The organism is Enterococcus sp. AMC1623, assembly GCF_058216495.1.
In genome coordinates this window covers 3,318,700-3,434,042 of record NZ_CM177096.1, presented here as the reverse complement: position 1 = coordinate 3,434,042, position 115,343 = coordinate 3,318,700, and the positions used below count along the sequence as shown (strand labels likewise).

The 115,343-nt window shown below is 35.2% G+C and carries 123 protein-coding genes, 1 other RNA gene, 1 pseudogene and 1 other annotated feature (2 of these 126 only partly in view); of the genes and pseudogenes, 34 read left to right on the top strand and 91 right to left on the bottom strand.

The window, feature by feature from the left end:
• On the bottom strand, positions 1-623 hold the 5' portion of the coding sequence (locus AC4BC7_RS16945) for a class I SAM-dependent rRNA methyltransferase (protein WP_207941818.1). 544 nt of this gene lie to the left of the window's left edge; 623 of the gene's 1,167 nt are visible here — the first part of the coding sequence; it begins with the start codon at positions 621-623; its stop codon lies off the left edge, out of view.
• Between the two features lie 213 nt (positions 624-836).
• On the opposite strand from AC4BC7_RS16945, the gene AC4BC7_RS16940 reads away from it, so the two are divergent.
• From AC4BC7_RS16940 to AC4BC7_RS16930, 3 genes are all read left to right on the top strand, one after another.
• Positions 837-2,987, top strand: coding sequence for an LTA synthase family protein (locus tag AC4BC7_RS16940; protein WP_490503449.1), 2,151 nt, complete (start codon positions 837-839; stop codon positions 2,985-2,987).
• A 115-nt stretch (positions 2,988-3,102) separates the two neighbouring features.
• Positions 3,103-3,852, top strand: a complete 750-nt coding sequence (locus tag AC4BC7_RS16935; RefSeq protein WP_207941816.1) for a hypothetical protein — start codon at positions 3,103-3,105, stop codon at positions 3,850-3,852.
• Entirely contained in the window at positions 3,831-4,316 is a 486-nt protein-coding gene (locus AC4BC7_RS16930; protein WP_490503448.1) for a hypothetical protein, read from the top strand. The genes AC4BC7_RS16935 and AC4BC7_RS16930 overlap by 22 nt, the downstream gene beginning before the upstream one ends.
• Positions 4,317-4,376: 60 nt before the next feature.
• Here the strand turns inward: AC4BC7_RS16930 and AC4BC7_RS16925 are convergent, their stop codons facing one another.
• Genes AC4BC7_RS16925 through AC4BC7_RS16915 form a run of 3 tightly spaced genes read right to left on the bottom strand, consistent with a single transcriptional unit; the run spans position 4,377 to position 6,870 of the window.
• Positions 4,377-5,822 (bottom strand): sensor histidine kinase, encoded by a 1,446-nt coding sequence (locus tag AC4BC7_RS16925; RefSeq protein WP_207941814.1) that lies wholly within the window; start codon positions 5,820-5,822, stop codon positions 4,377-4,379.
• On the bottom strand, positions 5,822-6,538 hold the full coding sequence (locus AC4BC7_RS16920) for a response regulator transcription factor (RefSeq protein ID WP_207941813.1): 717 nt from the start codon (positions 6,536-6,538) through the stop codon (positions 5,822-5,824). Before AC4BC7_RS16920 ends, AC4BC7_RS16925 begins: the two co-directional genes overlap by 1 nt.
• Positions 6,535-6,870 carry an SdpI family protein gene (locus AC4BC7_RS16915; protein WP_207941812.1) on the bottom strand — a complete coding sequence of 112 codons (336 nt, stop codon included), beginning with the start codon at positions 6,868-6,870 and terminating at the stop codon, positions 6,535-6,537. Before AC4BC7_RS16915 ends, AC4BC7_RS16920 begins: the two co-directional genes overlap by 4 nt.
• A gap of 145 nt (positions 6,871-7,015) precedes the next feature.
• Between AC4BC7_RS16915 and AC4BC7_RS16910 the strand changes: the two genes are divergently transcribed.
• A complete protein-coding gene (locus AC4BC7_RS16910; protein ID WP_490503447.1) occupies positions 7,016-7,786 on the top strand; it encodes a Cof-type HAD-IIB family hydrolase in 771 nt (256 codons plus the stop codon).
• A 50-nt stretch (positions 7,787-7,836) separates the two neighbouring features.
• Here the strand turns inward: AC4BC7_RS16910 and AC4BC7_RS16905 are convergent, their stop codons facing one another.
• From AC4BC7_RS16905 to AC4BC7_RS16875, 7 genes are all read right to left on the bottom strand, one after another.
• The gene (locus AC4BC7_RS16905; protein WP_207941810.1) at positions 7,837-8,610 is read right to left on the bottom strand and encodes a ChbG/HpnK family deacetylase; all 774 of its coding nucleotides are present in this window, start codon (positions 8,608-8,610) and stop codon (positions 7,837-7,839) included.
• On the bottom strand, positions 8,607-10,007 hold the full coding sequence (locus AC4BC7_RS16900; RefSeq protein ID WP_207941809.1) for a PTS transporter subunit EIIC: 1,401 nt from the start codon (positions 10,005-10,007) through the stop codon (positions 8,607-8,609). Before AC4BC7_RS16900 ends, AC4BC7_RS16905 begins: the two co-directional genes overlap by 4 nt.
• A 2-nt stretch (positions 10,008-10,009) precedes the next feature.
• Positions 10,010-10,843, bottom strand: a complete 834-nt coding sequence (locus AC4BC7_RS16895; protein WP_490503446.1) for a PRD domain-containing protein — start codon at positions 10,841-10,843, stop codon at positions 10,010-10,012.
• A 217-nt stretch (positions 10,844-11,060) separates the two neighbouring features.
• Positions 11,061-11,427: a transfer-messenger RNA gene (ssrA, locus tag AC4BC7_RS16890) on the bottom strand.
• 305 nt (positions 11,428-11,732) lie between these two features.
• Positions 11,733-12,200, bottom strand: a complete 468-nt coding sequence (locus tag AC4BC7_RS16885; protein ID WP_207941807.1) for a PTS sugar transporter subunit IIA — start codon at positions 12,198-12,200, stop codon at positions 11,733-11,735.
• Positions 12,201-12,213: 13 nt separating this feature from the next.
• Positions 12,214-13,569 carry a class-II fumarase/aspartase family protein gene (locus tag AC4BC7_RS16880; protein WP_490503445.1) on the bottom strand — a complete coding sequence of 452 codons (1,356 nt, stop codon included), beginning with the start codon at positions 13,567-13,569 and terminating at the stop codon, positions 12,214-12,216.
• A 4-nt stretch (positions 13,570-13,573) separates the two neighbouring features.
• Positions 13,574-15,133 carry a PTS transporter subunit EIIC gene (locus tag AC4BC7_RS16875; protein WP_207941805.1) on the bottom strand — a complete coding sequence of 520 codons (1,560 nt, stop codon included), beginning with the start codon at positions 15,131-15,133 and terminating at the stop codon, positions 13,574-13,576.
• 144 nt (positions 15,134-15,277) lie between these two features.
• On the opposite strand from AC4BC7_RS16875, the gene AC4BC7_RS16870 reads away from it, so the two are divergent.
• Complete coding sequence (locus AC4BC7_RS16870; RefSeq protein WP_490503444.1) at positions 15,278-16,825, top strand: helix-turn-helix domain-containing protein; 1,548 nt, start codon at positions 15,278-15,280, stop codon at positions 16,823-16,825.
• An 82-nt stretch (positions 16,826-16,907) separates the two neighbouring features.
• Here AC4BC7_RS16870 and AC4BC7_RS16865 read toward each other — a convergent pair whose 3' ends face one another.
• Together AC4BC7_RS16865 and AC4BC7_RS16860 are read right to left on the bottom strand one after the other, a co-directional pair.
• Positions 16,908-17,372: a GAF domain-containing protein gene (locus tag AC4BC7_RS16865; RefSeq protein ID WP_207941804.1), complete on the bottom strand. Its 465-nt coding sequence runs from the start codon at positions 17,370-17,372 to the stop codon at positions 16,908-16,910.
• Between the two features lie 12 nt (positions 17,373-17,384).
• Positions 17,385-18,047, bottom strand: coding sequence for a winged helix-turn-helix domain-containing protein (locus AC4BC7_RS16860; protein WP_207941803.1), 663 nt, complete (start codon positions 18,045-18,047; stop codon positions 17,385-17,387).
• A 194-nt stretch (positions 18,048-18,241) separates the two neighbouring features.
• On the opposite strand from AC4BC7_RS16860, the gene AC4BC7_RS16855 reads away from it, so the two are divergent.
• Entirely contained in the window at positions 18,242-19,669 is a 1,428-nt protein-coding gene (locus tag AC4BC7_RS16855; RefSeq protein ID WP_207941802.1) for a peptidoglycan DD-metalloendopeptidase family protein, read from the top strand.
• Between the two features lie 54 nt (positions 19,670-19,723).
• On the opposite strand, the gene AC4BC7_RS16850 is transcribed toward AC4BC7_RS16855, so the two are convergent.
• The 5 genes from AC4BC7_RS16850 to AC4BC7_RS16830 form a co-directional block, all read right to left on the bottom strand.
• The gene (locus AC4BC7_RS16850) at positions 19,724-20,158 is read right to left on the bottom strand and encodes a universal stress protein (RefSeq protein ID WP_207941801.1); all 435 of its coding nucleotides are present in this window, start codon (positions 20,156-20,158) and stop codon (positions 19,724-19,726) included.
• A gap of 63 nt (positions 20,159-20,221) precedes the next feature.
• Positions 20,222-22,234: an FtsX-like permease family protein gene (locus AC4BC7_RS16845; RefSeq protein ID WP_490503443.1), complete on the bottom strand. Its 2,013-nt coding sequence runs from the start codon at positions 22,232-22,234 to the stop codon at positions 20,222-20,224.
• A gap of 1 nt (position 22,235) precedes the next feature.
• The gene (locus tag AC4BC7_RS16840) at positions 22,236-22,997 is read right to left on the bottom strand and encodes an ABC transporter ATP-binding protein (RefSeq protein WP_490503442.1); all 762 of its coding nucleotides are present in this window, start codon (positions 22,995-22,997) and stop codon (positions 22,236-22,238) included.
• 92 nt (positions 22,998-23,089) lie between these two features.
• Positions 23,090-24,076 carry a sensor histidine kinase gene (locus AC4BC7_RS16835; RefSeq protein WP_207941798.1) on the bottom strand — a complete coding sequence of 329 codons (987 nt, stop codon included), beginning with the start codon at positions 24,074-24,076 and terminating at the stop codon, positions 23,090-23,092.
• Positions 24,073-24,759 carry a response regulator transcription factor gene (locus AC4BC7_RS16830; RefSeq protein WP_207941797.1) on the bottom strand — a complete coding sequence of 229 codons (687 nt, stop codon included), beginning with the start codon at positions 24,757-24,759 and terminating at the stop codon, positions 24,073-24,075. The genes AC4BC7_RS16835 and AC4BC7_RS16830 overlap by 4 nt, the downstream gene beginning before the upstream one ends.
• A 114-nt stretch (positions 24,760-24,873) precedes the next feature.
• On the opposite strand from AC4BC7_RS16830, the gene rimM reads away from it, so the two are divergent.
• A complete protein-coding gene (gene rimM, locus AC4BC7_RS16825; RefSeq protein WP_207941796.1) occupies positions 24,874-25,398 on the top strand; it encodes a ribosome maturation factor RimM in 525 nt (174 codons plus the stop codon).
• Positions 25,388-26,125, top strand: coding sequence for a tRNA (guanosine(37)-N1)-methyltransferase TrmD (gene trmD / locus AC4BC7_RS16820; RefSeq protein ID WP_490504450.1), 738 nt, complete (start codon positions 25,388-25,390; stop codon positions 26,123-26,125). The genes rimM and trmD overlap by 11 nt, the downstream gene beginning before the upstream one ends.
• A gap of 75 nt (positions 26,126-26,200) precedes the next feature.
• Here the strand turns inward: trmD and AC4BC7_RS16815 are convergent, their stop codons facing one another.
• From AC4BC7_RS16815 to AC4BC7_RS16805, 3 genes are all read right to left on the bottom strand, one after another.
• Positions 26,201-27,139: a hypothetical protein gene (locus AC4BC7_RS16815; protein ID WP_207941795.1), complete on the bottom strand. Its 939-nt coding sequence runs from the start codon at positions 27,137-27,139 to the stop codon at positions 26,201-26,203.
• 164 nt (positions 27,140-27,303) lie between these two features.
• Positions 27,304-28,491, bottom strand: coding sequence for an elongation factor Tu (gene tuf, locus AC4BC7_RS16810; RefSeq protein WP_490503441.1), 1,188 nt, complete (start codon positions 28,489-28,491; stop codon positions 27,304-27,306).
• Between the two features lie 277 nt (positions 28,492-28,768).
• A complete protein-coding gene (locus AC4BC7_RS16805; protein ID WP_490504449.1) occupies positions 28,769-29,596 on the bottom strand; it encodes a DMT family transporter in 828 nt (275 codons plus the stop codon).
• A 167-nt stretch (positions 29,597-29,763) separates the two neighbouring features.
• Between AC4BC7_RS16805 and AC4BC7_RS16800 the strand changes: the two genes are divergently transcribed.
• Both AC4BC7_RS16800 and AC4BC7_RS16795 read left to right on the top strand, forming a co-directional pair.
• On the top strand, positions 29,764-30,591 hold the full coding sequence (locus AC4BC7_RS16800; RefSeq protein ID WP_490503440.1) for an AraC family transcriptional regulator: 828 nt from the start codon (positions 29,764-29,766) through the stop codon (positions 30,589-30,591).
• Between the two features lie 110 nt (positions 30,592-30,701).
• Entirely contained in the window at positions 30,702-31,010 is a 309-nt protein-coding gene (locus AC4BC7_RS16795; protein ID WP_207941792.1) for a hypothetical protein, read from the top strand.
• Between the two features lie 53 nt (positions 31,011-31,063).
• On the opposite strand, the gene AC4BC7_RS16790 is transcribed toward AC4BC7_RS16795, so the two are convergent.
• Together AC4BC7_RS16790 and AC4BC7_RS16785 are read right to left on the bottom strand one after the other, a co-directional pair.
• Complete coding sequence (locus AC4BC7_RS16790; protein ID WP_207941791.1) at positions 31,064-33,037, bottom strand: alpha-amylase family glycosyl hydrolase; 1,974 nt, start codon at positions 33,035-33,037, stop codon at positions 31,064-31,066.
• An 87-nt stretch (positions 33,038-33,124) separates the two neighbouring features.
• Positions 33,125-33,574, bottom strand: coding sequence for a GNAT family N-acetyltransferase (locus AC4BC7_RS16785; protein WP_490503439.1), 450 nt, complete (start codon positions 33,572-33,574; stop codon positions 33,125-33,127).
• Positions 33,575-33,869: 295 nt separating this feature from the next.
• Here AC4BC7_RS16785 and AC4BC7_RS16780 point away from each other — a divergent pair, with 295 nt between their 5' ends.
• Entirely contained in the window at positions 33,870-35,690 is a 1,821-nt protein-coding gene (locus AC4BC7_RS16780; protein WP_490503438.1) for a heavy metal translocating P-type ATPase, read from the top strand.
• Positions 35,691-35,743: 53 nt separating this feature from the next.
• Here the strand turns inward: AC4BC7_RS16780 and AC4BC7_RS16775 are convergent, their stop codons facing one another.
• The 9 genes from AC4BC7_RS16775 to AC4BC7_RS16735 form a co-directional block, all read right to left on the bottom strand.
• A complete protein-coding gene (locus AC4BC7_RS16775; protein ID WP_207941789.1) occupies positions 35,744-36,082 on the bottom strand; it encodes a biotin/lipoyl attachment domain-containing protein in 339 nt (112 codons plus the stop codon).
• A 157-nt stretch (positions 36,083-36,239) separates the two neighbouring features.
• A complete protein-coding gene (locus AC4BC7_RS16770) occupies positions 36,240-36,971 on the bottom strand; it encodes a class I SAM-dependent methyltransferase (protein ID WP_490503437.1) in 732 nt (243 codons plus the stop codon).
• A 109-nt stretch (positions 36,972-37,080) separates the two neighbouring features.
• A complete protein-coding gene (locus AC4BC7_RS16765) occupies positions 37,081-37,698 on the bottom strand; it encodes an FMN-dependent NADH-azoreductase (RefSeq protein ID WP_207941788.1) in 618 nt (205 codons plus the stop codon).
• Between the two features lie 160 nt (positions 37,699-37,858).
• On the bottom strand, positions 37,859-39,745 hold the full coding sequence (locus tag AC4BC7_RS16760; RefSeq protein ID WP_490503436.1) for a BglG family transcription antiterminator: 1,887 nt from the start codon (positions 39,743-39,745) through the stop codon (positions 37,859-37,861).
• 19 nt (positions 39,746-39,764) lie between these two features.
• On the bottom strand, positions 39,765-40,811 hold the full coding sequence (locus AC4BC7_RS16755; protein WP_490503435.1) for a tyrosine-protein phosphatase: 1,047 nt from the start codon (positions 40,809-40,811) through the stop codon (positions 39,765-39,767).
• A 3-nt stretch (positions 40,812-40,814) separates the two neighbouring features.
• The gene (locus tag AC4BC7_RS16750; protein ID WP_490503434.1) at positions 40,815-41,630 is read right to left on the bottom strand and encodes a PTS system mannose/fructose/sorbose family transporter subunit IID; all 816 of its coding nucleotides are present in this window, start codon (positions 41,628-41,630) and stop codon (positions 40,815-40,817) included.
• Positions 41,627-42,406, bottom strand: coding sequence for a PTS mannose/fructose/sorbose/N-acetylgalactosamine transporter subunit IIC (locus tag AC4BC7_RS16745; RefSeq protein WP_207941784.1), 780 nt, complete (start codon positions 42,404-42,406; stop codon positions 41,627-41,629). The genes AC4BC7_RS16750 and AC4BC7_RS16745 overlap by 4 nt, the downstream gene beginning before the upstream one ends.
• Positions 42,403-42,876, bottom strand: a complete 474-nt coding sequence (locus AC4BC7_RS16740) for a PTS sugar transporter subunit IIB (protein WP_490503433.1) — start codon at positions 42,874-42,876, stop codon at positions 42,403-42,405. The genes AC4BC7_RS16745 and AC4BC7_RS16740 overlap by 4 nt, the downstream gene beginning before the upstream one ends.
• The gene (locus AC4BC7_RS16735) at positions 42,860-43,291 is read right to left on the bottom strand and encodes a PTS sugar transporter subunit IIA (RefSeq protein WP_490503432.1); all 432 of its coding nucleotides are present in this window, start codon (positions 43,289-43,291) and stop codon (positions 42,860-42,862) included. The genes AC4BC7_RS16740 and AC4BC7_RS16735 overlap by 17 nt, the downstream gene beginning before the upstream one ends.
• 662 nt (positions 43,292-43,953) lie before the next feature.
• Between AC4BC7_RS16735 and AC4BC7_RS16730 the strand changes: the two genes are divergently transcribed.
• Complete coding sequence (locus AC4BC7_RS16730; RefSeq protein WP_207941781.1) at positions 43,954-44,325, top strand: DUF3021 family protein; 372 nt, start codon at positions 43,954-43,956, stop codon at positions 44,323-44,325.
• A gap of 325 nt (positions 44,326-44,650) precedes the next feature.
• On the opposite strand, the gene AC4BC7_RS16725 is transcribed toward AC4BC7_RS16730, so the two are convergent.
• Positions 44,651-44,884, bottom strand: coding sequence for a hypothetical protein (locus AC4BC7_RS16725; RefSeq protein ID WP_490503431.1), 234 nt, complete (start codon positions 44,882-44,884; stop codon positions 44,651-44,653).
• 12 nt (positions 44,885-44,896) lie between these two features.
• A pseudogene (locus tag AC4BC7_RS16720) lies at positions 44,897-45,599 on the bottom strand (ABC transporter ATP-binding protein).
• Between the two features lie 185 nt (positions 45,600-45,784).
• Between AC4BC7_RS16720 and AC4BC7_RS16715 the strand changes: the two are divergent.
• The 4 genes from AC4BC7_RS16715 (at position 45,785) to AC4BC7_RS16700 (ending at position 48,247) form a co-directional block, all read left to right on the top strand.
• Positions 45,785-46,375 carry a TetR/AcrR family transcriptional regulator gene (locus AC4BC7_RS16715; RefSeq protein WP_490503430.1) on the top strand — a complete coding sequence of 197 codons (591 nt, stop codon included), beginning with the start codon at positions 45,785-45,787 and terminating at the stop codon, positions 46,373-46,375.
• Between the two features lie 265 nt (positions 46,376-46,640).
• Positions 46,641-47,621, top strand: a complete 981-nt coding sequence (locus AC4BC7_RS16710) for an alpha/beta hydrolase fold domain-containing protein (protein ID WP_490503429.1) — start codon at positions 46,641-46,643, stop codon at positions 47,619-47,621.
• A gap of 19 nt (positions 47,622-47,640) precedes the next feature.
• Positions 47,641-47,739, top strand: coding sequence for a DegV family protein (locus AC4BC7_RS16705; RefSeq protein ID WP_490503428.1), 99 nt, complete (start codon positions 47,641-47,643; stop codon positions 47,737-47,739).
• Positions 47,711-48,247 (top strand): DegV family protein, encoded by a 537-nt coding sequence (locus tag AC4BC7_RS16700; RefSeq protein ID WP_490503427.1) that lies wholly within the window; start codon positions 47,711-47,713, stop codon positions 48,245-48,247. The genes AC4BC7_RS16705 and AC4BC7_RS16700 overlap by 29 nt, the downstream gene beginning before the upstream one ends.
• 664 nt (positions 48,248-48,911) lie before the next feature.
• Here the strand turns inward: AC4BC7_RS16700 and AC4BC7_RS16695 are convergent.
• The 4 genes from AC4BC7_RS16695 to rplS form a co-directional block, all read right to left on the bottom strand.
• The gene (locus AC4BC7_RS16695; protein WP_490504448.1) at positions 48,912-49,751 is read right to left on the bottom strand and encodes a conjugal transfer protein; all 840 of its coding nucleotides are present in this window, start codon (positions 49,749-49,751) and stop codon (positions 48,912-48,914) included.
• A 448-nt stretch (positions 49,752-50,199) separates the two neighbouring features.
• Complete coding sequence (locus tag AC4BC7_RS16690) at positions 50,200-50,379, bottom strand: hypothetical protein (RefSeq protein WP_490503426.1); 180 nt, start codon at positions 50,377-50,379, stop codon at positions 50,200-50,202.
• A gap of 156 nt (positions 50,380-50,535) precedes the next feature.
• On the bottom strand, positions 50,536-50,985 hold the full coding sequence (locus AC4BC7_RS16685) for a hypothetical protein (RefSeq protein WP_490503425.1): 450 nt from the start codon (positions 50,983-50,985) through the stop codon (positions 50,536-50,538).
• 381 nt (positions 50,986-51,366) lie between these two features.
• Positions 51,367-51,714, bottom strand: a complete 348-nt coding sequence (gene rplS, locus AC4BC7_RS16680; protein WP_207941780.1) for a 50S ribosomal protein L19 — start codon at positions 51,712-51,714, stop codon at positions 51,367-51,369.
• Between the two features lie 256 nt (positions 51,715-51,970).
• Between rplS and AC4BC7_RS16675 the strand changes: the two genes are divergently transcribed.
• Positions 51,971-53,038 carry an IS30 family transposase gene (locus AC4BC7_RS16675; RefSeq protein WP_490502703.1) on the top strand — a complete coding sequence of 356 codons (1,068 nt, stop codon included), beginning with the start codon at positions 51,971-51,973 and terminating at the stop codon, positions 53,036-53,038.
• A 279-nt stretch (positions 53,039-53,317) separates the two neighbouring features.
• Here AC4BC7_RS16675 and AC4BC7_RS16670 read toward each other — a convergent pair whose 3' ends face one another.
• The 5 genes from AC4BC7_RS16670 to amaP form a co-directional block, all read right to left on the bottom strand.
• On the bottom strand, positions 53,318-55,006 hold the full coding sequence (locus AC4BC7_RS16670) for a methyl-accepting chemotaxis protein (protein ID WP_490503424.1): 1,689 nt from the start codon (positions 55,004-55,006) through the stop codon (positions 53,318-53,320).
• Between the two features lie 288 nt (positions 55,007-55,294).
• Positions 55,295-55,540 (bottom strand): GlsB/YeaQ/YmgE family stress response membrane protein, encoded by a 246-nt coding sequence (locus AC4BC7_RS16665; RefSeq protein ID WP_490503423.1) that lies wholly within the window; start codon positions 55,538-55,540, stop codon positions 55,295-55,297.
• Between the two features lie 43 nt (positions 55,541-55,583).
• A complete protein-coding gene (locus AC4BC7_RS16660; RefSeq protein ID WP_207941777.1) occupies positions 55,584-56,129 on the bottom strand; it encodes an Asp23/Gls24 family envelope stress response protein in 546 nt (181 codons plus the stop codon).
• A 23-nt stretch (positions 56,130-56,152) separates the two neighbouring features.
• Entirely contained in the window at positions 56,153-56,347 is a 195-nt protein-coding gene (locus tag AC4BC7_RS16655; protein ID WP_207941776.1) for a DUF2273 domain-containing protein, read from the bottom strand.
• A gap of 13 nt (positions 56,348-56,360) precedes the next feature.
• Positions 56,361-56,924 (bottom strand): alkaline shock response membrane anchor protein AmaP, encoded by a 564-nt coding sequence (amaP, locus tag AC4BC7_RS16650; protein WP_207941775.1) that lies wholly within the window; start codon positions 56,922-56,924, stop codon positions 56,361-56,363.
• Between the two features lie 750 nt (positions 56,925-57,674).
• Here amaP and AC4BC7_RS16645 point away from each other — a divergent pair.
• Positions 57,675-59,153: a helix-turn-helix domain-containing protein gene (locus tag AC4BC7_RS16645; protein ID WP_207941774.1), complete on the top strand. Its 1,479-nt coding sequence runs from the start codon at positions 57,675-57,677 to the stop codon at positions 59,151-59,153.
• A 19-nt stretch (positions 59,154-59,172) separates the two neighbouring features.
• On the opposite strand, the gene AC4BC7_RS16640 is transcribed toward AC4BC7_RS16645, so the two are convergent.
• From AC4BC7_RS16640 to AC4BC7_RS16630, 3 genes are read right to left on the bottom strand one after another with little or no spacing between them, the layout of a single operon-like run.
• Entirely contained in the window at positions 59,173-59,601 is a 429-nt protein-coding gene (locus tag AC4BC7_RS16640) for a universal stress protein (RefSeq protein WP_243430624.1), read from the bottom strand.
• Positions 59,602-59,648: 47 nt separating this feature from the next.
• Positions 59,649-61,262: an ABC transporter permease gene (locus tag AC4BC7_RS16635; protein WP_490503422.1), complete on the bottom strand. Its 1,614-nt coding sequence runs from the start codon at positions 61,260-61,262 to the stop codon at positions 59,649-59,651.
• A 16-nt stretch (positions 61,263-61,278) separates the two neighbouring features.
• Positions 61,279-62,163 carry an ABC transporter ATP-binding protein gene (locus AC4BC7_RS16630; protein WP_490503421.1) on the bottom strand — a complete coding sequence of 295 codons (885 nt, stop codon included), beginning with the start codon at positions 62,161-62,163 and terminating at the stop codon, positions 61,279-61,281.
• Between the two features lie 183 nt (positions 62,164-62,346).
• On the opposite strand from AC4BC7_RS16630, the gene AC4BC7_RS16625 reads away from it, so the two are divergent.
• Positions 62,347-62,940: a TetR/AcrR family transcriptional regulator gene (locus AC4BC7_RS16625; RefSeq protein ID WP_207941770.1), complete on the top strand. Its 594-nt coding sequence runs from the start codon at positions 62,347-62,349 to the stop codon at positions 62,938-62,940.
• Between the two features lie 126 nt (positions 62,941-63,066).
• Here AC4BC7_RS16625 and AC4BC7_RS16620 read toward each other — a convergent pair whose 3' ends face one another.
• The 7 genes from AC4BC7_RS16620 to rpsP form a co-directional block, all read right to left on the bottom strand.
• The gene (locus AC4BC7_RS16620; RefSeq protein ID WP_207941769.1) at positions 63,067-64,218 is read right to left on the bottom strand and encodes an ABC transporter permease subunit; all 1,152 of its coding nucleotides are present in this window, start codon (positions 64,216-64,218) and stop codon (positions 63,067-63,069) included.
• A 12-nt stretch (positions 64,219-64,230) separates the two neighbouring features.
• On the bottom strand, positions 64,231-64,908 hold the full coding sequence (locus AC4BC7_RS16615) for an ATP-binding cassette domain-containing protein (RefSeq protein WP_207941768.1): 678 nt from the start codon (positions 64,906-64,908) through the stop codon (positions 64,231-64,233).
• Positions 64,909-65,055: 147 nt separating this feature from the next.
• A complete protein-coding gene (locus tag AC4BC7_RS16610) occupies positions 65,056-65,916 on the bottom strand; it encodes a VOC family protein (protein ID WP_207941767.1) in 861 nt (286 codons plus the stop codon).
• A 131-nt stretch (positions 65,917-66,047) separates the two neighbouring features.
• The gene (locus tag AC4BC7_RS16605; protein WP_207941766.1) at positions 66,048-66,956 is read right to left on the bottom strand and encodes a hypothetical protein; all 909 of its coding nucleotides are present in this window, start codon (positions 66,954-66,956) and stop codon (positions 66,048-66,050) included.
• A gap of 37 nt (positions 66,957-66,993) precedes the next feature.
• Complete coding sequence (locus AC4BC7_RS16600) at positions 66,994-67,254, bottom strand: hypothetical protein (protein ID WP_207941765.1); 261 nt, start codon at positions 67,252-67,254, stop codon at positions 66,994-66,996.
• A 155-nt stretch (positions 67,255-67,409) separates the two neighbouring features.
• Entirely contained in the window at positions 67,410-67,655 is a 246-nt protein-coding gene (locus AC4BC7_RS16595; protein ID WP_207941764.1) for a KH domain-containing protein, read from the bottom strand.
• Positions 67,656-67,666: 11 nt separating this feature from the next.
• Positions 67,667-67,942, bottom strand: a complete 276-nt coding sequence (gene rpsP / locus AC4BC7_RS16590; RefSeq protein ID WP_207941763.1) for a 30S ribosomal protein S16 — start codon at positions 67,940-67,942, stop codon at positions 67,667-67,669.
• A 202-nt stretch (positions 67,943-68,144) separates the two neighbouring features.
• Here rpsP and AC4BC7_RS16585 point away from each other — a divergent pair, with 202 nt between their 5' ends.
• The 4 genes from AC4BC7_RS16585 (at position 68,145) to AC4BC7_RS16570 (ending at position 70,101) form a co-directional block, all read left to right on the top strand.
• Positions 68,145-68,690, top strand: a complete 546-nt coding sequence (locus AC4BC7_RS16585) for a hypothetical protein (protein ID WP_243430623.1) — start codon at positions 68,145-68,147, stop codon at positions 68,688-68,690.
• Positions 68,691-68,703: 13 nt separating this feature from the next.
• On the top strand, positions 68,704-68,913 hold the full coding sequence (locus tag AC4BC7_RS16580; protein WP_207941762.1) for a helix-turn-helix domain-containing protein: 210 nt from the start codon (positions 68,704-68,706) through the stop codon (positions 68,911-68,913).
• Between the two features lie 67 nt (positions 68,914-68,980).
• The gene (locus AC4BC7_RS16575) at positions 68,981-69,532 is read left to right on the top strand and encodes an NADPH-dependent FMN reductase (protein ID WP_207941761.1); all 552 of its coding nucleotides are present in this window, start codon (positions 68,981-68,983) and stop codon (positions 69,530-69,532) included.
• Between the two features lie 140 nt (positions 69,533-69,672).
• Positions 69,673-70,101 (top strand): GNAT family N-acetyltransferase, encoded by a 429-nt coding sequence (locus tag AC4BC7_RS16570; RefSeq protein WP_207941760.1) that lies wholly within the window; start codon positions 69,673-69,675, stop codon positions 70,099-70,101.
• A gap of 67 nt (positions 70,102-70,168) precedes the next feature.
• Here AC4BC7_RS16570 and AC4BC7_RS16565 read toward each other — a convergent pair whose 3' ends face one another.
• Together AC4BC7_RS16565 and AC4BC7_RS16560 are read right to left on the bottom strand one after the other, a co-directional pair.
• Positions 70,169-71,197: a glycoside hydrolase family 18 protein gene (locus tag AC4BC7_RS16565; RefSeq protein WP_490503420.1), complete on the bottom strand. Its 1,029-nt coding sequence runs from the start codon at positions 71,195-71,197 to the stop codon at positions 70,169-70,171.
• A 179-nt stretch (positions 71,198-71,376) separates the two neighbouring features.
• A complete protein-coding gene (locus AC4BC7_RS16560; RefSeq protein ID WP_207941758.1) occupies positions 71,377-71,922 on the bottom strand; it encodes a dihydrofolate reductase family protein in 546 nt (181 codons plus the stop codon).
• A gap of 141 nt (positions 71,923-72,063) precedes the next feature.
• Between AC4BC7_RS16560 and AC4BC7_RS16555 the strand changes: the two genes are divergently transcribed.
• Genes AC4BC7_RS16555 through AC4BC7_RS16545 form a run of 3 tightly spaced genes read left to right on the top strand, consistent with a single transcriptional unit; the run spans position 72,064 to position 74,569 of the window.
• Positions 72,064-72,450, top strand: a complete 387-nt coding sequence (locus AC4BC7_RS16555; RefSeq protein WP_207941757.1) for a GntR family transcriptional regulator — start codon at positions 72,064-72,066, stop codon at positions 72,448-72,450.
• Positions 72,447-73,340 carry an ATP-binding cassette domain-containing protein gene (locus AC4BC7_RS16550; protein WP_207941756.1) on the top strand — a complete coding sequence of 298 codons (894 nt, stop codon included), beginning with the start codon at positions 72,447-72,449 and terminating at the stop codon, positions 73,338-73,340. Before AC4BC7_RS16555 ends, AC4BC7_RS16550 begins: the two co-directional genes overlap by 4 nt.
• A complete protein-coding gene (locus AC4BC7_RS16545) occupies positions 73,337-74,569 on the top strand; it encodes a hypothetical protein (RefSeq protein ID WP_490503419.1) in 1,233 nt (410 codons plus the stop codon). The genes AC4BC7_RS16550 and AC4BC7_RS16545 overlap by 4 nt, the downstream gene beginning before the upstream one ends.
• 43 nt (positions 74,570-74,612) lie before the next feature.
• Here the strand turns inward: AC4BC7_RS16545 and AC4BC7_RS16540 are convergent, their stop codons facing one another.
• From AC4BC7_RS16540 to AC4BC7_RS16515, 6 genes are all read right to left on the bottom strand, one after another.
• A complete protein-coding gene (locus AC4BC7_RS16540; RefSeq protein WP_490503418.1) occupies positions 74,613-75,326 on the bottom strand; it encodes a hypothetical protein in 714 nt (237 codons plus the stop codon).
• A 172-nt stretch (positions 75,327-75,498) separates the two neighbouring features.
• Complete coding sequence (locus AC4BC7_RS16535; RefSeq protein WP_207941754.1) at positions 75,499-75,687, bottom strand: CsbD family protein; 189 nt, start codon at positions 75,685-75,687, stop codon at positions 75,499-75,501.
• A 73-nt stretch (positions 75,688-75,760) separates the two neighbouring features.
• Complete coding sequence (locus AC4BC7_RS16530; protein WP_490503417.1) at positions 75,761-76,594, bottom strand: S66 peptidase family protein; 834 nt, start codon at positions 76,592-76,594, stop codon at positions 75,761-75,763.
• 54 nt (positions 76,595-76,648) lie between these two features.
• Positions 76,649-78,070 carry a signal recognition particle protein gene (gene ffh / locus AC4BC7_RS16525; protein ID WP_490503416.1) on the bottom strand — a complete coding sequence of 474 codons (1,422 nt, stop codon included), beginning with the start codon at positions 78,068-78,070 and terminating at the stop codon, positions 76,649-76,651.
• A 15-nt stretch (positions 78,071-78,085) separates the two neighbouring features.
• Positions 78,086-78,424 (bottom strand): putative DNA-binding protein, encoded by a 339-nt coding sequence (locus AC4BC7_RS16520; RefSeq protein WP_207941751.1) that lies wholly within the window; start codon positions 78,422-78,424, stop codon positions 78,086-78,088.
• On the bottom strand, positions 78,425-78,889 hold the full coding sequence (locus AC4BC7_RS16515) for a 2-thiouracil desulfurase family protein (RefSeq protein WP_207941750.1): 465 nt from the start codon (positions 78,887-78,889) through the stop codon (positions 78,425-78,427).
• A gap of 131 nt (positions 78,890-79,020) precedes the next feature.
• On the opposite strand from AC4BC7_RS16515, the gene AC4BC7_RS16510 reads away from it, so the two are divergent.
• From AC4BC7_RS16510 to AC4BC7_RS16500, 3 genes are read left to right on the top strand one after another with little or no spacing between them, the layout of a single operon-like run.
• A complete protein-coding gene (locus tag AC4BC7_RS16510) occupies positions 79,021-79,728 on the top strand; it encodes a response regulator transcription factor (protein WP_207941749.1) in 708 nt (235 codons plus the stop codon).
• Entirely contained in the window at positions 79,725-81,428 is a 1,704-nt protein-coding gene (locus AC4BC7_RS16505) for a sensor histidine kinase (protein WP_490503415.1), read from the top strand. The genes AC4BC7_RS16510 and AC4BC7_RS16505 overlap by 4 nt, the downstream gene beginning before the upstream one ends.
• An 8-nt stretch (positions 81,429-81,436) precedes the next feature.
• Complete coding sequence (locus AC4BC7_RS16500; RefSeq protein WP_207941747.1) at positions 81,437-81,802, top strand: YbaN family protein; 366 nt, start codon at positions 81,437-81,439, stop codon at positions 81,800-81,802.
• 56 nt (positions 81,803-81,858) lie between these two features.
• Here AC4BC7_RS16500 and AC4BC7_RS16495 read toward each other — a convergent pair whose 3' ends face one another.
• Positions 81,859-82,749, bottom strand: coding sequence for a phosphate ABC transporter substrate-binding protein PstS family protein (locus AC4BC7_RS16495; RefSeq protein WP_490503414.1), 891 nt, complete (start codon positions 82,747-82,749; stop codon positions 81,859-81,861).
• 150 nt (positions 82,750-82,899) lie between these two features.
• Between AC4BC7_RS16495 and AC4BC7_RS16490 the strand changes: the two genes are divergently transcribed.
• Entirely contained in the window at positions 82,900-83,304 is a 405-nt protein-coding gene (locus AC4BC7_RS16490; protein ID WP_490503413.1) for a GNAT family N-acetyltransferase, read from the top strand.
• A 244-nt stretch (positions 83,305-83,548) separates the two neighbouring features.
• On the opposite strand, the gene AC4BC7_RS16485 is transcribed toward AC4BC7_RS16490, so the two are convergent.
• The 12 genes from AC4BC7_RS16485 to map form a co-directional block, all read right to left on the bottom strand.
• Positions 83,549-84,718 carry a pyridoxal phosphate-dependent aminotransferase gene (locus AC4BC7_RS16485; protein ID WP_490503412.1) on the bottom strand — a complete coding sequence of 390 codons (1,170 nt, stop codon included), beginning with the start codon at positions 84,716-84,718 and terminating at the stop codon, positions 83,549-83,551.
• Positions 84,719-84,857: 139 nt separating this feature from the next.
• Positions 84,858-85,169 carry a DMT family transporter gene (locus AC4BC7_RS16480; protein ID WP_207941743.1) on the bottom strand — a complete coding sequence of 104 codons (312 nt, stop codon included), beginning with the start codon at positions 85,167-85,169 and terminating at the stop codon, positions 84,858-84,860.
• Positions 85,166-85,495: a DMT family transporter gene (locus AC4BC7_RS16475; RefSeq protein WP_207941742.1), complete on the bottom strand. Its 330-nt coding sequence runs from the start codon at positions 85,493-85,495 to the stop codon at positions 85,166-85,168. Before AC4BC7_RS16475 ends, AC4BC7_RS16480 begins: the two co-directional genes overlap by 4 nt.
• Positions 85,496-85,666: 171 nt before the next feature.
• A complete protein-coding gene (locus AC4BC7_RS16470) occupies positions 85,667-86,206 on the bottom strand; it encodes a type II toxin-antitoxin system Phd/YefM family antitoxin (RefSeq protein WP_207941741.1) in 540 nt (179 codons plus the stop codon).
• 174 nt (positions 86,207-86,380) lie between these two features.
• Positions 86,381-86,590 carry a copper chaperone CopZ gene (gene copZ, locus AC4BC7_RS16465; RefSeq protein ID WP_207941740.1) on the bottom strand — a complete coding sequence of 70 codons (210 nt, stop codon included), beginning with the start codon at positions 86,588-86,590 and terminating at the stop codon, positions 86,381-86,383.
• Positions 86,590-87,033, bottom strand: a complete 444-nt coding sequence (locus tag AC4BC7_RS16460) for a CopY/TcrY family copper transport repressor (protein ID WP_490503411.1) — start codon at positions 87,031-87,033, stop codon at positions 86,590-86,592. The genes copZ and AC4BC7_RS16460 overlap by 1 nt, the downstream gene beginning before the upstream one ends.
• Before the next feature lie 107 nt (positions 87,034-87,140).
• On the bottom strand, positions 87,141-87,890 hold the full coding sequence (locus tag AC4BC7_RS16455) for an ABC transporter permease (RefSeq protein WP_490503410.1): 750 nt from the start codon (positions 87,888-87,890) through the stop codon (positions 87,141-87,143).
• The gene (locus tag AC4BC7_RS16450; protein ID WP_490503409.1) at positions 87,887-88,642 is read right to left on the bottom strand and encodes an ABC transporter ATP-binding protein; all 756 of its coding nucleotides are present in this window, start codon (positions 88,640-88,642) and stop codon (positions 87,887-87,889) included. The genes AC4BC7_RS16455 and AC4BC7_RS16450 overlap by 4 nt, the downstream gene beginning before the upstream one ends.
• Entirely contained in the window at positions 88,626-89,573 is a 948-nt protein-coding gene (locus AC4BC7_RS16445; protein WP_490503408.1) for an ABC transporter substrate-binding protein, read from the bottom strand. The genes AC4BC7_RS16450 and AC4BC7_RS16445 overlap by 17 nt, the downstream gene beginning before the upstream one ends.
• A gap of 93 nt (positions 89,574-89,666) precedes the next feature.
• Positions 89,667-90,785, bottom strand: coding sequence for a glycosyltransferase family 4 protein (locus tag AC4BC7_RS16440; protein WP_490503407.1), 1,119 nt, complete (start codon positions 90,783-90,785; stop codon positions 89,667-89,669).
• Positions 90,785-91,720, bottom strand: a complete 936-nt coding sequence (locus tag AC4BC7_RS16435) for a YihY/virulence factor BrkB family protein (protein ID WP_207941734.1) — start codon at positions 91,718-91,720, stop codon at positions 90,785-90,787. Before AC4BC7_RS16435 ends, AC4BC7_RS16440 begins: the two co-directional genes overlap by 1 nt.
• Positions 91,721-91,733: 13 nt before the next feature.
• Positions 91,734-92,498 (bottom strand): type I methionyl aminopeptidase, encoded by a 765-nt coding sequence (map, locus tag AC4BC7_RS16430; RefSeq protein WP_207941733.1) that lies wholly within the window; start codon positions 92,496-92,498, stop codon positions 91,734-91,736.
• Positions 92,499-92,656: 158 nt separating this feature from the next.
• Between map and AC4BC7_RS16425 the strand changes: the two genes are divergently transcribed.
• The gene (locus tag AC4BC7_RS16425; protein WP_490503406.1) at positions 92,657-93,097 is read left to right on the top strand and encodes a flavodoxin; all 441 of its coding nucleotides are present in this window, start codon (positions 92,657-92,659) and stop codon (positions 93,095-93,097) included.
• An 88-nt stretch (positions 93,098-93,185) separates the two neighbouring features.
• Here the strand turns inward: AC4BC7_RS16425 and AC4BC7_RS16420 are convergent, their stop codons facing one another.
• On the bottom strand, positions 93,186-93,773 hold the full coding sequence (locus AC4BC7_RS16420; RefSeq protein ID WP_207941731.1) for a TetR/AcrR family transcriptional regulator: 588 nt from the start codon (positions 93,771-93,773) through the stop codon (positions 93,186-93,188).
• A gap of 230 nt (positions 93,774-94,003) precedes the next feature.
• Between AC4BC7_RS16420 and AC4BC7_RS16415 the strand changes: the two genes are divergently transcribed.
• The 3 genes from AC4BC7_RS16415 to zwf all read left to right on the top strand — a co-directional run bounded on the left by AC4BC7_RS16415 (position 94,004) and on the right by zwf (position 97,561).
• A complete protein-coding gene (locus AC4BC7_RS16415; RefSeq protein WP_207941730.1) occupies positions 94,004-95,239 on the top strand; it encodes an aminopeptidase in 1,236 nt (411 codons plus the stop codon).
• A 144-nt stretch (positions 95,240-95,383) separates the two neighbouring features.
• Positions 95,384-96,031 carry a transcriptional regulator EfaR gene (gene efaR / locus AC4BC7_RS16410; RefSeq protein ID WP_207941729.1) on the top strand — a complete coding sequence of 216 codons (648 nt, stop codon included), beginning with the start codon at positions 95,384-95,386 and terminating at the stop codon, positions 96,029-96,031.
• Positions 96,032-96,043: 12 nt separating this feature from the next.
• On the top strand, positions 96,044-97,561 hold the full coding sequence (zwf, locus tag AC4BC7_RS16405) for a glucose-6-phosphate dehydrogenase (RefSeq protein ID WP_207941728.1): 1,518 nt from the start codon (positions 96,044-96,046) through the stop codon (positions 97,559-97,561).
• A gap of 269 nt (positions 97,562-97,830) precedes the next feature.
• On the opposite strand, the gene ileS is transcribed toward zwf, so the two are convergent.
• The 16 genes from ileS to mraZ form a co-directional block, all read right to left on the bottom strand.
• The gene (gene ileS, locus AC4BC7_RS16400; protein ID WP_490503405.1) at positions 97,831-100,626 is read right to left on the bottom strand and encodes an isoleucine--tRNA ligase; all 2,796 of its coding nucleotides are present in this window, start codon (positions 100,624-100,626) and stop codon (positions 97,831-97,833) included.
• Between the two features lie 68 nt (positions 100,627-100,694).
• Positions 100,695-100,911 (bottom strand) — a binding site (T-box leader).
• Entirely contained in the window at positions 100,909-101,613 is a 705-nt protein-coding gene (locus tag AC4BC7_RS16395; RefSeq protein ID WP_207941726.1) for a DivIVA domain-containing protein, read from the bottom strand. Its footprint overlaps the feature before it by 3 nt.
• Before the next feature lie 20 nt (positions 101,614-101,633).
• Positions 101,634-102,416, bottom strand: a complete 783-nt coding sequence (locus AC4BC7_RS16390; protein ID WP_207941725.1) for a YlmH family RNA-binding protein — start codon at positions 102,414-102,416, stop codon at positions 101,634-101,636.
• An 18-nt stretch (positions 102,417-102,434) separates the two neighbouring features.
• The gene (locus AC4BC7_RS16385) at positions 102,435-102,698 is read right to left on the bottom strand and encodes a YggT family protein (protein WP_490504447.1); all 264 of its coding nucleotides are present in this window, start codon (positions 102,696-102,698) and stop codon (positions 102,435-102,437) included.
• A gap of 24 nt (positions 102,699-102,722) precedes the next feature.
• A complete protein-coding gene (locus AC4BC7_RS16380; protein ID WP_490503404.1) occupies positions 102,723-103,388 on the bottom strand; it encodes a cell division protein SepF in 666 nt (221 codons plus the stop codon).
• Between the two features lie 15 nt (positions 103,389-103,403).
• Complete coding sequence (locus AC4BC7_RS16375) at positions 103,404-104,078, bottom strand: YggS family pyridoxal phosphate-dependent enzyme (RefSeq protein ID WP_207941723.1); 675 nt, start codon at positions 104,076-104,078, stop codon at positions 103,404-103,406.
• Positions 104,079-104,093: 15 nt separating this feature from the next.
• A complete protein-coding gene (gene ftsZ / locus AC4BC7_RS16370; RefSeq protein ID WP_207941722.1) occupies positions 104,094-105,332 on the bottom strand; it encodes a cell division protein FtsZ in 1,239 nt (412 codons plus the stop codon).
• Positions 105,333-105,354: 22 nt separating this feature from the next.
• Positions 105,355-106,683: a cell division protein FtsA gene (ftsA, locus tag AC4BC7_RS16365; RefSeq protein WP_207941721.1), complete on the bottom strand. Its 1,329-nt coding sequence runs from the start codon at positions 106,681-106,683 to the stop codon at positions 105,355-105,357.
• 177 nt (positions 106,684-106,860) lie between these two features.
• A complete protein-coding gene (locus AC4BC7_RS16360) occupies positions 106,861-107,781 on the bottom strand; it encodes a cell division protein FtsQ/DivIB (RefSeq protein ID WP_490503403.1) in 921 nt (306 codons plus the stop codon).
• Positions 107,782-107,859: 78 nt separating this feature from the next.
• The gene (gene murG, locus AC4BC7_RS16355; protein WP_207941719.1) at positions 107,860-108,951 is read right to left on the bottom strand and encodes an undecaprenyldiphospho-muramoylpentapeptide beta-N-acetylglucosaminyltransferase; all 1,092 of its coding nucleotides are present in this window, start codon (positions 108,949-108,951) and stop codon (positions 107,860-107,862) included.
• Positions 108,952-108,971: 20 nt separating this feature from the next.
• Entirely contained in the window at positions 108,972-110,333 is a 1,362-nt protein-coding gene (gene murD / locus AC4BC7_RS16350; protein ID WP_490503402.1) for a UDP-N-acetylmuramoyl-L-alanine--D-glutamate ligase, read from the bottom strand.
• Positions 110,334-110,380: 47 nt separating this feature from the next.
• The gene (gene mraY, locus AC4BC7_RS16345; protein WP_207941717.1) at positions 110,381-111,346 is read right to left on the bottom strand and encodes a phospho-N-acetylmuramoyl-pentapeptide-transferase; all 966 of its coding nucleotides are present in this window, start codon (positions 111,344-111,346) and stop codon (positions 110,381-110,383) included.
• A 17-nt stretch (positions 111,347-111,363) separates the two neighbouring features.
• The gene (locus AC4BC7_RS16340; protein WP_490503401.1) at positions 111,364-113,577 is read right to left on the bottom strand and encodes a penicillin-binding transpeptidase domain-containing protein; all 2,214 of its coding nucleotides are present in this window, start codon (positions 113,575-113,577) and stop codon (positions 111,364-111,366) included.
• On the bottom strand, positions 113,578-113,970 hold the full coding sequence (gene ftsL / locus AC4BC7_RS16335; RefSeq protein ID WP_207941715.1) for a cell division protein FtsL: 393 nt from the start codon (positions 113,968-113,970) through the stop codon (positions 113,578-113,580).
• 5 nt (positions 113,971-113,975) lie between these two features.
• Entirely contained in the window at positions 113,976-114,932 is a 957-nt protein-coding gene (gene rsmH / locus AC4BC7_RS16330) for a 16S rRNA (cytosine(1402)-N(4))-methyltransferase RsmH (protein ID WP_207941714.1), read from the bottom strand.
• A gap of 14 nt (positions 114,933-114,946) precedes the next feature.
• Positions 114,947-115,343 carry the 3' portion of a division/cell wall cluster transcriptional repressor MraZ gene (mraZ, locus tag AC4BC7_RS16325; protein WP_207941713.1) on the bottom strand. It continues 35 nt past the right edge of the window, so 397 of the gene's 432 nt are visible here — the last part of the coding sequence; its start codon lies off the right edge, out of view; the stop codon is at positions 114,947-114,949.

Genomic DNA, 115,343 nt, shown 5'->3' with positions numbered 1-115,343 from the left:
CCCTCTGCTAACAATCCTCTTACCTCACGTTGATCGAGAAAAATCCCAGTCATTAAACCTTCATTTAGATACGTAGCATATTGAATGCCATTTTCTTTTATCACTAACGGTTCTGGTGCCTGTTCGCCGTACACAAATTGACTTTCTGGCAAGGTGGATTCAAAACGAATTTTCTCATACGCACCTTTAATTTCTGGAAACACTTCTTGGAAAGCTTCTACTATAGTTGCCTTTTGATGATAAAACGTTTCATTGTACCAAGAAAAAACGGCATATTCATTATATAGATCAATAATTAGACCGCCCAATTCATCGCCTTCACCATTAATTACACGAAAAGCAGTTGTTTGCGCATCTGCATAATAAGCTTGGCGCTTTGCTTTAGCAGTTGCAAATCGTTGTACAAAAAAATCATGATTAATAGGACAATTCTCTCTTGTTAAGAGCCAACCAATCCCTTTATTTTGTCTTCCTAAATAGCCTTGTGCTAGATATGTTCCTTTCGAATCAGTAAAAGTTACCCATTCGTTTGTCTCAATTTTTTGTACTAAATCTTCTTCTTGAATTAAAGGATAGCCTTTTTTGATTTTTTTGGCTGCTTGTTGCGTCACTTTAATGTTCATATTTCCTCCACCTGCTTTGTACTCATTGTATGTAGTATAACAAAAACATTTTTCTTTGTCTGCCACCTCTGATTTTAAAGAAAAATTTAATTTCACAAAGGTTCTTCTTATTTCATTGACACACTTTCTACTCCTTAGTAGAATAATAGAGATGATTGAAAATAAGTGAACCTGTTTTTCACGAAAGATTTCAAGAAAGTGGGGAGTACTCCTTTGAAAAATTTAAAAATACCAAATTTCTTAAACACTCGTATGGGCTTCTTCAGCTTACTAGCTGTTTTGTTTTGGATTAAAAATATCGCTGCATACATGACTGAATTCAATTTAGGAATCGAAAGTCCAATGCAGTATTTTATTTTGTTTATTAATCCAATCGCAACGACCTTGTTACTATTGTCGATTGCCCTATATGTGAGACGAACGAAACTATCTTATATTACTATGATGCTTATTTATTTTGTTATGACCGTCTTGCTTTTCTCAAATGTCACTTACTATCGCGAATTTACTGACTTTATTACTATTAATACGATATTAGGTGCCGGAAAAGTTGCAGAAGGTTTAGGACAAAGTGCATTGAAATTGTTCCATCCAACCGATATTTTTTATTTCATTGACTTCATCTTATTAGGTGGCGCTTTGATGACGAAAAAAATTAAAATGGATAAACGTCCAATTCGTGCTCGAGTTGCTTTAGCTGTCTCAACACTAGCAGTCATGATTTTTTCAGGTAACCTTTTCTTAGCAGAAACCGATCGCTCTGGCTTATTAACTAGAACATTTTCTCGTGATTACCTTGTTAAGTACTTGGGCATCAACGCTTTTACTGCTTATGATGCGGTTCAAACTTACAAAACCACTCAAGTTCGTGCCGAAGCTAGTCCAAATGACATGAAAGAAGTTGAAGATTATGTTAAAGGACATTACGCTCAACCAAATGATGATATGTTTGGAATTGCTAAAGGCAAAAACGTCATTTATATTCACTTAGAAAGTACACAACAATTTTTAATTGATTATAAATTAAAAGACGAAAATGGTGTGGAACATGAAGTAATGCCATTTGTTAATAGCATTTACCATGACAAGAGTACCTATAGCTTTGATAATTTCTTCCATCAAGTAAAAGCGGGTAAAACCAGTGATGCTGAAACTTTATTAGAAACATCTTTATTCGGACTAAACCAAGGTGCCTTCTTCACGCAATTTGGTGGTAAAAATACCTTTGAAGCGGCTCCAGATATTTTAAAACAAACGCAAGGTTATACAACCGCCGTCTTCCACGGAAATTCAGGAAACTTCTGGAACCGTAATGAAATTTACAAACGTTTTGGTTATGATTATTTCTTTGATGCTTCTTATTATGATGTCAATGAAGAGAATTCATTCCAATATGGCTTGCATGATAAGCCATTCTTTGAACAATCTGCGCAATATCTAGAACATTTACAACAACCGTTTTATTCAAAATTTATTGCTGTATCTAATCACTATCCATATGCTGAGTTTACCAATGATGATGCTGGTTTCCCAATGGCAGATACGCCAGATGAAACAGTCAATGGCTACTTTGCTACAGCGAACTACTTAGATAAAGCTGTTGAAGAATTCTTCAATTACCTAAAAGCAAGTGGTTTATATGATAATTCAGTGATTGTTTTATATGGTGACCATTATGGCGTATCAAATGGTCGTAACCGTAGTCTTGCAGAATTAGTTGGCAAAACAAGTAGCTCTTGGAATGATTTTGACAATGCACAAATGCAACGTGTGCCATTTATGATTCATATTCCTGGTCAAGAAAATGGTGGCATCAATCATACGTATGGTGCGCAAATTGATTCTCTGCCAACGTTATTACACTTATTAGGGATTGATACTCAAAATTACATTCAATTAGGACAAGATTTGTTCTCTAACGATCATAAAGACTTAGCTGTGTTCCGTGATGGTTCATTTATGACTTCAAAATACACGTTCTATAATGGTACGTTGTATGACAATGAAACCCAATTACCAATCACTGAACCATCTGAAGAGCTCCAAGCCCAAATTGATGAATTACAAAAAGAAGCGAATCGTCAATTAGAAATCTCAGATAAAATTAACAATGGTGATCTGCTTCGTTTCCATACAGGTAGCGGCTTAGAACCAATTGATCCATCTGAGTATAGCTACAAAAACATTATGGAACGCTTATTAGAACAAGAAACAACACTGGGAGAGCAATCGACAAGTGTCTTCTCACAAAACAATAATCAATCAACCGTTGATTTATACGATACAAAATCTTACAAAGACTATCACCCATCAGAAACAAGTGAAGAAACAATGACTTCGACTTCTGAAAGTGAAGCAAAATAAAAAAAGGATCCGTTACTATATATAAGGTAACGGATTCTTTTTTTTAATATAAGATATTCATATTTTTTTCAAATTCCTCTTATATACTTAAAGATAAGAAAGGAGGAAGCAAATCGTGTTTAAGTTCGCACTAGCCAGCATGAAGTATCATAAACATGCCACCTTCATTTACATAGTCTTCTTGACCATGAGTAGCTGTTTGTTTTTATTAATAGATAGTCTCCGCGAATCTGTACCTGTTTTAATCAAGCAGACACAGGATTTAATTGATGCATCCGGTTATCAAGAAGAAAAACAAGCTGTTTTTCAGCAGTTGCACACAAATAGTCAACGGTTATTACTTTATTATGACCAACTACGTTCATGGTTGCTAGTGGCATTTAGTATTATTTTCTTCTTTCTACTGTTATTCTATCAACGAAAAAAAGTGCAAGAATTTACTGTATGGTACCAATCTGGAAGTTCATTTTGGAATTGGGTGAGCTTGAATTTAAGTGAATGTCTCATTCCACTACTTATAGTAACAATTGTTTTCTCGTTTCTCTTTCTATTTTATCAACATGCTATTGGAAAATTTATTTTAATGATTCATTTAGAATTTATCAATCATGTGAACGGCACATCACCTAATGTTCATTTAAGTGAAACCCATACTGTGAATCAGTTATTTATTCGTTTTCCAACAACCAATGATGCATTAATTGCGTCTATACAACTAACAAGCAAAGAATGGTTAAGTATTTTCTTTACGACTCTTTGGAAAACAATCCGTACCTTGTTTCTAACAATTTCACTAATTGGTCTTACAACACTCACAAGTTATAGTTATTGGAGGTATCGACATTGGAACAACTCATCCCATTAAATCAACTAAAGGCAGGATTCTATTTAATTACACGTGATGACTGTAAACAAGATATGTTCCAAACTACGGCTGTTCAACCCCAAGAGGTTGGAAATATCACCAATGATTTACAGGTTTTGCCATTCCTATCTTTAAAAGATAATTTGTTACTCGGTGTGAAACGTCGGATGAAACTTAAATTGCGTTTTTATTTATTGTATATGGAACTATCACCTGATGTCTTTACACAATCAATCGATGAGCTTTCTTCATTAGATAAACTCAAATTACAGCTGATACGTCAACTATTGCAACAGAAAAAAGTCCTCTTTTTAACGCATTGTTGCGAATCGCTATCGATTCAAGAAATTCAATGGTTCTTACCATTTTGCCAAGAACTCGCTCACTCACAACAATTAAAAATTCTTTTATTTAGTTCAGATAAACAATTAACCACTACACCCTATATTGATAAAATTCTCTAAAAAAATCCCGAACAAGGCGCCATAAACGCGCAAGTGTTCGGGATTTTTATTGTTGCTATATTAATCTTTAATCTCTGTATCAGGGAAACTAATTCTAAAAGTTGTCCCTTGATTTAATTCACTTTTCACATCAATTTTTCCTTTATGCAAACGGACTAACTGTTGTACAATCGGCAGGCCTAAACCAGACTCACCAAATTTACGATTCTTACGTGAGGGATCTACTTTATAATATCTATCCCAAATATTTTTCAACTGTTCTTCTGTCATACCGATACCTGTATCTGAAATCTCAATAATGGTTTCTAAGTAACCTTTTTCGATTTTTACACGAATTTCGCCATCTTTTGTAAATTGAATAGCATTTTGAATAATATTTACCATGATTTGCACAAAACGATCATAATCAGCAAAGATGTCGATTTCTTGTGTAGTTTCCAAAATAAGTTGGTCATTAGCGGGCTCGGCCTTACTTTCTAATTGAGATAAAATGGTTTTCAAGGCATCGGTAGCATTGAATTTTTTTACAACAATCGAAATTTGATTGGTTCGAATTTTTTCATAATCTAGATTTTCATTTACTAAACGAATCAAGCGCTCTGTTTCATTTTTCATTAAGCGAATTGCATTTTCTTTTTGATTTTCTGGAATGGCATTGTACTCCAAACCTTCTAATAGACCATTAATAGTTGTCAAAGGTGTACGCATTTCATGAGAAGCATCTGCCATAAATTGTCGACGGCGCTCTTCTTGGCGCTTAATCTCTTCTTGTGATTCTTTCAAGGAGAAGGTCATTTGATTAAAGTCTTCTGCTAGTTCATCAAACTCATCGCGATTATGGACTGGTAAAATGATATCAAAATTCCCATTAGCGACTTCTTTGGTGGCACCTTTCATTCGATTAATTCGCCGTACTTGGAACATCGCATAAAAGTAACTAATGATTAAAGCTACAATTCCCGACAACGCAAATCCTTTAATTAAATTCAACGTAAATTCATTGGCGGTATCTTGGATATTTCGAGCCGGTTGTGTCACAATCAACGCTCCATAAAATTCATCGTTTAAATTTACAGGAATCATTGTATAAGACGTAGTTCCTTTTTTCCCAAAAATATCTTGTTGCAAGGTTACTTGTGGTGTCTGACCTTCTTGTAATTTATCCCAATACTCTTGACCAGGAAATACTATTTGTCGATCGTTGGTTACTGGATACAAAACATCGCCATCGTATTTTAAAAACACAAACGTTACATCTTGTTGGTTTAACGTCATTTCTGAAATAGTCAACGCCCGAATTAAGTCCAATTCCAAATCATAAGATGGAATTGTGTCGCTGGTTGCATGCATTACTTTGACAACTGCGTTTGCATACCCCAATAGTTGATTGTAATTATTGGTTTCTATGGTTTGTCTTGTCATTTGAATAAAGGCAATCCCCAATGTCATCAACGTAATGCCAATAACAAACCAAAAAGCTAGTAATTGTTGATAAAGATATCGCATTAGGCAACACCTGAATCATCAAATTTATACCCAACGCCCCATACAGTTTGAATCACTTGTGGACCCACTTTTTCAATTTTTTGTCGCAATTTTTTAATGTGCGCATCTACTGTACGCTCATCACCAAAATATTGGTAGTCCCAAACAAGTTCTAACAATTGTTCACGCGAGAACACTTGGCGTGGTTTTTTCGCTAAGGTGTACAATAAATCAAATTCTTTAGGCGTTAAACCATCAATCGGTTGGTTATCTAAATAGGCTTCACGTGTTTTGGTATTCATTTTAAAATGGTCTGTTTCTACATCAAATGTTTGGTCGTCATCCGCAGAAGCGATGACTTTTTCAGCTAGTTCACTACGGCGATGCAAAGCTTTCATCCGAGCAATCAGTGTTAGCGGGCTAAATGGTTTTGTTACATAATCATCGGCTCCCATCTCCAAACCAATTACTTGATCGCTTTCAGAATCACGTGCAGTCAACATGATAATCGGTACTGTACTTGATATTTTACGGATTTCACGCGCAACTGTCATCCCGTCCATACTTGGTAAGTTCAAATCAAGGGTAATCATATCCCAGTGTTCTGGTTCTGCCAAAAACGTGTCTAGCCCTTCCTTTCCGTCATATTTAAAGGTTGCTTCCCAGCCTTCATTTAGAAAAAACATTTGCATCATTTCTGATACGGATTCATTGTCTTCAATCATTAATATATTCATTCTTCTTCACCTCTATGTTGTAAATCAAACTTTTTTAATTTTGTTTCAATACAGCCAAACATCGGCGCAATAAACCAAGGAATTGCTAACATTTCGACAATAAAAAAATTTGTTCGATGTGTATAATTCAAAAAAAAGCCGATAGCTGCCATGATAAAACCAACGAATAAAAAGAAGCGGGCGCTTACCATTTGTGCATATGCCCAATGCGCTTGGCTCTGCTTTGATAAATAAGAACGATACCCATAAACCAAATTCTCCATCTTAGCTGGCAATAATAAAAAGGCTAACCCAATGACTAGAAAAATACCACCACAATACAAAAAAATCATTTTGACACTCCTAGTTTACATTCTTGTTCTAGTATACTCGAAATTTCGTTTCACACCAACAACTTCATATTTTCTACTATAAATATTTGTCTTTTTTTCATTCTTTGTTAAGATAAAGAAGATACAATTTAAAGGAGAGTAATTTATGACCTATCAAGCACTAGCTTTTTTTGATTTAGATGGTACTTTATTGGACCAGCATTCCAAAATCACCCCTGAAATTACTGAAGCAATGACACAATTAAAAAACAACCATGTCTTACCCATCATCGCAACTGGACGGACAGAAACTGAAACACATCATATTCGTGAAGCAGCCGGTATTACATCAAATATCGTGATGAATGGTGCTTTTATCCGAATTGATGGAGAAGAAGTTTATAATGAAACAATTGATCCGACTATTTCTGAACGAATGCTTCATGCTGTTGAACAAAAACAACATGCTTTGTCGTTTTATAATCCGACTGGTTATTGGTCAACTGGTTACAACGATAACATGCACAAAGCGTATAACTTTATTCACAGTAAAATGCCTACAATCGATCCATTAGGCTATAAAGAAAAAGACGTGAACATGTTATTGATCCTTTCACAAGATGGCGATGAATATTATCATGAATTATTTCCAGAATTGACTTTCTATCGAAATGGTCCTTATTCAATTGATACGGTCAATAAAGGAACGTCAAAAGGAAAAGCTGTGAACAGATTGCAACAGTTAATGAACTTAGAACATGTACCAACATTTGGTTTTGGTGATGGCAACAATGATTTTGCCCTTTTAGAAGCTTGCGACCATAAAATTGCCATGGGAAATGCTGTCGATGGCTTGAAAGAAATCGCCAGCTTTGTCACGAAAAAAAATACAGAGGGTGGCATCATTCACGCCTTGAAGCATTTTGATTTAATTTAACAGAATAGAAAAAACTGTCACCTTAATTATCCTTAAGGTGGCAGTTTTTCTTATAACTTTCTGTAATCAATACATTCAATGTCTCTTTCAATAATTTGTTGTTTTACTCTAGGATCAATCAACATTTCCACTTCTTGTGTACGTGGAATCAATAGAGAAGAATTAGCTAAAATAAACGCATCTAAGTATCCTGGATGAAAAATCATCATACTCACACCATCTTCATGCAAATGATCAAGCATGTTCTCAAATGTTTGATATGGATTATAGTTTTTACTCATACTCTCCATTATCAAATAAACTTTTGTCTGATTAATTTGAACAGAAGCATCTTTTTCTAAGGAATTAGGCTCCGCTTCCTCAGGTAATCCTGAATAGACTAAGTCATGCTCTTTTGCAAAAAACTCTAATGCTTTAAAAAAGTTCGCACTAGCAATCGCATGACCTTCAAAATAATCGGGCTTCTTACCAAATAATGCTAAAAAACGATGATATTGTGCTTCAATTTCAATCAAAGCTTCCTCAAAAACGACAAAATCTGATGTGGCTTCACGATATTCTTTTGAAGATTTAAAATTCCCCTTTTCATCTACCATTGATGGAATCTGTGTAGCATCAGAAATTGGTTTTCCCACACAAATATTCGTATGTTGCCCAAATGCAATATCCTCGTTTATTAGTAATGAAACACCATGTTGTGTTGCTGGCATATTGACCATTACGCCCACACTTTGAATCAATCCTTCTTTCACCGATTTTTCAATACCGTAGTTTACAGCTTCTGAATAACCTAAATCATCCGCTCTCAATAAAATTTTATTCATATTTTCACCTTCTCTTTACTTGTTACACCTAATCCATAAGTCACAATTGCTGTTACAACAAAACCAAGACCACACGCAATCAAGCCATTAATCGTATTCGCATTTGTCCCTCCAAAAAATCCGGTCATTGAAATAAAACTAGCAACTGGGATTAAAGAGTACATTGTTACACCTGTAATTCCTGCATACAAACCGCCAACAAAACCGCCGACAATCAATCCAATAAATGGTTTTTTATAGCGTACTCCTAAGCCATACAACGCTGGTTCGGTCACACCTCCAATAAATGAAGCGATTAAAAAGGAAAATGCTAAGGCCTTCTCTTCTTTATTTCTAATTCTTAAAAATGCTCCTAAACTCATTCCAGCTACACACATACTTGCTACGACAGCAGCTGGTGATACCACAGATTCTTGACCACTCTGAGCAAATACTGTAATCATCGTAGTAATCATTAATAGGTGCATACCTGTCATAACCAAAAATTGCCACAATGCTGCAATTACTGCGACAGCTAAGAAACCACCTAAAGAATCCAAGGATAATAAGAAACGACTGATGTATTCCCCTACGATAAATCCGATTGGACCTAAGACAATTAATGAAATTGGCAACATAATTACTATTGTTAATGTCGGAACAAAAATAGTAGCTAAAGTAGCAGGGATCATTTTTTTTAAAAAGCCTTCAATATATGACATAATCCAAACAGATAAAATAATTGGAATAACTGTACTCGTATAATTTTGAGTGTTGGCAGGAATACCAAAAACGGTAAAGTTGACTCCTTCTGTTGCCAATTGAATTAAAACGGGATGAATCAAAATTCCACCCAAAAACATGCCCAAAACAGGTGTTACGCCAAATTTACGACTGGCTGTATACCCAATCATGATTGGGAAAAAATAAAATCCTGCATCCCCTACAAAAGTTAATAACGTAAATAGGTCGCTTCCTTCTGCCAAAATCCCTAACATAGAGGGACCTAGCAAAGCAACTGCCATTTTAAACATAGATGCAGCAACTAAAACTGGAATCAGTGGGGTTAAACTGCCTGCTAATCCATCTAAAATTTTATTGCCTGCAGATTTAAACGTTAATTTTTCCTTTTTATCAGATGAAATACTGCCCAAAGTTTCTTCTTGTAATCCTGCTTGTTGCATGAAAGCTTCATATACCCGTGGCACCGTTTGACCAATAATAATTTGAAATTGACCACCGGATTGTGCTACCCCTAATATACCATTGATTTGTTTTATTTCTGCTTCATTTACAATACTAGCATCTTTCAAATTTAAACGAAGTCTCGTCATACAATGAGTCGCATTAGCAACGTTATCCTTTCCTCCAATACTTATTAAAATATTCTCTGCCATTTGTTGATACTTCTCACTCATACTTATCCCTCCATATTTTTTTCATATAATCGGTTGATATGGATCATCAAATACAATAACTCATCATTCGACGTTTCAATCCGTAAACGTTCTTTAATCAAGACTGCTACTTTCACAGCAATTTCAAAAATTTGTTGATGCTCTTTTTTTATACTGTCTAATAAATGATTACTTTTGGTGATAAACTGCCCATCATTTCTCACTCGCTTGAAATAATACAACATATGCATTTGAAATCGATTATAATTAAATTCTTGACGATCGATTGCTATATCTAGCTCGTCTTCTACTAAACTTGTAATTTGTTCAATCGTTTCATCAATTGCCAATTCTTCTTGTGTCATTTTATATTCTTCTTGACTGTTCAAAAAATGAATCGTTATACTCGTGATTTCACTTTTCGGTAAAGAAACTAAGAGTTTTCTTTGAATAATTTTTACTGCTTCCGTCGCTAAATGAGTTTCTTTAGGATACAATTGCTCCATCTCGTGTGAATAATTTAATTTAGCGTCTTTATAAGTTGATAAACGTTGGATGGCAAATTGAATATGATCGGCTAAACTAAAAACCAACGTAGGATTTAATTGTTCGTTTAATTCTTTTTGTGCCATAACCACTATTTCTGTACTAACATCCATAATTTCTTCAGATATTTCATTTAGCAATAACTCAAAATGTTTATTCAACTTATAAAATGTCATTGTAATTTGACTAAGGTCTGCTAATTCATATGGCGTTTTAGGAAACCCAATGCCTTTTCCAAACGCAATTAAATGGTTGCCTTTACTATCCACACACTCAGCAACATTGTTGTTGATTTTTTTTATCACTTTCATTACTTTCACCCCACAAAAAAACTCCCTGAATGCATACTCCACCCCTTTCAGGTATGGTAATGCCTCCAGAGAGTAACAATCCATTTATTTTTCATAATTTACCACATTTAGAAAACGCTGTCAATATTTTTTCTAGCAATAAAGAGACTACCTTGCCAACAATCGACATAAAAAAGCTTCAAATCATTGTTTAACAATGATTTGAAGCTTTTTAGCCATATGGAGGCGGCGGGAGTCGAACCCGCGTCCAAACATATCGCCACTCAAAAATCTACGCTCATAGTCAGTTCTATTTAAGAGATTCGCTTAATAAATCGCCGAGTGACAGGCTACTTATATCGCTAGTCTGATGATCTCTTCTAAATTTTACAGACGGAAAAATTTAGCGTATCCCACTTAGAATAGGACCCTGACCCGAGCACATGGGCGATGCCGGGAGGATCTACGTTAACTGTTTTTAGGCAGCTAAAGCGTAAGAGTTATTGTTTTTAGCAGTTATATTTAACTGTAACGTTTTTACGTAGACGTAACCTACGAAGCGCAATTCAAGTTCGAACTATGCCTGTCGAATCCGTAACGCCCCCCTTATAAAGGGGGTATTGCTACCGAATATTAGTATAACACAACTCCGCTTGATTTCAACTAAAAAGTTTTGACCAGTCTTGACTAATCAACATTTGTCATAATTGACGTAAAATTTTACAAAATGTAACAAAACTCATCTAATTGTAATCGTTTTTCATGCTACTATTTTTTATATAAAAAGGAGGACGAGATTATGGAAGAATTATTCTTTGCACCTTTTGATTGGTTATACGGGATTCTCTCGGGTAATGGTAAATAATAAAACGAGACAGAAGGTATTTCAGAACTTCCTGTCTCGTCTTTTTTATTTCACTTCACCAATTACTGTTTTAGCTGTATATTGGCCTGTTTTAATATCCAGTGTCGCACTTTCACCATTCGTCCAAATGACCATCGTAGTTGTCGGTTTGTTTTTGGATTTTAGATAGTCTAAATCGACAGTTGCCAATTGTGTATCAAAATCGACTTCTGCACCTTCTTGAACTAAAATGTCAAAACCATTTCCTGCCAATTCGACTGTATCAATACCAATGTGGAGTAATACCTCCAACCCTTTTTCATCGACTAGTCCTAAAGCATGTTTAGTTGGAAAAATACTAGTGATTTTTCCTTTAATCGGTGCATATACCTTTCCTTCAGATGGTTGAACGGCAAAACCATCACCCATTGCTTTTGAAGAAAATACCGCATCTTCTACTTCAGTAATAGGGATCACTTGACCTGTCATCGGACTAGCAATTTCATTTCTTTTCTTTTTAAATAAATTAAACATAACCTATCCTTTCTTATAACTGTGCCACAACCTCACGACATTTTTGAGCAACTTCTTTTGCTAATTGACTAGCAAGACCTGTATAATTTTCTGGTTTTAACATTTCTAATAATTCATCTTTAGTAAAGGCTGTTCGCACATCCTCATTAGCCAACAATACATCACGATAATTTTGCTTTGTCAGTTCTGATTCAATTGCTAACTCATAAACCAATTCATGTGCTTTATCTTTACCAATCCGTTGTGCAAAGAACATCATGATATATTCACTATTATCCAACCCTTTATTCATATCCGCATTTTGAGCTAACCGTTCTCTATGAATAGTTAATGTACGAGTTAATTCTTCCGCACGAATCAAAATTTCTGTCATTAATTCCATTGCTTCTGTGACAATGCCATCAAACAACATATTTGATGTACTATCTGCTTCAAAGGGACGTGCTGCTGAATAGTAACCTACAGAAGTTAAACTATATAGTTTTTGTGCGTTAGCAATCATACCTTTTGATAATTTAGGATTGATTTTATGTGGCATTGTACTACTACCAACTGTCCCTTTACTAAAGCCTTCTGACACTTCACCGAATTCTTCAATTGATGTTTGAAAAATTTCCTCTGCAATTTTGTGTAAATTATTAGCTAATAAAGCGATACAGTTAATGTATTCAATTTTAGGTGAGCTAATATTTCGTGAAGGAATCATCATCGCAGGCATTTCTAAAATTTCTGCCACTCTCTCTTGAACAGCTATTCCGATTTCTCCCGTTGAATTGAAAGCCCCCACTGCTCCACCCATCATGGTTGTAAACACTCTTTTTTCTACTTCCTGCATACGTTCTACTGAAAGTAAAATTTCTGAAATCCAAACCGCTACTTTATACCCATACGTGATTGGAATGGCATGTTTTCCATGCGTTCTCCCTGCCATGACTGAATCCGCTTCTTGCTCTGCTAAAGTTGCTAAATTATTTAAAATATCTTTTGTAAAAGCTAAGAATTGCGCATGAATTTGTTTGGCTACTAAATTTTGTGATGTCTGTTGAATGTTTTGTGTTGTTGCACCATAGTGAATATATTTACCACTCTCTTCTCCACAAGCTAAAACAAAAACTTTTAGGAAAGGGACAAATCCATGTCCCACTTTCCGATAAATTTCGTCCATTTTAACAAAGTCTAGATTTTCAACTTTCGCCTTTTGAACAATCGTTTCTGCTGCTTCTTTAGGAATCACGCCTAATTCACCTTGTGCTTGAGCTAAAGCTGCTTCTACATCCAACCATGTTTGGTATTTTGCCTTGCTACTCAACAGTTTTTTGATACCACGATCATCCAATGATTTACTCATCGAATCATATAATGCGCCCATGGAATCACCCCTTCTTCATTTCATCGTCCACAGCATTGCGGACAAATTCTACATAAGGACCAAATACAACGTGTATATGATTCTCTTGTGGGAAAAATACACCGGATGTTCCTGAATCCTTAACCACTTCTACATCCACTTTTGTTTGATCTTTCAAGTCAATACGTAAACGAGAAACACAGTTATCAACATTTTTGATATTCTCTTTCCCACCTAAACCTTGAATAACAATCGCCGCAATTTTATCAAATTGTTTTTCAGCTAATAACGTATTGTTTTTCAAGCCTTTTTCACGCCCAAGTGTTTCTAAGTTGAAGCGAACAATCGCAAATTTGAAAACAAAATAGAATACAACAAAGTTAATTGCTCCTAAAATTAATAGATTCCACCAGTTTGTATTTTCATACATTAGTCCAAAGATTCCAAAGTCAAAAATAGTTCCCCGAATATAACCGATACCGATATTTAAGAAGTTCAATGGAATAGCCATAATTCCACATAATACCGCATAAACAACAAACAATTGTGGAGCGATAAATAGAAATGAAAACTCTAATGGTTCTGTGATATTGCCTAAGAAAGCTGTTAATACAACGGTTAAAATAGCACCTTTAGCAATTTTTTTATTATCTAAAAAGGCTGTGTGATACATCGCCAAACCAATTGCTGGAACACGGAATAATGTAGTCAACATTTGTCCAGTTGCTAGATATTTGAATAAATCTGGTGCTAATTTCCAAGCCGCATTATCTGGGCCTAAATCAAACAATACTTTGTTTGCTGCATTTAAAATCCCAATATATTGTTGGCCATCAATCATGTAGACTCCACCCGCTTCAGTAAAACGGACAATCGATGCTAAAACATGATGCAAACCAAATGGAATCAATGCTCGATGTGCAAACCAATAAACACCAACACCAAAAACATCATTCATAAAGATTGGTGAGATAAAGATTAAGAATTTAGTAAAAAGTCCCCAGACAATCGGAATGATAAACCCAACGACAATCATATAGAAGAAAGTCGCAATCGGAACAAATTTCTTTCCACCAAAAAATGCAAAGGCTAGTGGTAATTGTGTCTTGTAGTATTTATCTGTACAATATGCAGCAACTAAACCAGCAATAATCCCACCTGCTGCATCCAATTTCAAGGTTTGAATCCCCAAAACAATTCCTTGTCCTACTTCAGACATTACCTCAACATCAGCTATAGCTCCAGTGAGCGTTAAATAAACATTTACAACAATTAATAAGGTCACATATCCCAAAACTGAAGAGAACACTGCAATTCCTTTATCAATTTTTGCCATTCCATACGCAACCCCCATGGCAAATAATAACGGAATATTTTCAAATACGACGCTAGTGATTGTTTTTAAACTATTTAAAATTGCTTGAACAGCTGGCGTGCCTAACCATGCCAATTGTTCAACCATATAGCTTTGTGTTAATGCATTCGTTAATCCCATCACCATACCGATTGGAGCCATTACCCCAATTGGTAGTAATAGCGAGCGACCAAATTTTTGTATTCCTTTCTTTATATTATCTTTTTTCATTTTTATTTCCTCCTTTAATTTTATGACCTTAGCATAAATTGAAATCGGTTACGCAACAAGGTTCATTGTTGTTCATTTTTCTTTTCAATAAATAACCATGAAGGACTAAATGAACATGATATACTTTCATTAGGAGATGATTTTATGACTATCAACACATTTTCATTATATGTTGCCAATCGTGTACAAGAAGCACACCAAATCAAAATTGACTTATTAGCAAATAAAACCAACCGTTCCTCGGCAACAATTCGTCGAGCAATTCACACATTAAATGATTATTTACCTTTGAATAAACAATTTATTGTTACCGAATCAACGATTATTAACCAACTGAGTTATACTGAATTTGTTCATTTTATTCAAGAATTGACTATTTCAGATTTTTCAACTACAGGAGAAGAACGTCTCCAATTCTTACTTTGTTTATCAATGACCAATGACTTTACTAATTTTTCGAAGCTTTATGAGCTGTTAGAAATCAGTCAATCCACGAAAAAAAAAGATCGCCCTATCTTCTCACAGCTTCTGCAACAAGCTGGTCTGACTTTACACTCATTTAGAGGAAAAGGTGTCTCAATTATTGGCGATGAATTAACCTTACGAATCAAAGCTGCGTTAATTTTGAGTAAAATTATTGAAATTGATGAAGAAAATAAAATCGTTCCTCGACAAGCAAATAATCCTTGTGAGCAATTATTGTATTCTTTAATCAATAATCTGTTTGAACCGATAGCTAAAGAAAGCTCATTGCATCAGTTTATCAACAAACACGCCTTAACTTTAAACTATACTTCCATGAAATTTCTGTATGTATATTATTCACTTAGTTTGCGTAGACAGCAGCTAACCCATTTCATTAACCATCGAAACAATGTACCTGTCAAAATTCATAAGTACAGACTATTTCATCACGAGCAGGAAGACTTTGCTTTGAGTATGATATTGGCTAGTTTAGATAATCATGGAAAAATTATGTACCCGAATGATTCGTTAGTCATAACTTGTCGCACACAGTTATTTTCTTATGTAGAGGATCGGATATATACTACATTTTACTCAAAAGAACAACTGACACGCAATCTCGATCAGTATCTTTATAAATGTATTATGCGCCATTTCTTAAACTATGATTTTTACGACAATAAATTAGATGACGTCAAAAAAGAATTTTCTTTTTTATATCAATTGGTCGAATATTGCTACCAGCGTTATTTATCAAAAAAAATCACCCTTGATGAACATCAACTTAGTACGTTAACCTTAATTTTTCGTGAACATGTCTTGAAAAATAAAATTGCTGGTAGAAATTTGAAAAAAATTGTCATTATCACCAATTCAGCAAAAGAAAAAAGCAATTTTTTCTCACAACAGTTACTCTATTACTTTGATACACAAGTGATTGCTATTTTAAATATTAACGAATTGTATCAATTAAAATATTTAAAATTTGATAATCTGATGACTTTCTCGAATCGTATTTCTACGATTTTAAACGAAAATGGTTTTCCAAATATTAAAGTTAATTATTATTTCCACCCGACCGACATCGACTATTTAACCAAATTAAATTTTTCAAATAATTCGCACCGTAAACTAATCGCTGCTGATTTTGTTTCTGAAATTCAACAATGCCCGTCGGAATCACTCAGTCACTATTTAAAAGACACCTATCCCAATTTTTTTGTCTAAATAAAAAAACACCTGAACGTTAGAGACAAATACATTCCTCTCTAACATTCAGGTGTTTTTAGCACTCTTTGATAGCAAAATTTTATTTAATGCTTAACATTAATTCAACATATTTTTCTAGAAATTCTCGGTCAATGGTATCGTAACTATGAGTTTGGCTGCTATCAATATCTAATACGCCAATCAACTTACCATCTTTAATCATTGGCACAACAATTTCAGACATCGCTGCAGAGTCACAAGAAATATAATTTTCATGTTCTTTAACGTTATCAACAATCAAAGTTACTTGTTTTTCGGCAGATTCGCCACAGACCCCTTTACCTAATTTAATCCGTGTGCACGATACTCTGCCTTGAAAAGGACCTAAAATTAATTCGCCTTCTTCAAATAAATAATACCCGGCAAACACTGTATTTTCTAATGTTTCATTTAAGATGGCAGAAGAATTCGATAGACTGGCAATCCAGTTTGTTTCTGCTTCTAATAAGCCTTTTTGTTGGGCTAGCAATAATTCATACGCTTGGCGTTTTTTCTCTTTGTCCAAATGGTTCACTCCTTAGTCATCTAATTGATATTGAAAACGATAGCCGCGTCCATGAACAGTTCGTATATACTCAAAATTTCTGCTCTTTAAGGCAATTTTCCGACGTAAATTTTTTATGTGAGTATCGATTGCTCGATGGGTTCCTCGCTGATTGTTCAATAACACTAACAATTCATCGCGGGAATAAATACGATTAGGATGTTGCATAAATTGCAATAATAATTGATATTCAGAAGCTGTCAATAACACTTCTTGTCGTTCAACATATACTTGTTGTGTCTCTGTTTGTAAAATTAATTCGTCTTCATTATAACTTAAAGCTTCTGGTAAACGATAGCGTTCAATGATACGAAAAATGGCTTTAATCCGAGCAATCCATTCATTTTTTTCCATTGAAAAATCCCAAATAAGATCCATGCCTTCGTTTAGCAATTGACATCGTTCTTCAGCAGTTAAGGCATCATCAAAACAGATATACCATGTCTTTTCCTTAGACTCTTCTGCAAGTGGTCGCCATTCAAAGCGTTTGAACTGGTCTGGAAACACAAAAATTAAGTCTTGATTCTTTTCAATTTTATTAGAAAGCGTACAAGCGGCAAATGGTAATTCGGTTTTTAACCACTGGATATATGGTTGATAGCTTTCTGGTTGATGCGATAGTAATTGGATATTCATTATATCTCACCTCTCCCACATTATACAATGAAGAATATTTTTTCCAAATAACAGATTGTGTCAAATCGTTTAGGATTATTTCAATTAGGTTAAAATTAAAGATTTTTTTAACAAATTTTCATTCCCTCACACAAAACTCACATTGTTTCATTATATTGGATGAAGTGAACATTAAAAAAAGTGCGAGGTTATTTATGATTAAGTTAAAAAAAGTCGCATCAATGACTTTGTTAGCTGTTTTATTAGCTAGTCCTGCTCTTGCTGTAGCAGACGAATTTGATGCAAAAATTCAAGAACAAGACCAAAAAATTGAAGCTCTAGAAAAAGATCAAAAAAATGCGGAGAAAAAATTACAAGAACTTCAAACACACATTGGTCAAATTGAGCAAGAAATAGAAGACGTATTAGCTTCAAAATTGAAAGAAGAACAGCGTCTAAATGAAATAAATACAGAAATTGCAGATTTGAAAGAAGTGATTGCTCAACGAGATGAAAAATTGAAAGAGCAAGCGCGTGATGTGCAAGTCAATCATAATACTGATGATTTTCTAGCAGCAATTATCAATTCTGAATCAATTAATGAAGCATTCGGTCGTGCTTTAGCATTAAATACAATTGTTGATGCTAATAATGAAATTCTTCAAGAACAACAAAAAGATAAAGAACGCTTAGAAGAATTATCCATTGAATCAGAAGAACGTATACGCGTAATTGAGGAAAAAAGCGCAGAATTACATGAAAAGCAACAAGAGTTAGTTGAAGCTCAACTGGACCAGGAAGTGGCGATTCAAGAAATTCAAGTATCCGTAGCTACTGAGAAAAAACAAAAACAAAAATTCATCAAACAAAAAGAAGAAGCGGAACGTAAGCGTCAAGAACAATTAAAAGCTTTAGCTGAACAACGTGCTCGTGAAGAAGCAGCACGTAAGAAAATTGCTGAAGAAGAAGCTCGTGCAGCAGCTGAAGCAGAACGTCAAGCACAAGAACAAGCAGCCCAACAACAAGCTCAAACAAATGCTGAACAAGCAGCGATTCAAGAAGAGACGCAATCAGTTGCTGTCCCTGAACCAGCCACAACTAAAGTTGAGCGTGAAAATCTAGAAGTTGCGGCTCCAGCTGTTGAAACAAAAGTTGAGCGTCAAGAAGCTCCAGCTGTTGAAGAACCAGTTGTGGAACAACCTGTCGAAGAAAAAGATGAAACACCTGCTGCTTCATCTTCAAATTCATCTGGTTGGGCATCTCCTGTAAGTAGTATTTCTGTTTCAAGTCCATTTGGTATGCGTGCTAACCCAACAGGTGCCGGCACAGAATTTCACAATGGTATTGATTTAGTTGGTTCATCAGGTACTCCAATTTTTGCAGCGAAATCTGGAACAGTTGTCCAAACTGGGTTTGATCCTAGTGGTGGTAATTATGTCATTATCGATCATGGTGATGGTTATTTCTCTCACTATTTACACTTAAGCAGCATTGGCGTTGCTAACGGACAAACTGTGAGCCAAGGTGCCACTGTCGGAGGTATGGGGACAACAGGTAATTCAACCGGTGTTCATTTACACTTTGGTATTGGAACTGGCGTTTGGTCCGGTTTTGTAAATCCAGCACCCTTTATTGGCGCTTAATTTCATTATGTAGAAAAAAAGAACGAGCAAAAACAATGCTCGTTCTTTTTTTACTTATTTGACAACCATCACATTACAAACTGCATGGTTGACTACAAATGCCGTTGTGGAACCAATTAAAGCTTGCGAAATTGCGCCTTTTCCTGTCGAGCCCATGATAATTAAATCGATATCGTATTCTTCAGGAATATCGACAGCAATTTTACGTTTTGGCGACCCAACTTCGATGACTACATGTACATCATCAATTCCCGCAGCTTTTACTTCTTCAACTTTCTTCTCCATGAAATCTTCAACAAAAGTTTTTTCATCTTGTAACAATTTGGAAAACGCATAAGCACTTGTTGTCAACTCAACATCATTAATAATCCATGCTAAGTAGACTGTTGACTGATTACGTTTAGCAATTGCAACGGCTTCATCAAATGCCTTTTCTGACTTGGCGGAACCATCTACGGCAACTAATAAATTTTTATAAGTTTCTAACATTGTAAGCGCCTCCTTTTTCTTTATTATAACACTGTCGTTTCCAACAAGCAAAACTCACGATAATTAAATTTCTCGTTCGACTAGGTGATAATAAATTTTGGCTGTCAAAGAATAGACGACTAAATAAAGCAAAATAAAGCAGAGAACAACACTGATAGTTGCTTTAACAAATATAGCACTTTGGGTAATTTCAAATAATAATAGTAATTGTTTCATCATTGGAAAAGCAAATACTACATGACTTAACGCCACAATTAAAGGTAAGCTAAACACCATAATAACCTGCTGATGAATGGTTTTTTTCACCTCTTGTTGACTCATTCCAACTTTTTGCATAATGATAAAACGACGTCGATCTTCCAATCCTTCTGAAATTTGTTTGAAATAAATAATTAATGTCGTTGCTAACATAAAAACAATACTTAATAGCAAGCCAATAAAAAAGAAACTGCCATCAAAAACATGCGCACTTTCAATCGCCACATCTTTAGTTTTCAAGCTATACGAATACGAACGTTGACTATTCAAACTACTTTCATTAACTATCTTAGTAAAGCCTTCAACAAAGTTTAGTCGCTGCTTACGGTCATCTTCGACAAAATTAAAGGACCAACGATATTCTTTTTCAATAATCCGACTACCTTCTATTATTTCGGGTATCGTTTCTTCTAACACTTGCTTGATTTGCTCTTCATTGCTAAAAACAAGCAATACAGTTGGCAATGGAATTTCTTGAAAAATCGGTGCTAATCGATTCGTATTTTTTACTACTTTAAATGTTTGACTATCTTTAAAATGAATTTCTTTTTCATTGGTTTTGCTTCCTAACTGATCAACCATCACCTCATCTTTTTTCAATGAATACGTCGAATTGGTTGCATGATTGTATTCATCTACGGAAATAAAGCGGTAATAAGTCGCTGAAATAAATTCAGCCGCACTACTAAAACTTGCATCTGAATCGCTCACCCATGTTAGCTGACCGTTTTTCTGCCCATAAGGTACTGCCTGAAATGTTTTTATATTCAACGAATCTGTAATCTGGATATTCATTTTTTCCGCTAACTCATAGGTATGATCTTGCACGGTAGTCATTTTTATTGAAGGCGTGAACGTAATGTCATACGCATATTCAGCATCTAATTCTGCTTGTCGGCCAAAATACAAACTAGCAGTCATCGCAATCGTAATTAGCGCCATCGTTGACAAAATACAAATACTCGCTAACCCCGCCGCATGTTGCTTCATACGGTACATCATTCCCGAAATAGCCACAAACGAACGCGGTCGATAATAAATTTCAGGTCGTTTTTTTAGAAATTTCAGTAACGTAATACTTCCTCCAATAAAGAGCAAATACGTTCCTAAAACAACAAATAATACCGCAATTAAAAATAAAAACATTGCTTGCATTGGCGAATGAATACTTAAGGCAATTCCATAACCAACAACTAAAGAAATACCGCCAATAACGGTCATAATAATTCGTGCTTTCGGTTCTTTTTCGCCTTTCTTATCACTAGTCAATAATTCAATGGGATTCGTTCGATAAATTTGACGACAATTCAACGCAAATAAAACACCGAATATCAACAAAAATTCCAAGGTTATCATTAAGATGCTAGCCATTGTCATTTGGGTAGTAAACACTTTTCCAATGTCTAACATTTTTACTAAAACAAGCGCCGTAAACTTAAATAATACAAACCCTGCCAGTAACCCACCCATCAGCGAACACAGCAAGCCATAGATAATTTCCCAAAAAACGACTTGATACAACTCTTGTTTGCCTAATCCTAACACATGAAAAAGACCTAATTCACGTGTCCGTTGTTTCATTAAGAACTGATTTGCATAAATCGAAAAAATCCATGTGAACACGACAATAACAATTTGTCCTAGATAAAAAGCGTGACGTACGCCCCCTCTTTCAGTGAGCGTATCCATCCCAGCATTGTGTACCAATAAATAAATCGTCGTATTAATCGCTACCATTAACGTCATTGCTATCAAAAAAGGTAAATAGATGGGAAGATTTTTCCGAATGTTTTGCCAACTTAATTTTGCAAAAAACATTTTATCCCCCCTTTGCCACTAAAGCAGTCATTGTTTCTGTAATCGTCTCAAAAAATTGTTGATTATCTTTTTCGCCACGATAGATCTGATGAAAAACTTGACCATCTTTAATAAAAAGCACCCGATTCGCATGACTAGCCGCTAAAGAGCTATGCGTAACCATTAAAATAGTTTGCCCGTTATCATTTAACCGTTCAAACACTTGTAATAATTGACTAGAAGTTTTTGAATCTAATGCTCCTGTGGGTTCATCTGCTAAAAGTAATTCGGGTTGTGTGACGATGGCACGAGCAATCGCCACTCGTTGCTGTTGTCCTCCTGATAGCTCATACGGATATTTTTCTATTAGAGAATCAATTCCTAAAGCCGTGGTGACAGATATTAAACGCGTTTGCATTTTAGAATGCGGCATCCGCGATAAGACTAGCGGCAATAAAATATTATCTTTGACAGAAAAATTTTCTAATAAGTTAAAATCTTGAAAAACAAAACCTAGATGCTCTCTTCGAAAATTTGCGGCTTCTTTTTCTGGAATTTCACTTAGATTCATTTGTTCAAGCTGAATTAAACCAGCTGTTGGTTTATCTAAAGTCGCAATTAAATTAAGTAACGTGCTTTTCCCTGAGCCTGATTCTCCCATAATCGCTACGTATTCTCCTTGTTCTACTGTAAAATTCATATGTCGTAGCGCTTCAACTGGTTGACCATTCAAACGACTTTGATAGGTTTTTTTCACATTTTTTACGGTTAATAAGCGTGTCATTGTGCTCCTCCTTTTTTATTTATCATACCGTTAGTTGTTTCCTTTCACCACTTACAAAAAGAAATCCAAACTTACAGAACTGTAAGTTTGGATTATTCGTTAAAATTTTGTTCAGTTGGAAAATCAAGCATGACTTTTGTGCCTTTTCCCAATTCAGAAGTAAGTGACAAACTGATGCCAATTTTTTCAGCTACAATGGTACATAAATAGAGACCTAACCCACTTGCACGTTGTTGTTCACGACCGTTATAACCTGTATACCCTTTTTCAAATACCCTTGGCACGTCTTCTGGTCGAATACCCATTCCTGTATCCGCAATAACAAGTTGATTTTCCCAGCAAAGGGCAATTTCTCCGTTTTCTGTATATTTAATCGCATTAAACACCACTTGTTCCAAAATGAAAATCAGCCATTTCCGATCCGTATAAACTGTTATATTCAATCCTTTTAATACTAAGCGTAAATTTTTTTGCGAAAAGAAAATCGCATATTTTTTTAAAACCTTTTTGACGACGGGCTCTAATTGAATTTTTTCAATGACTAAATCTTCCTGACTTAAATTTTGACGTAAATAATTTAGCATCAATTGTAGACATTCATTGATTTTAAACAGTTCATTTTTCATCAATTTTCGATCTATTTCAGATGATTGTACTAGTAAGTCTAACGCCGCAATGGGGGTTTTAATTTGGTGCATCCATAAGCCAAAATCTTCTAAAAAGATTTCTTGCTGTTCGATAGTCTGCTGTTGTTGTATTTCTTTTTCTTGCAGTAATTTTTGCAATAATTCTTGGTAGATTTGTTCATTCTTTTGCGTTGCTTTTGGAAAAAACGCCATACTGTGTAAGGTTAAAGATCGTTCTTGAAGATGTTGCAATTGTTTAATTTTTTGACGATAACGATACCCTTCAATCAACGAATACACGACCAAAACGAATGTTAAAAACAAAGCGATATCCAAAAACAAGTCTAACGGTAATTCGTATAAATAAATCGTCGCAAGAGTTAGCCCCGTAAATAGCACATACATTACGTAAACTTTGATATTTTCTTTCAAATAATTCCCTATCAGTTTCATTTGAACTCCTTTTCAATCACATATCCACGATTCTTAACAGTTTGAATCACATCAACAATCCCTATGCTCTGTAATTTTTTTCGTAAACGTGTCATATTAACAGCTAGCGTATTGTTATCAATAAATTCATCGCTATTCCATAATGCCTGAATAATTTCTTCACGGGAAACAATCTCACCTTGCTTTTGCATTAATGCTGCCAAAATTCGCGTTTCAGTCGGTGACAAAGTGACTAAGTCAACAGCTGATTTCAATTGATTTTCTAAAGGATTAAACGTAACCACTCCCAATTGATAGGTCAAGACAGGTTGTCCATACTGATAACTTCGGCGCAAAAGAGCTTGAATTTTTGCTACTAAAACACCTAAATCAAATGGTTTTGCAACAAAATCATCTGCCCCCATATTCATCGCCATAATCTGATTCATCTTCTCTTCTGCAGATGATAGAAAAATAATCGGTACTTCTGAAAATTTGCGAATTTCTTGGCACCAATAAAAACCATTAAAATACGGCAACGAAATATCTAACAAAATTAAGTCGGGGGTGAGAATTTGAAATTCTGCCAGTATCGCTTGAAAATTTTGTGGAGAAACGACATGATAATCCCAATTTTCCAAATGTTTTTTCACAACCGTCACAATCGTTTCATCGTCTTCAATTAAATAAATTGTTTTTTTCATACAGTCAATCTCCTTCAATTTAGTTATAACATAAAAGTTCAAAGTAAGAAATCTAGAATTCAATTGCTAACCATGCTAAAATAAGTAGGACTTTAAAAGAAATGAGGAAGAAAAGTGACTGAATATTTAAATGTCGGTAAAATTGTTAATACCCATGGAATTCGTGGTGAAGTCCGTGTGATTTCTCAAACAGATTTCCCTGAACAACGTTATCAAAAAGGTGCAAAATTAACATTGTTCCGTAAAGGCAACGCTCCGTTAGATGTAACTGTGTCTGGCCATCGTAAACATAAGAATTTTGATTTATTAACCTTTGAAGGCTATCCAACTATCAATGATGTAGAACCCTTTCGTGATGGAATTTTAAAAGTAGCAGAAGAATTTCTAACAGACTTGGAAGAAAACGAATATTATTACTATGAAATTATTGGGTTAAATGTCATTGATGAACAAGGTAACTTACTTGGAAAAATCAAAGAAATTTTATCTCCAGGTGCGAACGATGTTTGGGTTGTTCAACGCAAAGGAGAAAAAGACGCTTTAATCCCCTATATCGAATCAGTAGTTAAAGAAATTGATTTAGATGCTAATGAAGTGCATGTAGAAATTCCAGAAGGGTTGTTAGATGATGCGGATTGATGTCTTAACTCTTTTCCCACGAATGTTTGAAGGTCCAATGGGCGAATCAATTATCGGTAAAGCCCGCGAAAAAGGCTTACTCGAAATGAATGTTTCCAATTTCCGTGACTATTCGGATAACAAACATCAAACAGTGGATGATTATCCTTACGGCGGTGGCGCAGGTATGTTGTTAAAAGTTCAACCCATCTACGACAATATCAAAGCCATTGAAAAAGAGACACCTACCACTAAAAAACGAGTCATCTTACTTGATCCAGCGGGTAAGCCATTTAATCAAGCAATGGCTGAAGAATTTTCAGAAGAAGAACATCTTGTGTTTATTTGCGGACATTATGAAGGATATGATGAACGTATCCGCTCTTTAGTGACGGATGAAGTTTCTTTAGGGGATTACGTCTTGACTGGCGGAGAATTAGGTGCCATGGTAATGATTGATGCAACGGTTCGTTTACTACCCGACGTCTTAGGCAATAATATTTCTGCTCAAACAGACTCTCATTCTACAGGGTTGTTAGAACATCCTCAATACACACGTCCTGCTTCGTTTAATGACATGGATGTACCTGCTGTTTTAATGAACGGTAATCATAAATTGATCGAAGAATGGCAGTTAAAAGAATCGTTACGTCGGACCTATTTACGTCGTCCAGATATGTTAGAAAAATTAGAACTAACCCAGCAAATGAAGAAATTACTGACAGAAATTCAAAAAGAAGAGCAGTAAAAAACGCTCTTTCGCGATAAATACTCGCGAAAGAGTGTTTTCATATCGTTTAAAGCAGGTTGTATTTTTTATTTCTTAACTTAATTTATAACTCTCACTGCCTAATTTACGATTACGTAAGACATTTAAAATTGTCGGAATCGCTCCTAATGCTGTAAATAGATACAACATAGCAAGGTTACCATAGTAAGCACTTGATTCAACATAACCTTCACTTAATAGCTGTGGCATTAGACGGAAAGCACTGAAAACATCTGCTTCTTGATAATAGCTAGCAACGCTAATGGACCAATCTAAGCGCATCCCAACATACACCATGATAATCATAATGATACTACTGCCAATAATCCCTTGCTTGCTTAGCTTACCTCCAAGTAACTCGTACCCTTTTAATGAGCAAATAGCTAAAACAATCCCTGATAGTGCCGCTACATAGCCTAATTGTCCTAAAACAATAATGGCAATTACACCAAGTACACTCCCTAAAAAAGCACCCACTAATCCAGCAACAATATTTTCTTTCTTTTGATTTTTTGCCTGTTCATTCGCATTTACCGCTTCGGAATATTCTTTAAAACAGGTTTCACAACAAATAACTGGTGTCCCAGCTACATTATAAACATCTTCACCTTCTGCACCACAATTTTGACAACAATTTTGAAAATAATTGCTAGCTAAAAATTGTGTAATTAATGGTAACACTTCTTGTAGTTTCTCTGCGCTTTTATTCGCAGTCATTCCAGTTTTTAATACATAAAAAACTTGATGTCCTTGCACTTGGCATTCGACAATACTTTTTGATTCTGCAACAATTTCTTTTAACAAATTAGCATCTGGTAATTCATTTTCTTGCTTTAATGAGAATTTCAATGTAAAACGGTATGTTTCGTTGAATGGAATTAGACAAAATTTATACCCATTCATTACACCATAGATTGTTGACGTTGGCTTGTCTAAAGATAGTTCTAACTGTGTCGCAATTTTCTCTAATGATTTTACATACGGTCGTTCCATTTTTTCTCCTCCTTTTGTCACACTTTTTTAATAAAAATGTTACTTAAAAGTCTAGCGGAGTATCAAATACGTGTCAAATAATGCGTTTTCATTAACCATAAAACGAACACTACTGACTGGTTTATAAAAAAACTCCCTAGAAAAATTTCCTAGAGAGTTCGTTGCTATTTTTTAATTTCTGTAACCATTCCTGAACCAACAGTTCGTCCACCTTCACGAATAGAGAACGTTGTACCTTGTTCAACAGCAATTGGATGAATTAAATCAACATCAATGGTCACGTTATCGCCAGGCATCACCATTTCCACTTCTTCTGGTAATTGAATCGTTCCTGTAACGTCAGTTGTACGGAAATAAAATTGTGGACGATAGTTATTAAAGAATGGCGTATGACGGCCACCTTCTTCTTTCGTCAACACATAAATTTCTGCTTTAAATTGCGTATGTGGTGTGATAGAACCAGGTTTTGCTAATACTTGCCCTCTTTCAATTTCATCGCGGGTCACTCCACGTAATAAAATCCCTACATTATCGCCTGCTTCACCATAATCTAATGTTTTACGGAACATTTCAATTCCTGTTACCACGGCTTTTTTTGTTTCATTTTTGATACCAATGATTTCTACTTCATCACCAACGGAAACTGTTCCACGTTCAATTCTACCTGATGCAACAGTTCCTCGACCAGTAATTGAAAATACATCTTCAACTGGCAATAAGAATGGTTTGTCATTTTCACGATCTGGTGTTGGAATAAATTGATCCACAGCGTCCATCAATTCCATAATTGCTGCCTCGGCTTGTGCATCACCTTCTAAAGCTCGTAATGCAGAGCCTTTGATAACTGGAATATCATCGCCTGGAAAATTGTATTCTGTAAGTAATTCTCGGACTTCCATTTCTACCAAATCAATTAATTCGTCGTCATCGACTAAATCAATTTTATTCAAAAAGACAATCAAATATTTTACGCCAACTTGACGTGAAAGTAAAATATGTTCACGTGTTTGAGGCATTGGACCATCTGTTGCGGAAACAACTAAAATTGCGCCATCCATTTGTGCAGCACCAGTAATCATATTTTTTACATAATCCGCATGACCTGGTGCATCAATATGTGCATAGTGTCTTGCATGTGTTTCATATTCAACATGTGCTGTATTAATCGTAATCCCACGTTCACGTTCTTCAGGCGCTGCATCAATACTACCGTAATCTTGCGGGTTTGCTAGGCCTTGTTTTCCTAATACTGTAGTGATTGCAGCCGTCAAAGTAGTTTTCCCATGATCGACATGCCCGATTGTTCCGATATTAACGTGTGGTTTACTTCTGTCATAATGTTGTTTTGCCATTTTACAAACCTCCTATATAAGTTGATCGAAAAGCTATTTTAGTTTTCGATTTTATAGATTAAACACTTACTTTATATAAGTATTGAATCTAAACTTATTATACGTCAAAATTGGTCAAAGTCAATTAACATGCTTCAAAGAACACCTATCTTCATTTCTTTGACTACTCTCTTGCTATATTTAACGAATAAGCTGATGATTTATGTATAGGAAATCAGTGAGTAGTCTTTAATAACATACGTAAAAAAAGAAACTAGAAAGCCTGATCTCGTTTCTTTTAAACTCTCTTTTGTAAAACTAAAATGGAACCTAAGACACAAATAAATCCAATAATTTCTAACCATGAAAACGTCAAATGAAAAAATAAAACAGATAGAACTGTAGCTAAAATTGGCTCAAATGCAGTTAAGATACTCGCCAATGAAGCAGAGATAAATTTTAAACTGGATAAGTAAATTAAATACGCAATAGCTGTACCAAAAAGAACAACAATTAACAGCTGCACGAATGATTCCCTAGTTATCATTCCATCTACTTGCCAGATTGGGTGAAAACAATTCGCTATTACACTTCCGAAAACCATTCCCCAGCCTACAATCGTAAAGCTACCATATTTTCGCAATAAATTTCTTGGTTGGATAGAATAAAACGCTAAAGCAATTGCTGAACCAATTCCCCAAACTAAAGAATCCCTCGAAGTAAACACCGTCAATATTTCACCTTTCGAAGCAATTAAAATGACCCCAAATAACGTGATTCCCATCAAAAATAGAGTTACAAATGATGGCATTTTTTTTGCTTTCAAGGACTCATATAAAACAACGAAAAAAGGACCCGTATATTGAACAATTGTCGCAAATGAAGCATTACTTAATTCAATGGTTTTAAAATAAGTAAATTGAACTAAAAACATGCCTAAAATAGAAAACGCAAGTAAGTCAAAAAAATCTTTTTTGTCTTTAAAAGGTTGAAAGACTTGATATTTATTTCGAACAAAAGCTATCACTAATAAAATAATCCCCGCCAGTAATAATCGGGTAGCTACTAACCAACTCGCTGAAAAATGAAATTGTTCGAATAACAACTGCCCGGAAACACCAGAAATTGCCCATAAACTTGCTGCTGTACAAGCAGATAAAATTCCTCTCGTTTTAATAAGCCTTCTCCTCTTTCTTTCTTTTTTGTATTATATTATTATAGTTTTCATATCCATATAAATCTTTCAATATTCTGGCTATTTTTATCATTATTCTGTAAAGGGAGGAACAATTAATGTATTTTGAAGTTAACGCATCGCAAAATGAAATAACTCAGCATATTACTGACGATTTCCCTTTGGCTATTTACCAACGAACACTGAACCAACAGCAACAAGATACAATCATGCCCCATTGGCACAAAGAATTTCAATTTATTTGGGTGATTGAGGGTACACTAAATTATTCTATTGAAGCACATACAGTCCCCATATCTTCATCATCAGGTATTTTAATTAATAGTTCAAAATTACATAGTGCAAAACCACTTAGTAAAAAAGTAGACTATCTTTGTATCGATTTTTCACCATTATTCATCAATGAATTATTTTATCAAAAAATTGTGACTCCCATTCAACAGCAGACAAATTTTATCTTCACGTCTGTTCAATTAAATACTCGACAAGAGGCTATCTTAAAAGAAATCATTTCATCCCCAAACAATCTTAATTACTTTAGTCTCTACGAATTATTATTAGGAATCTTATCGCAAGTAAAAACAGATAAAAGATTCTTTGAAAAAAGACCTCTGCCTATCTATGAATTATTAGATTTTGTCCATGCGAATTATCAAAAGCAGCTTTCTGTAGATGACATTGCGCAATCAATTCCGATTAACAAAAATAAGTGCACAGCATTATTTAACCAATATACACAGCTTTCACCTATTAATTACGTCATTGATTTTCGGTTAAATAAAGCGAAAGAATTATTACAAGCAACAGATTATTCCATTTCAGAAATTTGTTACTTTGTAGGCTTTAACAATATTAGTTATTTCATTACAAAGTTCAAGCAAAAATATCATTGCACACCACTCAAATTTCGTAAACAATTTAATTAAACTGCTCCTTCAAAAATGTAGGAGTATTTTTTTTAGTTTAACTATTTACAAATCTTCATTTAATTAATATACTTAATTAAATGACAAAAATATATTGGAGAGAAATAAAAATGACTGAAAAAGTACTATTTGTGGATCGCTCTAGCCTTGCAGGAAGTGTCATTAAAATTCTAGCACGTAATATTCGCTTAATGTCTCACGATACCATCGAAGTGACTGTTCTAACATTAGGGCAACTAGAAACACATCGCTTCACTGATGAAAAAATGATATTTGTCGATCCAATGATTTCTCTAAATCATCGCGTGATAAGACGGATTCCTAAAAAAATAAAAACACTGAATTTTACAATTAGTTCCTATATCAGTTTGAATGCCGAAATCATATTGGAACAAATCAAAACAAAAAAGTGCATATAAACAAACCGAACAATTCTAAAGCACCCTTGCTCTAAAATTGTTCGGTTTTCTAATTAGATTTTATACACAGCTACTGAACGTCGATTAATCGGTATACTAAATTGAGTGCTTGAAGCTACTAAAGGTTTCTGTTCATTTGTCGAATCTAAGTAACCGCCAAACTCTTGCCAATCAGAATGTAAAATTAACTTCGCCTTCGTGGCATCAATCTGCAAGTTTACTGTATGCTGTTCTACCGGATGAAAATTATAAATGAAAACAAATTCTCCCTTTTGATAAGCTAATAATTTATGATCTTCATGATGCAATAATAATTCGGAAGAGGTTGCTAACAAATTATTTTCTTTCACTAACTCAATCATCGCATGATCAAAGCTTTGCAAGAAACGATATCTTAAATTAGTATCTTCCGCTAAATCCCACCGTCTTCTAGCTTTCGAATAACTCCAATTATTATCCGGACTTGGAAAATCAATCCATTCAGGATGACCGAATTCATTACCCATAAAATTTAAATACCCTTCACCAGCGCAAGTACAAGTAATTAAACGAATCATTTTATGCAAAGCAATTGCGCGATCAATAATATCGCTTTGTGAAAAGACATCCATCTTCCAATACATTTCCTGATCGGCTAAACGGAACATAATAGTTTTATCTCCGACTAAAGCTTGGTCATGTGATTCACAGTAGCCCACTACTTTTTCTTGAGGGCGTCTTTGGTTCAATTCATACCAAATCGAGCCTAAATTCCAATCGTAATCAGATGTATTTTTCAATGTTTTAATCCAAAAATCAGGGACTCCCATTCCCAAACGATAATCAAAACCAATGCCTCCGATGTCAATTGGCAAACACATTCCTGGCATGCCACTCATATCTTCAGCAATTAAAATACAATCTGGAGCAACTTCTTTAGCGACTTCTGCTGCTAATTGTAGATAGGTTAACGCTTCTGTATCTGTATTGATAGAAAAATATTTATCGTAGTGATCAAAAGAAACCCCTAAACCATGATGATGGTAAAGCATGGATGTTACGGCATCAAAACGGAACCCATCAAAATGATATTCTTCCAACCAATATTTAACGTTGGACAATAAGAAATGAATGACCTCTGTTTTACCATAATTAAATAATTTTGAGCCCCATTCAGGGTGTGTTCCTCTATCACCTGCATGGAAATACTGAGTTTCGGTTCCATCAAATTGTGCTAACCCTTCGACAACATTTGTTGCAGAATGTGAATGAACAATATCTAACAATACACTAATACCCAAACTATGCGCTGTATCAATCAATAATTTTAAATCCTCTGGCGTACCAAATTTAGAAGAAACAGCAAAGAAATTCGACACTTGGTAACCGAATGAACCATAATATGGATGCTCTGCAATTGCCATCAATTGAATCGTATTGTAGCCTAATTCCTTCACTCTAGGTAAAACGGTTTCAATATATTCTTGGAATGATGAAATTCCTTCTTTGATTCCCGCCATGCCAACATGACTTTCATAAATTAATACCGGTTCATCTTGTGGTCGTTTGAACTCTTGGTCCGTCCACTCAAAAGGCTGCGGTGGATCCCAAACTTGACCATCGAAATCAACCGTCTCTTTTTTTTGTACCACACGCTTACAATAAGTTGGGATGCGTTCAAATTTATCGTTCTCTGTCGTAATTTCAATGCGCACTTTAGAACCATGAACAAGCTGATCTTCATCTGTAAGTTGAATCTCCCAAACACCATCACCAATATTTTTCAATAAATGGCTTGTACGATTCCACTGATTAAACTCTCCAATCAAAGCAATTTTTTTCGCATTTGGCGCCCATTCGCGATAGATCCAGCCATTTTTTTGTTTATGAAATCCAAAATAATGATGACCATTCGCAAAGCTAGAAATTTTTTGCCCTTTTTCTAGTAATCGTTTTTTAGTTGTTAAATAATTTTGATTTCTTAAACGAATATCTGAAATATATGGTTTTAAAAATGGATCAATTTCTAAAATTTTTTCACTAAGCATATTGGTACCTCCTATTAATTCAATATTTGAAAAGAAGAGACTGCCTATTATATATATGATTTATTAGAAAATAACTACTACCTCCAATCATCGCGTCTTTAACAATACAATTTCTCCTTCTAATTCCTCCCCAGTACGAATAAAAGATAATTTTTCATATAACTTCAATGCCACGTCGTTTGTTTTTACTGCGCTTATCCGTAAGACATTTTCGGAAATATTTTGATCAAACCAATGAATTCCTTGAATCAATGCTTCTTTGCCATACCCCATATTTTGAAATTTTGTATCAATCATCAAGCGTTCAATCCACCATGAATCATAGGCATAACTAGCATCAGCAGGATAATGACTAAACATCATAAAACCAATCATTGCGTCATCTAAATAGATACCTAATGCATGACGATTCTTTTCATACAAACTTTCTAATAACGAGTACCAATTCACACAAACAAATTGTTTCTGTTCATCTGTCGTCCTTAAGGAAATACATTCTTTATAATTTGTCTGATTAATTTTTTTTAAAACAATCATAAAACAGGCTCCTCATTTTTGAGACTATCTATCCGGACTATCTCCTTTTCCGTATTTTGAACCATGCCCAATTATTCTATAACTAAATAAAGAATGGCTATTCTCTTTCCATGATATTCTTCAAACAGCCAACTTTTCTTTGTACATTTAATGCTACGTTTATAATACCATATTTCAGAAGGGTACTCCAAAACCTCAACATCATTTCTGAAACGATTCTCTTTATCAACTAAGGGATTCCAATGTCTAAATAATTAGCCTAGTGCTATGTTGTTTATGAAGGAGGGCATTAATTATGTGGACATTATTTGGAACTATCGCTTGCACGCTTAGTTTATTAGCTGGTTTAATATCAGATATTATGCATTTTGAAGGTAGTTGGCTAATTTATCTTATAGGTATTCTTTTTGGAGGATTGGAAATAACCATTGCAGGTTTACGAGAATTAGTGACAGAAAAGCATTTTAATGTTGATTTATTAATGATGATTGCTGCCATTAGTGCAGGAATCATTGGTGATTGGCGCGAAGGTGCGCTCCTCATTTTTATCTTTAGTTTAAGTCATTTACTTGAAGAATATGCAACGGATAAAAGTACCCGCGCAATCAATCATCTCATTAATCGACAACCGAAAATTGCACGAAAAATTTTGGATGATGGTACATATCAAATGATCGATGCCAATCAATTAACGATAGGCGATCACTTGGCTATCTTCAAAGGGGAAAGCGTCCCAACTGATGGCATCATTTTACAAGGTACTTCCGAATTGGATGAAGCCGTCGTCAATGGTGAAAGTATGCCTCGCTTAAAGAAAATAAATGAAGAAGTTTTTGGCGGTACAATTAACTTAGGAAATGAATTAATTATTGAAGTGAACAAAAACAAATCCGAAACAGTCTTCGCAAAAATCATTCAACTAGTCGAGGATGCACAAAACAGTCAAACAAAAACCGAAACATTTATTCAAAAAATCGAAAATCGTTATGTCCTAAGTATTCTTTTGGGCGTTCCCTTAGCCATTTTACTGTTTCATTTCAGTTTAAATTGGTCGTGGAATGAAAGTTTTTATCGTGGCGTAAATTTATTAGTAGTTGCTAGTCCATGTGCGCTAGTCGCTAGTAGTACGCCTGCATTATTGAGTGCGGTCAGTAACGGAGCTCGTCATGGTGTCTTGTTTAAAGGAGGCACTTACTTAGAAGAACTAGCAGAAATCAGAAGTATTGCCTTTGATAAGACGGGCACTTTAACAAATGGGCAACCAACTGTTACCAATGTTTTTTGGACTGTTCCCGAACAAGAAATCATTCCGATTGTCATTGGTTTAGAAGAAAAAAGTACCCACCCTTTGGCAAAAGCAATCGTTAGAAATTGGCAAACACATCAAAAAAAACAATTAGTGGTTGAAGAACTAACAGCAAAGGGTATTCAAGGGATGGTTGATGGAAACATTTATTATATTGGGAAAAAAATGGGCTGCTATGAAGATAATCCTCAGATTAAAAAGTGGAAATTGCAAGGAAAAACTGTGGTTTATATGGAATGTAATCAACAATTTATTGGCGCAATCGCATTATTAGATACGTTAAATAAACATGCCAAAGAAGTCATTCACTATTTTAATGAGGCCAATGTTCATACACTGATGCTCACAGGCGATAACCGACATACAGCAACAACTATTGCGCATGAACTTGGTATCACTGAATACCAATCAGAGTTATTACCAGAAGATAAGGTTGCTTTTTTAAACGAGCAAAAACAAAAGTTCGGGAAAAATGCGATGCTGGGTGATGGTGTGAACGATGCACCCGCTCTTGCTACTGCAACTATCGGGATTGCCATGGGCGAAGGAACCGATGTAGCGATGGATATTGCTGACGTAGTTATTTTAGAAAATAATTTAGCGAAATTGGTGTATACTCATAAATTATCAAAAAAAATGAAACAAATCATTAAACAAAATATTATTTTTAGTATTGCTATTATTCTGTTATTGGTTCTCATTAATATCTTACAAATTTTAACAATCCCACTAGCTGTCATTGGACATGAAGGCAGCACTATTTTAGTAATTCTGAATGGACTCCGTTTACTAAAAACTATCCATGATTAAAAAGGTACCCTCTCTGAACGCTAATGATGTAGTGCTCAGAGAGGGTATCTTATTTATAAGGCAATAAATTCATCTTGTTCAACATCTTTAAAAGCTAATACCCAAGCATCCAATTCATCTTCAGTGTGTAATACCTGCATGTCTTGATTTATTTTTTCATTAATTGAAGAAATTACACCTGTTAAAGGACTCACAAACTTACTGACAGTTTGATTGAAGTTACATTCAATTAATGGTTCTCCTTGTTGAAAAGCTTGAAGCTCTTTTGGAAGTTCCAGGTGTGTTGCTGTCTTTAACGCCTGTTGTGACAGTTTGGTTAAACCAACAACGTATTCTTTTCCATTAAATAAAATCCAAAAATGTTCTGTTTCTTTAAAAACTATTTTCTTCATCTCAGACAATCCTTCCCTTTGTTTTTTAAGCTCTTATATTAAACAATCGGCTGCTTTTATCTGATATTCTAGTTTATAAACAGATTTTTATACTAAAAAAGAAACAGCTACGCTTTTTTCTGAATGTAAGCAAGTATAGCTGTTCCTTTTTGTGTAATTATTTCTTTTTAACGGATATCAATAACATCATTGGACGTCGCATCTCATCTTTCATTCCCACTAAGTCCATCATTTCTTCTGGTGGTTGAGGTTCAATAATGTGCTGGAATTCAAAACCATTTTGTAACAAGGTATTCAAATAAGTGGTTAGTGTACGATGATATTTCGTTACCTTTTCGCCTAAAAAAGTCGCTTCACGTTTTCCTTCATAATAATAATTATCTACAGGAAAATGTAAAATTTCACCCTTCTCATCGTAATACCAATCTTGTGTGCCTTGTGAGGTAAATATAGGGTGTTCAACTGAAAAAACAAATTCACCCTTGGGTTTCAACCACTTGGCAATATTAGTCACTAAAGATTCAAAATTTTTTACATAATGAACAGCCAACGAGCTAATCACTACATCAAACGTTGCTGCTGGAAAAGTCACATCTTCCATCGCTATACATTGATAATTGATTTTTCCATCGCTATTTTTTTCTTGAGCGATTTGTAACATTTTATCTGAAAGATCGATACCAACTACTTCACTTGCACCATTTTCAACCGCATATTTACAATGCCAGCCATAACCACACCCTAAATCTAATACGTACTTATTTTGAAAATCAGGTAGAATTTTTTCTAATTCTGACCACTCGCCAGCTCCTTCTAATCCTTGCTTGGAACGTGACATTTCACTGTATTTTAGAAAAAATTTCTCGTCGTTATATTTATTTTCTTTCACTTTCGCCCCTCCTTTGTTACTGCATAGGTTTATCATATATAATTTTGCTGTTTTTTTGAAATAAAAAAACGTCTAATGCTTGAAAAGCACTAGACGCTCATTTGTTAGCTTAAAACTTTTTCGCTACTGCGGCAACGCGTTCCATTCCCTCAGCGATAATTTCAGCAGTTTTTGAAGGATCTGCATTGTGTCCTTCAATAATTACTTCATCCGTAATTGTCATACCAAACATACCACCAAAAACTTTTTCCATAAACGTCACTGCATTTTCCATTACGCTCATGTCACCTGAATAAATGCCACCACGAGCATTCAATAAAACAATCTCTTTGTCTGCTAATAATTGATTCATTGAACCATCTGCATTGTAAGAGAATGTAAAACCTGCTTGGAAAATATAATCGATAAATGTATGCAATGCTGCTGGAATAGTTAAGTTCCACATTGGGAAAGCAAATACAATCGTATCAGCTGCAGCGAATTTATCCATCACTTCTTGACGAACAGACATTAATGCTTGTTCTTCTTCATTTAATTCTTGATTTTGTGCTTGTTTGCCAAATGAATCAAATAATGTTTGACCAATATAAGGCATTGCTTGTGCATAAACATCAAATGTTGTTACTTCCACTTTATTTTTATCTAAATTTTCTACAAAAACATCAAACATTTTTGCAGAGACGCCATCCGGACGGTTATTTGCTTTAACAACTAAAATCTTTTTCAAATCAATTTCCACCTTTTCAATAAGTTATAACAGAGGTTAGTATACTATAGATTTATTTCACTTACAATAAATAAGCACTTACTATATATAAGTAAATAATTCTATTGATTAACCCTCAGTCTATTCAATAAAAAAAAGAGGAGTATAATTGTAAAACTTTTTACATCAAAAAATAGCTATAACGCGTTTCCGTACGAGAAAGTTCTTCTAGTTTCGTTGAATCATCCACAATTCGTTGAATGATATTAAACAGCATCTTTAACTTTTGCTTATCTTCTTTAATTGCCAAATCGACGTATAAACAATATTCGATTTGATTGGATTTTTCTAATCGTAAAATTTTAAAGTTCTCTTTTTCAGAATCAAGATTTAGATAAAGATGAATATTGCCATTTAAAGGAAGATAGTCATAAGAAGCTACTTGCTTAATCGGTTCTTCTAATGCTTGAATCTCAAAACTAAACGGTGGTAATTTTTTTTCATACTCAAACGCTTGGAAAAATAAATATTTCAATGAATCTATATATTGTAATTCATCCATTTCTTCTTCAACAAAATAAATTGGATTATGTTGAATATTTAATTTTTTGCCATAATTTGAGCATAAATAAAGATCATATGCATGATTACTTTGCAAATCTAGTTCATAAAGCACTTTTGTTTCAATTCGATCAATAAATTCAGAAAAATGATGTTGAAGATTAAATTTTAATTGCTGCGTTGATAAACGTCCATCAATAGCAATAATAGCTACATTTAATTTTCTGTGTTCTAACACAATTCGATTTAACATTCCATAAAAAGTCAAAAAGATTAAGTGCTGTTCACGTTTTGAAAAATGATAATGATATGTCTTAAAAAATTTTTTATAGATTTTTTTCATATAATAGCGAAGAATAGGTTGATGACCATCATTTTTGAAATCATTGTATCTTAAATCGATGCTATCAGAAACATTCAACATAATTTTTAGACTGATAGGAATCATAATTTTTAATAAATCTTTTAAGCATGTATAATCATCAAATGCATCAATTTGTAAATATTCAGAGACTTCTCTTAATAAAAAATTTCTAGTTTCTTCTGCTAAATTAATTAAATAATTATAATTTTCTTTACTACAATCAACAAAACGATATAAATCGGTACTAAAAATCGCAATATAGGTCAAAAACTGGATAATTTCTTCAGTAAATTCAAAGCCCTCAAATTTATTTCGTAATTTTTGAAGAATTTCTATCACTAAATAATACTCATCTGTCTCCTTATACTCAAATAAAATTTCTGGTAAATCTAACGTGATAGTATTTTTATACAAAGTTTGATTACGAAAATAGAGCAAATATACAATAAAACGTTCAGCATTAATATCGGAAAATACAATACGAGATTTAGTAATTGATTTAAAAAAAGTTTGTCGAATTTTTTCTTTTTCACAATTGTCACAATAGAAAAACGCACTATATTCTGGAATACCAAAATCATTACTGGCATTCTTGTCAAAATAGCGATACATTCGAATAGTTAATAAAACTTTTTTGAAGGTTGCTCCTTTAATCATCATGCCATAATGTGGACGACTAACTAAAGATAAATCATATTGTGAAAGCATTTGTTTTACTTCTTGCAGTTCACGATTAATTGAATAATTGATAACTAATTTTCTTTGAATTTCTTCTACTTTAATTGGTTTTTTTGATGATAAAAAGCAACGGACAATATAATTTACGCGATGATCAAACTCACTTTCAATTGTTGTTGATGGAAAAATTTGATAAAATTCTTTAATTTTATTCTCGTATTCCTTTTCAAGGATTTCCATCTTATACCCAAGTGAGCGTTTGGAAACAATCGCCATTTCTGGACTGTCAATTTCTTCTTTCAACTGTTTGATATCGGTTTTAATGGTTCGGGAAGTCACCTTAAGTTGGTCAGCTAGCTCTTCACTCGTCAAATAATCATCTGCACGAAAAAGAAGGAGAAACAATGCTTTGTGCCTAGGTTTTTCATCTAAAAATTTTAATTTCTCAGATATTCCTAAGTGCATAGTCTCACCTCCTTTACCACTATTCTAAATAAAGCTCTTTCATAGTGTCAATCATTTCTTGCGTTATTTTAAGTTCGGAAGTCACATAATTTTCAATTGAACCATATGTTTCAATAATTGTATCTATAGATGCTTCTAAAAATTCGGATTTTGTATCAATAAATGAATATAAATGATCCAATACACTTTGATCCGTCGTTAATTTTTTATAGCCTTCCATTTTAACTCGGTTACGCTCTTCTCGATTTTTAGCAGTTAGTAAATAATCTGCGATAAGATCTTCTTTACGTACTCCTAATACGCCTAACACAAGCATCGCACCAAAGCCTGTACGATCTTTTCCACCTCGGCAATGTTGAACAACTGCTGGTGCATCAGGTTGAGCTACCACTCTGAGCATTTCCGCAAACGCTCTTTTTGATTCGTCTTTATTAGCAAATACTCGATATTGCTTCAATACAACATCTGCTTGATTTACTAATGTACCCGCTTTTTGTTGTTCAATAATTTTGGTAATTAAATTAATGTCTTCATTTTCCTTTGATGATTGGAATTGTGCGGCTAATTCTGCGGCATGGGCTGCAGGATCTAAATGAACCGTTTTTGGTTCAGGAGTTAATCTTTTATTCGGATATTTAGATATTTCATCATCACTTCGATAATCGATAATTGTATGAATTCCTAATTTATTCAAATAGGAAACGCCATTTTCTGTCGCATTATGAATATGATCCGAACGATATAATTTTCCCCATTTCACGGTATGTCCATCAGCGGTTTCGTACCCACCCATATCACGGAAATTATTCATTCCTTCAACCGGTAATGTACGTTCGGCAACTGTATAACCTTCCTTTTCAGTTTGAATATAGAAATAAGGTCGATTGTTTGCTGCATCCACTTCTACCGTAATTTCATCTTCATTTGTTTTAACGATTAATTCACCAGGACGTTCATCTGGTGATGTCATCACATAGATGGCTACTTCTTGCGCCTGTTCAGAAGTAGGCCTTTGAAAATGAAACTGGTTTGTTGCTACTTGGGTTACTTCATATTTATTTACCATAGGCTACCCTAAGATTCCTAACATAGTTAAGATAATTGAAATAATCATGATTCCCACAATTAATAAAGGCGCATGTTTCCCATTGGTTTTTTTCAAAATTTTATAAACAATAAAAGTAATTAATAGACTAAATAGTCCTGGCATTACTTTATCAAACATTTCTTGAAAGGCAATAACATTTTCCCCAGCTGCAATTTCAGACACAATATTCACTTTAACAACTGAAGCGATTAAAGCACCAATAACCATTAGACCCACAACATTCGCCATGTTCGCAAGACGTTGTAGGATGTTGCCACCTGTTCCCTCAATTAAGTCCATTCCTTTTTTGTAACCTAAATGAATTCCATAATATTTACTTGCTACATTCAATGAATTGTATAGTAAAAACATCAAAATTGGACCTAATATACTGCCATTTAAAGCTAAGGCTGCTCCGATACTTCCACAAATTGGTAACCAAGTAAATTTTAAAATACTATCGCCAAGTCCAGCTAAAGGACCCATCAAGCCTGTTTTAATCCCTGTAACTGTTTCTTTTTGATCTTCATCCGTTGTTTCTTCAATTGCTGCTGTAATTCCTAAAATCAAAGCATCGGCATTGACATGACTATTGAAAAATTCCAGATGGCGCTTCATCGCTTTTACACGTAATTCTTTTGGTTTGTCTGCATATAAACGATTTAAGACAGGGGCAAAACTAGATAAGAAACCAATCGCTTGCATCGATTGAAAATTATTCGTTACATTTAATAACTGCATTCGCCAAAAGACTTTCGTCAAGTCTTTTTCAGTTACTTTATTTGTATGTTCGCTCATAGATCATAATCCTCCTCATCTTCATCATCTACTGTACCAGCAGAACTTTGAACGACTACTTTTTGTTGTGTTGCTAAATCGTAAATTAATGCGATTGGCAAAGCAATTAAAGTAATTGGCAATACGGATAATCCTAAATAAACCGCTAAAGTAAAACCAGCTACTAAAAATGTCCATAGTTCCCCTTTTTTAATCATCATTAACATTAATAAGCCAATACCGACAGAAGGAATAATTGAACCAGCAACTGTTAACCCTTTCATAATATCTTCAGGTAAAGCTGCAACAACAGTATCGATAGCACCTGAACCAAAATAAATTGCTAAGAAAGTAGGTACGGCGCGAATTAAGAAGGCAATACACATTGGAATGTAGTTAATACGAAAAATCTTTGAAAAGTCCCCAGTTTCGGCAATTCTATCGGCAATCGGATTCAAATATACAATACTAGAACGATATAAAACTAATAATTGCTGTGCTAACAGTGAAGTTGGAACTGCTAAAGCAACCGCAGTCGCTGTACCGCCTGACGCAATTCCTAATGCAGTACCAATGGCTGTACCAGAAATAATATCTGGTGCAGAGTAAGCACCGACGTTTCCGACACCCATCCACATAACTTCTAAAGTGGCACCAATTAAAAGAGAAGTTTCTAAATCGCCCATAATTAAGCCTACAACGGGAGCAATTAATAATGGACGACGAATCATTTGTGTACCAATATCATCAATTGCACAAATACCGGCCCACGCTGCAATTAATAATGCTGATATCATGAAATGACCTCCTTTAAGTCAATTTTTTCATCATTTGGAACCATTTGAATCGTTATTTTCACATTTTTTTCTAATAATTTTTTGAAAGCTTCACGTTCAGCTGGTGTAACTGAGACAGCTTTTGTTAAACGCTCTCTTCCTTCTTGGAAACGCATACCTCCAACGTTTAATTCTTCAACTGGAATTCCTGCTTCTACTGCACGATAAACATCTTCACTATTTGTAAATAATAGCATCGTACGACGTGTAATCGCGTTTTTCTTAATGATTTCTCCAAATTTTTCTACTGGAAAAGCACGAACATTAATCCCTGCAGGTGCGGCCATAGTTAAAATACTTTTTTGTGTTTTATCCCCTGCGACCTTATCATTTAAAACAATAATTTGTTCTACCTTATGCATATTCACCCATGTTGTTACTACTTGACCATGAATTAAACGGTCATCAATACGACTAAAGACTATACTCATCTTCTTCTTCTCCTTCCAAATCTGCGTTTGTACGAACTGTTAGACCTTGTGCATAAGCACTACGTAGTGTTTCTTCAATTGTTGCAAACTCTCCTGTACGAGCCATCAATACTTCTAGTAACATTGGTAGATTGACTCCGGATGCAACAATCGTATTTTCTCTTTCCAATAAATAACTTGCTAAGTTAATGGGTGTTCCACCAACAATATCGGTTAGAACCAATAAACCTTTTGTTGTTGCTAGTTGATCTGCTTTATCAAACATTTCTTGCTTCAAATCATCGACTTGGTCTACGACAAAAACACTCATTGTATCGTAATTTTCTTGTTTTCCAACAATTAATTCTGCACTTTCAATGGCTGCTTTACCAAAATCTCCATGTGTCATAATTAATAAACCAATTGTATCTGACATTTCACTTTCCCCTTTCAATACCTTTTATTTTTTCACTTACAAACATCTCCTGTTTGTATAATTTATTATATATCTATTAAAAACGTTTTCAACAACGTAATTTTCACTAACAAAAGGGAATTACTACGAATCAACAGTATTTTGAATAATAAAATGTACCTACACTCGCTTTTCATGGCAATCCCTTCTCTTGATTAATTACATTTACTGCATCGCACTATCTGCATTCTTAAATTGCTTTCAAAAAAACTTTGCTGTATTCATCATACGTCCTACTTATATATAACAATAAGGTTCTGGGTCTATTAAGCGATACAGATAGTCAGAAAATATACTTTACATGCTGCAGAAATGATAGAAATTCCAGCTGCACAAGTAGATTCCTTCATCCAAAAAGCAAATAAACAATAGCCTCTCCTCGTTCGTTAAAACCCCAAGTATGGCTTGAAATAAGCCATACTTGGGGTTTTAATTCATGATTTGTATTTGAAAAACTTCGATACACCGATTCACTTAATAGTTCCAGTTAAAATAGACTATGTCCCCAATTTTAGAGCGGTTCTGCTTTTATAAAGTTTTGACAATCTCATTCAAGCTTCCCCTAGATATGGTAGAATGAAAGTGAATCTTTTAAAATTGTGTAAATAGAAAAGAGGTTGCTTATGAAAATCCAGTTATTTCTAAAAGGTATGTTACGTGGTGGAATTCCTTTTGTGATTATGAGTATCATAGCGTATATTCTCTATTTACAAAACAGTATTACAGACGCAAAAGGAACTTTTTATGCTGCATTGATTGCTTTTATCGTTGGTTTCGCTACAGTTATATACGATATTAATCAATGGAGTTTGACCAAAAAAACTGTCATTCATTTTTTATTAATGTTACTAACAATCTATCCAATCTTATTATTTAGCGGATGGTTTCCATTGCAAAATATTACCGATGCTTTAGTCATTTTTGGCTATTTTTTAGTAACAGGAGCGATTTTATGGAGTGTTCTGTTATTTCTTGCTAAAAAATTTAATTGGTAATCGTGTGATGGTCACCTATTTTTATTTTAGAAAAAAAGCCCAAACCATTCTTTCATCGTGATCTTTACCTGAATACAAGATAAAATTTTTCTGACAATCACATTGTTTCCAGTATAATAGAAACAATCGACACTTTAGAGTTTTTTATCCATTATACTGGAAACAAAAAAAAGTATTACTGATAGCAATTTCCCTTTTTTTTGGAAGTCGGCCTTTAGTCACTTCATATTTAGAGACTTTTTTTGATTCAGAAAAAATTCGAACAGCCGTATTGGTTCCCTTCAATGTTACATCTTTTAAATAGCCAAATTCCAAAGATTTCAAATCAGAAGTTTTCTTTATCAGTTTTATCAAGACCATAGTCATTCATGATAGCAAGATCCATGGTCCGCTGTTTATCAAAATAAGCAGCACTCGTCTTTTGCATATCAGGTCCTGTAACCTTTAATCCCATTAAGGCAGAGCTCCCTAAAGCTAGTAGCGCTATTATAGAGAAGAATCTTCCTTTAGATCCATTTATCGACTTTCGGATATCTTTCCATAGTCTTGTTTTGTTCAAGAAATTTACCTCCTACCATTCAAAATCTTCAATATCCATTGGAGATTCATTCGTTTCCATATTTTTCACTTTTCCATCGTGAATTTCTATCAACCGATCAGCAATTGGGGCTATCGCTGCATTGTGAGTCACAATGATAACGGTAGAGCCTTCTGAATGACTTTTATCTTGCAAGATTTTTAGTACTTGCTTTCCGGTCTTATAATCGAGAACTCCTGTAGGCTCATCACATAATAATATTTTAGGATTCTTTGCTACGGCCCGAGCTATCGCTACCCGTTGTTGTTCGCCACCAGAAAGTTGTACCGGAAAATTATCCATTCGCTTTTCTAATCCAACTTCTTTTAAAACTTGTTCAGGATTCAATGCATCTTCCACAATTTCTTAAGCTAATTCGACATTCTCCTTTGCAGTCAAATTCGAAACTAGATTATAAAATTGAAAAACAAAACCTACGTTGTTCCTGCGATATTCAGTCAACTGTTTTCCGTTGTAATTTGAAATATCTTTTCCATCAATCATTACTTTTCCTTCATCGTTTGTATCCATTCCACCAAGAATATTTAACACTGTTGATTTCCCAGCTCCTGAAGCGCCTAAAATGATAACAAGCTCTCCCTTTTCAATTTTGAAATTGATTCCATCATCGGCTGCTATGACAGTATTTCCAGTCTTATAGCGTTTATAACTTATCGACCATTTCGATAAATGCCATATGCGCTTTCTCCTTTATATTCTCATTTTGCATAACTATCGTTTATATTTAGACGGTTGCAAACAATATGGAACATATGATATATTGTGATCGAAATGATGACAATAGGCAGAAAAATGATTTTGTTCAAATTTTTACATATATTTGAAATTGAAAAATGTTTTAAGGAAGGATATTAAGAAAAGATGAAGTATGACTTGTCAAAAAAAGCCACAAGAGGTGCACAACGGACACTAGATGCATTTTCATCTAGTGTAATGATTCTAACTGCTGAGAAAGATTTCGAAAGTATTAGTGTTAATGAGATTTGTATTCAAAATAATTATCCTAGAGCAACTTTTTATAATTATTTCGAGGATAAGTATGATTTATTAAATTATGTTTGGTACTTACTTGCAAAAAAAATTGAACTTGATAAATTTCAAGAAGTTGACCCGGATGATCTTATCATTACCTACTTTGATCGAGTCTATGATATTTTTTCAAGTGAAGAAGAATTCTTAACAATGATAATGAGACATAATGGTTATAATAGCTCTCTAGTACAAAGCTTCATTGCTTATTTTAAAAAGACGGTCCACGAAATTTTGTATGAATATATTATCAATAATCCTAAATCGATTGATAGTAATATACCGTTAGAGTTACTAGCTGATCATTTCACTAATACTGTGATTTTATTTATAGATTGGATCTTTTTAAGAAAACATAGGACCACAAAAAAGGAAGCCCATAGTTATCTTAAATATTTGATGGATTCCTTTGTAAAACTGTAAGATTTATACTAGAATTCTCTAAACTCTAAAAATACCGTTTTAAGCAATTAACTGATTGCTTAAAACGGTATTTTTTGTTTTCAATCATTCTTGCCAAAAGCTTTACTTTACGCAGAACCTTTTCATAAATTAGAATTTGTCCAACATTGGACTTTTCTGAATTTCTGATGCTTGTCACCATTTTGATGATGATATATTATTATCAATGAAATTAAACAATTGTCAAAAAATGAACAATAGTATCAATTATTTAAGGAGATGGCATATGAAAAAATGGCAGAAAAGACTTATCATATTTGTTAGTGCAGTGATTTTCTTTGTACTCGGTTTAACAGTATATTCCCACATTCGGTATGATCGAAGTGTAAGTTCGACGGTTGTTGAAAGAATTCTTTGGTTTATGAAAGATCCTAAATCAATCAAAGAGACGCAGCATGAATTATCGAAGATGAAAGAGGACGGGGAGAAAAAATATGAACTAAGTTCGAAATTAAACTTTGATGTACCCGTAAAAAAGACAGTTTATGAAGGTATGGATACTTATGTTCTGAATGGAGAAAAAAATAATGGTACGGTTATTTTGTATATTCATGGAGGGGGATACGTAAACCAACCAGTGATTCAACATTGGGATATGTTGAATCGAGTTGCTAAAAATACCAATTCAAAAATTGTCGTTCCAATTTATCCGTTAGCACCTTTTTCAACTTACGAAGAATCATACAGTCTTTTAACCAGTCTATACCAGTCAATCGAATCCAATCAGGACACTAAAAAAATTGTCCTCATGGGTGACTCAGCTGGTGGAGGATTATCTCTTGGTTTAGCAGAGACTTTTAATGAAAAGAACATTCCGCAACCAAACGCGTTGGTATTACTTTCTCCATGGGTAGATGTAACGATGAAGAATTCAGATATTAAGGAGTATGAAAAGAAGGATCCAATGCTTGATAGAAACGCATTAATTGCCTACGGCGAGTCTTGGGCAGGTTCAACTGACACAAAGGACTATCGTGTTAGTCCTTTGTATGGGAACATTTCACACTTGAAGAATGTGACGATCTTTGTTGGGACTCGTGAACAATTTTATCCCGATATTATGAAATTGAATGACAAATTAAAAGAAGCAGGTGTTAAAACGAAAGTGCACGTTGGAATTGGTCAGAATCACGTCTATCCTTGTATTCCGGTTAAAGAAGGTCGTGAAGCTATAAAGCAAATCAGTAATTTAGTTAACGGTCTATAATTAGAAAGAACACTATAGAATGATTAAAATTGTAACAGATTCTGCATGCAAGCTCCCATCTGAACTAATAAAGGAGCTTGATATAACCGTTGTTCCATTATCTTTTAATGTGGGATAATGATGATGGCTCAGCATCCTTATATCAGTTTTTAAAGATGGTTGAAAAAAATCGAGATTTACCAAAAACTAGTCAACCACCTATTGGACAATTTTCTAAAATATATGAAGATTTAACTGCAGATGGAAGTCAAGTTCTCTCCATTCATTTATCAAATTCATTAAGTGGTACAGTAGAAGGAGCTTCGCAAGCAGCACGATTAACTCAAGGTAAAGTACCCGTAATTGATAGTGAATTTATTGATCAAGCTTTAGGATTTCAAGTTGAGACTGCTGGAAGAATGGCACAAAAAGGTAAATCACTCGACGATATTTTGAAGAAAATTTGTGAGAATACTAAAGTTTATGTAGGTATATCAACATTGAAAAATTTGGTAAAAGGTGGCAGAATTAGTAGATTAACAGGAGCTATCTCAACAGTAATTAAGATGAAAGTCATTTTGGAATTCAAACGCGGAAAACTTATTCCTATAATAAAAGGGCGAGGTAAAAATTTTACTCAATATTAAAAGACAAACTAGAGACACTTAAAAAATCTGGAAAAAACATCCTAAAAATTGGGATATCCTATTCTGGAGACAATGATCTTTCTAAACAATCTAAAAGCAGAAGTTGAAAATTTTTTTAGTAAATATCAAATCATCTATCTTCCAACAACACCGATAATTGCTACTCACACTGGTGAGAATCCTTTTGGTTTCATGTATTTTACCAATTGAATAAAAACATAATAATACTAAAAAATCTTCTACACATAATATAGGGACCAATCAGTTTAAGCCAAACTTAATCGATTGGTCGCTTTATTTTTATTATATATCCTTAACTTATTCCAAAAAAAAGTCCAAATGGAGCTTTAATCTATGATTTAACCACAGAATCAATCTCGTATTCCAATATAGAAAGTACTAAAGCTACTTCAATAAATGACCTACCTAAGATACTTGAAAAATCATCAAAAGGCGTCAGAGTGTTACCAAATCTTGCGTGGTCTCCTTTCTATGGGTTAGAAGCAACTTTCTTGTTACAGAGTTTTGAAAATCTGGAAGGCAACGAATCAAAGGTTGATCTTGAAACGTTTCATGTTCTGTCAAACCTAGCTAGTTGAACATAAAAATACTTTTTAAATATGGGATTAAAAAAGGATCTGATCAATTTCAGAGCCTTTCTATTTCACGAGACTATTTTCCACTTTCCATCTTTTCTTACTGAGAAATCATAACTAAAGGAGTGATTCGTCTTGGTAACAGTATCAATATATTTTACATTCAAATTGACGCTGTAGCCCTCATTATTTTTTATAATTGTTGGATTGATCAACTCCTCGAAGACTAATTCATGATTTATTGGTCTCAATCCACTTCCTTTTATATAGTATTCCAACTCTTTATCAGATGCTGTCGGATATAGCTTAAAAAAAGTATTTAGAAATCCAAGGATTTCATCTGTTGTCTTTGTTTTATATTTTGCTTTTGACGAGGTCTCAATCATGGTAGGTAATGAAGTGATGAGTTTATTTCCATTTCGATCTTGATATACAATCGTCTCATATGTTACTTTTCGCTCAACTTTTTTTGACCCTTCTGATACTATTTGAAGTATTTCGAACGATACTCTATATTGATTACTTTCCTTTGCGACATCTTGGATTTTCACAGATAGAACTTCTGCGCTTGTTGGTATATCAGGTCGAATCATATCCTTAATAATACTTAGATTTTCGTCAGTTAGATACAACTTAAGCTTTTCCTTACGCTGTCCAATTGCTGATTTATCGTTTCTCCATGAAAAATAAGTCTTCGCAAAGTCAATAGTGAAATTTTCAACTCCTGAAGTATTTACAACGATTTCTTTCTCTACAATTTTTTCGTGAGTAGTATGCTGATCAATGGCAGTAAAATTCTTATAAAGCCCAAAAGAAACACTGACAATAAGTAATAGCCAGAGTGACACAATTGCTTTTCTGTTCTTCCCAAGATGAAGCGTTCTGTTTTTCTTTGCTTTTGGTTTCACGCCATGGGAATCTAAAGAAAAGACTGTACCAGGTACTAATGCACCCGATTTTTTGTCACGCTTAACGATTTTAAGATTTCCATCTTTTTCTACCTTGATCTTAATGGTGTATTCATTTGTTTGGTCAATGGCACCAACCAGAATAGCTTGTTCTCCTTTCTTTCGATAAACGACTGGTGCATCAGCTTTCTTCGTTTTCTCTAAAACAAGTTCGCCATCTGATTTTGAATGACTTGATGGGGTAATGATCAGTTTATTGTCATTGACCATGTAATCAACATTGGCGGTGTTTTTCACCACACGATCAAACTCAGAGATTTTTGCGCCATTTGTATCAGTTAAGGTGGCTGATTGACCAAGAACTAACTGAGTTGTGGAATTATCAAAACTAGGTTTCTTTTGATAATCGCTGATTGCTTGATTGATCTTCTTCTCCACAGAAGGAATATCAACTGTTTTTTGCGTGGAATGAGAATAATTTATCTGATGCATACTCCACAGAAACTTTATCTAGATGGTGGATATCCGCTGCCGAAGCAACGATTGGATTGACCACCGCAAGTATTGTTTGAACTAGCATGGAAGCCCGTACAAGTAAGGTCCACTTTTTTTGATTCTTTTTCTTCATATTGGACTCCTTTCAAATTTGAGTAATAAAAAAGCCGTCCATTTCTGAACAGCTGATGCATATCATATTTCATCTTTTCTTTTGCAGATTTTTCATTCTTGTTTCGTTACGCATTGCTTTATAATTATCGAATCCTATTTTCTCCATAATTTCTTCCTAAGACAATCCTGTTCGACGCATGATGGTTTTAACAGATGGAAGATGAGGATTGGTACATCTTTTTTCGAATTCTATCTGAGATAATGAATCCTGTAAATATAGTTTGTAGATTTCCTCTCTGATCGTAAAGAAAAGACTGAATTCATTTTCGAAACAATCTTCAGTTGTTTTCTTTCGGAAAAAGTCGTTCGTATTTTCAAATCTTTTTTTAAGCGTATTTCGACAAGGGATATTCTTTCCGGCAGATATCTTCTCGTATTGTCTCATTGAAGATATATTATTTTCATCAATGAATGATTTTATTAGTTTCTCCAATTCATCATTCGACATCTTGTTCCAATCAGTTACAGCATTTTTCTTTAAATTTGGATTTTCCCTAGTCGCTTTTACATAGTCACGACTTGTTTCAATTTCGTGTTCCTCAATAAATGATTTAATGATCATCATCAGTTCGAGATCATCTTTTTCTTTCCAAATAATTCTCTTATCAGTACTCCTCGATATAGTTACCCTTATTAAATTATTGTGAGGGTTGGTGTGAATCCAAATGTACACCGCGTTATATGAAATCGTGTAGTCTTCTTTAGATAATCATCTTTTCGGAGACCTTTCTATTTCGAGAGATTGCTACGGTTTTTTTCGAATCAATTTTGTCGTCAGGATTTTGCCTTTGACTACCCCCAATTTGACGACATAGGTAGTCAAATTGGGGGTAAGTGGGGAATCTGAGACATTTTTTCGAAAAAGTCTATTTGGATAAAAGAAAAAAACCCTTGATATACAAGGGTTCTCTCACACCAAGAACTACTGGGATAGTCTTGTTTTTTCTTAGCGACGAATTTCTTTGATACGAGCTGCTTTTCCGTGTAATGCACGTAAGTAGTACAATTTTGCACGACGTACTTTACCGTAACGAACAACTTCAATTTGTGCAACACGTGGAGTGTGCAATGGGAATGTACGTTCTACACCGATACCGTTTGAAACTTTACGAACTGTATAAGTTTCGCTGATTCCAGCACCACGACGTTTGATAACAACGCCTTCGAATAACTGGATACGTTCACGAGTACCTTCGACAACTTTCGCATGAACGCGAACAGTGTCACCAGGACGGAAAGCTGGGATGTCAGTACGTAATTGTTCTTGAGTTAGTTCTTGAATCAATGGATTCATAATTTATCATTCTCCTTATTTCCAAATATTCATAAAGTATTTCGTCACTTCAGCGGAATATTGTAATAGTTGAGCATTACACTCACTGAAATATCTTAGCATACTTCATATTAGGTGTAAAGAAAATTTTCTTGTCATTCTCATTTTTATTCTTCAGGTAAATTGTAAAATGAAATGCATAAGGAAATAAACGAAAAAATCATGTAGATACGATATACTTGTTAGCAACCAAACCAAAAGTATAAGGGGTATCTACATGACCAAAAATAATTGTATCACAGAAAAGCGCACCTTCAAACAACTTACTGACATCCAACGCGGAATGCTGGAACAGATGGCGAAAAGCGGCACCTATAAACAAGCTGAAATGGCGCGAGAATTAGGGGTCAGCCAACCCACTGTTTCTCGTGAGTTGAAACGCGGTAGAACGCGCCAGCTTGACTATAAGCGCAATTATTACGAGCAGTATATTGCCGCCTCAGGCGCACGGGTTTATAAAGAAAATCGTGAGAACTCGCATGCGCGGGATCATAATAAATATTCTGCGGCTTTCCTTGCTGCCTTACCTGAAAATCTAGCACCCAAGAAGGGGTTGCGGATTTATAGTGTGGATACTTTTGTACACTCTTATAGAAAGTTGCACCCTGACGAACGCGTACCATGCACGAAGACCGTTTACGCTTTGATAAATGCTGCCGTACTTCCAATCCGTAATATCGATTTGCCTATGAAGACTAGGATGCGGCCACGAAAAACAACCGTTTCTGAACCTAAAGGTCATAACGCTAAACACTTGGGACGCAGTATCGAAGAACGCTCTCCAGAAGTACTCTCGAGGGAAGAATTTGGGCATTGGGAAGTTGATTTAGTATTAGGTAAGAAAACAAAAAATGAGCCTGTCATCATCACTATGGTTGAACGGAAAACACGCTACTGCCTCACTAAGAAAGTTTGGGGAAAAGGCGCAGCGCTGGTTCAAAAAGGCGTGCTTGACTTGATGAAAAAACAGGGGCTAGAACAGTTCAAGTCACTCACAACTGATAACGGCTCTGAGTTTTCAAGTCTGTCTCTTATCGAAAGCATTGCTGAAGACGTTCAGGTTTTCTTTACTCATGCGTATGCTTCTTGGGAGAAAGGAACGAACGAAAGGCATAACCGCATGCTCCGAGAATTTATCCCAAAGGGAGTCACTCTGCGTCCATTGTCCTATTCGTATTTACTGGAAGTAACCGATACGATCAACCACAAACCAAGAAAAATAATGGGCTATACAACACCTGCAGAACGCCTTCAGGAAGAACTGGCCGATTTACAAGCAGCTTAAGGTGTTTTGTTGGTTCTATAGGATAAGAGAATAGATTAGCTGAGTCAAGAGCCGCTTTGCTCCTTCTCTTGACTCAGCTAACCTATCCTCTTGGGTCAGAACCACCAACAACTCACCTGAAAAATGGTAAGGGATGAAACACTCCCTGCCGTCAATGGCTTCAAAGCATTGGTAATACTGGATTATTGAGTAATTCGCTGTCTATAAAGGTTTTTAAAATTTTTTATGCATTTGATATTGCAATTAAGCTTTTTATTCTTCAGACATAGGACGTTTAATTTATACTTTAAACTTACGAGCTTCTTCTTGTAATCCTTGCGCAGTTTGACTAAGGGACATCGAAACAGTTGCTACATCATTAATCGTTTCAGATTGTTCATTCATTGAAACGGCAATTGCTTCAATATTAGTCGATGTTTCTTCTGATCCTGTAGCGATTTCTGCAACTGACGCTGAAACTTGTTCAGCACTTGCAGATAGTTCTTCAGAGGTAGTTGAAATATCCTGAATTTGGTTTGTCATTTCATGAACAGCTCCAACAATGGCTTCAAATGAATTGCCCGCATCGGTAATAACGTCTACCCCTTTTTCAACAGCTGGCAACGTGCTTTCCATTGCTTTTGCTACAGTTTTTGTATCATTCTTAATTTCTGTCGTTAATTTTGTAATGGATGTGGCAGATTGTTTGGATTCTTCTGCTAATTTTCGTACTTCATCCGCGACAACTAAAAATCCTTTGCCTTGTTCTCCTGCACGAGCTGCTTCAATCGTAGCATTTAGAGCCAGCAAATTAGTTTGATCGGTTAGATTGGTAATAATCCTAACAATATTTTCAATTTCTTCTGTTTCCTTTGCTAATTTTTGAATCAAGTCATTGACTGAACCTGTTGATTCGCTAATATTTGTCATTTGTTGACGTGCTAGATTAACAACAGTGGTTCCATTTGTGGCTAGTTCATTTGTTGCATTAGATGAATCAAATAATACTTGAGTAGCTTCAGCAATCCGTTGAATCCCTTGTGCGGTCTCATCCATCGCAAATGAGCTTTCATTGGCCGCACTTGCAGAATTTTGTGCAATATCAGTTGTCTTGGATGCTTGGTGAGCGACTTCTTCCGTGGTTGCTAAAACTTCTTCTGCACTTGCAGATAGCTCTTCAGATGAGCTACTTAGAATCTCAGCGCTTTGCTGAATACTGACAATTAATCTGCGAACATTATGTTTGGATTCGTTAAAAATTTTTCCTAATTGCCCAACCTCATCCTTAGATGATACTTGAATGTCTTCTGTTGCTAAATTTCCTTCTCCAAATTCTTGTGCTATATGGATGACTCGTAATAAAGGCATCGTAATTACTCGTCGTACATAAACAATCAAGCCTATTCCCACACCTAAACTAATTATAAAAATAATTATTGAGATAATCATTGAATTGGACACAGTTTTCTCGGTTTCTTTATTAATCGCATCCATGCGTTTAGTTTGAAATGTCAACATGTCCTCTGCTGCTTGGAACATCCTGGTATTAATTTCTTGAATGCGTGTATTGGCAATTTCTGTCGCTTCTCTTATATTTCCAGCATCAACAGTAGCAAGTACCTCAGTGATTGCCTCATTAATTTCTTGATTAGCGGTATTTGCACTTTCCCAGTAACCTCTAAATTCATTCGAGGGAAGATCTTTGCCTAGCTCAACAAGACTATTGTCTAAATTTTTAGCAGCCAGTTCTAAGTTTTCTCGATGAACGGCAGTTTCGGGATCTAAAATAACAGCGCGAATATGGTTGGATTGCATCCCTCCTTCATACCGTATATCTGCAATATATACTAATTGTGACAAGCGATGATCTAACGCTTCTTCCACTTGTCGATGAATTTTATTCAAATCAAAAATAGCTAGCCCTATGGATACTGCTAACAATAGAATCAATACGGAAAATGAAAGAGTTAATTTTTTGCCTATACTCATACCAACAACCTCAATTTAATTATTTCCTATCAATGTAACAGGATTATTATTCTTATCGGTTGTAATTTCACAAAGTTTAATCTTTTAAACCATTCCTAAAAAAGAAAAACCTTCGTTATATAAGTATATCCATTCTATGATAGGCTTTTCCACAAAGAAATTTGTGAATTTCACATTAAAAAAACAACGCAAATAAAAAGCTGGTAGATTAGGGATGGTTAATCTACCAGCTTTTATTATAAAAATTCTACTTCCTGTTTAGTAAGAATTTTGGGGAATTAATTGAATCTACGCAGATTTTCTAGTAAAGAATGATACGACTGCTACCACAATCACTGCTCCGATAATTGAAGGTAAAATTGCCATACCAGCAAGCTTTGGTCCCCAATTTCCTAGTAATGATTGTCCGACTGCTGAACCGACTAATCCAGCTACAACGTTCGCAATAATTCCCATGGAGGAACCTTTGTTAGTAATTGCTCCTGCAATTGCTCCGATAACGCCACCTACAATTAATGACCATAATAATCCCATGTTGTTCCTCTCCTTTGCTTTCGTTTAATTCATCCTCATGTTTTTATTCTACACGAGGTTCTGTACGTTCTTGAATTTCGTTAACGCCTTTATCTACGCCACGTTTCGCTTTGGCTGATTGTTTTGAAATATAGCTACCTGCAGTACTTGCTGCATCTGTTACTTTATCTTGAACAGTTTCGCTATCTTCTTCGTATTCTTTTTTCGATTTGATGTCTGCTACATTTACGTTGACTTCAATTACATCAAGATGTGTCATATTGCCCACTTCTCGTGCAATTACTTCTTTGACTTCATCGTAAATCTTTTTAATATCTTTGCCATACTCAACAACAACATCCATATCAACCGCAACTTGTTTTTTACCAACTTCCGTGCTGATTCCTGATGTTACATTGTCTGTATTAACCAATTTTTCAGCTAAATTTGAGAAGAATCCACCATCAACCGTTAATAACCCATCAATTTCCTCTAAAGCAATGCCAATAATCTTTTGAATTACTTTATCGTCAAAAGTAAGTTCTCCTGTAATATTTTTTGGTGCCACTTCTTTATTTGGTACTACTGGTACGTTTGGTTGTTTTTCCATGTTAGTTCCTCCTAATAATTATTTTATATTTTAGGTCGTTTAAATGAATCGAAAAAACCGATCGAATTCAAATAAAAACCTAGATACGCGCCAAGAATTGTTAAAAATATAACCAATATTGTTTTGAAAAAACCGACTGTAATGAGAAGAATCGCCAAGATCAAACCTGCCACTCCACCTATTATCGGATATTGGTATTGTTGAAATAGTCCGTTCATGTGATCCTCTCCTTTACTCTACACGACGAGAATCGTTGCTTTTTTTGGTTTCTTGATAATCTTCCAAAACAACTTGTGTAGTCAATTTGTCTGAAGTACCTAACAATTGTCTAAGTTCAGCCGTGACTTCTTCAATCAATAAGCGTTGTTGCTGTGGAACAGCAATTACTTTCCGCATCTTCCCTTGAATCTTCACTTTAATATTTTTCTTACGCATAACTACCTTCACTGAGGGATTTTCAAGAAAAGGTTCTTTACGAACAATTTGCAAAACAAAATGTTCAATTGCCTTTTTTTGGATAGTTAATTTGCCATTTTCATCCTCTAAAGTAATTGAATGCTTCGCGCTTGGATAAAAAATCACCACTACGAGCAAGACTAAAAGGATAATCGAGCAAATCATACTTCCCCAGAATAAAAAGTAAGGGATGATGCCACCAATAAATGGGTAATCATACATAGAAAGCAAGCGAAACGGGAGATATGTTACAGTTTGATTTTCAATCATCACAAAAGCAAAAATACTAATTGTCAAGAGCAAAAAAATTCCTATCAGCCACTTCCATATCTTATTCATACTTTCACCTCTTTTAACAAAAAATGGTTGCATTTAAAAATAAATCATACAAGTTTTGCTTAAAAGGAAATGATGCGCATTCCTTTTTAAAATGGTATATAATGAATGGAGCAATCGAAAAAGAGAAAACGGCAGATCAAAATACGTACGAATTTCGAAAAAGAACATAATGTTTTTGTTATTTTAAAAATTTTACACGTGTAAACTTACAATCACATTATATCGTATGATTATTTTTAAATCAAAAGAAACAATGTTCATATTTTTTTTAAACATACTTAAATTGTTACTTAATATTTGCCCTCTTTGTTATCGATACATTCATTGTACAACGCTTTTTTTCAAAATAACCGCCATTTTTTAACCTACACTGGACAATTTACAAATTAAAAATTACACTTGTTCCTGTTCTATCAAAGGATAGCACACATAAAGAAAGGATAAAAAAACTTGAATTTTAGCAACCGTATAGATATTTTGGTTAGTCGGTTTTAAGTATCCGCTTACAATAACATTTTAACATAATCTTTGATATATTTCCTATCATACCTATTTCATATTTTATACCAGTGTGGATATTTAAATGAAAGTAGTATCTTTTCTCCCTAAGAAAAACGTATAATAAAACACATAAGTTTTAGATAACATAAAAGTGCTTTTCTTTTTCTAAACTGTTTTTGGCTATAATTAAAATAACAAATATTTAACTTTTATCCATCTAAAGCGTGTGTCAAGAAAGGACCAACAACTATGATGTACGGAATTTCTTCAACTGCCTGGTTGAAACAAAACATTTTATTTGCTTTAGAAGAAGAAATACAATTTATCTCTAGTCGCGAACTCACACAAATTGTGGGTGACTACAGTCAATCAACGATAAAAAAAATCTGTCGAGAATTGCAAGAAGAGATTGAACAAACCTATCCTACTGATGTTTCAACACTAATTATTGATCAGCGAAATGGAATTAAATTAACACGACAACCTTCTATCAATTATCAAAAATTACTTGCGACTATTTTTTCGTCCGAATTAGGTTATGAGTTATTGCAACAGTTATTACTTAAACGTTCCATCTCCACCATTGCTTTTTGTAATAGTCATTATATTAGTGAATCGCAATTGCGCCGGAAAATCAAAGACATTAATTCATCGTTAAAAAAACACAAGCTCCGAATTACTTTGTCAAACGAAATTACAATTAGTGGTGAAGAATATAAATTACGTTCTTTCTTTTTTGTCTTTTTATTTACGATTCATCGCCAGTTTTCATTTATTTCTTGGGTCGAAAACAAGGCAACAATTAATCAATTATCCGAACAAATTGTTGCTGATTTATCTCTTGAATCGAATAGTCAAACAATTGAAATTTTATCGATTTGGGTATTTATTATCAATTCGGCTGTGAAATATGGTTGGCCACTCACTTATGATGACAACGAAAAACAAATTCTAGAAGGTTTTGCTTTACCAAAACGTCCACCTTTCTTAACTGATTGGAAAAATGAAGATTGGCAACTATTAGTAATAGCAATTTACAGCTCTGATATTATTGATTTCCATCTACAAGTGAACTTATCATCGCTTGAAAAAGTTTTACCGTTACAAGATGCAGAGATTTGGATTGAACTATTTGAAGAAAAATTTCTTCCACTAACAGATATTCAAAAAGAATTTATTTATAAAAAATTTGTCAAACAATTATTAGCTAATCACTTTTTTGAACCTGATGAAAATAGCTTGAATAATTTTACCACGCATTATAGCGACGAATTAAAAACGCTCTATCCTATTTTATTTGATAAATACGATAGTTTGTGGCAAGAATTTCTTCAAAAAACATCTGAATCAGCCTATGAATATTTTAGAATCGAAAGTTTATTACTATGTTTTTATCTTGTTCCTAAAAAAATATTCTTTCCAAGAATCAAAATTTTTATTCGTTCTGATTTAACGTTTCTATATACGAAGCATATTGAATTTCGCGTTTCAACACGCTTTTGTGATCAATATTTTATTGAGTTTACAACTGATATTCATCAAGCCGATATTATTTTAAGTACGACATCTTTAAATGAGCTGGACGATTATGTAACCAACTTCAAAAACTTGGTACCCATTATTTTAATTAATTCCAAAATTTCAGAAAATGATTTTTCTAAAATTGAAGAAGCCCTTATTCAACTTACTTCTACGCTATTAGAAGAAACAAAAGTGACGCATTCTTAATCGAGAATGCGTCACTTTTTTAGCGTACAACCAGCACATCACATGGCGCACGATTAATTAAATATGTTGTCGTAGAACCAGCGAGTGTTTCTTCAGATTCGCCTGTTGCACCAATAATAATTAAATCAATTGCTCGTTCTGGTTCGGTAGCATAAGCAATAATTTGTTGTTTAGGATTACCATATGAAACAATCACTGATAGACTGTCCTCAGGTAATGTTTGAGCAATCTCTTGTTTAATACTGGCTAACTCTTCTACTAAATACTTGCGTGTTCCTTCCATCATCTTCATCAAACGCGGTGAATTTAATAAATAGCTAGGAGTATCTAAGATTCGTACGACTGTCAAACTGGCTTCTTTTAATTTTGCTTCTTCTACAGCTTTCGCAATCACTTTTCTTTCCATCGCTGAACCATCAATTGCTACTAATATATGTTTATGCACCATTAACACCCTTTCTACGGATAGCTTCTTCTTTTATTTTAACAAAAAAGCTACGCACCTTCCAATAAATCGCGGTGTTTGTATCCATAAAATCCAAGTATTACTAGTAAAACACTAATTGCCAATATACTACTGAAAGCTACACCATCAAAAGCCTCCATTGGTAATTTAGGTAGCCACTTAAAGATTCCTGTTTTCGCAAACCAATCAGGTAAATCTAAAATTCCGCCAAAATAATCCAATATGAACGCATAACTCAAATAAATATAACTCACCATGCCTAATCTTGGAAACCAGCCTAAAAGAAAAGCGGATAATCCTATGAAAAAACATACTGCTGGATAAAGATTAAAGCCAGCTGCTAGAAAATCATAAACGGTGATAGTAGCAGACTCATTCATTACATAAAGAGCACTTCCGCCGAGCATACTAACAGATAGAAAAATACCAATGATACTAACTAGCATTGCTAAAAGCATAGTTGTCACAAATAATTTTGCTCGCGTTACTTTCGTTACATAAAGTTGACTAAAGCGTAAATGGGTTTCTTCGGCAAACAATTTGTTGATAATCGCAATCGGTAAAATAGCCACGAACATCACTAAAACAACAACAATCGTGCTGGTAAAAGAAGCTTCAATCGAAGTTCCAGTATGCGTAAACATTTGTTTCATCAACTCATTGCTATCTAAAAATTTCTGCATATCGCCATAAATTGATCCATAGGCAACACCTAATGCTGCAAAAGCAACCAGCCAACCCACAATCATTCCCTGATTAATCCGAATCAAAAAACCACGAATAGAAAGCAACGACCGTTTAGCATACGCTCGCCCTGTTTTTTCAGGCAGATAACCAGCACCCATGTCCCGATAATTCTCTAGAAGTACCGCTAAGATAAATAAGCCTAACGTACCTATCAGTAACCAATAAAGATACATCCAATTATTTTCAGTGAAAGGATACGTTAGATAGGTCCAACCTAGCGGATTCCACGCTGTCAAATCCTCGTTAGAGACGTCCGTTCCTGCACGTACCATATAAAGCACTCCGATTATTCCCAAAGTTATGCCAGTTGCTCCGGATGAATTCGACATAAGTTGAGCAAAAACGAGTGCCAGTAGACCACCAAAAATACCTGCTACACCAATCGATAAACCAAACAAAAATGAACCTTCCCAATCAATTGATGATACTTGGAAAAATCCCATCATGCCAGCAATGATGATTGTTAATATGCTATTGATGAGAATAATTTCAAAAACAACTGCTAACGAATTGGCTTGGCGCCCCACTTGAAAAGAACGAATCAACTCGGTTAAACCTAACTCTTCTTCTTTACGCGTATGACTAACCACATGCAAAGCAGTAACAATCATCGCAAATAGTGCACAAAAAAGTAACATCGTATGAGCATACATAGCACCAATCGTGTAATCGGTAGCGGTTTTTGCAGCAGTAGGACCTACCATAGAAATCATCGCAGGATTTTTCAGTGTTTCATACATCCCAACTAAGCCTTGCCCTTTAGAAATTTCTTCAAAGGCTGGTACAAAACCACCAGAAAAAATTCCTAATCCAATAAGCCAAAAAATAATTTTTGTCCAATCTCTTTTCAAATATTGGACAAATAATACTCCGCTACGAGCAAATTTTTCATTCATTTATTCCCCTCCTAAGTTATCCTTCATAATGACGCATAAATAAATCTTCTAACGTTGGAGGGACAGATTCAAATTTTTTCACACCTAATTTGGTAGCTTCAACTAAGATGTCATTAATAAAATGATTATCAGCTGAAAAAACTGCACTATGTTCATCTTGTTGTTGAAAATCATGCACCCCGATCACTCGTGCAAAATCACTGATTTTCTGGATTGTTTCTAAAGTGATTGTTGAACGTGTTAAATGGCGTAATTCATTTAGTACTCCTGTTTCAACGACCTTACCTTGACGAATAATTACAATTTTGTCTGCTAAACGTTCTACTTCGCTTAAAATATGAGACGAAAGTAAAATTGCCTTACCTGCATGTTTTAACTTTTCTACTTCGTCTTGAAAAACAGCTTCCATTAACGGGTCTAAACCAGATGTCGGTTCATCAAAAATATATAAATCGGAGTGAACAGATAATGCTGCAATCAACCCAACTTTTTGTCGATTTCCCTTCGAATAACTCTTCGCTTTTTTCTTGGGATCCAGTTCAAACCGTTGAATCAATTCGTCTCGTTTTTGCTGGTCTCCACCTCCATGCAATTTCATAAATAAATCAATAATTTCGCCACCTGTTAGACTTCCCCATAAAGCTACATCACCAGGCACATAGGAAATTCGTTTATGAATGTCAAGGCTGTCTTTCCAAACATCTTTCCCAAAAATTTGAGCTTCTCCTGCTTGACGGTTGATAATTCCTAATAAAATCCGAATAGTCGTTGATTTCCCAGCACCATTTGGACCAATAAATCCAACGACTTCACCTGCATCAACAGTAAATGTAACGTCCGACAATGCTTGGAATTTCCCGAATTTTTTTTGAACATTTTTTACTTTGACTACTTCTGTCATTTTCTGAACCTCCCTTGCTTACGCATGCACCCATTATAGTGAGCTTCCAATCTAAGGTCAAACAAATTTTCATCAAGTTATGAACTTTAATCATTTGAAAGTATGTAATTTATTCCTTATACTATATAGGAAAGAAAATTGCGAATAATTAGGTAAAAAAAGTTTGTTAATGGAGGGTATTTGATGAATGGATTTGAAAAAAGAACGTTAGAAAAAAGACAACAAATTATTGATGCTACATTTACCTTAATTAATCAGAAACAAGGCATCCAATCTTTAAAGATCGAAGACATCGCTAGAGAAGCAAATGTTGGTAAAACCACTATTTTTAAATATTTTGGTAATAAGGAAACATTGATCCATGAAACGTTTGCAGTATTTATCGATCAAATTCGCCAACAAGCCCATGCTGAAATGGAAAAAAATCTCCCATTTGAAGAAACATTAATCGCCTTAAGCCAAAATAAAATGCGCGCAATTAATCAAATTAGCAAACAATTTTATTTAGACATGATGGTTTATATGACCGAAAAAAACGAAAACGGCTTATCTATCTTGATGGAAAAATATACAAAAGAAAGTATTGATATGCTCCTTGATCTCTTTCACCGTGGCCGTAAAGAAGGCAAAGTTGACTTAAAATATTCAGATGAATTTTTAATTTTATATTTTCAATCTTTGGTTGAAGGCATGTCACACCCAACTATCTACGAACGAATGTTGCCTTATAGTGAGGAATGGACAGAAATCCTTTTAGCAGGCATGGCACCCAAGTAAAACACACACTAAGTGTTGGTTCACCAATTATATGCTATATATTCGAATGGACTATCTATCTGCTCATCTTCCATTCCCTAACTAAAAACGTCTTATGTAGTTATAACCCCTACATAAGACGTTTGTTTATAATCGTTTGCGGAAACCAAATGTGAGTAACATACACACATAAAAGACCACTGCCCAGTCAATTAAAATGACTGCTCCTAATCCAATTGGATGCATAAACATCGATGTTTCACCAAATAGCATGGTTGAAATATCTAAATAATGGAAGGGGAGATAATAGAACCATTCATGGGCATTGTTCGCTTGTAGCCAACCAAATTGTACAACGACTAATAAAGCGAATATCCAAACTATGTGCGAAATAAAGTATCGAGTAAACAAGCTAATAAACGCACTAAACATGGATATGAAGAAAACTCCTGCGATAAACAGACCGCTGTATGCAAGTAAGAATTCTCCTATAGTTGCTACATCCGTTTTCCCAACCATTGATTGAACAATCGGTGTGCTTAAATGACCAAATCCATTTAAAAGGGTGACTACTACTAAAGCGATAACTGCCACCACTATAAATAAGCCTGTATTCAGTAAAAAGAATGTCCACACTTTACTCATGACTAATTTATGTTTAGAAATTGGTAACACGTTGAGAAAACGAATCGAACCTTGTCGTTTATCTAACATAAAGAAATGTGCTGCCTGAATGGCTAAAAAAGCAAATAATAAAATAGATGAAATCCGATAAATAAGTTGGTTTGACAGATAATTCACTGCTGGTTGATTCCGGCTATCTGGAACTTCGGTTAATTTATGATCGACAAGATATTGATAATATAAAACATCTTGTTGCAAGGAAGCTTGCGTAATTTCTTGTTCCTTATTTGGATATGGAATCAGCTGAATATCCTTTTGACGCCCTGCTGTAAATTCTTGCAAATTAAAGTTGGCATACGCTAAGTTTAACTCATTGCGGGTTTGGGCATCTCCTGTTGATGAATATGCTGAGATTAGTGGTTCTAAGTATGTTAATCGTTCTTTTTCACGATCTGATTCTTCTGTTTTTTTGTCTTTTGATAATTGATTTGCTTTCGCCTCTACTTGTGAAGTGGTTTCTTGAATGGCACCCAACATCGTCAATTGTTGCGTGTTTGCTTTCGCCAAACCACTAAATAAACTTGCCAAAAAAAGAAGGGCTAATAATAAAAAGGAGAAGAATGCAAACCTTGATTTTATATAGCGCTTCATTTCTATACGCATTTGTTCAAACATTTCATTCATCTCCTAAGTTAAATACATTTCTCCATATTGCATTTCGACATCTTGCCCCATATTTTCAACGGTTAGAATTTGTTGGTCTTTCAAAAATAATAATTTATCACTTACTCGTTCGATACTATCTAACTGATGAGAGGCAAATACGATTGTTTTTCCTTGTCCACGCAATTCAACAAAAATTTCTTCAAATTTTCGTGTAGCTTCAACATCCAAACCGTTTAAAGGTTCATCCATTAACAAAACAGGCGCGTCACTGACAATCGCCATCGCTAGCAATACTTGTTGTTTTTTATCCAAAGACAACTGCTGAATTTGCTTGTTTTGACTATTTGTTAACTCTACTCGTGTTAATACTTTTGTAATATCAATTGTGGATTGCCACATTTTTTTCACATAGCGCAAGTGATCTTTCACGGTTAAATTTCCAAATAAATCTTCCGTGCTTTGCACATAAAATAATTGATGTAAAAAAGCCCGACGTTTAGAACGTAAAGAAATACCATTACATTTAATACCACCTGTTTTGCTAGGCACTAAACCACAGATAACATTAAGTAAGGCTGTTTTTCCCCTACCATTCGGTGCAACTAAACAAGCAATCATACTGTCTTCAACAGTAAAAGAAGCATTTTTTAAAATTAGTTGATTTTTAAATGCGACATGCACTTGTTTTACTTCTAACATTTTTTCACCTCGTTATGACTTATTGTGTTTTATTTTACCATTAAATCTTATTTCTAGTCATCAATGTTCCAAAATCCAAACAAAAAACACGAAACAATTTCTTTTTATTTAAGAAATTATTCCGCATTTTTTATCTATTGCGTATGATTACTGTACTTGAAAATAAAAACTAATCCCATTTGGGTCAATAATTTGTAATTGATTGTCTATCTTTTCATAAAGAACTTCTTTTGCTTGCCAGTTTGTTTCTAAATTATCCAGTTCTTCTTGACTATTCACTAAAAAGGTAACATATTCCAAACCTAAATCTTTCTCATCCATTGGCGGTAACTGACGGCCGTTCCAAATATTTGTTCCTATATGATGATGGTAGTTCCCCGCTGCAAAAAATTTAGCTTGTTGCCCAAAATCACTTTTTAATGAAAAACCTAAAATTTCAGTGTAGAATGTTTCAGTTGTTTCTAAATCAGCTACTTTTAAATGTACGTGTCCAATTTTCGTTCCCTCAGGAAAATCTTTGCGACTGCGATCACCCGCAGCTAAAACACCATCCGCATCCATTTCAATCGTGATACCGACAATCTCTCCATCTTCACGAATATCCCATTCTGACATATCTTTGTCTCGATAAACTTCAATGCCATTTCCTTCAGGATCGGTCAGATACAAAGCTTCACTGTACCCGTGGTCACTTGCACCCAAAATAGGCACTTTCGCTGTCAAATAGTGAAAAAGAGTATTTCCTAAATCTTTTCTAGTTGGTAATACAAATGCGACATGATACAATCCGGTTTTTCGAGTTAACGGATTAGGATATGCAATTTGGTTTAAAATTAATAGCGGTGTTTGTTCCACTCCTAAAATACTTTGTTGTGGCGTTGTTTCTAATATCTGTAAACCAATTCCTTGATAATAGTTTGTCATCTTTTGTAAATCAGCTACTTTTAAAGCAACGATTCCTGGATGTGTTTGTTCAGATAATTGAAATGTTGTTTGTTGAATGCCCATCATTTACCCCTTCTTTCATTTGTTGTCATCTCATTATAACTCTTACTAAATGTAAGTGTTATAAATCTGCTTAGCCATTTGCCAATTTATAGTAAAAAAATACCGCTGAAAAAATTTCAACGGTATTTTGTCTATTGCAAGGTTGAAACAGCCATTTGTAAAGCTGCCATTGCATCTTGATGATTAATCGTGTACACGACATTGTTAACTTGCCATGTGACTAGATTGGTTTCATAGCCAGAACCACCCATATCGATAGTGATTTGACCAATGTGTTGCGGTGCTGGTAGCATGGCTACTTCTAAATATTCTACGACTTGCTTAGCCATTGCTACTGGATCTTGTTGTTCCAGGTTATTTGCACGTACCAGCAAGTTCCAATTTCCCTCTTTCCATGCTACATAGGAAGAACCTGCAGCACCTTGTTGATAGCCCGTAATGTTATAGCCTAAATCAACCGGCTGACCACTCATATCAACCCGTAATTCCACTGCAATTTTCGCTTCTGTTTCTGATGGATAAATTGATTGTTGGAAACCTGCAATCGGTGTTTCATAATTTAATTCCTGCTTGTTCAAAATCATAGGTGTAGACATATCATAATATAAAACTGACAATTGATTTTCATCACCTGAACTTGCTACGTTGACGACATTGCCCTGTGTATGTGGAACATTTGTTGGAAAGGCAATGGTTGGAAAATTCATTTGCAATTGTGTCATCGCATCTGTTTGAGTTTCTTCATTTGACGCAGTAGTCTCAGATGACTCCGTTTCAGTTACTGACGTATTGGTTGCTGATGACGTATTAGTTGTTTCTGATTCAACGCTAGATGTAGATGCATTCGTTTCTGCTGTCGTTGACTCCTCAGTCGTAGTATTCATACTGGATTCCGCTTTTGATGAATCGCTTGTCTGAGTTGTTTCTGCTACTTCGGTTTCATTTGTTGTTACTGTTTCTCCTGGTTTCTCGCTAGTTTGTCCGCATCCCACCAATAAGAGTAAAAACATTGGAATACCAACGAATGCTATTTTTTTCATCTTTCTCGCCTCTTCTTTCGTCTATCACTAGTGGTGATTAAAATTGATTAATAAAATCACCAAACCATTGAACTAACTTTTCCAAAATACTTACAAAAAACTGTTTTGCCTGTTCTAAGAAATTCTCAGAACCTAACATTCGTGCCCATTCATTAATTTGTGCCATAATTTCCGATCGGAAAACCCACACAAGAAAGGCTAACAATAAAATCCCTAATAAACGCCAGATGGCTGAACCAACTTTGATAATAAAAACAATAAGTAAAATCACGATAACTAAAGCAATCAGTTGTTCCATTCAATCGCCTCCTCTCTTTATTTTCTATTATCCTTGGAATTTGGTCAAGGAACATGGTGCTAAAGACTGATTTTTCATACAAAATTTTTATTCGTTTCTCATAAAAAATAACAAAAAAACCAAGTTATCCTACTAAGACAACTTGGTGTTCATGCTTATTTACCGTCCAAGATATTTAGACGAACTTTTTTAGGTCCTTCTGTGCGCACCCCATAAACGATTGTACGAATAGCTTTTGCTACACGACCTTGTTTACCGATGATGCGACCAATATCTTCCGGTGCAACAGATAAATTATATTCAAAGAAATCGTCTGACTCCACAATTTCTAAAGAAATTTTGTCAGGCTGGGTTACTAAAGGACGAACGATTGTTAAGACTAAATCTGTCAAATCTTTCATACTTTATCTCCTTATTTCTTAGAGAATTTAGCTTCGTGATGTTTTTTCATAACGCCTTCTTTAGAAAGTAAGTTACGAACTGTATCAGAAGGTTGCGCACCTTTTGATAACCAATCAAGAACTAAGTCTTCTTTGATTGTTACTTTAGCTGGGTTTGTTAAAGGATTATAAGTACCTACTGTTTCGATGAAACGTCCGTCACGAGGAGAACGTGAATCTGCTACTACAATACGGTAAAAAGGACTCTTTTTAGAACCCATGCGTTTTAAACGAATTTTTACTGCCATTATTTACACCTCCATTGGTTTTAATCACAAGAGCTAGTTTAACAGGTTTTGACAAAGGTGTAAAGAGTTTTTTCTTTACACGTTGAACTTTTTTTCAAAAAAATAGTATTTCTTTCTATTTTTAATGATAAACGTTAATTATTAATTGTTTTTCATTAAATAAACTGCTAAAATAAAATAAAAAAGAAAGGGGATTCTTTTGATGAATCTACAAAAAATTCAAAAGCGAGCAAAATTTTTCGCTTTGATTTTTCAATTTTTATTTTTTCTTTTTGTATTTCTTACCGTTATTGCCCTTATCTTGTTAGTCTTTTTTCATTATCCACTAACCTTTGATATAAAAAAATCATCAGAAAATTTTGGTCTCTTCTTTAACTATTCTCAAACTTTTGATTCCACATCAGAAACAATGTTGAGAAATCTTTCGCTTGCCCGTTTAATTTTATATAACTCACTGTTAATCATAATTTTTTATCAAACGAAACAATTATTTAAAAAAATTTCATATGGCTTGCCTGTGTTTGATTCAAAAATTATCCAACAACTGAATAACATTGCTTTTTGGCTTTATGTATATGCACTTGCTCCAATGATTATTGATCCAATCATCTCATATATTTTTACACGCTCCTTTGAAATACGTATTGGTATAGATGCCAGTTTATTATTTGCAATCGGCGTTTCTTTGTTAATTGAAGTCTTTAAATACGGTGCTGTGTTACAATATGAAGTGGATGAAACTGTTTAGAAAGGGATAGACTATGGCGATTATTTCACGACTTGATCGTGTAATGGCTGATCGAAAAATGAGTCTCAATGAATTGTCTGAGAAAGTTGGCATTAGTAATGTTAACCTCTCAAAACTAAAAAATGGACGTGTCAATGCCGTTCGGTTTTCTACTTTAGAAGCAATTTGTCGAGCTTTAGACTGTCAACCTGGCGATATTTTGGAATATCAAGAAGAAAAGTAGTTATTCTTTGTCTTTTCAACTAACTTTTAGTAAGATATAAGTGTAAACATTTAAAGGAGGAATTATCATGAGCAAAAAAATTGGCATTATCGTCGGCAGCTTACGTAAGGATTCATTCAATCGTAAAGCAGCAGAAACATTTGTAAATCTGTTACCAGAAGGCTATGAAGCAGTATTTATAGAAATTGGCGATCTACCTCTTTACAATGAAGACTTAGATGTAGCAGGCAGTGTTCCAGAAAGCTGGACACGTTTTAGAGAAGAATTAAAAACAGTTGATGGCGTGTATTTCTTTACACCTGAATACAATCGTTCAGTTCCAGCAGCAATCAAAAATGCACTTGATGTTGGTTCAAGACCTTATGGTGAAAGTGCTTGGGATGGAAAACCTGCTTTAGTAGTAAGTGTTTCTCCAGGCGCAGTTAGTGGTTTTGGTGCAAATCATCATTTACGTCAGTCTCTAGTCTTTTTAAATATGCCAACATTGCAACAACCAGAAGCATATATTGGGAATGTCCTCAATTTATTAAATGAAGATGGTACGTTCATTGATGATACTGTTAACTTCTTCCAATTAATTACTAACAAATATATTGAATTTTTTGAAAAACTAGCTTAAAGACTAATTTGATTAATAAAAAGTGAGTAGCGATAATTGCTACTCACTTTTTATTTGTAGAAAATAGAAATAGTAACTACTCTCAGATAACCTTTTCTTTTTTGGTATACTATAAATTAAAAAAAGAAAGAAGGCTTGCTATGATGAAAAAACTCCATACAGTAAACGAGAAACAACTGGCTCAGTTACTAACACTTTGGCTAAATAGTAATCTTGACGCTCACGCTTTCATCGATAAGCGTTATTGGCAAGAGCAATTGCCCTTCGTCAAAAAAACTTTACCCGAGTCTGAACTATATATTTATACCACCAACGATAAAATTCTGGGATTTATCGGGCTGATGGACAATTATATTGCAGGTTTGTTTGTTGAGAAATCCTATAGAAATTTGGGGATTGGAACAAAACTACTACATGCAGCAAAAGCCAATCATGAGCAGCTTACACTAACAGTTTTCGAAAAAAATAATAAGGCTGTGAAGTTCTATTTAGCAGAAAATTTTCTCATCGAAAAGAAACAACTAGATGCGCATACAAATGAATCTGAATTTGTGATGACTTGGACGTAACCATAGCTCTTATTCAACACAATCGACAAAAACACCCTTGCAATTTGCAAGGGTGTACAAGATATGATTATCTAAGCAAAATTTCGGCAGCAGGTGGTAATAAGTCTACAAGCTCTAAAGAATATTCCCAAAACATCAGCCCTCGTAAGTTATTTTCTTTAACGTATCGGGCTTTTTCTTTCATAGATTGTGCATCATCATAGGAAATAAATTCTTGACCATCAAAATAATACGACGCTTTCGCTTCATCATCCCAAAAAACATATTCTGGATGATTCGCTAATTTATTTTTTAGAGAATGATAATTTTCTGTTTGGTTACCAAATGTTTCTGCTGGACACCCAACTGGATGTGTTGCATCTTTAGGAAACCCTGTCCACATGCGACTATAGAAAGCTGCGCCAATGACAATTTTATCAGCTGGAACCCCTTTTTCCTGTAAATTTTTTACTGCTTGTTGTGCGCTTAATTCGCCTTCTAATTGACTATAAGATGCTAAGTTTGTGTGATGTCCAGCAGTTTTAGTAAAGCTACCACGCATATCATAAGTCATCACATTAACAAAATCGAGAAAATCAATATATTCATAACGATCATTTGGACTCATAGTATCCAACAATTTTTTCTCTGCGCCAATTGCGGTTGTTAACCAGTACGACTTCTGATTTTTTGCACCTAACTCATCTAATTGAGAGCGTAATTCTTGCACAAAAAACAAGAAATTTTGAGCATCGTCTTCTGAAGCTTTAATTCCTGCAATATCCATTCCTGGATATTCCCAATCCAAATCAATGCCGTCAAACTGGTATTTTTGCATATAGGCAATTAAATTTTTAATTAATATTTGGCGATTTTCTTTCGTTGCTACCCCTTCTGAAAAACCATCTGCACTCCATCCTCCAATGCTAATACATGTCTTTAAGTGAGGATGCTCTGCTTTTAGTTCATTAATCAAATGAATTTTCTTTAAGTCACGCACAATCTCTAATCCGATAATATTGGCGAAGGCATAATTAATACATGTTAAATCCGTTGCTACAATCTCTTCTTTCGTCCACTCTTTGTTGTCATCTAGATACGCAATTACTTCTGTCATGTGTACACCTCATTTTTTATTTTTTTGATCGTTAAAGATACGTTACTGATACTCATGGAGGGATTATTAAGCGACATCATTTGTAGAGTTATAGGTGTTTCTCTTTTTTACTCAAAAAACCCCTTCCTTAATGTCTATCTTAAGAAAAGGGTTTCAATTATTCAATATGTGTTTTTTAGCTAGCGTGTGTTTGACTTGTTTGCTGTTATTTTTCGAAAATGCAATTCTGTTAATTCACCCATTTGTGTAGTTTCCACAAATTCTAACCGTTTACGGTACTTGCCTTCTTCAAATAAACGTTTCCCTTTTCCTAAAAGAACTGGTGCAATTTGTATCCAAAATTCGTCAATCATATCCGCCATAACCAATTCTGTAAATAAACCACCCCCACCAACAATCCAAATACTATCGCCTGCTTGTTTTTGTAATTCTTCTAAAATTGTGACCGTATCTCCAGAAACATAACGTCCTTCTTCTAATTCTTCCTTTTCTGTTCGTGAAAAAATAATTTTTTCTTTACCGGGAAAAAGGTTTTCATCACCTAAAATTTTCTTCGTTTCCTCGTAAGTTACTCTTCCCATAACAACGGTATCTACATCTTTATCAAATGCTTCATAGGTGGAAACGCCCGCTAAATCCGTATCAAATAACCACTGTAAATTATCCTGTTCATCTGCTAAAAATCCGTCCAAACTGATGGCGCCATAAAATACAATTTTACGCATAATAGACCTCCTTTTTCTCTAAGTTTAACAAAAATATGAAAAAAAGGCTTGCAAATTTAAAGTGTACCACTCATAATAGTACACACAAACAAGTGTATGACTATCCGTAGTACACTTTAGTCATACAGAAAGGAGTCTGACATGGTTACCATTAATAAAAACAGTAGTCGTCCCTACTATGAGCAGTTAGTCATCGGGATTAAAGAAGATATTCTTCATGGCATCTTAGTACCTGGTGAAAGAGTGCCTTCTGTTCGCGAAATGGCCAAACAGTTGTTAATGAATCCTAATACTGTAAGCAAAGCATACAAGGTGCTGGAATCTGAGCAAGTACTCGTGACAGTTCAAGGTAAAGGAACTTTTGTAAAAAAGCAAGAGAACATGCCTCGTGATGAACACAGAATCCAAGAATTGCAACAACAGTTCCACATTTTAGTCATTGAAGCCAAGCATTTACAAGTCACCGATGAAGAAATTCAGCAGTGGTTGAAACAAGCAAAAAAAGATTTAGGAGGTTCACAAGCATGAAAGTCGCACACCTTACAAAAAAAATCGATCAACAAGCTATTTTAGAAGATGTCAATTTTGACTTAGTAACAAATGAAATTGTTGGCCTGATTGGTCGGAATGGTTCAGGAAAAACCACACTATTTAGAACAATAGCCGGTCATTATTATACTGACGGTGGAGAAATAACCATTAACAACGAAAATATCGAACTTTTTCCCAAAGAACGCCAGCATATTTTTTATATTGATGAAAAAGAAAACTTTTTGGGTCAGTATTCTTTAAAAAAACTCAATACCTTTTATCGAGCTGCTTATCCTAACTTTGATCAAGATTTATTTTTATCCTTGATAAAAGAACACGAGTTATCCCTGCGCTTATCTTACAATCGCATGTCTAAAGGTATGCAAGGCCTCTTCCAAATGATTTTAGCCATTGCTTCAAATGCAACGTATTTACTATTGGATGAGCCTTTTGATGGATTAGATGTTATCGTTCGGAAAAAAGTGATTAGACTATTGTTAGATAATATGAGCGAGAGTAAGCGAACAACGTTAATTGCGTCACATAATCTCAATGAATTAGAAAATATTATTGACCGTGCCTTACTATTAAAAGGGAACACCATTACCCATGATTATCGGTTGGAAGAAGTTCGTGAACAAGCTAAAAAAATTCAAATGGTCTTTAAAACAAAAAAAGTTCCTGAGCTAGTCAAACAACATTCAAAAGCTCTAGCTTTCCAAGGCCGGGTTGTTACTGCTTTGTTTGAAAATTTTACAGAAGAACTAGCCAATAAAATTAATGCCTTAGAACCCATTGTTTTTGAGGAATTACCTTTAACACTAGAAGATTTATTTGAAGCAAACTTAGCAAACGAATCTCTGACGAAGGAGTTGAAATATGTATGAATTCAATGATTAAAAATATCTATTATCAACGTTACGGAAAAATATTGCTGGTACTGATGGGAGTGTTCACATTCATTTATGTTGGCTCAGGAATTAACTCTATTGGTTCTTGGTATGAACAAAAAGAGTATTTGTATTCGGAAGAGTTTAGTCATAGCTATGACAAAGATACATCTTATCAAATTAAAGACTATCAACATGAAATACCTGTTTATTATCAATCGATTCAAGAATATCGCGATGATGCTCTAACAGTTTTTGATAAGTTTTATTTCTCTCACTTAGCGCCAGCAGAGAACGTCCTATCTGATTACACGAATAATGATTACGAATTGATTGAAGGTGAAGCGAATGACTATCAAGTTGGTGGTTGGTATTCTTCACAACTTTATAGTTACCTCACAATAGTTGCACGTGTCATTTTCTGCTTAGGGTTTCTCTTGTTTTTTGTCGATCAAAAAACAAATTTCAATCGCTTTTTATTCTCACTTCCTTTTAAACGTCGAGAATTATTTCTTGGAAAAGTCGTCTATGTCGCTCTTCCACTTCTTGGTTTTTTAGCTCTCATGATTGTGAGTTATTCACTCATCCTGTATTGGGGTATTCCAAAACCCTACATGAATGTTACCTTGTTACAATTACTGTACTCTAGCTTTAGCCATTGGATGTATCTTGTTTTCGCATTGACAGCTGGTATTTTCTTTGGAACAATGTTAGGAAATCTAGTCTTTGGTGTCTTAGCTATCTTGGCAGGTATCTTGCTTTTATCCGGGAATTTTAATTGGGCATATTCAAACTTAAATCTTTTGGTTACGTATTTTTTCCCGCAAGTCCGCTTTGTTTCGGCTACAGCCCTTTTTGTTACAGAACCAGGAAAAACAGGTAGTCCTTGGCTGTTCTTACTGATTCTATTTGGAGTAAGTCTCCTCTTTTTATACCTTGGTGAACGCATGTTTCATAAAATTTCTTTAGAAAATAATGGACAATTTGTTACTTCACCAGAAATCCGATTACCGGTTTGTATTACCATAATTATTGGAAGCCTCCTATTCTTTGGATTATTGAACTTTGATTTGACGGGTATGGTAGTGAACGAATATCCTTATTTTTGGAGAGATTTGTTGATACAAATTGTTGTGATTATCGTCGTCAGTGTTACTCTTGTCTACTCTCAAAACATTCGCAATTGGTTGCTTGCCAAACGTGACTTACGCATACTACAAAAATGATACGCAAAAAATCCGTTCCTTGATGCGGGAACGGATTTTTCAATTAAAACTTTTTTAATTCAGTTTCTATTTGTGCCTTATCTTTTTCATTGTTCAAAATATCGATTACCATTTCAACATAATGTTGGTCTATTTCAGTTAAATGTTGCTCTTTTTGCGCTTTGTTCAATTTGTCTAGCGCAGAATTTTTCAAACGTAATTGTTCTTCTGTTGTTGCTAAAAGTCGTTCAATGCTTTCTTGGAAGTCGACATCTCGACTACCAAAAACGTTATGCAAATCACGACGCAAAACGATAATTTCCGAGTCTTTTAAATTTGTTTTTAACGGTAAGTCATCTTTGATTTTTGCGCCATTTAATGCCATATCCTTAGACTCAAATAACTCGTTCACTGACTCCTGAATTTCTAATTTCTCATAAACAATATCTAGCTGTTTTTCTACAAAAGCAAAATCATCAAAGGAGATATTATCCAAATGATATTCCGAAATCAGATATTGATTGGTTCTTTTCAATTTTTTTAACTCTTTGGCTAACGTATCGACTTCTTTTTTAGTAATATTTTCTTTTAAATAGCCATTATTGGTTAGCTGTTTAACTTGCTTGCGCAGGTCTCCTGTTAAACTGACTTGATGGTTATTTTTATTCACTTGAACTAACGCTTTTCCTGCAACCTGCTGTTTTTGTCCTATTGACCAATACGCAACGCCTCCAAATATGATTAACCCCACAAGTACACCAAAAATCCATTTTTTCATAATTATCCTCCCATTTCATTCTTGCTGTTCAGATAAATTCATTATACGCTAGAACCATTGACAAAAATCATTTTTGCCCCAAACGTTATTATTTCATGCCTAAACGTCGTAAATATAAAAAACGGTAGCGATTGTAATAAACAATCGCTACCGTTTTAAATTGATTTCATTTTTATTTTTTATCTTTTTTATCGAATAAATCGTTCACTTTACTAGCGACGTCATCCACTAATTCTTCGGCTTTTTCTTTGGCTTCACCGTATTTTTCTTTGATTTTGCCTTTTAATTCTTCGGAGTCGTCACCAGTTACTTTCCCTTTAGCTTCGGTTACTTTACCTTCAACTTGTTCTTTGTTTACCATAGTGTATCTCTCCTTTTCATGAATGTATCTTTATAATAACATCCTTTTTTAGAAAGAACCAATAATATGATATTTACGCATGTAATTGAATAACTTTTCCTAAAGAAAGTGCACGTGAATTTTTTGCGTGTCCAATTTGTGTTGTTTTGGCAATCGGAACATCAAATGGGAGTACGTCTTTTACTAGCTGTTCAATTGGGTAACTTTCGGCTTTTTGATAACTAGTAAAGGTTCCTAATAAAATTCCCTTAATTTGTTCGATATTGGGCAGTTGAAATACATGATGCAACATAGAAAAAAGCGCATGTTTATCTCCACCAAAGCTTTCAAGAAACAACACTTTATTGCTTACATCTGGTAAATAATTTGTGCCTGCTAACTTGAGAAAACAACGAATGTTCCCGCCAATAACTATCCCGCTGATTGCTTTTCCTTGGACGAATTCCCATTCTACATCATACAAGGTTTTCTTGCCTTCAAAAAACGTTTCATAAAATTTTTGACGTTGTTGTCCCGTTTCCTCCCAAAGTAATGTTTTCAACTGAAATAATTCGGTTGATTGACTGCCTAATAAACTATTTAACACAGCAGTCAAATCACTGTAACCAAAGAACGGGGTTGGATGTTTTGCCAGTTGTTCGTAATCTAAATAAGGCAACACGCTATTGGCACAATCGCCACCGGAAATATCAAAAATAGCTTTGATGGTCGGATTTTCAAAATAACTTTGGAGTACAGTAGCTTTTTTAGAGGCGTTGGTTGTAGCCTCATCAAATAATAAGGGACTTTTGACAATTATCACGCCCATGCTTTGCAATAATCGACATAACTGTTCGATTTCTTGCGGATTAGTTTGGGGATTGGAATTTCCAACCAGCGCAATGGTATCACCTGTTTTTAACTGCATCGTATGCCTCCTTCTACAAAAAGAGAGTCAACATCGCTGTTGACTCGGCTATTTTTATTTACGTTTTTTCTTTTTCTTCTTGTTTTTCTTCACCATACGGTTCATTGCCATTTTACCAAGTTTCCCTTTAACACCACCACCAAACATTTGATCCATGCCTGGAATGTTGTTGATGTTTCCTTTTGAAACTTGTTGCATCATTTTACGTGATTCTTTGAATTGTTTAATCATACGATTGACTTCAACGACACTATTTCCAGAACCAGCCGCGATTCGACGACGACGACTTGGATTTAATAAATCGGGGTCTTCACGTTCAGCAGGGGTCATTGAATAAATCATCGCTTTTTTACGCGCAACGTCTTTTGGATCTAATTTGAAGTTTTCTAATCCTGGCATTTGACTCATTCCCGGAATCATCTTCATCAAATCTTCTAAAGGCCCCATGTTTTCTAATTGTTCAAATTGCTCAATAAAATCATTAAAGTCAAAGTTATTTTCACGCATTTTTTGCGCTAATTCTTCGGCTTTTTTCTCATCGTAATCTTGTTGGGCTTTTTCGATTAAGGTCAGCATGTCACCCATACCTAAAATACGGCTAGACATACGATCTGGGTGGAAAACTTCTAAATCAGTTAATTTTTCACCTGTACCTGTAAATTTAATTGGTGCACCTGTGACCGAACGAATCGATAGTGCCGCACCACCACGAGTATCACCATCTAATTTGGTGATAACAACCCCCGTAATGCCTAATTGTTGGTTGAAACTATCGGCAACATTTACCGCGTCTTGACCGGTCATGGCATCAACAACTAATAGAATTTCATTGGGCTCAGCGATTGCTTTGATTTGTTTTAACTCATCCATCAATGCTTCATCGATATGCAAACGACCGGCTGTATCGATTAATACATAGTCATTTTTCTTTTCACGAGCTACTTCCATCCCTTGACGGACAATTTCCACTGGACTAACATCGGTTCCCATATCAAACACAGGCACGTCTAATTGTTGGCCTAATACTTTCAACTGATCAATCGCTGCTGGACGGTAAACGTCACCTGCAATCATTAAAGGACGTGCTTTTTCTGTTTTAATTAAATGATTGGCTAATTTACCAGCAAAGGTTGTTTTACCTGCACCTTGCAAACCAACCATCATAATCACCGTTGGAATCTTAGGACTTTTCTCAATACCAACTGCTTCAGAACCTAATGTTTTGGTTAATTCTTCATCAACGATTTTTACAATTTGTTGTGCAGGAGATAAGCTTTCTAATACTTCTACACCAATCGCGCGTTCACGCACATTTTTTGTAAATTCTTTTACCACTTGCAAGTTAACGTCGGCTTCTAACAATGCCAAACGAATCTCGCGCATCATTTCTTTTACATCTGCTTCAGAGACTTTGCCTTTTTTACGAAGCTTGCTCATCGCCTGTTGCAGACGTTCTGTTAAACTTTCAAATGCCATCTTTTATTCATTCCTTTATTCTTCGATTTCTTGTATATCCCGCACAAAATTAGCCAGCTTCTCATCTTGCGGGTATTGCTTGGCTAAGTAATCATTTAATTGATCCAATAATTCACTACGAACGATATAATCAGAAAACATATGTAGTTTCCGTTCATAGTCTTCTAGAATTTTTTCGGTCCTCTTTATATTATCATAAACTGCTTGACGACTGACATTAAATTCTTCTGCAATTTCTCCTAAAGAAAAATCATTCGCATAATACAATTCCATATAATTCATTTGTTTTTCTGTCAGCAACGTTGAATAAAATTCAAAGAGAGCATTCATCCGATTTGTTTTTTCGATTTCCATCTATTCCCCTCCTTGCTGTGCTAACCATTGAACTTCCGATTGAACTGTCATTCCTTGTAAGATAAAATACGCTGTAGCAACGCCCACGCCTTGAACTTTAGTTCCCGAAAATGTTCCGTCGTAGATGATTTGGCTGCCACAAGAGGGACTTTTATCTTTTAAGACGAGCTGTGTGATGCCTTGCGCTTGTAATTTCTCATAAGCACGTTTGGCGCCATCTTTAAACATGTTCGTCACGTCTTCCCCTTGATTCGTTTCTACATGTGCCGTGCCTTCCCAGACATCAAAACCATTACCACCAACAATTTCAGCAGGATCACGCGGAATGGGTAGGCCCCCTAGGACTTCTGGGCAAACACGAATGGCTTGATTTTGTTCAATTAGTTTAGTTAAACCGACAACTTCTTGATGATTCCCATCATAACGGCAACAAATACCACCTAGACACGCACTAATCCCAATCATTTTATCACGCCTCGTTTCTACTAAAGTCGTTTTATATTATAACATTTATTTAGAGCTGACAATAGTCCCTAGCGTGCATTCATGGTAAAATAAACCTAGTTTCAAAAATATGTTTTGCAAGGAGTTTCCTCATGAAAAAAGTTTTAATCGTTGATGATGAACCATCAATCGTCACTTTATTAACATTTAATCTAGAAAAAGAAGGTTATCAAGTGACCAGTGCCAGTGATGGATTAGAAGGCTATGAACTTGCCTTAACACACTCATTTGACTTTTTAATCTTAGATGTGATGTTACCAAATTTGGATGGTATTGAAATCACGCGAAAATTACGTCAAGAAAAAATCGAAACCCCCATTTTAGTTTTAACAGCTAAAGATGATCCAATCGATCGTATTTTAGGTTTGGAAATTGGGGCAGATGATTATTTAACGAAACCGTTTAGCCCACGAGAAGTGTTAGCTCGAATGAAAGCTATTTTCCGCCGAATGGAACCTCGTAAACAAGCCAATCAAGAAGAAAGCGAAGAAGAATTAATCGTCGGTGAAATCGTCGCAGACGTGACCAATTATCACGTGACAGTCAGCGGAAAACCTATCGTTTTAACGCCGAAAGAGTTTGAATTGCTTGTCTACTTTATGAAACGTAAAGGACGCGTCATTGACCGCGATACCTTATTAGAACGAATTTGGCATTTTGATTTTGACGGTCAAAGTCGCATTGTTGATGTCCATGTGAGTCATTTACGTGAAAAAATTGAGCAAGATCCAAAACATCCCCAATACTTACAAACTGTTCGTGGCTTTGGCTATAAATTTTTGGAGCCAAATGAAGGATGAAAAAACAAAACTACCTCGGATGGTTACTCTTACTTTTCACTATTTTCATCGGTAGTTGGCAATTCATCCGTAATTTTTATGACCAGCAAGTACTCATGCAACATGAAACGTATTTACAACAAAAAGCTGATTTATTTATCCGTCTCTCTGCCAGTGACCAATCTTTAGAAACCATTGCGAAACAATATGTCATCGATTCTGAAGAACGGATTACTTCGTTGGATGAAAAGGGAAATATTTTATTTGATACGTATGATTCTACACTTTCTGGTACACGATCCAAACGCCCTGAAGTAAATGCTGTATTAAAAGGAAGTTCATTAGGGCGAGCCGTTCGAATGAGTCCAACATTACATAAAGAATTGCTCTACGTAGCAATTCCAATTAAAGAAGATGGACAATTAAAAGCGATTATTCGCATCGCCGAACCGACAGCAAACTTCTTGCCCAGTGCTCAAAGAATGAAACAAGCTATTTTTCTTGTTTATAGTTTGTTTTGGTTGATATTAAGCGGCATTATTTTACAAATCTTACGCCGTCGTAATCGCCCAGTTGAAACAATTTTACCAGTAATCAAAAAAATGATTGAATATCCCGATAATCCAGAAATTATTATGCAGTCTTCACCACAATGGAAAGAATTGTATCAAAGCGTGAACCTGTTAAGTGAGCAAATGAGCCATACGTATCAAGCCTATAGCGCCAGTGAAAAAAGACTGTATACTCTTTTAAATGAATTAATGATTGGTGTCTTTATTATTGATGAAGACGGCAAGTTATTGCTCATGAATGCTACCATGCAAGAACAACTTGGCAATTTTGCTGCTCCTTTACAGCGATCATTCACTGAAACAATTACAGATACACAGTTAATTCAAATGATTTATCAAATTAATGACAAACATCCCTTTACCCATGAAGAAATTCAAACAACTAATGAGCGGGTCCTAGATGTCACCTTGCGTTATTTTGAAGAAGCCAAACAAATTTTGGGTGTTTCATATGATTTAACGCGTATCCGTCAATTAGAAAAATTGCAAAAAGATTTTGTTGGAAATGTTTCTCATGAATTGAAAACACCTGTCACTTCATTGATTGGGTTTACAGAAACTTTGCTAGATGGCGCAAAGGATGATCCAGAAACGTTAACTGCCTTTTTAAAAATCATGCAAAAAGACGCTTATCGTTTGGAGAATTTAATTCAAGAAATCATTCAGCTTTCAAAAAGCGCAGATATTGATTACCACATTCAAACAATTAATGTGGACCAAGTTTTTCAACAAATTTTAACGGATTATACACCTGTAATTGAAGAAAAACAACTTACTATAACCCTTGAAGGAGATACGAATCTATTCTTTACAACAAAAATGGAATTGTTTACTCCTATCTGCAAAAACTTAATTGAAAATGCCATCAATTATTCGTTACCTCAAGGAGAAATCAAAATTCATTTTGCAGAAAAAAGTGGACTAGTCTTTTATGTTCAAGATTTTGGTATTGGCATTGAAAAGGAAGAACAAGTAAGGATTTTTGAGCGTTTTTATCGTGTCGACAAAGCGCGGGCTCGCAATTCTGGTGGGACAGGATTAGGGTTAGCAATCGTCAAGGATTATGTGGAAATTTTAGGAGGAAGCATTCATGTGGATAGTCACTTAGGTGTTGGCTCAACATTCCATGTCTTCTTACCGATGAACTAGGAGGAGAAATGAAGAAAGTATTTTATCTGACATTAGGTTGCGCAAGTCTTGGTTTAGGAGCAGCTGGAACAGTCCTTCCCGTTTTACCTACTGTTCCTTTTTTATTATTAGCAACTTATTCATTCGCCAAGGGTTCTGAACGGATGCATCAATGGTTCATTCAGACCTCCCTTTATGAAAAGCATCTTGCTACTTTTGTGAATGGTCAAGGAATGAGTAGACAAACAAAACGGCGTGCGATGATTACCGTCACCCTAACAATGGGTTTTAGTTTTTTGATGGTTCAGCAACGTCCCTTATTACAATTGATGCTAGCTGGTATTTGGTGCTGTTTAATGTTGTATTTTATTTTTAAAATTAAAACAATCGCATAAAAAAAAAATAAGTGACTATCGCATAGGGGGAAAGATAGTCACTTATTTTTATTTTTTTATAAATCTTTTACTTCACCATCAACTGTACGTTCAACTTTCATGTCTGTAATTGGTAAGTAACCTAATTCTTTTACGACACCGTTTTGGATTTCATCTGTTAACATATAATCTAAGAAACTTTTGACGTTTGCATCAGGTTCGCCTTTTGTATACATATGCTCGTAAGACCAGATTTTCCATTCATTTGTTTGAATTGTTTCAGGTGTTGGTTTCACACCATCAATTGATAATTCTTGCATGGAATCGTCAATATAAGACAAGGCCAAGTAGCTGATTGTTCCTGGTGTTTCTGCAACAATTTTACGAACAGTTCCTGAAGAATCTTGTTCTTGTGACTGAATCGTTTCAGCTCCATCTAAGCCCCATTTTTCAAAAGTTGCTCGTGTACCACTTCCTGATGCGCGGTTGACAACAGCAATCTCTTGATCTTTGCCGCCAACTTCTTTCCAGTTTGTGATTTTACCTGTGAAAATATCAATTAATTGTTGTTTAGTAATATCAGTAACGCCAACTTCTTTATTCACGACTGGCGCCATCCCTACTACAGCAACTTTATGGTCAACTAATTCATCGGCTGGAACACCGTCTTTTTCTTCAGCAAATACATCTGAATTTCCAATTGTTACTGCACCTGCTGCTACTTGACTTAGCCCTGTTCCACTACCGCCACCTTGAACTGAAATGGTGTAATTTGGATTTTCAGCACTAAAACTATCTTTGGCTGCATCTACTAAAGGTTGTAACGCCGTTGAACCAACAGCTACGATTTCTACTTTTTCATTTGAGCCACTTGCTGATGAAGAAGATTCGTTAGTAGAACCATTCCCTCCGCCGCAGCCTGCTAATAATACTCCTGCTAATACTAGTAATCCTGTGATTTTTTTCATTGATGAAATTCTCCTCTCTCTTTCTCACACCCATAGTCTAACAAGCGAATGTAAATCCCTGATGGACTTTATGTAAAGAATTCATCAACATATGTAAAAATTGTGTAAACATGTTATGCTCTTGTTAAAAAGGCTGTAGGAGGAGAAATCATGCAACTTATTCCCGTGAAAGAAAATGAGTTATCCGAAGTATTACACATTCAGAAAATGGCGTTTAAAAAACTGTATGAGACTTATCACGACCATCAAACATCGCCTTATACTCAAACCTTCAAACGATTAGCCGAAAAGTATCATCAATCAAACAATTATTTTTTCTTTATTGTAACTTCTGAAAAAATCGGCTTTATTCGGATTGTCCTAAATGATATGCAAACACATGCTAGAATTTCTCCCCTTGCTGTTTTACCAGAACAAGAAAACCACGGATTTGGACAACAAGCTTTAGCATTAGCCGAAAAACACTTTTCAGAAATTAATCGCTGGCAACTAAGTACCATTTTACAAGAAGAAAAACTGGTTCACTTTTACCAAAAAGCAGGATATATTCAATAAAAAGAAGTTCATCCTATACAAGAAAACATGACGATAACATTCTTTAATAAAGAAATTTTGTTAGAAAATAAGTTATGCTAGTTATCTTTTTCTATTTGCTTACCTCGATAATCGCAGTAAATCCTCTAATTTTTACAGTAACTATCCTCACGCTCCTAGCCTATTAAATGTATTCTTTCCATAAATTCTGACTTACTATTTCTTTACAAAAAAACAGTCGCAAGGAATTCCTTGCGACTGCCTTTTAATTACCTTTGACGTAACGCTCCATGCGTGCCATAGCTTCTTGTAAGTTTTCTAAACTTGCAGCATAGCTGATACGGATATACCCTTCACCGGCATCACCAAATGCAATTCCTGGGATGACTGCTAACGCTTCTTTTTGCGCTAATTCTACACAAAATTCCATTGAGTCTTGAAGACAATTTGCTGGAATTTTAGCAAAAATATAAAAGGCTCCTGATGGTTTCGCAACGTCAAAACCAAAGCTTGTCATCTTATCGTAAACGAAATCACGACGCGCTTGATATTCTTTTTTCATCACCTGTGCATCATTGATTCCTTCAATTAACGCACGTACGGCTGCTTTTTGTGAAACAGTCGCTGCTGCTGTTACTAAATATTGATGTACTTTGATGATTTCTTTCGTTAACTCTTTCGGTGCATAAATAAAACCAATTCGCCACCCTGTCATTGCATGTGATTTTGATAATCCATTGATTAAAATCGTTTGTTCACGCAAATATTCGGCAATTGACACATGCGCTTCGTCATACGTTAACTCGCTGTAAATCTCATCACTAATAACAAAAACTGGATATTTTTTCAACACTTCTGCTAAAGATTTCACTTCTTCACGAGAGTAAGTTACTCCAGTCGGATTACTTGGATAATTTAAGATCACTGCTTTTATCGCTTCTCCATGTTCCTCTAATGCCGCTTCTAACGCTTCCGGAGACAATACAAAGCCATTGTCACTTGTATCAATGTAGACAGGCTCGGCACCTGCTAAAGTGATGATAGGCTCATATCCAGGATAAATTGGTGATGGTAGTAAAACTTTATCGCCAGCTTCTAAAATTCCTAATAAACTAGCAGAAATAGCTTCAGTTGCTCCAACAGTAACCAAAACTTCTGATTGCCAGTCGTAACTAACTTGGTATTTTTCTTCTAAAAATTTACTCGCTGCTTGACGAATATCTGGTAAACCTGACATCCCAGTATAATGGCTAAAATTATCCTCAATCGCTTGTGATCCAGCTTGTTTTACGTGTTCTGGTGTATTAAAATCTGGCTCACCTAGCGTTAATTTTAAAATGTTTGGAATATCTGAAACACGCTCATCAAATTGGCGAATTAAAGATACTGCAATTTTATCCACTTGTTTATTGAATCGTTTTGTTAAATCCGTCATTATTCCTCACTCCTCATTGTTGATATCCTACCATAAATTCACAGATTTTTGTCATTTTTTTATTATTTTTATCGAAATTTTCTAACAATTTAGAAGTGAAAATTCGTCCACGATTTCTAAGAAACGTGAACGAATTATTTTAACTAAACAATTTTAGTCCGATAATCCCAACAACAATGAAAGACACAAAAAATAACTTCGATTTATTACGACTTTCACCTAAAAATAAAATACCATACCCTACAGTTAATACAGATCCAATGCCCGTCCATACTGCATAGGCCACACCTAATGACACATAGGTTGTCGCTTGACCTAATAAATAAATCGAAATTAAAATAGCCACTATGGAAAATAACAGCCAACCTTTGTTGCCGTGATTCGCTTTTTCCAAACAGATAACAAAAACGAGCTCCATTAAGCCAGCAATTCCTAATAATAACCAACTCATTTGCTTGCCTCCTTATCCGTTAATTTCAAGCCAACAATCCCGATTAACAAGACAATCAAACTAATGAACTTAAATATATTGGTTGGTTCATGAAAAACGACTAAATCTAAGATAGCCGTACCCGCTGTCCCAATTCCTGTGAAAACAGCATAGGTAATCCCCACACCAAAACGATGCACGACAGACTCTAAGAAATATAAACTAATAAGCAATACGATGATTGTCACGATTCCCCAACCTGGATGGGTAAAACCATTACTCTTTCCTAGGGTAAATGCCCAAAATATTTCTAGCAATCCTGCGATTAATAACTTTGTAAATGCCATATTTTCCTCCTTAAACGCAAAAAAGGCAACAAACTAACTTACGAGGCCTAAAAGTTAGTTTCTTGCGTTCATCCGGCGATGTGTATTTCATATTTCACTGAATTATACTCATTCTGTTTCTTAAAGTCAACTAGCAAAAAAACCGAAGCAATGTTCACTTCGGTAGCTATGCTATATTGTTTTTAAGTAGATTTTTCTAATAATTAATTTATCGAATAAATGCGAATTATTGTCATGTTCAGCAATAATTTCCGCCGTAATCGTTTTATTTTCTGATTTTTTTCTTAATTGATAGACAAGTTTACCCGTCTCATTTAGTTCATGAATCATATCTATCACGCCACCAAAACCCGTCTTTTTCGTAATAAAACCTAAAGCAACCATTCGTTCATCCACATTTTTAGCAGACATTGTTGATCCAGTAATCAATGCCTTGCGTAACGTATTAGAAAAATCTTCCATGCCCTTCACCGAGACTTGTTCTGATTCTACTTCCTGTATCGGTTGCTGATTTGGACGTGCTCTTAATTCATGTAGTTCTTGCAGTAATGTTTCGTACTGTTCTTGCGTAAGCATCACACCTGCGATTTTTTCACGATTAAATACATACACAGCGGTACCTGCTTCGCGCGCTTGGCTAAATACGTCCATGGGAGACTTCTTCACTTCGGTTATTGAAGTTGTGGGAACTTCGAGCTTTTTCAGTTCCATTTTTTCCCCTCCTTGTCTTAACTTTCACATTATATCATAACTTTTCCTGTAGATTTCATCCGAATCGAAAAAACATGGTGAAAACCACAAACTATTTCTTACTTATATTAACAAACATACGTTCGCCTGTCTAGTTAAAAAAAGGCAGAGACGTAAAATCTCTGCCTTTTTTCCTTAATCTATCGTCGTTTCATAACCAATTGCACTAACTTTTTCGGCAATCTCATTCGCACTAACTTGCGCTTCGTCAAATTTAACCACACCTTGGCCTTTTTTCAAATGAATTTTTGTTTTTTGAATACCCGGTAATTCATTGATTGCTGTTTCAACACGATTTGCACAATGGTCACAACTCATGCCTTTAATCGCAAATTTTTGTTTCATTACGCTTCCTCCTTTTGGCACTCACACTGTCCTGGAATACAATTACAAGCAATCTCTTTTACAGGTTGTTTGATTGTTAGTACCTCTTGAATTGCTTGGATGTCTGCTGAAGTTAATTCGACTTCAGTAATTAAATCGGCAATGGTTTGACCAACTTTACGTGCACAAATATGTGAAAATAGATTTTCCGTTGCACTACGAACAGTCTCTGATTCACTCACTTTTGCCGAATAAAGAAACTTTTTGCCTTCTCGTTCAGTATGTAAAACATCTTTTTTTACTAATCGTCCTAATAAAGTTTTAATTGTGGCAATTTTCCACCCTTTTGATTCACTGAGAAGTTCGTTAATGGTCGTTGCATCGATTTGCTCATTATTCCAAATGACACGCATCACTTCCCATTCAGAATCACTAATTTTTACTGGTTCATTGATTATGGTCATCAACATCCCTCCTTCTTATATAATTTACAACTGTAATCTTTTTTTGTCAAAAATAAACGCTCACTTTTAAAAAAAAGATTCCAGAAGTAATTCTTCTGGAACCCGATTCATTTTCGTTGCCATTTGAAGAAATACCATGAAATAAAATCCATCAACAGGAACAAAAAGAAGCCGAAACTACTCAAAATTAAAATACCCCCATACATCGCCGGATAGTCCATCCGCGTCCAAGCATCCATAATGAAATAGCCCATTCCAAATTCAGTGCCGTAATTTTCAGTGAAAAACAAAATAGAAATCGCTGTTCCTAATGAAATACGCGTTGAGCTAAACATCGCGGGTAAGGTAGCTGGAAAAGTAATCGCAGAAAACTGTTGCCAACGAGTCGCTTTTAAACCACGGTACACATCATAATAATGATGAGGAATTTCTCTCACGGCATCTCGAACCGAAATGGTGACTTGAGGCAAAACAATTAAGACAATCATGGTAATTTTTGACCCATCACCTAATCCACCCAGTAGCATGACAATCGGTAATAAGGCCATTTTAGGGATTGGATAAGTTAAATAAATTAAGGGATCAAAAAACTGATTCCATTTTGGAAAACTCCCCATCACTAAGCCTAACCCAAAACCACCCAAAATAGAGAGAAAGATACCGACAATCACTCGATAGAAACTAGCCTGTAAATGTTGAAACATCCCTTCTGCAAACAAACTAGGAATACGCGCTAAAACAACTGTTGGTGTCGGTAATAAGGGTTTTTGTAAGGCAAAACTGCCCAGCCACCAAATACCTCCTATCAAAATAATCGCTGCGACTGCACCCAAGAATTGACGAAGACTTTTTTTCATCCTTCAATCTCCTTTCGCAACATTTGTGTCGTTTGAAACAGAAGCTCAGATTGGCGTTCGCCAGCCAAGTGTTCTTTTTCTTGGAAAGGAGAAGTCATTTTATGTTTAATACGCCCAGGATTGGGTGCTAAAACAATCACTTCATGCGCCAATAATAATGCCTCTTCAATATCATGCGTAACAAACACGGTTAAACGCGGTGCTTGATGCCAACTATCTAAAAATAATTGTTGCGCGGTTTCCCTTGTAAAAGCATCCAATGCAGAAAAAGGTTCATCCATTAACAATAACTCACTATGACTTGCAAGGCCACGCGTAATCGCTACACGTTGTTTTTGTCCACCACTTAGTTGATTTGGATATTTATCCGCCACATCAGTTAGTTGCATTTGTTCAAATAATTGTCGTACAGCTAATTGATCGTCTTGTGTAAGTCGTTGCTTTTGACTAATTTTTCTTCCTGCCAAAACAGCTTGACGCGCAGTTTGCCACGGTAACAATCCATATTCTTGCGGAACTAAAGAAATCACAACATCTTTAGGGCTTTTTTCGGCATAAGTGAGTGTTCCCTTAGTGGGTTCTTTTAACCCCCCCAGCAATTGTAGCAAGGTCGTTTTGCCCGCTCCAGAAGCCCCAATTAATGCATAAATTTTTTGATCTGCCAGCGTTAAAGAGATATCTTGTAAGATCGTTTTGTCTTCAAGCTCGAAAGAAACATTTTTTATTTGAAAGCTTTTATTTGAAGTAGACATCACTCAATACATCCTTTGGCTCAATCATTTCTTTCAAAATGCCTTTTTCCTTCGCCCACTCAAACGCTTTAGTAATATCTTCTGTCGTTGCTTGACTTGCATGTGGATATTCAGGAACTTGAATGTCCTCCTTTAACTCTTCTGGGAAACCAATTTCATCAATAAATAATTGAATGTATTCTGATTTATCATGTTCTTTCATCCAATCTACTGCTTCATTGTAAGCATCGTACATCCCTTGTAATGCTTCTGACTTTTCATCAATTGCCTCTGTTGTAAAACATAAGACAAATGGATTAATCCCTATGCTACGCGTTGAACCTAAATTAGTCATGCCTTTCGTTGTTGTCATTGTCACAAAAGGTTCAGGTAAAATTGCTGCTGCCGCTTGATCGTTTTGCAATAATTCTACACGACTAGGAACTTGCGGAACATCCACAATTTTGACATCTGAACCTGTCATCCCAGATTGAGCTAAAATTTGATCGACAGCATATTCGGGCCCTTGGTTTTTTAACACGATAACTTCTTTTCCTTTTAACTCTTCCACACTTTTAGTTTCTGCTGTGGCGATTAAGTCAAACTGACCAAATGTTGAACTAGTAATTTTGACATCCATACCTCCTTGTAAATAAGCAGCCACGCCTACTAAGTCGGCATTGATTCCATCAACGGTTCCTGCTTGAAAAGCGGCATCACGGTCTTTACCTGATTTAAAGGTTTCTAATTCAATAGTGACTCCATGCTTTTTATCAAAACCTTGCTCATGTGCTACAATAAATGGCATATTATCTGTCGAAGGCATTACGCCAACTGTAACCGTTGGTGTTGCATCCTCAGACTCAGAAGCGCCTGTTTTGTTCTCACTAGCATTTCCACACCCCACTAAAAATAACGTCATTAAGCCAAAACTTACAAGTAATTTTTTCATTATTAACAATTCCTTTCATCTATTCTCAACTATTTATTTTACCACTATTTTCTGTAAAAAAAGAAAAAACATTTACCACGAAGGATAAATGTTTTACTTCTGTTTATTTTTTTTCATTACTTCTTGTCGATAGCTACGATTTCCTAAAAATTTCAAGGTTTTCATTAGTGGTTGTCGATTTTCACCCACTAAACCAATCAATTCAATAAATAATTCTAAACCAAATGTTGTACTGATAATCAGTAAAACAATCGCCCAATTACTGGCATAGTTCATCAATAAAGCGATAAATGAGAAGACCATCGCCATCGCATAAATCGTTAAAACAGCCCCACGATGCGTAAATCCTAATGACAATAAACGATGATGCAAATGCATTTTATCTGCAGAAGAAATGGGTTGTTTATTAAAACGACGACGAATCATTGCATAAATCGTATCTGTAATCGGTACGCCTAAAATAAACATTGGCGTTAAAACTGAGATAAATGTGGCATTTTTCAATCCTTGAAGTGAAAAGACTGAAATCATAAAACCTAAAAATAAAGCCCCGGTATCCCCTAGAAAAATAGTTGCGGGATAGAAATTATACGGGAAAAATCCAACAATTGCCGCAACCAGTGTAAAAATTAAAATGGCTAATATAACCCCATTGCTTGGTAAAAAGAAATAACTAACTAAGCCCATAGTTACTAAAGCAATAATCGAGACACCCGCAGCTAAGCCGTCTAAGCCATCAATTAAATTCACTGCATTGGTAATTGCTAAAATCCATAATAAGGTAACCGGTAAGCTTAACCACCCTAGATTAAAGTAACCAATAAATGGGACGGAAACCGTGCTAATCCGAATGCCTGCAATAAAATAAATTTCTAACGCGGCTAAGGTGAGGCCAATCGTTTTTTGTAGAGGTGTTAATTCAAACACGTCATCCATCAAGCCAGTTATAACTACAATCGTGGCACCTAAAAGCATGGGCCAAATTCGATGAACATCTAACGTATCACTAAACTCCCACAATACGGCGATAGAAAAAGCAAGAAAAATACTTAATCCTCCCGCAGTAGGCATCGTTTTTTTATTAATACGCCGTTCTCCTGGCTTATCCACTGCACCAATTTTAAATGCAAGGAGCTTGATTAAAGGTGTCAAAATGGCTGCAAGAATCGTTGTCAGAAATAGTCTTACAATAAATTGAAATGTAAATCCCATTAGCTTTTCTCACTTTCATCACTCTTTTTGGACCAATGTTTTTTGAAGCCTTTTTTCACTTTGTCGACCGGTCCAGTTCGCTCAACGACTTCACCACCAACAAATTCTTCAACTACCGCATTGAGGACACCACCTAATACGATAACTGTAGCAGCAAAATTCAACCAGAGCATAAGGACAACAAAACTTCCAATAATTTGATAACCGCTGACTCTTGCAGCAAAATATTGTGCATACAAACCAAAAACTTGTGACAATAACATCCAACCAATTGTGGCGAAAACAGCACCGGGAAGAACGGAACGTAACCGCACCTTTACATTTGGTGTAATCCAATAAATCACACTCATTAATGTCATCATCGTCACAATTGTCAATGGCCATTTTACTGTTTGGAAAGTACGAATAATCTCATCTGAAAATAGTAAAATCGGTTGCAACTGATCTAAAATTAGTTTACCTGACCCAACAATCAGAGTCACTCCGACAATCGCAATTAACAATAAGACGACTACCACAACGGATACAATACGAACAATAATAAAATTGCCTCTTTCGTCTACACCATACGCTTTATTCAAGGCTTTTTGCAAAGCATTGATACTTTGACTTGCTGACCATAATGTGGCAATCGCTGAAATAGACAACATGCTACCTGAACCTTGTGTTAAAAGGTCTTTAATTGCTGGACCTAAGAAATCGTAGACGGGTTCTGGAATGATTTCTTGAATATAAGGTAGAACTGTATTGGGGTCAATCTGCAAAAACGGCAACAAATTTCCCACAGCAATCAGCAATGGAAACAATGAAAGCAATAAATAATACGCAACCACAATTGAGCTTGTACTTAATTCTGAATCAGTCACCCGTGCTTGCACGGTTTGGACAAAGCGTGTCACTTCTTTATTCGTTCGGAATTTTTTTAGTGCATTCATCGCCTTCTCCTTTTTAGTAGGTACCTTCTTCACCTTGAGAAGTCAAGATACGTGGACCATCTTTAGTAATTGCCAAGCTGTGCTCATATTGGCAACTTAACCCACCATCTAATGTGTAAGCTGTCCAACCATTTGGATCCATTTTCATTTTCCAAGTGCCAGTATTAATCATTGGTTCAATCGTAATAACCATACCTTCTTTCAAGCGTAGGCCTTTCCCAGCTTCTCCATAATGAGGAACAGCTGGACTTTCATGGATAGTTGGACCAATGCCATGTCCGATAAAATCACGAACTACACCATAACCTTCTGCTTCTGCATACGTTTGAATTGCATGACCGATATCTCCAATGCGATTTCCTACTTGTGCTTGTTCAATACCCAAGTATAAAGCTTTTTTAGTTACTTCCATTAATTTTTTCACTTCCGGTGTTGGTTCGCCAACAGCATAAGACCAACAAGAATCCGAAATAGCACCTTTTAAATCAATACACATATCTACTTTAATTAAATCGCCTTGTTTCAAGACTTTTTTTCTTGGAAAACCATGGCAGATTTCATCATTGATACTGCAACAAGTAGCATATTTGTAGCCTTCAAAGCCAATTTGAGCTGCAACACCACCGTGACTTTCAATGTAGTCGCGAACAAATACTTCAATGTCCCAACTAGTAATTCCTGGTTTAATAAATGTACGTAATTCTTTATGTACCTCTGCTAATAAGGCACCTGATTCTGCCATACGTTCAATTTCTCTTTGTGATTTTAATGTAATCATTCTTCTTATCCCCTTTGTTGAAATCTTATCTATTTTACCATAGGAATGAATTTTTTTCCAAATTCCTTCCATCCAGTTTAACCGATAGTTTCCATTAGACGTTTATTTTGCTATAATCAACCTAAAATACAAGTTTTAATTATGTAATGGAGGATATTATGACCTTAGCAAAAATTATTTATGCAAGCATGACTGGAAATACCGAAGAAATTGCTGATATCGTTGCTGAAACAATGGAAGATATGAGCATTGAAGTTGAAATAGATGAATGTACGCAAGTTGACGCTTCTGATTTTGAAGATGCTGATATTTGTGTTGTAGCAACTTACACATATGACGACGGGCATTTGCCTGATGAAATCATGGATTTTTATGATGACTTATTAGAATTAGATTTGTCAGGAAAAATCTTTGGTGTTTGTGGTTCAGGCGATACCTTTTATGATTTCTTCTGTAAAGCAGTCGATGATTTTGAAGAGGCATTCATCAAAACCGGGGCGGTCAAAGGGGCTGAAAATGTTAAAGTTGATTTAGCCGCCGAAGAAGAAGATATTCAAAATCTTGAAGCATTCGCTAAATCTTTAGTTGAAAAAATTTAAAAAAGAACGTCGTAAGCTGAAGCGACCTCCCAAAGCTAGTTTTTTGTACTAACTTTTTGGAGTCCTACAGCACACGACGTTCTTTTTATTATGGACGTAATGTTTTGAATGAAAGATCAACTGGACGATTTTGCGTTTTCATCATATCAAATGAATCTTCTAATAGTTCAATCGTTTCTTCTCTTGAAGGTGTAATAATACTAGAAGAAGTCAAAGCAGCTACACCAGACACAACAATCCAAAAACCTGTATAAAGCGAAACTAGTTTTTCATTAGATAATTCTTCATATTCGGTTCCTTTAATGACTCCATCATAGAAATAATCATAGGAATATTCTTCTAATTCAGCCATTTCTGTTTCGCCTTCTAAATAAAGTGCTTTATATAACTGTTTTTCTTCACTCGCAAATTCAATATAGTTAATACCTAAATCAATCAATTTATTTCCTGTTACTTCTTTATGAAGTAACTTTGTTGATAGTTTCGTAATGATTTCTTTGACTAACACCTTTTTCAATTCATCCATATTTTTAAATTCTAAATAAATAGGTTGAGTTGAACATTTCATTTTAGCTGCGATATTTCGAGCAGTAAAACGGGAAAAACCTTCTTTTGCAACAACTTCATAAGCAGCATTCAATATTTGATCTCTTGTGATAGTTTTTTTTCTTGCCATAATCTCCGGTCTCCTTACATTAATATATACCGCTTTCACAGATACGTTTTGTTCATTTTAACATGTTTTCTAAATAATTCAAAATTCAGTCTATTTTCTTTACAATAAAAAAACAATTTTTATCCTTTTTTAATAACTTTCATTCTTTTAGTCTCCGCACTTTCTAAATTGTTTTGATTTTTAGTTAGTGTTATTATTGAAACAGATGATTTTTTAGGAGGAAAAAAACAATGGTTCTAGTAAATTTTAATGAAAATCTTGAAAAATATGCCCGATTAATTGCTGAAGTCGGTGTTAATGTCCAAGAATCACATACAGTGGTGTTACAAATTAGTGTCGAACAAGCGCCTTTAGCTCGTTTAATTACAAAAAATGCGTATGAATTAGGTGCCGCAGAAGTTATTGTTCAATGGACAGATGATATGATTCAAAAAGAATTTTTAACACACGCTGACCAAGAACGTATTACGACTATTCCACAACATAAAATTGATCAAACAGAAGATTGGATTGATAAAGGAGCAAGTCGAATTAGCGTAGTTTCTTCTGATCCAGGTTCTTTAGCAGGTGTTGATCCTGAACGTGTTGCAGCTTATCAATTAGCTGCTGGCAAAGCTATGCATAAATTACGTTTAGCTACGCAATCAAATAAAGTAAGCTGGACTGTCGTTGCAGCAGCTGGCAATGAATGGGCGAAAAAAGTCTTTCCTGATTTATCTGCTGAAGAAGCGCAAGATGCTTTGTGGGATCAAATTTTCAAAACCACACGAATCTATACAGAAGACCCCGTTGCTGCGTGGAAAAAACATGATGAGACATTACAAGAAAAAGCCAATGAGTTAAATGCAGAACAATTTGACTCCTTACATTATACAGCACCGGGTACAGATTTGATTATTGGTTTACCAAAAGATCATCTTTGGGAAGGTGCAGGTAGTTTCAATGCTCGTGGCGAAAAATTCATGGCCAATATGCCTACCGAAGAGGTCTTTACTGCTCCAGATAGTCGTCGCGTAGATGGTGTTGTTTCAAGTACAAAACCATTAAGTTATGCAGGAACTATTATTTCAGGAATGAAGTTTACATTCAAAGATGGCAAAGTTATTGATTTTTCTGCCGAACAAGGCGAAGAAGTCTTAGCTAAATTGCTAGACACAGACGAAGGCGCGCGACGTTTAGGTGAAGTTGCTTTAGTTCCAGATCCCTCACCGATTTCTCAATCAGGAATTATTTTCTTCAACACCTTGTTTGATGAAAATGCTTCAAATCATTTAGCCTTTGGGTCAGCTTATGCCTTTAACCTGCAAGGTGGTACAGAAATGACAGAAGAACAATTAATTGAAGCTGGGTTAAATCGCAGTCAAACACACGTTGATTTTATGGTTGGTTCAGCAGAAATGAATATTGATGGTATTCGAAAAGATGGAAGTACTATGCCAATTTTCAGAAACGGTGATTGGGCATAAAAAGCAGAAAATAAAAGCAAAAATGACGATTTCATTTTTGCTTTTATTTTTTTTGAATATTTTCTTTATTTTCTCAATCATTTTGCATAGTAAAAAAGGAAAAATTTTGATAGAATTTACTTCATACAGAAGGGATGATTCATAATGACACCTAATCGTGAAGATTATCTAAAACTGATTTTAGAACTTGGTGGCGACCAACAACAAATCAGCAATAAACAAATTGTATCTGGCTTAGCCATTTCTGCTGCTTCTGTCAGTGAGATGATTTCTAAACTTGTTAAAGAAGGATTAGTCAAACATACTCCTTATCAAGGTGTGCAATTAACCACTGCTGGTTTAGAAAAAGCAAGCTCGCTGATTCGCAGACACCGATTATGGGAAGTATTTCTCGTGGAACACCTCAATTATTCTTGGAATGAAGTTCATGATGATGCCGAAGTTCTAGAACATGTCACTTCAGACACGCTCGCTCATCGTCTTGAAATTTACTTGAACCATCCAGAATATTGTCCCCATGGTGGCATGATCCCGAAAGAAACACAAACAATTCATGAGAAAAAAAGAGAAACACTTAGCACCTATTCAAAAGGTACACGTGTAAAAATAGCCCGTGTCCTTGATGAACGCGAGTTATTGGATTATCTTGTTTCTATTGATTTGAAGCTACACGAAGAATATGAAATCATTGATGTTGCTGCCTATGAAGGTCCAATTACTATTCAAAACCAAGAAAAGACGTTAGCCGTCAGCTACAAAGCAGCCAGCACAATATTCGTTGATAAACTATAAGGAGTGAACTAAATGAACGAAAAAAAGGTTTTGTTTACAATTTTTGGTGCGACAGGTGACTTAGCCCAAAGAAAGCTATACCCTTCTCTATTCCGCTTGTACCGCAAAGGTGATTTGGTTGAATCATTTGCAATAATTGGTACAGCACGTCGCCCTTGGAGTAATGAAGTTTACCGTGACATCGTAAAAGAAACAATTGCTGGATTAGAGCCAACACCCGAAGAAGCAGAAGCATTCTCTTCTCACTTCTATTATCAGTCACACGATGTACAAGATACGGAACATTACAATACCTTAAAAAAATTATCTGATGAATTGGATGAAAAATATCAATTAGATGGAAACCGTCTATTTTACTTAGCGATGTCACCTAACTTTTTTGGTACAATCGTTGCTCATCTACAATCACAAGGTATGTTAGAGGTAGATGGCTATCATCGTGTAATTATTGAAAAACCATTTGGAACAGATTATGAAACTGCACGACAATTAAATGAAGAAATTGCGACAGTTTTTAATGAAGAAGATATTTATCGAATTGACCATTATTTAGGAAAAGAAATGGTTCAAAATATTTCAGCTATTCGCTTTGCCAACAACTTTTTTGAATCAATGTGGAATAATCGCTTTATTGACAATATTCAAATTAACATTGCCGAAGATTTAGGCGTTGAAGAGCGTGGTGGATACTATGAAAAAAGTGGTGCCTTAAAAGATATGGTCCAAAATCATATTTTACAAGTCTTAGCTTTGCTAGCTATGGAACCACCTGTAGCCTTTTCTGAAAAAGAAATTCGAGTAGAAAAAATCAAAGCTTTAGAAGCTGTTCGTGTGTATACCCCTGAAGAAGTTGCCAAAAACTTTGTTCGTGCACAATATAGCACAGGCAAATTTAAAGGTGAAGACTTTACTGGATACAAAAACGAATTAAATGTTGATGCTAACTCTGAGACAGAAACGTTTGTTGCTGGTAAATTCGTTATTGATAATTTCCGTTGGTCAGGTGTACCATTCTATGTCCGTACTGGAAAACGCCTAACTGAAAAAGGCACACGAATCAATATTGTTTTCAAACAAGTACCGGTTAACGTGTTCAAGTCAGCAATTGGCACAAAAAGCAATCAACAATTAGAACCAAATGTATTAACTATCTACATCCAACCAACAGAAGGTTTCTCTTTATCTTTAAATGGTAAAGAAGTTGGACCTGGTTTCAATATGTTGCCAATTCATTTAGAGCATCGAAATAGTTCAGAAGTAATGTCAAATACTCCTGAAGCTTATGAAAAATTAATGCTTGATGCGCTAAATGGTGATGGAACAAACTTCACTCATTGGGATGAAGTTGCTCAATCATGGCGTGTAGTGGATGTCATTCGTCAAGCATGGGATCAAGATCACTCTGTTCTTCCTCAATACCCTGCTCGTACAATGGGACCTAAAGAAGCCTATGATTTATTGGAAAAAGATGGCTTCAAATGGATCTGGGCACCAGATGAATGGTACCGTGAACGTAATTTATTAGACTAAACTAAAAGACATGATGTTTGTAGTTAACATCATGTCTTTTTATCTCGCTTTTAGATGTAACTGACTAACTGGAACACTAATTGTTAGATAGCTTTTTGATGAATCTATTAGAATATCTAATGACTCATTTCCAATAATATATTGATTCCATCAGCACGTAAGCAACAACTTCCGAATCGTCGCCTTCTTCTGAATGAAATGCAAAAACGAAAATCTGGCTCTCCATTAAAACAAAAGCGTAATCGATTGTGGTCGATTACGCTTTTTCATTATTTTGTTTCAAATCCTTCTGCTACTGCTTCTGGAAATTCTTGTGCGACAATTTCCGCACAATGTGAACACAAGGTTGGTAATTCTTCTTGAGAACCCACAGTATTTTTCACTTGGCGGCAACGTTCGCAAACTTCACCTTCTGCTTTTTCAACTAAAATAGCAACATCTTCAAATTTTTGCGCTTGTTCAGGAACTTCTGTACCTGCTGGTTTCACTTCAAAGAAATCAGGAGAGACAATTAGTAATTGGGCTAAATTCGTATCAACTGCTGTCAACAATGTTTGAACAGTTTCTGATGGATAGATAGTTACTTTTGCTTCTAATGATTTACCAATTAATTTTTCATTACGGGCTACTTCTAATGCTTTTAAGACATCATTACGGAAATCCATAAATGCAGTCCAAATGTCTAACAGTTCAGCTTGTTTTGGAAACTCTTGGTATTCAGGGAATTCTGCTAATTGTACATATTCTTCTTCTTCTTTTAAATGTGACCAAATTTCTTCTGCAGTATGCGGAATAATTGGTGTTAATAATTTTGTTAAGGCAACTGCTGTTTGGTAGAACACTGTTTGCATGCAACGACGTTGGTAATCAGCTTCAGCTTCGATATAGACGACATCTTTCGCAAAATCTAAATAGAATGAAGATAATTCAACAGTTAAGAAGTTCATTACTGTACGATAAATGTGTAAGAAATTATATTGTTCATACCCTTTTTCACGAATTTCTTTAATAACTTGATTCAAACGAACAGTCATATATTTATCAACCGAACGTAAATCTTCAAATGCTACACTGTCTTTTGGATCAAAATCAGCTGTGTTTGCTAATAAGAAACGCATTGTGTTACGAATTTTACGGTATACTTCTGATACTTGATTTAAAATATCCATTGATACACGTACATCGGCTTCGTAATCTACACTACTTACCCATAGACGTAAAATATCGGCACCCATTTGATTGATAACTTTTTCAGGAGCAATTGTATTTCCTAAAGATTTACTCATCTTACGACCTTCACCATCTAAAGTAAAGCCTTGAGATAACACAGATTTGTAAGGTGCTACACCATTAATCGCTACACTTGTTGTAATACTTGAGTTGAACCATCCACGATATTGGTCAGAACCTTCAAGATACATATCTGCAGGGAATGTTAGCTCTTCTCTTTGACGTAAAACAGCTTCATGTGAAGAACCTGAGTCAAACCACACGTCCATGATATCTGTTTCTTTCGTAAATTCACCATTTGGCGAACCAGGATGTGTAAAGCCTGCTGGTAATAAATCTTTCGCTTCACGTTCAAACCAAATATTTGATCCATGCTCTTCAAACAATGCTGCAACATGTTCAATTGTTTCTGGTGTGATGATTTCTTCCCCATTTTCAGCATAAAAAATTGGTAGTGGGACACCCCAAGCGCGTTGTCGAGAAATTACCCAATCACCACGATCCCGAATCATATTGTAAAGACGTGTTTTCCCCCACGGAATAATCCAATCTACTTTTTCAATTTCGTCTAAGATATTTTGACGGAATTTATCAATTGATGCAAACCATTGTGGTGTTGCGCGATAGATAACTGGTTTTTTCGTACGCCAGTCATGTGGATAACTGTGTGTAAAGAAATCTAGCTTCAACAAAGCATCTTTTTCTTTTAATAAATCTGTAATCATTGGATTCGCTTTGTCATAAAAAATTCCTTCAAAACCTGGTGCTTCCTCTGTAAAACAGCCACGATTATCCACTGGTGAAATAACTGGTAAACCATATTTTTTACTTACAATATAGTCATCTTCCCCGTGTCCAGGAGCTGTATGAACTAAACCAGTACCCGCATCTAGTGTTACGTGGTCTCCTAACATCACTAGGGATGCGCGATCATAGAATGGGTGTTGACCAGTCATATTTTCTAGTTTATCACCTGAAATTTCTTGTAAAATTTCAACTGTTTCCCAACCGATTGCTTCTTGAACAGTTTCAATTAAATCTTTTGCAATCACAAACTTACGACCATCTGCGTTAACTTGAACATACGTATAATCTGGGTTAACAGAGATTCCTAAGTTTGCAGGTAAAGTCCAAGGCGTGGTCGTCCAAATAACAAATGACGTATCTTCGTCTAACAAACCTTTACCATCAGAAACTTTAAATGCAACATAAATAGATGGTGATTTCACATCTTGATATTCGATTTCTGCTTCTGCTAATGAAGATTCACTAGAAGGAGACCAATAAATTGGTTTTAATCCTTTATAGATATAGCCATTTTCAGCCATTTTACCAAACACACGAATTTCAGCAGCTTCATAGTCAGGCGTTAAGGTGATATATGGGTTTTCCCAATCACCAGCTACACCCAAACGTTTGAAATCGTTTCTTTGTGTGTCTACTTGTGTCAACGCATAGTCGTAACATTTTTGACGATATTCAGCCATGTCCATTTCTTTACGTTTTACACCTTTTTTAGCTAAAACTTGTTCAATAGGTAAACCATGTGTATCCCAACCAGGAACATACGGTGCACGGAAACCCGACATAGATTTTGAACGAACAATAATATCTTTACTGATTTTATTTAATGAATGCCCAATATGGATATTTCCATTAGCATAGGGAGGTCCATCATGTAAAACAAACGTTGGTTTTCCTTCATTTAATTTTTGACGCTGTCCGTAAATATCTTTTTCTTCCCAATCTTTTTGCCATTCACCTTCACGATTTGGTAAATTTCCACGCATTGGAAAAGCTGTTTTTCCAAGATGTAGCGTTTCTTTCATTTTCATTAGTGCTTGCCCCTTTTCTTCTATTAAATCTGAGTAAATGCCAACAAAAAAACGCCCATCCCTAATCGCATAGGGACGAACGTATCGTGGTACCACCCAAAGTTTAAAAACAAAATTTGTTTTTCTCTAGTAATCGTTAACGAGATTAACCGTTGATTTCTACTGTCAATTCAAAATCAAGACGTGTAGATGATCTGGCTAATTACAGGGTTTTGACGGGCTTCCACTATCCCCGTTTCGCTAGAAAAATACAATTAGCTTTTCTGTTCTACTTACTATCGTTTATTTATTTTTTTCAGATACTTTTACAACTTTTCCGCTTGCTTCTACAATAGAAATGTCATCATCTGAATTATTCTCTACTTCTTCTGAGTTTACTTCAGAAGTATTTTCGATGTCAAGTTCTTTAGATAAAACTTCACGAATAACTTCGTGGTCTTCTTGAACATAACTTGAAAATGGTGCTAAGATTTCATCCCATTCTGGACTTTTTACTTGTTCTAATTGAGCTTGCAACATAACCAATAAGTTATTATGGAAGACTCTTGTTTTAGATTTCAAGTCATTAGTTTCAGTTGCCAATTGACGTGCACGCGCAGTTGCATCTGTTAAAATTTCTTTGGCTTTTAATTCTGCTGCTGCATTTAAGGCTGCTGCACGTTTTTCTGCAGTCGTTACTAATTCGTCTGCTTTATTTTGTGCAGATGTAACGATGACTTCAGATTCTTTACTTGCACTTGTTTTAACTTTATCAGCTGTATCTTGTGCAACAATAATTGATTGGTTTAAAGCATCTTTTAATTCGTTGAAATACTCTAATTTTTCTTCTGCGTGACGTAAGGCTTTTTCTAATTCACGATTTCTTTGTGTGACATCTTCATAGTCTCTAACTACGATTTCTAAAAAATCATCGACTTCGTTTTTTTCATAGCCACGCATTTTTACTGCGAAGCTTTTATTTTGAATATCTAATGGAGTTAATGCCATATTTACACACCTCTTTATAGTTATTTACGTAATACACCGAGCAATAAACGAATTTTTTCTTTCTTTGTGGCACCCTCTAATCCTTGAATTTGTAATCGACCAAATCCACGGATTGAAACAATGTCCAACAAATCCAATATAAAATCGGGTCGCACGGTTTCTGTCCAATTGACTTTTATTTTTCCTGACTCAATTAATTGCTTTGATCGTTGACGAGAAATATTAAACACGCTAGAAATAACCGTATCTAATCGTAAAGAACTGACTGTTGTTCGCTCTTCCGACCAACCATCTTTAGGTATTAAAATTTGCGTGTAATCGCGTTTTTCCAGTCTTACACTAACATTTCCCATCTTAGTAACTTGTAGTTCTACAAAAGAATGAACTTCTTTAGCAATAAACACTTGCCAAGCATCGCCATCAGAAATAATATCTCCAAAAAACTCACGCTTAACGCCAGTACCGATAAGCGTACCTAAAATTTTCCCATGACTTAATGTTGTGAATTTCTTAGGGTAGTTAATTTCATATAGAACAATATCAAATTCTTCTTGCGCAGGTTCATAATAATCTGGAAATATTAAACAGCGTGTTCGTTCAGCTGCTTCATAGCCTCCAAAAAATTGGAATTTCAAATCTGAAGTTTGACGAACAAGAGATTCTAAAATATACGCTTGCCTTGGATCTAAAAATTCTGTTAGCACAGGTGCATATTGCATCGTTACTTGTTCAATCCATTGCTCTACGGTATCAATAAAAGGGTGTTCATCGGTTCGAAAATGTTGATAGACATTTGCGTTCATCGATTCTCACCCCTTTCGTTATAAGATTGCTAGAATAATTCGAAATAGTGCCTCTGATGCTAATTGTAGAATGATGATTGCAAATGCAATATTAAAATTCACTGGTCCAAAAGACAGATTCAAATGATCAAATAAGCTTAAATATGGTTCACAAATTTTTGACAAAAAACGACCAAAAGATGATTGATAGCCTCCAGGAAGCCATGATAAAAGTGCATAGATTACAAGTAATACAGTATAGATATATACTGCTTTCCCTAAAAGATTGATTAAACTATAAATAAATATAAGCTTTGCCTCCTCTAGTTACATTTCAAATAAGTTACTTTCAACTAGTGATTGAGCTGTCCCATCAATTTCCATACCTTTTGGTGTACATAAAAAGATTTCGTCTGCCACTCGTTTAATATCACCATCTTCAGCGTACACTGTTCCTGTCAAGAAATCAACAATTCTCCGTGCTTGATACTCTTCAATTAACTGAAAATTAACAAGTACAGACTCTCCACTCATCACATGCTTAGCAATAATCATTGCTTCTGAATATACACGTGGGGAAATAATCATAATTTTACTTGAGCCATCCGCCGAAGTAACTTCAGTTTTCACTTGTCGTTTCGGTGATGTTTGGCGCATGGACACAACTTTTTTTTCTGGTTCAGGTTGTGCACTTTGCGTATACACTGGTTCTTTATACATGGACTCGGTTGCTTGAGTGAGTGCTTGTCTAGAAGAAACTGATTCTGATGAATAGCTTGTTTTAGGTTTTTCTTTTTGTTTAGGCTTTGGTTTAGGCTTTGGTTTAGGCTTAGTATTTGTAGTTTGCGCTCTAGGGTTGAATGTATTTTTCTGTCTAGCAGAACTAGAAGCAGCCTGCTGAACTACTGGCTTTTGTTGAGGTGTTTGTGCCTCTTCCATGTACTCTTCATCCTCTAGTCCAAAAAAAGTTGATACTTTTGCTAAAAATGACATGTAATAACCCCCCCTTTACTCTTTAAATAGTGCAGTTCCCACTCGGACAAACGTTGCACCTTCTTGAATAGCTACAGAAAAATCATTTGACATCCCCATACTTGTTTCAGTACAAGGTGCGTATGGTAGATTTTTCGCTTCTATGTTTTCTTGTAATTTTTTTAGTGTTTTAAAAAATTGATGTTGTTCTTCTACAGTCGAATCAAATGGTGCCATGGTCATTAATCCCACAACTTGAATCCGATCATATGTAGCAATTGAATCAATAAACTGTTCAACTTCTTCAGGTGAAATACCGTGTTTACTTGCTTCACCCGAAACGTTTACTTCAATAAAACAACGAATCGTTTTTTCTGCTCGTTTTTGGATTTCATTTGCTAATTTCAACCCATCTAACGCATGAAAAAAGTCAATTTCATTTATAACTGATTTTACCTTTCTACGCTGTAAATTACCAATGAAATGCCATGAAATATTAGAAAAGTCACCCATTTGTTCCTTTTTCTCTAAGAATTTATCAACGCGATTCTCAGCTAAATGATAAACGCCTAAATCGACTAATTCGCTAGTTTTCTCAACATCGACTGTTTTAGTTACAGCAACAAGCGTTACTTCGTCTCGTTGACGAGAAACAAGAGCACAAGAATCCCGCAGCTCTTGCTCTACCTCCCGCAAGTTGTCAGAAATCATGTGCTCTGCCTCCTCTTATCGTTTACGACGGAAAAATGGTGGTGTATTTAACTCATCGTCATTTGATTTTGTTTCTTCACGACTGAAGGTATCAAAATCTTTCTTTTCAATAGATTCAAATTGTGCTTCATCGATTTTTGGGCGAACATTTTGTTCTTTACGAATATCCCAATCACCAAATGTCGCTGCAGTTTCTTCTTGTTCAGTAGGTTTCGCTTGTTCCATTTCAAAAACAGGTTTTTGAGGAGTTGCTTGTACTTGATTTTGTCTTGCACGAGCTGGTTTATTTTCGCGTTTTGATGGATCAATTCCTGTAGCAATAACAGTTACACGAATTTCATCACCTAGTTCTTCATTAATTGAAGTACCTAAGATAATATTCACATCGCCTGCTGATGCACCTGCAACAATATCAGAAGCGTCTTGTGCTTCGAATAATGTCATATCTAAGCCACCAGTAATATTTAATAAAACTTGTTCTGCGCCTTCGATAGAAGTTTCTAATAGTGGAGAAGAAATAGCTTCTTTCGTTGCTTCGATGACGCGATTTTCACCACTAGCAACCCCAATACCCATTAGAGCCGTTCCTTGGTTTTCCATGACTGTCTTCACATCAGCAAAGTCCAAGTTCACGTAACCTGGAGCAGTAATTAGGTCTGAAATACCTTGTACGCCTTGACGTAATACATTATCAGCTTCACGGAAAGCTTCTAACATTGGTGTTTTCTTATCAACAACTTCTAATAAACGGTTATTAGAAATAATTAGTAATGTATCGACATTTTCTTTTAGTTTAGCAATACCTTCTGCTGCAAAACGGCCACGCTTTGGACCTTCAAAAGAGAATGGACGTGTTACAACCCCTACAGTTAATGCACCTAATTCTTTTGCAATGTTTGCAACGATTGGCGCAGCACCTGTACCAGTTCCGCCTCCCATACCAGCGGTGATAAAGACCATATCAGCACCTTCTAAAGATTCACGAATTAATTCTTCGCTTTCTTCTGCTGCTTTTTGTCCAACTTCTGGTTGAGATCCAGCTCCTAGACCACGTGTATATTTAGGGCCTAATTGAATCACTGTTTCCGCTTTTGAATTTTTTAAAGCTTGTACGTCAGTGTTAACTGTAATAAATTCAACACCTTTTACGTTTTCTTCAATCATACGGTTTACTGCGTTTCCGCCACCGCCGCCGACACCGATAACTTTGATTACTGCGCCGTCATTGATTGTATTATCAATTGAGAATTCCATAATTTAATTTCCTCCTGAGTTATTAATCGAAAATGTTAGAAAAGAAGTTTTTCACTTTACTTGTAAAACCTTCATTTGCTGGTTTGTCTGTTGCGTCTGGTTCTTGGTAAGTTACTTCTTCTTCATACTGTGGTTGTTCGTAAATTGGTTCTTGTTTCACAGCTGCTGGACGATCCATAACAGGTTTTTCACCCGTTACAGCACTTTTCGCCATTTGATATACTTCACTTAGATTTGCTGAATAATCAACAATACTAATAACATTTGTAAAGACTGGATTACGTAAGCCCATGTGATTTGGTACGTATAATTTTACGTTTACACCAAACACTTCTTGTGCTAAGTCCACGATACCAGGTAAGCTTGCTGCTCCACCAGTTAATACGATTCCACCAGGTAGTTCTAATGCTTCAATCTCATCTAAAACATCTTTTGCTTTGGTAAAGATTTGCTCCATACGCGCTTCGATAATTTCAGAAAGATAGCGTTCATCAATTTTTACTGGTTCTGACTTACCAATCACATCTACTGGAAACTCTTCACTTGCAGATGTGCGTTCTGGATAAGCATCTCCATAGTTAATTTTCAATGCTTCTGCATTATTAAACGATGTATTTAAAACAGTTGAAATATCTTTTGTTACAAACTCTCCACCTTCTTGGTTCACGCTTGTAAATTTCAATTGTTTATCATGCATTACTGCAACAGTTGTTTGCCCACCACCAATATCGATAACCGTTGTACCGAAGTCTTTCTCACCATCGGAAAGAACTGTTTCAGTTAATGCTAGCGGTGTAATAACCATTTCACTTAAAATCAATCCCGCTTTTTCGACACATTTACGGATATTATGCACAACTGTTTTTGGTCCAGTAAAGACAACACCAAACATTTCTAAGCGTACACCAATCATACCGCGAGGATCTTTAATCCCTTCAAAACCGTCCACTGTAAACTCTTGTGGAATAATTGTGATAATTTGTCTTTCAGGAGGAATTGAACGTACCATAGCTGCTGAAGCTACATTACGTACATCTTCGTTTGAAATTTCTCTAGATTGACTACTTACAGCAATCATTCCTTGACAATTTTCTACTTCTAAAAGATTTGCTGGTACACCAACACTTACATTGTGGATTTGAATTCCTGCTTTTTCTTCAGCTTGGCGTACTGCGCGCTGAATGGCTTTTACAGTTTTATCAATATCAACAATAATCCCACGATTAATTCCTTCTGATTTTGCATTTCCTACACCAATAATGTTCATTTGACCTTCAATATATTCTGCTACAACAACTTTTACAGAAGTTGTACCAATATCTAGACCAACATGCATTCCCGTTTTTGCCATGGATGGGGTTCCCTCCTACCTACTAATTTCCATATATCTTGAACATATTTGTTCTTACTTAGCTATATCGAATCATTTATTCACTGCTACCAATTTTACCATAGTTTAGCCCATTTTAGAAAGAAGTTAATAAAAAATTATATGACAATTATGTTAAAATTTGGTTTTTGCCTTATTTTATTCTTTTTCTTCTGCTTCGGTTTCCGTTGTTGATTCAGAAACTTGATAAGGATAAGCAAAAATACCGACTTCCATATCAATAACCCCTTTTTTGTCCATTTCTTTGGCAACTTGGGGATAGTATTCCATTTGGCTAGACATGTTCGAAATATTGACAATTACTTGGTTCCCATCATTCATGTACAAATTCAATAATTGGTCATTACTTTTTGTTGGTGCATACTTTACTTGTGAAATTCCCTCTTGAATTTCTTTTGGTAATTTATCGTATGCCTTTAATGCTCGCAAAATGACTTTTTTATCTTTAAACCCTTCAAAAATCACTTTATCTTGCCCAGCTTCTTTTTGAGGCTCTTGAATCACATAACCACTCGCTAAGATTGGTAAATATTCTTTCCCTTCAACCAACCATGCAACTTCTTGATACTCGGTCACATTGATTTGTAATTGATTCCAATGAACAATCTGAATAGTAGCATTTTCTACACGCGGCGCTTTTTCTTTGATTTGTTGCACAGTTGTTTTACGATTGAAAAACTGTGCCCATAAACTTTCATCATTTTTTAAATTTGATTCGTTCACGATTGTTTCTGTCGGTACTTTTTGATTGCCCACAACTGTGATGGCTGAAACTTTGCTTAAAGGAGAAATATAGTAAAGTGTCCCTAATAATGGTAACAAGAACAAAAGAATTAATAGAAATAACCGCTGATAAAGTTTTTTACTGCGATATTCTTTAATTTTAGGAAGACGATCAGCAAAAGAGACGCGTTCATCAGTCTCTTCTTGAATTTCTTCTGATACTTCTACTTCATCTGTCGATTCTTCTATTTCTTCCTCTTCTTCAAGCTGAATCGTTGAATCAACTTGACCAGTTTTCTCAAGATAAAGCAAATGTTCTTTTTGCCAAGGAGTCAAATTCTCTCCTTGATTTTTTTTAACTTTCTTTGGTTCTTCCTCATTCGTACTGATAACAATCGCCTCCTTTACATTTTTCTAGATCAAGGATTGGACTAATTGATACAAACGTTCAGAAGCGTCAGTGATTCCTTGCTCTTTTGAAGCTTCAGCCATTTGTTTGCGTAATACTTCATCATTCATAATTTCGTCTACTGTAACAACTAAGTTCTCTGCTGTCAATTCACTGTCTTTAATCATTTTTACTGCTCCAGCATGAACCAAACTCATCGCATTTTTTGTTTGATGATCGTTTGTAACATACGGACTAGGAATCAAAATAGCTGGTAAACCCAAACCTGTAAATTCAGCAATCGACGTAGCACCTGCTCGTCCAATCAATAAGTCACAATTCACCATGACATCCATCATTTGATTGATGTATGGTTGAATACTAATATTGGCAAAAGCGTCTTTTGACATCCCTATTGATTCTTCAATTTCTTGATAATATCGCTCACCTGAAGCATATAAAATTTGATAGTTTTTATCAGCAAATTGAGGGATTGCCGCAACTACTGCTTGGTTAATTTTTAATGCACCTTGACTACCACCAAAAATTAATACGGTTTTCTTTTCAGAATCTAAATTGTAATTTTTTAAAATATCAGACTTTGCTACTCCACCAACTTCTTGCGCACGAGGATTTCCTACTAATACCGTTTTTTGTTTAGGGAAATATTGTGCTGCGTCCTCAAACGCAATGCCAATCTTATCGACATAACGAGCTAAAAATTTGTTGGTTACACCTGGCACACTATTTTGTTCATGTACAATAGTCGGTATGTTCAGTTTAGCCGCAGCATAAACCACAGCTCCTGAAACGTAACCACCTGTACCAATAACCACATCTGGTTTAAACTCACGCAAAATTTTCTTAGCTTCACGAATACTCTTTAAAAATAGTTGAATGGTTTTAATGTTATCAAAAGATAAACTACGCTTAAAGCCCTGAATTTCTAACGTTTTAAAAGGAATATCTGTTTGAGGCAAAATTTTATTTTCCAACCCTCTTGTTGCCCCGACATATAAAAAACTTGATGTTGGATCTTGCTCTTTTACATATTTCACAAAGGCTAAGGCTGGGTAAATGTGACCTCCAGTTCCACCACCAGTGACTAATACTTTCATTGTATCTTCCTCACTCTATATTATTTTTTCAATGCAGCAATTGCAGCCATATAACGGTCCCCGCGAACTTCAAAGTTCGGATATTGGTCCCAGCTAGCATTAGCTGGTGATAATAAAATCGTGTCGCCTTTTTCGCTTAATTCGAAGGCAATTGGCACAGCTGTTTCTACATTTTCAGTTAATTTAATGATTGGAATTCCTGCTTTTTTTGCAGCATCTTCTAGTTTATATTTTGTTTCACCAAACAAGACAATCGCTTTAATTCCTTGTAATGAAGGAATCAACTCATCAAAACCATTGCCTCGATCTAAACCACCTGCAAGTAAAATCAATCGTTCATGGTCAAACCCGCCCAAAGCCATTTCAGTCGCTAAAATGTTGGTTGCTTTGGAATCATTAAAGAAAACAACCTCTTCAATTTTATCTACATATTGTGTGCGATGAGGAACGCCAGAGAAAACTTTTAGCGCTTCAGCAATGGCTTGATTCTCAATTCCCCATAGTTTTCCTACAGCAATTGCTGCCAAGGCATTTTCAACATTATGTTTACCAGGAACACCTAACTGTTTCACTGGTAAAATTGCTTCATCTTTGAAATAAAGTTGACCATCTAAAAGATATGCCCCATCGACTTTTTCTTGTGTAGAAAATGGAACCACCGTTGCTTGCGTTGTTTTAGCTAACTCCTGTACCTCAGCTTGATTCCAATTTAAAACAATATGGTCTGCTTTAGTCATATTTTTTTGAATGTTCCATTTTGCAGCAACATAATCTTCACGGCTACCATGATAATCTAAATGCGCCTCGTAAAGGTTCGTAATCACTGCTACTTTAGGATGAAATTCTTTTGTCCCCATCAATTGGAAACTAGATAATTCCATAACCAAACAATCCTCACTTGTTACCTCTTGAGCGACAGAACTTGCAGGAAAACCAATGTTTCCAGAAAGACGTGCCGTACCTTGTGATAATCCAGTATTTAATACTTGTTCAATCATGGTTGTAGTAGTCGTCTTACCATTTGTCCCAGTAATACCAATAATAGGTGCATCTGAAATTTGATAGGCTAATTCTACTTCTGTTAAAATCGGAATATTTTTTTCTAAAGCTTTTTGAACTAGTGGTTGGGTATAAGGAATTCCAGGATTTTTAACCATTAGTGAAAAATCCTCATCTAATAATTCAATTGGATGACTCCCTGTCACTACTTTAATCCCTAATGCTAATAAGTCTTGTGCTTCGGGATTGTCTTCAAACGGTTTTCCGTCATTAACGGTAACAAGTGCGCCCAAATCGTGTAACAATTTGGCCGCACTAAATCCGCTTTTTGCTAATCCTAATACTAGGACTTTTTTATTTTTATATTCAGTAATTTTTTTCATTTTACTCATCTCCTACAAAAAGTGTCTTTCAAACGTTTATCAATTAATTATAGAAAATAAATGAATAGTGTCAAAGCTGAACAACCTAAAGCTACTAGCCAAAATACACTATCTATTTTCCATTCTGACCAACCACTCATTTCAAAATGATGATGAATGGGTGACATTTTAAAAATACGTTTTCCTGTTAACTTGAAAGAAGCAACTTGTAACATGACGCTCGCTGTTTCAATCACATAAACAAGACCGATTAAAAGAAGCGTCCATTCTTGATGTAGTAAAATAGAGATGGCTGCTAATAAACCACCTAGTGCTAGGGAACCTACATCCCCCATAAAAATTTTGGCTGGCTTATGATTATATAAAAAGAAACCAATCAATCCACCCACAACACTTAGGCATAAAATCAACACGTCAATTTGTTGTTGATGCCAAGCGATAATGGCATATGTTCCAAAAGAGATGGTACCTAAACCAGATACTAAACCGTCAATTCCATCTGTTAGATTCACTGCATTTGAAAAACCAACTAACCAGAAAATGACAAACAAGCCATATACATAAGACAATGGTACTGAAAGGCCAAACAAGTTTAATACATTTGCGTTACCTTCATATAAAAAGACTAAGTAAAAAATAACTGCACCAACAATTTGACCAATTAATTTTTGCAAGGAATTTAATCCCATATTTCTTTTTTTGAAAATCTTAATGAAATCGTCTAAAAATCCTAACAAACCATATAATGCCAAGACAAACAATAGAATGAATAGTGATGGCGTTAATTGTTGTTGCCACAAGCCTACCCAAAGAGCTGTAATCACCGAAGCAACTAAGAATACCACTCCACCCATTGTCGGTGTTCCTGCTTTGATGTTGTGCCATTTTGGTCCTTCATCGCGAATTTCTTGTCCATATTTTTTGGCTTGAAAATACCCAATAAATAATGGCATTGTTGCCACCGTAATCCCAAAACTACTTGCAAGTGGCAGAATCATTTTTGTCCATTCCATGCTTTTTCTCTCCTAAGTTAATTTTCTTTCAACGTAAATGTCAATCCTGTGTCTGTTAATGCTTCGTATGGAGCGATACTTTGTTCAACACAATATCCTTCGCCTTCAAATGTAACTTCAACGTCTAATAATTCACCTAATTTAATTAAGTCGGATTTTGACCAACCGATTGTGTCAGGCATATAACGCTGATCACCATCTGTCAGTAATAACAGTTTTTCAGAAGGCATAACTTTTTTACCATTTTCAATTGATTGTGCTTTGATTTCATCCCCATTACCAATAACTACTACAGATAATCCACGTCTTTGTGCATCTTCTGCTGCCGTCGTTGTATCTAAATTACGATAGTCTTCAACAGTGACCATTTCCGTACTTGTTTCATTTGGATCTTCTACTAAATCAACATCATATAAATCCATTGCACGTTTTAATAATGGTGTGGCGATGCTTGGAATAATTGAACCATCCTGTTGTTCTGGACGTTTCATTGTGACATACATAACATATTTTGGATCTTCAGAAGGAATCATCGCAACTGAAGAATATAGATAATCACTTTCACCAGTTAAATAACTACCGTCACGAGCAATTTGGGCAGTCCCTGTTTTAACAGATACGTTGTACCCAGGAATATCATAACGACCATATGCTGTTCCATAATCTGGGTCTTCTGCGGTATCACGCATGTACTCACGAACGGTTTGAGCGGCTGAAGCTGAGATTGGATGTCCTACAACTTCTTTTTGCGTGACCATCTCTTCTTCTGTCTCTGGATTAACTATTTTTTTAATAAATTGAGGTTTTAACATTTGTCCATCATTGGAAATCGCTGTAAAGGCTTGAAGCATTTGAAGTTGTGTCACCCCAATAGCTTGACCAAAAGAAGACATTGCCTGACTGACAATATTATCTTCTGGTAAGTTTCCTGTATGTTCTTCTGCGATTCCAGAATACGTACTTCTTCCAAAACCAAATTCTTTCAAGTATCGTTGCCAACGTTCAGTCATTCGTTGTTCAAGTTTTACCATTCCGATATTACTTGACCAAGACAGGGCTTGACGCATTGTTAGGGAACCTTTTTCACCTAAGTCCCAGTCACGAATCGTCGTATCGCCAATTTTAATTTCATCTGTACTGTAGGTTTCATTTGGATTAAATACACCTTGATCAATAGCTCCTGCTACAGTTAAGACTTTAATCGTTGAACCTGGTTCATAATTGTCTTGCGCAAAAAGATTTTGCCAAATAAAATCTTCATCGGTAAATTCAGCTTTTGTTTCTGGATTAAAGGTTGGTCGCTGTGACATCGCTACGACTTCACCTGTTTTTGCCTCCATTAAGACAGCTGTAATATCTTCTGCTTGGATATTTTTAACAGCTTGATCCATCAATGTTTCCAAATAGCTTTGTAACCGAACATCTAAGGTTGTATAAATATCTTGACCATCTTGAGCAGGTTCTATTTCTGCAGTTGTTCCTGGCAATGGATTTTGGAAATTATCTTTTTGGAAAGTCATTTCGCCATCTTTTCCGGCAAGAACATCATTATAAACTTCTTCTAATCCCATCCGTCCTAACAATTCCTCTTTTTTGGTTTCTTGATTCACTTGAATATCTGCATACCCAATAAAATGTGAAGAGAAAACCCCATTTGGATAGATGCGAGAAGGATGTTCTTCAAAATAAAGTCCTTGTATTTTTTGCTTTTCCATGGCTTCTTCAATGGCTTGTTTTTCTTGTAAAGTAATATTCTTACCATTCGGAATATCTACTTGGTATTTATTATTTTCTAGACCACTTTTTAAAACTTTTTCGACTGTCGTTTTACGAACACGACCATTTAAAATATCTGATACAATCGTCGCTAAGGCTTCAAAGTTTTTTTCTTCAGCATATAAATTCTTATTGCCACTACGATAATCTGTACTTAATACAGCATATAAAGAATATGAAGTTGCATCTTCTGCGATAGCTACACCATTGCGATCATAAATTGTGCCACGTTTCGCTTTGATGACTTGACTTCCTTTATATAAATTTTGTGTTTTTTCTTCTAAAGAAGTCCCTGCTACTTGTCCAACAATCACAATATAGCTTAATCGAGTGACAAATAAAAAGAACAATCCAATACTCGTAGTAAAGAGAATAATTCCTACTTTTTTGCGATTGTTCATTGTAGACAAATTTTTCTTTTTAAAGTACTGCTTGATTTTCTCTATAATTCGCATTTACTTCTTCACTTTCCTTAAATTATCACTATTAATGGATAATCCTTCTTCTTCAGCAATTTTTTGAATTCGTTCACTTTTAGACAATTCATTTTTTTCTTGTTCTAATTGAAGAATTTCTGCTTCGTTAGTTGTTACGTCATCTTGAAGAATAGAAATGCTATGCTCAACTTGGCTAATAGTTGTACGTAAACTAATCATTAGTAAACCTAATGCAATAAACGTTACTAATAGACTTAAGCTAATCACTTTTTCCATGGTAGAGATGCGACTTAACTTACGTGCTGGAGATAAAGGGACAACAACAACTTCAGGACGTTCAGGAGTATGCGATGGCTCATGACTTGGATGCTCTTCATAGGGCACTTCATGATGTGCATTTAATTCAGCCATACCAGCTACTCCTTTTCCTTTAGTTTTTCAGCTATTCGCAGCTTAGCACTACGGGAACGATTATTTTCTGCCAGCTCTTCTTCCGAGGGTAGCAGAGGCTTACGAGTAATGACTTTTAATTCTGGTTGGAATTCGTCGGGAATGACCGGTAAACCTGGAGGTAAATCTTTCATTGTGCTATATTCTTTGAAGATGCTTTTTACAATACGATCTTCTAACGAGTGGAAGGTAATTACGCTGATACGTCCATTCTTATTCAATAATTCAATTGCTTGTTCCAAAGAATCCTCAACGACACCTAACTCATCATTCACAGCGATACGAATTGCTTGGAAAATTCGTTTAGCAGGATGTCCACCCTTGCGTCTCGCTGGTGCTGGAATCGCTGATTTAATAATTTCAACTAACTCACCCGTTGTTGCGATCGGTGAAACTTCACGCGCACGTTCAATTGCTCGTGCCACTTGTTTTGAGAATTTTTCTTCGCCATAACGGAAAAATATTTTTACTAATTCATGATAGTCATATTCATTTACTACTTCATAGGCAGACAATGATGCCGTTTGGTCCATTCGCATATCTAATGGGGCATCTTGATGATAACTAAACCCACGCTCTGCTTCATCCAATTGAGGTGAAGAAACACCTAGGTCATAGAGAATCCCATCTACCTTGGTAATACCTAATTGATTTAACTCTTCTTTTAAATATCGGAAATTACGTTTTATAAATGTTACTTGTCCTTTTTCTACATAAGATGCTAAACGTTCATTTGCAAAATCAATTGCTTTTTGGTCTTGGTCAAACGCATATAAATGCCCTTGTTCATTTAATTGTTTTAAAATATATTCACTATGACCGGCACCACCTAGGGTACAGTCAACATATATTCCACTGGGTTTTATATTCAAACCATCAACCGTTTCTTTCTTCATGACGGTATAATGTTGAAACTCTACCATTTATTTGCCTCTTTCTATAAGCCAAAATCAATCATGGTTTCGGCAATTTCATCAAAGTTTTCTTCAGCTTCTGTCGAAAATGCTTCCCAACGCTCTTCATCCCAAATCTCAATACGATTAGAAACGCCGATAATCACACAACTTTTTACTAAGTTCGCATGTTTTCGTAATGTCGCAGGAATATTGATTCGACCTTGCTTGTCAATTTCACATTCAGTTGCTGCGGAGTAGAAGAATCTTACAAATGTTCTTGCATCTTTTTTCGCAAGAGGCATTTCATTTAACTTCTCTTCTAATTTCTCCCATTCAGGTAGAGGGTAGCCAAAAAGACAGCCGTCTAGCCCTCTAGTCACCACAAATTTTTCCCCGAGTTTATCTCGCAATTTGGATGGGACAATAAGCCGGCCTTTT

What these genes read in the sequence shown, in the direction of transcription:
- AC4BC7_RS16925 (WP_207941814.1), bottom strand. Translation starts at nt 5,822, where the DNA reads ATGCGATATCTTTATCAACAATTACTAGCTTTTTGGTTTGTTATTGGC.
- AC4BC7_RS16920 (WP_207941813.1), bottom strand. Translation starts at nt 6,538, where the DNA reads ATGAATATATTAATGATTGAAGACAATGAATCCGTATCAGAAATGATG.
- AC4BC7_RS16915 (WP_207941812.1), bottom strand. Translation starts at nt 6,870, where the DNA reads ATGATTTTTTTGTATTGTGGTGGTATTTTTCTAGTCATTGGGTTAGCC.
- AC4BC7_RS16910 (WP_490503447.1), top strand. Translation starts at nt 7,016, where the DNA reads ATGACCTATCAAGCACTAGCTTTTTTTGATTTAGATGGTACTTTATTG.
- AC4BC7_RS16905 (WP_207941810.1), bottom strand. Translation starts at nt 8,610, where the DNA reads ATGAATAAAATTTTATTGAGAGCGGATGATTTAGGTTATTCAGAAGCT.
- AC4BC7_RS16900 (WP_207941809.1), bottom strand. Translation starts at nt 10,007, where the DNA reads ATGAGTGAGAAGTATCAACAAATGGCAGAGAATATTTTAATAAGTATT.
- AC4BC7_RS16895 (WP_490503446.1), bottom strand. Translation starts at nt 10,843, where the DNA reads ATGAAAGTGATAAAAAAAATCAACAACAATGTTGCTGAGTGTGTGGAT.
- AC4BC7_RS16885 (WP_207941807.1), bottom strand. Translation starts at nt 12,200, where the DNA reads ATGTTTAATTTATTTAAAAAGAAAAGAAATGAAATTGCTAGTCCGATG.
- AC4BC7_RS16880 (WP_490503445.1), bottom strand. Translation starts at nt 13,569, where the DNA reads ATGGGCGCATTATATGATTCGATGAGTAAATCATTGGATGATCGTGGT.
- AC4BC7_RS16875 (WP_207941805.1), bottom strand. Translation starts at nt 15,133, where the DNA reads ATGAAAAAAGATAATATAAAGAAAGGAATACAAAAATTTGGTCGCTCG.
- AC4BC7_RS16870 (WP_490503444.1), top strand. Translation starts at nt 15,278, where the DNA reads ATGACTATCAACACATTTTCATTATATGTTGCCAATCGTGTACAAGAA.
- AC4BC7_RS16860 (WP_207941803.1), bottom strand. Translation starts at nt 18,047, where the DNA reads ATGAATATCCAATTACTATCGCATCAACCAGAAAGCTATCAACCATAT.
- AC4BC7_RS16855 (WP_207941802.1), top strand. Translation starts at nt 18,242, where the DNA reads ATGATTAAGTTAAAAAAAGTCGCATCAATGACTTTGTTAGCTGTTTTA.
- AC4BC7_RS16850 (WP_207941801.1), bottom strand. Translation starts at nt 20,158, where the DNA reads ATGTTAGAAACTTATAAAAATTTATTAGTTGCCGTAGATGGTTCCGCC.
- AC4BC7_RS16845 (WP_490503443.1), bottom strand. Translation starts at nt 22,234, where the DNA reads ATGTTTTTTGCAAAATTAAGTTGGCAAAACATTCGGAAAAATCTTCCC.
- AC4BC7_RS16840 (WP_490503442.1), bottom strand. Translation starts at nt 22,997, where the DNA reads ATGACACGCTTATTAACCGTAAAAAATGTGAAAAAAACCTATCAAAGT.
- AC4BC7_RS16835 (WP_207941798.1), bottom strand. Translation starts at nt 24,076, where the DNA reads ATGAAACTGATAGGGAATTATTTGAAAGAAAATATCAAAGTTTACGTA.
- AC4BC7_RS16830 (WP_207941797.1), bottom strand. Translation starts at nt 24,759, where the DNA reads ATGAAAAAAACAATTTATTTAATTGAAGACGATGAAACGATTGTGACG.
- trmD (WP_490504450.1), top strand. Translation starts at nt 25,388, where the DNA reads ATGCGGATTGATGTCTTAACTCTTTTCCCACGAATGTTTGAAGGTCCA.
- AC4BC7_RS16815 (WP_207941795.1), bottom strand. Translation starts at nt 27,139, where the DNA reads ATGGAACGACCGTATGTAAAATCATTAGAGAAAATTGCGACACAGTTA.
- tuf (WP_490503441.1), bottom strand. Translation starts at nt 28,491, where the DNA reads ATGGCAAAACAACATTATGACAGAAGTAAACCACACGTTAATATCGGA.
- AC4BC7_RS16800 (WP_490503440.1), top strand. Translation starts at nt 29,764, where the DNA reads ATGTATTTTGAAGTTAACGCATCGCAAAATGAAATAACTCAGCATATT.
- AC4BC7_RS16795 (WP_207941792.1), top strand. Translation starts at nt 30,702, where the DNA reads ATGACTGAAAAAGTACTATTTGTGGATCGCTCTAGCCTTGCAGGAAGT.
- AC4BC7_RS16790 (WP_207941791.1), bottom strand. Translation starts at nt 33,037, where the DNA reads ATGCTTAGTGAAAAAATTTTAGAAATTGATCCATTTTTAAAACCATAT.
- AC4BC7_RS16785 (WP_490503439.1), bottom strand. Translation starts at nt 33,574, where the DNA reads ATGATTGTTTTAAAAAAAATTAATCAGACAAATTATAAAGAATGTATT.
- AC4BC7_RS16780 (WP_490503438.1), top strand. Translation starts at nt 33,870, where the DNA reads ATGTGGACATTATTTGGAACTATCGCTTGCACGCTTAGTTTATTAGCT.
- AC4BC7_RS16775 (WP_207941789.1), bottom strand. Translation starts at nt 36,082, where the DNA reads ATGAAGAAAATAGTTTTTAAAGAAACAGAACATTTTTGGATTTTATTT.
- AC4BC7_RS16760 (WP_490503436.1), bottom strand. Translation starts at nt 39,745, where the DNA reads ATGCACTTAGGAATATCTGAGAAATTAAAATTTTTAGATGAAAAACCT.
- AC4BC7_RS16755 (WP_490503435.1), bottom strand. Translation starts at nt 40,811, where the DNA reads ATGGTAAATAAATATGAAGTAACCCAAGTAGCAACAAACCAGTTTCAT.
- AC4BC7_RS16750 (WP_490503434.1), bottom strand. Translation starts at nt 41,630, where the DNA reads ATGAGCGAACATACAAATAAAGTAACTGAAAAAGACTTGACGAAAGTC.
- AC4BC7_RS16745 (WP_207941784.1), bottom strand. Translation starts at nt 42,406, where the DNA reads ATGATATCAGCATTATTAATTGCAGCGTGGGCCGGTATTTGTGCAATT.
- AC4BC7_RS16740 (WP_490503433.1), bottom strand. Translation starts at nt 42,876, where the DNA reads ATGAGTATAGTCTTTAGTCGTATTGATGACCGTTTAATTCATGGTCAA.
- AC4BC7_RS16735 (WP_490503432.1), bottom strand. Translation starts at nt 43,291, where the DNA reads ATGTCAGATACAATTGGTTTATTAATTATGACACATGGAGATTTTGGT.
- AC4BC7_RS16730 (WP_207941781.1), top strand. Translation starts at nt 43,954, where the DNA reads ATGAAAATCCAGTTATTTCTAAAAGGTATGTTACGTGGTGGAATTCCT.
- AC4BC7_RS16715 (WP_490503430.1), top strand. Translation starts at nt 45,785, where the DNA reads ATGAAGTATGACTTGTCAAAAAAAGCCACAAGAGGTGCACAACGGACA.
- AC4BC7_RS16710 (WP_490503429.1), top strand. Translation starts at nt 46,641, where the DNA reads ATGAAAAAATGGCAGAAAAGACTTATCATATTTGTTAGTGCAGTGATT.
- AC4BC7_RS16705 (WP_490503428.1), top strand. Translation starts at nt 47,641, where the DNA reads ATGATTAAAATTGTAACAGATTCTGCATGCAAGCTCCCATCTGAACTA.
- AC4BC7_RS16690 (WP_490503426.1), bottom strand. Translation starts at nt 50,379, where the DNA reads ATGAAGAAAAAGAATCAAAAAAAGTGGACCTTACTTGTACGGGCTTCC.
- AC4BC7_RS16685 (WP_490503425.1), bottom strand. Translation starts at nt 50,985, where the DNA reads ATGATGATCATTAAATCATTTATTGAGGAACACGAAATTGAAACAAGT.
- rplS (WP_207941780.1), bottom strand. Translation starts at nt 51,714, where the DNA reads ATGAATCCATTGATTCAAGAACTAACTCAAGAACAATTACGTACTGAC.
- AC4BC7_RS16675 (WP_490502703.1), top strand. Translation starts at nt 51,971, where the DNA reads ATGACCAAAAATAATTGTATCACAGAAAAGCGCACCTTCAAACAACTT.
- AC4BC7_RS16670 (WP_490503424.1), bottom strand. Translation starts at nt 55,006, where the DNA reads ATGAGTATAGGCAAAAAATTAACTCTTTCATTTTCCGTATTGATTCTA.
- AC4BC7_RS16665 (WP_490503423.1), bottom strand. Translation starts at nt 55,540, where the DNA reads ATGGGATTATTATGGTCATTAATTGTAGGTGGCGTTATCGGAGCAATT.
- AC4BC7_RS16660 (WP_207941777.1), bottom strand. Translation starts at nt 56,129, where the DNA reads ATGGAAAAACAACCAAACGTACCAGTAGTACCAAATAAAGAAGTGGCA.
- AC4BC7_RS16655 (WP_207941776.1), bottom strand. Translation starts at nt 56,347, where the DNA reads ATGAACGGACTATTTCAACAATACCAATATCCGATAATAGGTGGAGTG.
- amaP (WP_207941775.1), bottom strand. Translation starts at nt 56,924, where the DNA reads ATGAATAAGATATGGAAGTGGCTGATAGGAATTTTTTTGCTCTTGACA.
- AC4BC7_RS16645 (WP_207941774.1), top strand. Translation starts at nt 57,675, where the DNA reads ATGATGTACGGAATTTCTTCAACTGCCTGGTTGAAACAAAACATTTTA.
- AC4BC7_RS16640 (WP_243430624.1), bottom strand. Translation starts at nt 59,601, where the DNA reads ATGGTGCATAAACATATATTAGTAGCAATTGATGGTTCAGCGATGGAA.
- AC4BC7_RS16635 (WP_490503422.1), bottom strand. Translation starts at nt 61,262, where the DNA reads ATGAATGAAAAATTTGCTCGTAGCGGAGTATTATTTGTCCAATATTTG.
- AC4BC7_RS16630 (WP_490503421.1), bottom strand. Translation starts at nt 62,163, where the DNA reads ATGACAGAAGTAGTCAAAGTAAAAAATGTTCAAAAAAAATTCGGGAAA.
- AC4BC7_RS16625 (WP_207941770.1), top strand. Translation starts at nt 62,347, where the DNA reads ATGAATGGATTTGAAAAAAGAACGTTAGAAAAAAGACAACAAATTATT.
- AC4BC7_RS16620 (WP_207941769.1), bottom strand. Translation starts at nt 64,218, where the DNA reads ATGTTTGAACAAATGCGTATAGAAATGAAGCGCTATATAAAATCAAGG.
- AC4BC7_RS16615 (WP_207941768.1), bottom strand. Translation starts at nt 64,908, where the DNA reads ATGTTAGAAGTAAAACAAGTGCATGTCGCATTTAAAAATCAACTAATT.
- AC4BC7_RS16610 (WP_207941767.1), bottom strand. Translation starts at nt 65,916, where the DNA reads ATGGGCATTCAACAAACAACATTTCAATTATCTGAACAAACACATCCA.
- AC4BC7_RS16605 (WP_207941766.1), bottom strand. Translation starts at nt 66,956, where the DNA reads ATGAAAAAAATAGCATTCGTTGGTATTCCAATGTTTTTACTCTTATTG.
- AC4BC7_RS16600 (WP_207941765.1), bottom strand. Translation starts at nt 67,254, where the DNA reads ATGGAACAACTGATTGCTTTAGTTATCGTGATTTTACTTATTGTTTTT.
- AC4BC7_RS16595 (WP_207941764.1), bottom strand. Translation starts at nt 67,655, where the DNA reads ATGAAAGATTTGACAGATTTAGTCTTAACAATCGTTCGTCCTTTAGTA.
- rpsP (WP_207941763.1), bottom strand. Translation starts at nt 67,942, where the DNA reads ATGGCAGTAAAAATTCGTTTAAAACGCATGGGTTCTAAAAAGAGTCCT.
- AC4BC7_RS16585 (WP_243430623.1), top strand. Translation starts at nt 68,145, where the DNA reads ATGAATCTACAAAAAATTCAAAAGCGAGCAAAATTTTTCGCTTTGATT.
- AC4BC7_RS16580 (WP_207941762.1), top strand. Translation starts at nt 68,704, where the DNA reads ATGGCGATTATTTCACGACTTGATCGTGTAATGGCTGATCGAAAAATG.
- AC4BC7_RS16575 (WP_207941761.1), top strand. Translation starts at nt 68,981, where the DNA reads ATGAGCAAAAAAATTGGCATTATCGTCGGCAGCTTACGTAAGGATTCA.
- AC4BC7_RS16570 (WP_207941760.1), top strand. Translation starts at nt 69,673, where the DNA reads ATGATGAAAAAACTCCATACAGTAAACGAGAAACAACTGGCTCAGTTA.
- AC4BC7_RS16565 (WP_490503420.1), bottom strand. Translation starts at nt 71,197, where the DNA reads ATGACAGAAGTAATTGCGTATCTAGATGACAACAAAGAGTGGACGAAA.
- AC4BC7_RS16560 (WP_207941758.1), bottom strand. Translation starts at nt 71,922, where the DNA reads ATGCGTAAAATTGTATTTTATGGCGCCATCAGTTTGGACGGATTTTTA.
- AC4BC7_RS16555 (WP_207941757.1), top strand. Translation starts at nt 72,064, where the DNA reads ATGGTTACCATTAATAAAAACAGTAGTCGTCCCTACTATGAGCAGTTA.
- AC4BC7_RS16550 (WP_207941756.1), top strand. Translation starts at nt 72,447, where the DNA reads ATGAAAGTCGCACACCTTACAAAAAAAATCGATCAACAAGCTATTTTA.
- AC4BC7_RS16545 (WP_490503419.1), top strand. Translation starts at nt 73,337, where the DNA reads ATGAATTCAATGATTAAAAATATCTATTATCAACGTTACGGAAAAATA.
- AC4BC7_RS16540 (WP_490503418.1), bottom strand. Translation starts at nt 75,326, where the DNA reads ATGAAAAAATGGATTTTTGGTGTACTTGTGGGGTTAATCATATTTGGA.
- AC4BC7_RS16535 (WP_207941754.1), bottom strand. Translation starts at nt 75,687, where the DNA reads ATGGTAAACAAAGAACAAGTTGAAGGTAAAGTAACCGAAGCTAAAGGG.
- AC4BC7_RS16530 (WP_490503417.1), bottom strand. Translation starts at nt 76,594, where the DNA reads ATGCAGTTAAAAACAGGTGATACCATTGCGCTGGTTGGAAATTCCAAT.
- ffh (WP_490503416.1), bottom strand. Translation starts at nt 78,070, where the DNA reads ATGGCATTTGAAAGTTTAACAGAACGTCTGCAACAGGCGATGAGCAAG.
- AC4BC7_RS16520 (WP_207941751.1), bottom strand. Translation starts at nt 78,424, where the DNA reads ATGGAAATCGAAAAAACAAATCGGATGAATGCTCTCTTTGAATTTTAT.
- AC4BC7_RS16515 (WP_207941750.1), bottom strand. Translation starts at nt 78,889, where the DNA reads ATGATTGGGATTAGTGCGTGTCTAGGTGGTATTTGTTGCCGTTATGAT.
- AC4BC7_RS16510 (WP_207941749.1), top strand. Translation starts at nt 79,021, where the DNA reads ATGAAAAAAGTTTTAATCGTTGATGATGAACCATCAATCGTCACTTTA.
- AC4BC7_RS16505 (WP_490503415.1), top strand. Translation starts at nt 79,725, where the DNA reads ATGAAAAAACAAAACTACCTCGGATGGTTACTCTTACTTTTCACTATT.
- AC4BC7_RS16500 (WP_207941747.1), top strand. Translation starts at nt 81,437, where the DNA reads ATGAAGAAAGTATTTTATCTGACATTAGGTTGCGCAAGTCTTGGTTTA.
- AC4BC7_RS16495 (WP_490503414.1), bottom strand. Translation starts at nt 82,749, where the DNA reads ATGAAAAAAATCACAGGATTACTAGTATTAGCAGGAGTATTATTAGCA.
- AC4BC7_RS16490 (WP_490503413.1), top strand. Translation starts at nt 82,900, where the DNA reads ATGCAACTTATTCCCGTGAAAGAAAATGAGTTATCCGAAGTATTACAC.
- AC4BC7_RS16485 (WP_490503412.1), bottom strand. Translation starts at nt 84,718, where the DNA reads ATGACGGATTTAACAAAACGATTCAATAAACAAGTGGATAAAATTGCA.
- AC4BC7_RS16480 (WP_207941743.1), bottom strand. Translation starts at nt 85,169, where the DNA reads ATGAGTTGGTTATTATTAGGAATTGCTGGCTTAATGGAGCTCGTTTTT.
- AC4BC7_RS16475 (WP_207941742.1), bottom strand. Translation starts at nt 85,495, where the DNA reads ATGGCATTTACAAAGTTATTAATCGCAGGATTGCTAGAAATATTTTGG.
- AC4BC7_RS16470 (WP_207941741.1), bottom strand. Translation starts at nt 86,206, where the DNA reads ATGGAACTGAAAAAGCTCGAAGTTCCCACAACTTCAATAACCGAAGTG.
- copZ (WP_207941740.1), bottom strand. Translation starts at nt 86,590, where the DNA reads ATGAAACAAAAATTTGCGATTAAAGGCATGAGTTGTGACCATTGTGCA.
- AC4BC7_RS16460 (WP_490503411.1), bottom strand. Translation starts at nt 87,033, where the DNA reads ATGACCATAATCAATGAACCAGTAAAAATTAGTGATTCTGAATGGGAA.
- AC4BC7_RS16455 (WP_490503410.1), bottom strand. Translation starts at nt 87,890, where the DNA reads ATGAAAAAAAGTCTTCGTCAATTCTTGGGTGCAGTCGCAGCGATTATT.
- AC4BC7_RS16450 (WP_490503409.1), bottom strand. Translation starts at nt 88,642, where the DNA reads ATGTCTACTTCAAATAAAAGCTTTCAAATAAAAAATGTTTCTTTCGAG.
- AC4BC7_RS16445 (WP_490503408.1), bottom strand. Translation starts at nt 89,573, where the DNA reads ATGAAAAAATTACTTGTAAGTTTTGGCTTAATGACGTTATTTTTAGTG.
- AC4BC7_RS16440 (WP_490503407.1), bottom strand. Translation starts at nt 90,785, where the DNA reads ATGGGATTTACATTTCAATTTATTGTAAGACTATTTCTGACAACGATT.
- AC4BC7_RS16435 (WP_207941734.1), bottom strand. Translation starts at nt 91,720, where the DNA reads ATGAATGCACTAAAAAAATTCCGAACGAATAAAGAAGTGACACGCTTT.
- map (WP_207941733.1), bottom strand. Translation starts at nt 92,498, where the DNA reads ATGATTACATTAAAATCACAAAGAGAAATTGAACGTATGGCAGAATCA.
- AC4BC7_RS16425 (WP_490503406.1), top strand. Translation starts at nt 92,657, where the DNA reads ATGACCTTAGCAAAAATTATTTATGCAAGCATGACTGGAAATACCGAA.
- AC4BC7_RS16420 (WP_207941731.1), bottom strand. Translation starts at nt 93,773, where the DNA reads ATGGCAAGAAAAAAAACTATCACAAGAGATCAAATATTGAATGCTGCT.
- AC4BC7_RS16415 (WP_207941730.1), top strand. Translation starts at nt 94,004, where the DNA reads ATGGTTCTAGTAAATTTTAATGAAAATCTTGAAAAATATGCCCGATTA.
- efaR (WP_207941729.1), top strand. Translation starts at nt 95,384, where the DNA reads ATGACACCTAATCGTGAAGATTATCTAAAACTGATTTTAGAACTTGGT.
- zwf (WP_207941728.1), top strand. Translation starts at nt 96,044, where the DNA reads ATGAACGAAAAAAAGGTTTTGTTTACAATTTTTGGTGCGACAGGTGAC.
- ileS (WP_490503405.1), bottom strand. Translation starts at nt 100,626, where the DNA reads ATGAAAATGAAAGAAACGCTACATCTTGGAAAAACAGCTTTTCCAATG.
- AC4BC7_RS16395 (WP_207941726.1), bottom strand. Translation starts at nt 101,613, where the DNA reads ATGGCATTAACTCCATTAGATATTCAAAATAAAAGCTTCGCAGTAAAA.
- AC4BC7_RS16390 (WP_207941725.1), bottom strand. Translation starts at nt 102,416, where the DNA reads ATGAACGCAAATGTCTATCAACATTTTCGAACCGATGAACACCCTTTT.
- AC4BC7_RS16380 (WP_490503404.1), bottom strand. Translation starts at nt 103,388, where the DNA reads ATGTCATTTTTAGCAAAAGTATCAACTTTTTTTGGACTAGAGGATGAA.
- AC4BC7_RS16375 (WP_207941723.1), bottom strand. Translation starts at nt 104,078, where the DNA reads ATGATTTCTGACAACTTGCGGGAGGTAGAGCAAGAGCTGCGGGATTCT.
- ftsZ (WP_207941722.1), bottom strand. Translation starts at nt 105,332, where the DNA reads ATGGAATTCTCAATTGATAATACAATCAATGACGGCGCAGTAATCAAA.
- ftsA (WP_207941721.1), bottom strand. Translation starts at nt 106,683, where the DNA reads ATGGCAAAAACGGGAATGCATGTTGGTCTAGATATTGGTACAACTTCT.
- murG (WP_207941719.1), bottom strand. Translation starts at nt 108,951, where the DNA reads ATGAAAGTATTAGTCACTGGTGGTGGAACTGGAGGTCACATTTACCCA.
- murD (WP_490503402.1), bottom strand. Translation starts at nt 110,333, where the DNA reads ATGAAAAAAATTACTGAATATAAAAATAAAAAAGTCCTAGTATTAGGA.
- mraY (WP_207941717.1), bottom strand. Translation starts at nt 111,346, where the DNA reads ATGGAATGGACAAAAATGATTCTGCCACTTGCAAGTAGTTTTGGGATT.
- AC4BC7_RS16340 (WP_490503401.1), bottom strand. Translation starts at nt 113,577, where the DNA reads ATGCGAATTATAGAGAAAATCAAGCAGTACTTTAAAAAGAAAAATTTG.
- ftsL (WP_207941715.1), bottom strand. Translation starts at nt 113,970, where the DNA reads ATGGCTGAATTAAATGCACATCATGAAGTGCCCTATGAAGAGCATCCA.
- rsmH (WP_207941714.1), bottom strand. Translation starts at nt 114,932, where the DNA reads ATGGTAGAGTTTCAACATTATACCGTCATGAAGAAAGAAACGGTTGAT.